This is a genomic window from Ancylomarina sp. YFZ004 (genome assembly GCF_054254355.1).
Window position 1 is genome coordinate 1 of record NZ_JBTCHQ010000004.1, and the last position, 115,343, is coordinate 115,343.

At 36.8% G+C, this 115,343-nt stretch carries 82 protein-coding genes, 1 tRNA gene and 1 pseudogene (1 of these 84 running past the window's edge); 35 read left to right on the forward strand and 49 right to left on the reverse strand.

Annotated elements, in window-relative coordinates; genetic code table 11:
- The first annotated feature begins 663 nt into the window (after positions 1-663).
- The 19 genes from ACXR6G_RS07770 (at position 664) to ACXR6G_RS07860 (ending at position 22,483) form a co-directional block, all read left to right on the forward strand.
- Entirely contained in the window at positions 664-1,617 is a 954-nt protein-coding gene (locus tag ACXR6G_RS07770) for an alpha/beta hydrolase (RefSeq protein WP_458360852.1), read from the forward strand.
- Between the two features lie 504 nt (positions 1,618-2,121).
- On the forward strand, positions 2,122-2,556 hold the full coding sequence (locus tag ACXR6G_RS07775; protein ID WP_458360853.1) for an acyl-CoA thioesterase: 435 nt from the start codon (positions 2,122-2,124) through the stop codon (positions 2,554-2,556).
- Between the two features lie 116 nt (positions 2,557-2,672).
- Positions 2,673-3,809, forward strand: coding sequence for a beta-ketoacyl synthase N-terminal-like domain-containing protein (locus tag ACXR6G_RS07780; protein ID WP_458360854.1), 1,137 nt, complete (start codon positions 2,673-2,675; stop codon positions 3,807-3,809).
- Positions 3,797-4,396 (forward strand): hypothetical protein, encoded by a 600-nt coding sequence (locus ACXR6G_RS07785; RefSeq protein ID WP_458360855.1) that lies wholly within the window; start codon positions 3,797-3,799, stop codon positions 4,394-4,396. The genes ACXR6G_RS07780 and ACXR6G_RS07785 overlap by 13 nt, the downstream gene beginning before the upstream one ends.
- 4 nt (positions 4,397-4,400) lie before the next feature.
- Positions 4,401-4,652 carry a phosphopantetheine-binding protein gene (locus ACXR6G_RS07790; protein ID WP_458360856.1) on the forward strand — a complete coding sequence of 84 codons (252 nt, stop codon included), beginning with the start codon at positions 4,401-4,403 and terminating at the stop codon, positions 4,650-4,652.
- 20 nt (positions 4,653-4,672) lie between these two features.
- On the forward strand, positions 4,673-5,860 hold the full coding sequence (locus ACXR6G_RS07795; protein ID WP_458360857.1) for a beta-ketoacyl-[acyl-carrier-protein] synthase family protein: 1,188 nt from the start codon (positions 4,673-4,675) through the stop codon (positions 5,858-5,860).
- A gap of 2 nt (positions 5,861-5,862) precedes the next feature.
- Positions 5,863-6,918: a beta-ketoacyl synthase chain length factor gene (locus ACXR6G_RS07800; protein ID WP_458360858.1), complete on the forward strand. Its 1,056-nt coding sequence runs from the start codon at positions 5,863-5,865 to the stop codon at positions 6,916-6,918.
- Between the two features lie 161 nt (positions 6,919-7,079).
- Positions 7,080-7,664, forward strand: a complete 585-nt coding sequence (locus ACXR6G_RS07805; RefSeq protein ID WP_458360859.1) for a polysaccharide deacetylase family protein — start codon at positions 7,080-7,082, stop codon at positions 7,662-7,664.
- A 79-nt stretch (positions 7,665-7,743) separates the two neighbouring features.
- Entirely contained in the window at positions 7,744-8,391 is a 648-nt protein-coding gene (locus tag ACXR6G_RS07810) for a LolA family protein (RefSeq protein ID WP_458360860.1), read from the forward strand.
- Positions 8,366-8,980: a hypothetical protein gene (locus ACXR6G_RS07815; protein ID WP_458360861.1), complete on the forward strand. Its 615-nt coding sequence runs from the start codon at positions 8,366-8,368 to the stop codon at positions 8,978-8,980. Before ACXR6G_RS07810 ends, ACXR6G_RS07815 begins: the two co-directional genes overlap by 26 nt.
- A gap of 2 nt (positions 8,981-8,982) precedes the next feature.
- Positions 8,983-9,354: a hypothetical protein gene (locus tag ACXR6G_RS07820; protein WP_458360862.1), complete on the forward strand. Its 372-nt coding sequence runs from the start codon at positions 8,983-8,985 to the stop codon at positions 9,352-9,354.
- Entirely contained in the window at positions 9,341-10,498 is a 1,158-nt protein-coding gene (locus tag ACXR6G_RS07825; RefSeq protein WP_458360863.1) for a DUF2062 domain-containing protein, read from the forward strand. Before ACXR6G_RS07820 ends, ACXR6G_RS07825 begins: the two co-directional genes overlap by 14 nt.
- Positions 10,499-10,506: 8 nt before the next feature.
- On the forward strand, positions 10,507-14,349 hold the full coding sequence (locus tag ACXR6G_RS07830; RefSeq protein WP_458360864.1) for an MMPL family transporter: 3,843 nt from the start codon (positions 10,507-10,509) through the stop codon (positions 14,347-14,349).
- Positions 14,350-15,840, forward strand: coding sequence for a phytoene desaturase family protein (locus tag ACXR6G_RS07835; RefSeq protein ID WP_458360865.1), 1,491 nt, complete (start codon positions 14,350-14,352; stop codon positions 15,838-15,840).
- A 26-nt stretch (positions 15,841-15,866) separates the two neighbouring features.
- Positions 15,867-17,387, forward strand: a complete 1,521-nt coding sequence (locus tag ACXR6G_RS07840) for a phytoene desaturase family protein (RefSeq protein ID WP_458360866.1) — start codon at positions 15,867-15,869, stop codon at positions 17,385-17,387.
- An 11-nt stretch (positions 17,388-17,398) separates the two neighbouring features.
- On the forward strand, positions 17,399-19,066 hold the full coding sequence (locus tag ACXR6G_RS07845) for a C45 family autoproteolytic acyltransferase/hydolase (RefSeq protein WP_458360867.1): 1,668 nt from the start codon (positions 17,399-17,401) through the stop codon (positions 19,064-19,066).
- A gap of 137 nt (positions 19,067-19,203) precedes the next feature.
- On the forward strand, positions 19,204-19,809 hold the full coding sequence (locus ACXR6G_RS07850; protein ID WP_458360868.1) for a hypothetical protein: 606 nt from the start codon (positions 19,204-19,206) through the stop codon (positions 19,807-19,809).
- A 163-nt stretch (positions 19,810-19,972) separates the two neighbouring features.
- Positions 19,973-21,262 (forward strand): phenylacetate--CoA ligase family protein, encoded by a 1,290-nt coding sequence (locus tag ACXR6G_RS07855; RefSeq protein WP_458360869.1) that lies wholly within the window; start codon positions 19,973-19,975, stop codon positions 21,260-21,262.
- A 99-nt stretch (positions 21,263-21,361) separates the two neighbouring features.
- The gene (locus ACXR6G_RS07860; protein WP_458360870.1) at positions 21,362-22,483 is read left to right on the forward strand and encodes a 1-acyl-sn-glycerol-3-phosphate acyltransferase; all 1,122 of its coding nucleotides are present in this window, start codon (positions 21,362-21,364) and stop codon (positions 22,481-22,483) included.
- A gap of 58 nt (positions 22,484-22,541) precedes the next feature.
- Here ACXR6G_RS07860 and ACXR6G_RS07865 read toward each other — a convergent pair whose 3' ends face one another.
- Together ACXR6G_RS07865 and ACXR6G_RS07870 are read right to left on the reverse strand one after the other, a co-directional pair.
- Positions 22,542-23,381, reverse strand: coding sequence for a hypothetical protein (locus ACXR6G_RS07865; protein ID WP_458360871.1), 840 nt, complete (start codon positions 23,379-23,381; stop codon positions 22,542-22,544).
- Between the two features lie 51 nt (positions 23,382-23,432).
- The gene (locus ACXR6G_RS07870; RefSeq protein WP_458360872.1) at positions 23,433-24,221 is read right to left on the reverse strand and encodes a hypothetical protein; all 789 of its coding nucleotides are present in this window, start codon (positions 24,219-24,221) and stop codon (positions 23,433-23,435) included.
- Positions 24,222-24,453: 232 nt separating this feature from the next.
- Between ACXR6G_RS07870 and ACXR6G_RS07875 the strand changes: the two genes are divergently transcribed.
- Positions 24,454-24,669, forward strand: coding sequence for a hypothetical protein (locus ACXR6G_RS07875; RefSeq protein WP_458360873.1), 216 nt, complete (start codon positions 24,454-24,456; stop codon positions 24,667-24,669).
- Positions 24,670-24,846: 177 nt separating this feature from the next.
- On the opposite strand, the gene ACXR6G_RS07880 is transcribed toward ACXR6G_RS07875, so the two are convergent.
- The 12 genes from ACXR6G_RS07880 to ACXR6G_RS07935 all read right to left on the reverse strand — a co-directional run bounded on the left by ACXR6G_RS07880 (position 24,847) and on the right by ACXR6G_RS07935 (position 35,860).
- Complete coding sequence (locus tag ACXR6G_RS07880; protein WP_458360874.1) at positions 24,847-25,422, reverse strand: hypothetical protein; 576 nt, start codon at positions 25,420-25,422, stop codon at positions 24,847-24,849.
- Positions 25,423-25,597: 175 nt separating this feature from the next.
- Complete coding sequence (locus ACXR6G_RS07885; protein WP_458360875.1) at positions 25,598-26,860, reverse strand: alpha/beta hydrolase; 1,263 nt, start codon at positions 26,858-26,860, stop codon at positions 25,598-25,600.
- Between the two features lie 56 nt (positions 26,861-26,916).
- Positions 26,917-27,330 (reverse strand): hypothetical protein, encoded by a 414-nt coding sequence (locus ACXR6G_RS07890; RefSeq protein ID WP_458360876.1) that lies wholly within the window; start codon positions 27,328-27,330, stop codon positions 26,917-26,919.
- Between the two features lie 75 nt (positions 27,331-27,405).
- Positions 27,406-28,473 carry a methyltransferase gene (locus ACXR6G_RS07895; protein ID WP_458360877.1) on the reverse strand — a complete coding sequence of 356 codons (1,068 nt, stop codon included), beginning with the start codon at positions 28,471-28,473 and terminating at the stop codon, positions 27,406-27,408.
- Between the two features lies 1 nt (position 28,474).
- Positions 28,475-29,398 carry an LpxL/LpxP family acyltransferase gene (locus tag ACXR6G_RS07900; protein WP_458360878.1) on the reverse strand — a complete coding sequence of 308 codons (924 nt, stop codon included), beginning with the start codon at positions 29,396-29,398 and terminating at the stop codon, positions 28,475-28,477.
- Complete coding sequence (locus ACXR6G_RS07905; RefSeq protein WP_458360879.1) at positions 29,398-29,649, reverse strand: acyl carrier protein; 252 nt, start codon at positions 29,647-29,649, stop codon at positions 29,398-29,400. Before ACXR6G_RS07905 ends, ACXR6G_RS07900 begins: the two co-directional genes overlap by 1 nt.
- A 5-nt stretch (positions 29,650-29,654) precedes the next feature.
- Positions 29,655-30,875 (reverse strand): beta-ketoacyl-[acyl-carrier-protein] synthase family protein, encoded by a 1,221-nt coding sequence (locus ACXR6G_RS07910; protein WP_458360880.1) that lies wholly within the window; start codon positions 30,873-30,875, stop codon positions 29,655-29,657.
- A gap of 39 nt (positions 30,876-30,914) precedes the next feature.
- Entirely contained in the window at positions 30,915-31,643 is a 729-nt protein-coding gene (gene fabG, locus ACXR6G_RS07915) for a 3-oxoacyl-ACP reductase FabG (RefSeq protein ID WP_458360881.1), read from the reverse strand.
- A gap of 134 nt (positions 31,644-31,777) precedes the next feature.
- Positions 31,778-33,355 carry an HAL/PAL/TAL family ammonia-lyase gene (locus tag ACXR6G_RS07920; RefSeq protein WP_458360882.1) on the reverse strand — a complete coding sequence of 526 codons (1,578 nt, stop codon included), beginning with the start codon at positions 33,353-33,355 and terminating at the stop codon, positions 31,778-31,780.
- Positions 33,356-33,642: 287 nt separating this feature from the next.
- Positions 33,643-34,068 carry a DUF3859 domain-containing protein gene (locus ACXR6G_RS07925; RefSeq protein WP_458360883.1) on the reverse strand — a complete coding sequence of 142 codons (426 nt, stop codon included), beginning with the start codon at positions 34,066-34,068 and terminating at the stop codon, positions 33,643-33,645.
- Between the two features lie 393 nt (positions 34,069-34,461).
- Positions 34,462-34,535, reverse strand: a tRNA-Pro gene (locus ACXR6G_RS07930).
- 131 nt (positions 34,536-34,666) lie between these two features.
- The gene (locus ACXR6G_RS07935; RefSeq protein WP_458360884.1) at positions 34,667-35,860 is read right to left on the reverse strand and encodes a pyridoxal phosphate-dependent aminotransferase; all 1,194 of its coding nucleotides are present in this window, start codon (positions 35,858-35,860) and stop codon (positions 34,667-34,669) included.
- A gap of 343 nt (positions 35,861-36,203) precedes the next feature.
- Here ACXR6G_RS07935 and ACXR6G_RS07940 point away from each other — a divergent pair, with 343 nt between their 5' ends.
- From ACXR6G_RS07940 to ACXR6G_RS07950, 3 genes are all read left to right on the forward strand, one after another.
- Positions 36,204-36,716, forward strand: a complete 513-nt coding sequence (locus ACXR6G_RS07940; protein ID WP_458360885.1) for a DUF7935 family protein — start codon at positions 36,204-36,206, stop codon at positions 36,714-36,716.
- Between the two features lie 100 nt (positions 36,717-36,816).
- On the forward strand, positions 36,817-38,145 hold the full coding sequence (locus ACXR6G_RS07945) for a DEAD/DEAH box helicase (protein ID WP_458360886.1): 1,329 nt from the start codon (positions 36,817-36,819) through the stop codon (positions 38,143-38,145).
- A gap of 159 nt (positions 38,146-38,304) precedes the next feature.
- Entirely contained in the window at positions 38,305-39,231 is a 927-nt protein-coding gene (locus tag ACXR6G_RS07950) for a CPBP family intramembrane glutamic endopeptidase (RefSeq protein WP_458360887.1), read from the forward strand.
- 96 nt (positions 39,232-39,327) lie between these two features.
- On the opposite strand, the pseudogene ACXR6G_RS07955 reads toward ACXR6G_RS07950, so the two are convergent.
- The 24 genes and pseudogenes from ACXR6G_RS07955 to ACXR6G_RS08070 all read right to left on the reverse strand — a co-directional run.
- Positions 39,328-41,673 (reverse strand): annotated as a pseudogene (locus ACXR6G_RS07955) (GH92 family glycosyl hydrolase); the annotation flags it as partial.
- A 100-nt stretch (positions 41,674-41,773) separates the two neighbouring features.
- Positions 41,774-42,400 carry a copper homeostasis protein CutC gene (locus tag ACXR6G_RS07960; RefSeq protein ID WP_458360888.1) on the reverse strand — a complete coding sequence of 209 codons (627 nt, stop codon included), beginning with the start codon at positions 42,398-42,400 and terminating at the stop codon, positions 41,774-41,776.
- A gap of 11 nt (positions 42,401-42,411) precedes the next feature.
- On the reverse strand, positions 42,412-43,494 hold the full coding sequence (locus ACXR6G_RS07965; protein ID WP_458360889.1) for a family 10 glycosylhydrolase: 1,083 nt from the start codon (positions 43,492-43,494) through the stop codon (positions 42,412-42,414).
- Positions 43,495-43,536: 42 nt separating this feature from the next.
- Positions 43,537-44,514, reverse strand: coding sequence for a type I phosphomannose isomerase catalytic subunit (locus tag ACXR6G_RS07970; protein ID WP_458360890.1), 978 nt, complete (start codon positions 44,512-44,514; stop codon positions 43,537-43,539).
- 3 nt (positions 44,515-44,517) lie between these two features.
- Positions 44,518-45,618: a carbohydrate-binding family 9-like protein gene (locus tag ACXR6G_RS07975; RefSeq protein ID WP_458360891.1), complete on the reverse strand. Its 1,101-nt coding sequence runs from the start codon at positions 45,616-45,618 to the stop codon at positions 44,518-44,520.
- 22 nt (positions 45,619-45,640) lie between these two features.
- Positions 45,641-48,268: a transglutaminase-like domain-containing protein gene (locus tag ACXR6G_RS07980; RefSeq protein WP_458360892.1), complete on the reverse strand. Its 2,628-nt coding sequence runs from the start codon at positions 48,266-48,268 to the stop codon at positions 45,641-45,643.
- Between the two features lie 221 nt (positions 48,269-48,489).
- Positions 48,490-49,458 carry a glycoside hydrolase family 130 protein gene (locus ACXR6G_RS07985; protein ID WP_458360893.1) on the reverse strand — a complete coding sequence of 323 codons (969 nt, stop codon included), beginning with the start codon at positions 49,456-49,458 and terminating at the stop codon, positions 48,490-48,492.
- 28 nt (positions 49,459-49,486) lie between these two features.
- On the reverse strand, positions 49,487-50,770 hold the full coding sequence (locus tag ACXR6G_RS07990; RefSeq protein ID WP_458360894.1) for an MFS transporter: 1,284 nt from the start codon (positions 50,768-50,770) through the stop codon (positions 49,487-49,489).
- Between the two features lie 31 nt (positions 50,771-50,801).
- Entirely contained in the window at positions 50,802-53,036 is a 2,235-nt protein-coding gene (locus ACXR6G_RS07995) for a GH92 family glycosyl hydrolase (RefSeq protein WP_458360895.1), read from the reverse strand.
- Between the two features lie 9 nt (positions 53,037-53,045).
- Complete coding sequence (locus tag ACXR6G_RS08000) at positions 53,046-55,058, reverse strand: glycoside hydrolase family 97 protein (RefSeq protein WP_458360896.1); 2,013 nt, start codon at positions 55,056-55,058, stop codon at positions 53,046-53,048.
- Positions 55,059-55,099: 41 nt separating this feature from the next.
- Positions 55,100-57,133, reverse strand: a complete 2,034-nt coding sequence (locus tag ACXR6G_RS08005) for a glycosyl hydrolase family 95 catalytic domain-containing protein (RefSeq protein ID WP_458360897.1) — start codon at positions 57,131-57,133, stop codon at positions 55,100-55,102.
- A gap of 9 nt (positions 57,134-57,142) precedes the next feature.
- Positions 57,143-58,576 carry a glycoside hydrolase family 125 protein gene (locus tag ACXR6G_RS08010; RefSeq protein WP_458360898.1) on the reverse strand — a complete coding sequence of 478 codons (1,434 nt, stop codon included), beginning with the start codon at positions 58,574-58,576 and terminating at the stop codon, positions 57,143-57,145.
- Positions 58,577-58,612: 36 nt separating this feature from the next.
- Positions 58,613-60,904: a GH92 family glycosyl hydrolase gene (locus ACXR6G_RS08015; protein ID WP_458360899.1), complete on the reverse strand. Its 2,292-nt coding sequence runs from the start codon at positions 60,902-60,904 to the stop codon at positions 58,613-58,615.
- Between the two features lie 14 nt (positions 60,905-60,918).
- Positions 60,919-63,162 carry a GH92 family glycosyl hydrolase gene (locus tag ACXR6G_RS08020; RefSeq protein ID WP_458360900.1) on the reverse strand — a complete coding sequence of 748 codons (2,244 nt, stop codon included), beginning with the start codon at positions 63,160-63,162 and terminating at the stop codon, positions 60,919-60,921.
- Positions 63,163-63,214: 52 nt separating this feature from the next.
- Complete coding sequence (locus ACXR6G_RS08025) at positions 63,215-64,051, reverse strand: endonuclease/exonuclease/phosphatase family protein (RefSeq protein ID WP_458360901.1); 837 nt, start codon at positions 64,049-64,051, stop codon at positions 63,215-63,217.
- 115 nt (positions 64,052-64,166) lie between these two features.
- A complete protein-coding gene (locus ACXR6G_RS08030) occupies positions 64,167-66,026 on the reverse strand; it encodes a LamG-like jellyroll fold domain-containing protein (protein WP_458360902.1) in 1,860 nt (619 codons plus the stop codon).
- A 66-nt stretch (positions 66,027-66,092) separates the two neighbouring features.
- Entirely contained in the window at positions 66,093-67,676 is a 1,584-nt protein-coding gene (locus tag ACXR6G_RS08035; protein WP_458360903.1) for a SusD/RagB family nutrient-binding outer membrane lipoprotein, read from the reverse strand.
- Positions 67,677-67,695: 19 nt separating this feature from the next.
- Positions 67,696-70,860, reverse strand: a complete 3,165-nt coding sequence (locus tag ACXR6G_RS08040) for a SusC/RagA family TonB-linked outer membrane protein (RefSeq protein WP_458360904.1) — start codon at positions 70,858-70,860, stop codon at positions 67,696-67,698.
- 166 nt (positions 70,861-71,026) lie between these two features.
- Positions 71,027-72,136, reverse strand: coding sequence for an ROK family protein (locus tag ACXR6G_RS08045; RefSeq protein ID WP_458360905.1), 1,110 nt, complete (start codon positions 72,134-72,136; stop codon positions 71,027-71,029).
- Between the two features lie 7 nt (positions 72,137-72,143).
- Positions 72,144-73,298 carry an MFS transporter gene (locus tag ACXR6G_RS08050; protein ID WP_458360906.1) on the reverse strand — a complete coding sequence of 385 codons (1,155 nt, stop codon included), beginning with the start codon at positions 73,296-73,298 and terminating at the stop codon, positions 72,144-72,146.
- A gap of 3 nt (positions 73,299-73,301) precedes the next feature.
- Positions 73,302-74,300: a LacI family DNA-binding transcriptional regulator gene (locus tag ACXR6G_RS08055; protein ID WP_458360907.1), complete on the reverse strand. Its 999-nt coding sequence runs from the start codon at positions 74,298-74,300 to the stop codon at positions 73,302-73,304.
- A gap of 173 nt (positions 74,301-74,473) precedes the next feature.
- On the reverse strand, positions 74,474-75,601 hold the full coding sequence (locus ACXR6G_RS08060; RefSeq protein WP_458360908.1) for a YibE/F family protein: 1,128 nt from the start codon (positions 75,599-75,601) through the stop codon (positions 74,474-74,476).
- Positions 75,602-75,654: 53 nt separating this feature from the next.
- Positions 75,655-77,193 (reverse strand): alkaline phosphatase, encoded by a 1,539-nt coding sequence (locus ACXR6G_RS08065; RefSeq protein ID WP_458360909.1) that lies wholly within the window; start codon positions 77,191-77,193, stop codon positions 75,655-75,657.
- Positions 77,194-77,237: 44 nt separating this feature from the next.
- The gene (locus tag ACXR6G_RS08070; RefSeq protein ID WP_458360910.1) at positions 77,238-79,139 is read right to left on the reverse strand and encodes an AMP-dependent synthetase/ligase; all 1,902 of its coding nucleotides are present in this window, start codon (positions 79,137-79,139) and stop codon (positions 77,238-77,240) included.
- A gap of 400 nt (positions 79,140-79,539) precedes the next feature.
- Between ACXR6G_RS08070 and ACXR6G_RS08075 the strand changes: the two genes are divergently transcribed.
- Both ACXR6G_RS08075 and ACXR6G_RS08080 read left to right on the forward strand, forming a co-directional pair.
- Positions 79,540-81,015, forward strand: a complete 1,476-nt coding sequence (locus ACXR6G_RS08075; protein WP_458360911.1) for an aminotransferase class V-fold PLP-dependent enzyme — start codon at positions 79,540-79,542, stop codon at positions 81,013-81,015.
- 166 nt (positions 81,016-81,181) lie between these two features.
- Positions 81,182-82,093: a metallophosphoesterase gene (locus ACXR6G_RS08080; protein WP_458360912.1), complete on the forward strand. Its 912-nt coding sequence runs from the start codon at positions 81,182-81,184 to the stop codon at positions 82,091-82,093.
- A gap of 35 nt (positions 82,094-82,128) precedes the next feature.
- Here ACXR6G_RS08080 and ACXR6G_RS08085 read toward each other — a convergent pair whose 3' ends face one another.
- The 9 genes from ACXR6G_RS08085 to ACXR6G_RS08125 form a co-directional block, all read right to left on the reverse strand.
- Complete coding sequence (locus ACXR6G_RS08085) at positions 82,129-83,409, reverse strand: DUF3570 domain-containing protein (RefSeq protein WP_458360913.1); 1,281 nt, start codon at positions 83,407-83,409, stop codon at positions 82,129-82,131.
- On the reverse strand, positions 83,400-83,627 hold the full coding sequence (locus ACXR6G_RS08090; protein WP_458360914.1) for a DUF4266 domain-containing protein: 228 nt from the start codon (positions 83,625-83,627) through the stop codon (positions 83,400-83,402). The genes ACXR6G_RS08085 and ACXR6G_RS08090 overlap by 10 nt, the downstream gene beginning before the upstream one ends.
- A complete protein-coding gene (locus tag ACXR6G_RS08095; RefSeq protein ID WP_458360915.1) occupies positions 83,617-84,654 on the reverse strand; it encodes an FAD:protein FMN transferase in 1,038 nt (345 codons plus the stop codon). Before ACXR6G_RS08095 ends, ACXR6G_RS08090 begins: the two co-directional genes overlap by 11 nt.
- Before the next feature lies 1 nt (position 84,655).
- Positions 84,656-85,099, reverse strand: a complete 444-nt coding sequence (locus ACXR6G_RS08100) for a thioredoxin family protein (RefSeq protein ID WP_458360916.1) — start codon at positions 85,097-85,099, stop codon at positions 84,656-84,658.
- A gap of 190 nt (positions 85,100-85,289) precedes the next feature.
- Complete coding sequence (locus tag ACXR6G_RS08105; RefSeq protein WP_458360917.1) at positions 85,290-88,646, reverse strand: alpha-amylase family glycosyl hydrolase; 3,357 nt, start codon at positions 88,644-88,646, stop codon at positions 85,290-85,292.
- 133 nt (positions 88,647-88,779) lie between these two features.
- Entirely contained in the window at positions 88,780-90,525 is a 1,746-nt protein-coding gene (locus ACXR6G_RS08110; protein WP_458360918.1) for a SusF/SusE family outer membrane protein, read from the reverse strand.
- Positions 90,526-90,527: 2 nt separating this feature from the next.
- On the reverse strand, positions 90,528-91,610 hold the full coding sequence (locus ACXR6G_RS08115) for a SusE domain-containing protein (RefSeq protein ID WP_458360919.1): 1,083 nt from the start codon (positions 91,608-91,610) through the stop codon (positions 90,528-90,530).
- A gap of 19 nt (positions 91,611-91,629) precedes the next feature.
- A complete protein-coding gene (locus ACXR6G_RS08120) occupies positions 91,630-93,195 on the reverse strand; it encodes a RagB/SusD family nutrient uptake outer membrane protein (RefSeq protein WP_458360920.1) in 1,566 nt (521 codons plus the stop codon).
- Between the two features lie 19 nt (positions 93,196-93,214).
- Positions 93,215-96,187 carry a SusC/RagA family TonB-linked outer membrane protein gene (locus tag ACXR6G_RS08125; protein ID WP_458360921.1) on the reverse strand — a complete coding sequence of 991 codons (2,973 nt, stop codon included), beginning with the start codon at positions 96,185-96,187 and terminating at the stop codon, positions 93,215-93,217.
- A 492-nt stretch (positions 96,188-96,679) separates the two neighbouring features.
- On the opposite strand from ACXR6G_RS08125, the gene ACXR6G_RS08130 reads away from it, so the two are divergent.
- The 9 genes from ACXR6G_RS08130 to ACXR6G_RS08170 all read left to right on the forward strand — a co-directional run bounded on the left by ACXR6G_RS08130 (position 96,680) and on the right by ACXR6G_RS08170 (position 110,905).
- On the forward strand, positions 96,680-97,693 hold the full coding sequence (locus tag ACXR6G_RS08130; RefSeq protein ID WP_458360922.1) for a LacI family DNA-binding transcriptional regulator: 1,014 nt from the start codon (positions 96,680-96,682) through the stop codon (positions 97,691-97,693).
- Positions 97,694-98,199: 506 nt separating this feature from the next.
- A complete protein-coding gene (locus ACXR6G_RS08135; RefSeq protein WP_458360923.1) occupies positions 98,200-99,534 on the forward strand; it encodes an MFS transporter in 1,335 nt (444 codons plus the stop codon).
- Positions 99,535-99,545: 11 nt separating this feature from the next.
- A complete protein-coding gene (gene pgmB, locus ACXR6G_RS08140) occupies positions 99,546-100,205 on the forward strand; it encodes a beta-phosphoglucomutase (RefSeq protein ID WP_458360924.1) in 660 nt (219 codons plus the stop codon).
- Between the two features lie 94 nt (positions 100,206-100,299).
- A complete protein-coding gene (locus ACXR6G_RS08145; protein ID WP_458360925.1) occupies positions 100,300-102,612 on the forward strand; it encodes a glycoside hydrolase family 65 protein in 2,313 nt (770 codons plus the stop codon).
- Positions 102,613-102,799: 187 nt separating this feature from the next.
- Positions 102,800-104,662, forward strand: a complete 1,863-nt coding sequence (locus ACXR6G_RS08150) for a glycoside hydrolase family 13 protein (RefSeq protein ID WP_458360926.1) — start codon at positions 102,800-102,802, stop codon at positions 104,660-104,662.
- 176 nt (positions 104,663-104,838) lie between these two features.
- Positions 104,839-107,232: a TIM-barrel domain-containing protein gene (locus ACXR6G_RS08155; protein ID WP_458360927.1), complete on the forward strand. Its 2,394-nt coding sequence runs from the start codon at positions 104,839-104,841 to the stop codon at positions 107,230-107,232.
- Positions 107,233-107,267: 35 nt separating this feature from the next.
- Complete coding sequence (locus ACXR6G_RS08160; protein WP_458360928.1) at positions 107,268-107,642, forward strand: hypothetical protein; 375 nt, start codon at positions 107,268-107,270, stop codon at positions 107,640-107,642.
- Positions 107,643-107,824: 182 nt separating this feature from the next.
- Positions 107,825-109,483 (forward strand): alpha-amylase family glycosyl hydrolase, encoded by a 1,659-nt coding sequence (locus tag ACXR6G_RS08165; RefSeq protein WP_458360929.1) that lies wholly within the window; start codon positions 107,825-107,827, stop codon positions 109,481-109,483.
- Positions 109,484-109,504: 21 nt separating this feature from the next.
- Complete coding sequence (locus ACXR6G_RS08170) at positions 109,505-110,905, forward strand: alpha-amylase family glycosyl hydrolase (protein ID WP_458360930.1); 1,401 nt, start codon at positions 109,505-109,507, stop codon at positions 110,903-110,905.
- Positions 110,906-111,027: 122 nt separating this feature from the next.
- Here the strand turns inward: ACXR6G_RS08170 and ACXR6G_RS08175 are convergent, their stop codons facing one another.
- Positions 111,028-111,576, reverse strand: coding sequence for a fused DSP-PTPase phosphatase/NAD kinase-like protein (locus tag ACXR6G_RS08175; RefSeq protein WP_458360931.1), 549 nt, complete (start codon positions 111,574-111,576; stop codon positions 111,028-111,030).
- 355 nt (positions 111,577-111,931) lie between these two features.
- Here ACXR6G_RS08175 and ACXR6G_RS08180 point away from each other — a divergent pair, with 355 nt between their 5' ends.
- A complete protein-coding gene (locus ACXR6G_RS08180; RefSeq protein WP_458360932.1) occupies positions 111,932-113,428 on the forward strand; it encodes an IMP dehydrogenase in 1,497 nt (498 codons plus the stop codon).
- Positions 113,429-113,838: 410 nt separating this feature from the next.
- Here the strand turns inward: ACXR6G_RS08180 and ACXR6G_RS08185 are convergent, their stop codons facing one another.
- Positions 113,839-115,343: the 3' portion of a M1 family metallopeptidase gene (locus ACXR6G_RS08185; protein WP_458360933.1), read on the reverse strand. It continues 1,051 nt past the right edge of the window; the window shows 1,505 of its 2,556 coding nt (coding positions 1,052-2,556); its start codon lies off the right edge, out of view; the stop codon is at positions 113,839-113,841.

A 115,343-nucleotide genomic window follows, 5' to 3' on the forward strand; every position in this document is an offset into this window, starting at 1 on the left:
TTGGGATTATGCGAATTGTTTTCACGCAATCTAAGGGGGGGAGAAACAAAAAAGGGAAACTCCCATGGAATTTCCCTTAATAATCTGTCGGGATGACAAGATTTGAACTTGCGACCCCTGGTCCCCCAGGCAAGAGCGTCGTCTTGTTAATGTATTAGTATAGAGATGCCTATGATTGGAGTTGTTTTGACTTGCAAGTTATTTGCAAGTTTATTTTGTAATTCTGTAGGTAATCAAGTGTTGTAAGGATCTAAAATGTCCATCGTAAGCCGCTTTATTATGTGTTAGTTTTTAAGTATTAACTATGAATCATAGTTGGCGACTTGATGTTTACAAAATAAGTAACCTCCACTTAGTAAGTTCCCTGATAAAATACTTTCCCAATATTAATGGGCGAAATGCGTTCTGCTAAAGAATTAACATGAAACTGCTGTGTACGAGATTATGCCCAATGGTGTGGAAAGGTATCGAAGCAATCTCTAAGCCTGTATGTGGCCGATGATCAGTCTTCTATCCGAGACGTGCGAGTAAACTGTAAATTATTGTTTAACTTAAGGAGATGTATCCCATTATTTAGTTTCAATGATGAAGAAGATAATTATTCTGCTGTGTTACTTTTTTATAATGATACCATTTTTAATGTGTTGTCACTATAAGAATTATATGAAAGGAGAATTTGTATATAATGATTTGGTTGTTCCTCTTATCACTAACCGGATTTGTGATACTCTGCAAAATAAATCGTGCATATTAAAAAACTATGTTGATGATAAGAATGCCTTAATGGTTTACAGGTCTGACGAATGTGGTGCTAGCTTTCAATGCCAGAAGATAAATGAAATAGATCAGTTTAGTGAGTTGTTGAACTGTAATAATGATTGGCTAGTTTTTGTTCATGGTGATGGGAAAACTTCTATGGATGCAGCTGCCAGAGGCCTTGAGATACAGAATTTATACGGTGTGAAAATTATTGTTTTTAGCTGGCCATCTAGGATGGAAAAAGGAAATGGGTTAAGTAACTTTAAGAACTCCCAAAAGAATATAGAACATAGTGCTTCCAGGTTTAAAGAAATGTTATTACTGATTCAAGAATTGAAACAATCCAGATATTTTCAAGGAAAAATGATCAATGTCAGTCTTTTTATGCATAGTCTTGGTAATTACTACCTGGAACGTGTTGTAAAGGATAGCTTGTTGAGTGGTCTAAATAAAGATTTATTTGATAATTTAATTATTAATGCGGCTGCTGTTAATCAAAAAGGACATGTCAAGTGGGTTGACCATCTTAATATCCAAAAACGGATTTACATCACAAGTAATAAGCAAGATTTTAATCTTAATGGACTTCGAGTTTTTACTAAAGCCCGAAAACAACTGGGAGAGCGTTTAAAATTACCTCTTTCAGAGAATGCTGAGTATGTTAATTTCACCAAAGCAATTAGGTTTTTGTTTCCACCCCAATCGACACATACCTATTTCAGAGGTAGAATAACAAACGAAAGTGAAAATATTAAACAGATTTATTTCAAATTATTTCATGGTGAAAAGATTAATTTGAACGATACGATCTCTTTTATCCAGAGGCGTGATGGATTAGGGTATGATGTTTTATTTTAGTGTTTTACATGCTGTAATGATCTAATGTTCTCTGTGTTTAGTAAATATTTTGATTATTATTGACTGATTTGTATGTTTACTTAATTTATGAGAATAATACCTATCCAGAAAAGAAATAAATAGGTTATTCCCTTATCTTTATTTTCATTTCTTGTTATCCATGAGGTGTTTGTAATGTATTCAAACAAACGATTAGGTCTAGAGTTTCACCACATAATTAGTTAGTTTATGTTTTGTTGATTTATAAAATATTATTATCAACACAAAGTCTCCAAAGTTTACTGTTTCATTTGTATATTTGCGTTCATTTTTAGACAATTTACATTGTTAATTGTGTGATGTCTTGATATTCATTCCCAATTTGATAATAACTAATTGTTATGTTGGTTTTCGTATCGTCAAAAGCAGGAGGTTATTATAAAAGACATTGAATATTCAAACTTGGTTGAAAATCAAATCTTTAATTTGGAGATTTGATTCTAAGTTTATAAAAAAATAAAAAGTATGAGTTTGATTATTCAGAAAACTATAGATATTCGTTTTAGTGAGGTTGATTCAATGGGCGTTGTGTGGCATGGAAGTTACGTTAAATTTTTAGAAGACGGACGGGAATATTTTGGTTTGAAATATGGCTTGAGTTATCTGGAAGTGGCTTCGAAAGGTTTATTGATTCCTATTGTCGACATGAGATTAAGCTATAAGAAATCGGCAAAATATGGCGAAAAGCTTGTGGTTGAAGCTCGATTTATTGATTCGCCGGCAGCTAAAATTGTATTCGAATACATCATATACAGGGAGTCGAATATGGAAATTCTGGCAAAAGCCAAAACTGTGCAGGTTTTCACCGATAATAATGGTCAACTGTTGTTAAACAATCCTCTGTTTTTTACCGATTGGAAAAAATCGGTTGGACTATTGGGAAAAGTTGAAAGTATTTAAAGTTAAGTCTTGAAAGTGTTTGTCGTTAAGAATACTCTCAGTTGTAGGCACTCGTAGGTGCTGGTAATACAAATATAACAGACTATTGTTTATCAGGCGACAGAAAATATATACAAATGCAAGAGGTATCAATCATAGGTAGTAATATTATCAGTTCCTTGGGTTTTACATCCAATGAAAACTTCCGGAATGTTTTGGAAGGTAAATTGGGTTTGTGTTATCAAGCCGAAGGGGCGGAGCAGCCTCTGTCACTTATCGATAATAAACGTTTTACAGAGTTTTGTGAGGTTCAGGATTTAAAGGCAGATTTATCCCGTTTCGAGAAGCTCTGTATTCTTTCCATTCAGGATGCCCTATCAGGGACTGGTGTAGATATGTCGGCTGGGGATTGTTTGATTATACTTGCCAGTACCAAGGGTAATGTTGGTATGCTGGAAACGAAAAACGAGCGATGCAATTCTCTTCATTTATGGGAAAGTGCCAGAAAAATAGGAGATTACTTTCGGGCTGTGAATCGTCCCCTAATGATTTCGAATGCCTGCATTTCGAGCATTCTGGCACAGGTCGTAGCTCAACGTTTGTTGCAAAACAAACAATACAAAAACATTGTGGTTTGTGGGGCCGATCTGGTCTCAGACTTTGTACTTTCAGGTTTTCAATCCTTTAAGGCGCTCAGTGCAAACCCTTGCAAGCCTTTCGATGCCAACAGGACAGGTTTGTCGTTGGGCGAAGGAGCGGGGAGCCTTGTTTTCAGTCTGGATAAAGCTAAGGCTTTGTTTGGCGGGGTACGCTGTGTGGCTGGTGCTTCGAGTAACGATGCCAATCATATATCGGGACCTTCGCGCACGGGCGATGGTCTTGCCAATGCCATTCTGTCGACTCTTGAGCAATCGCAGGTACGTCCCGAATTTATTTCGGCACACGGCACAGCTACGCCATACAACGACGAGATGGAGGCCAAGGCGATTACCCTGGCGCAATTGCAGGATGTGCCTGTGAATAGCCTCAAAGCTTTTTATGGTCACACCTTAGGCGCAGCAGGTATTATCGAAACCATTACCACGCTTTTCGCGATGGATCATTCAAAGGCTATTGGCACTTTGGGGCATCAGGAATACGGGGTGTCTGAACCTATTAGGCTGATGCGCCAAACCGAAGATTTAAAGTTCAATTCCTTTCTTAAAATAGCATCAGGCTTTGGGGGTTGCAATGGAGCGGTACTTTATTCAAAAACAGAACTATGCAAATCATAAATCAGTGTACACTATCATATGGTCAGATCTCTGATGCTCAAGGCAGTTTGTTCGTATCGGATGAGGGAGAGTTAAAAGCTTTTCTGAAGGCCTTTTATAAAAGTAAAAGCCTTTCGTATCCCAAGTTTTATAAAATGGATGCGCAATGCAAGCTGGCCTTTATGGCCACCGAAGTTTTGCTTCAGAATTTCGATCGTGAAACTTACCAAGACGAAGAAATTGCTATGGTATTTGGGAATTCCGAAGCCACATTGGCTACTGATATGGCCTACTGGGAAAGTACCCATGATATTGCCAGTCCGGCTTTGTTCGTTTATACCTTGCCTAATATCATGATGGGTGAAATTGCCATCCGAAACAAGGTGAAGGGCGAAAATTATTTCTTTGTATCCCAAGCATTCGATGCGCATTTACTGCATCAACAAACCGAATTGGTCTTTCTGAACACGTCGACTCAAATAGCAATTGTGGGTTGGGTGAATTACGAAAGTGAAACCTCATATTCGGCAAAATTACTTCTGGTATCCAAATCAGAAACCGGGCTTTGTCCTTTTAGTATTGAGAATATTAACAAATTAAATAAATAATAGAATGGAAGCATTAATTGAAGAATTGAAGATCAAGTTAATTGAGCAGTTGAATTTAGAAGATATTGAGCCTGATGAGATCGAAGTTGATCAAGCTCTTTTTGGTGATGGTTTAGGTCTTGATTCGATTGATGCCTTAGAATTAATCGTTTTAATGGAGAGAGATTATGGTATTAAAATCGCTGATCCAAATAAAGGACGCGAAGTGTTTGCCACATTAACTTCAATGGCTGAATACATTAAGGCGAATTCATAAATTAAAGTAATTCAATTAATATGTCGAGAAAAGTTGTTGTCACAGGTTTAGGTATTGTGTCGGCTTTGGGCATTGGTCTTGAGCAAAATATCTGTGCACTTCAGGAAGGGCATTCGGGTATTGGTTCGATTAAATACCTGCAAACAAGACTTCGCGATAAGTTTGTTTTAGGAGAAGTGAAACATTCAAATGTGGAACTGAAATCTCAATTGGGTATTGCTGTCGATAAGCCAGTCTCTCGAACCAGTTTATTGGCTATGCTTGCTGGTCGTGAGGCTGTAGAGATGGCTGATTTATCTTCGGATGAACTGAAAAGCTGTGCCCTAATTTCGGGAACAACGGTTGGCGGTATGGATTTAACCGAGCAAATCGGCGATTTCGATGCAGAGGAAAATTTAAGTGAGATTTTAAGCCTTCATTCTTGTGGCGACACTACCGAAAAAATGGCTTCTTTTCTTGGTGTAAACGGATTCACAACAACTTACAGCACGGCTTGTTCTTCAGCAGCTAATGCGATTATGATGGGTGCTCGCCTGATTAAATCGGGACGTGCCGATCGTGTGATTGCTGGAGGTACTGATGCCTTGTCTTGTTTTACTCTTAATGGGTTCAATAGTTTGATGATATTAGACAGCGAACATTGCCGTCCATTCGACCAAACTCGTGCGGGTTTAAATCTCGGCGAAGGGGCTGGCTTTATTGTGTTGGAAGCAGAAGAGGTGGCAAAATCGAATAAGGCTTTAGCCATTTTATCAGGTTATGCTAATGCAAACGACGCTCATCATCAAACGGCTTCGTCGCCCGAAGGGATAGGGGCTAGTTTGTCTATGCAAAAGGCCATGGATGTGGCAGGAATTACCTGCTCTGATGTTTCCTATATCAATGCCCACGGAACAGGCACACCCAATAATGATTCCTCCGAAGCTCAAGCTATCGAAAACTTGTTTGGCACTGATGTTCCTCCTTTTAGTTCTACCAAATCCTTTACGGGACACACTTTGGGCGCATGTGGAGGTATAGAAGGCATCTTTTCGATTATGGCTTTGAAGAATCAGGAGCTTTATGCTGGATTGAATTTTTCATCAGCCGATGAGGATTCTAATATTAATCCGCTAAGTAAGTACAGCAAGTCAGAAATTAAGCATGTGTTGTCCAATTCATTCGGATTTGGAGGGAATAACAGCAGTCTTGTTTTTTCAAAAATATAGAAATGGCAATATACATAAAAGCATCATCAATGGTTTCGGCTCAGGAAACGCTGCAAGCAACAAGCTGGCCCAAGACAACTGTTTCTGCCGAAAATTCGAGTTTGCAGATTATTCCTCCTGCTTACAAAGATTTTATTCCTGCCGCAAAATTGCGAAGAATGAATCGACTGGTCAAGTTTAGCTTGGTTTCAGCTTTCGATTGCATGAGCCAAGTTGAAGGATTATCGCTTGATGCTATCATTACTACGACAGGTTTAGGATGTATTGATGATACAGGCGTTTTTCTGAAACAAATGCACGAGAATGGTGAGAAATTGATGAACCCAACTGCTTTTATACGCTCAACACATAATGCGGTAGGTGGTCAGCTTGCGCTTCTTAAAAATTTACGAATTCCCAACTTGACTTATACGCAAAAAGAGGTTTCTTTTGAAGCAGGCTTGATCGATGCGATTATGATGCTGGAGGAAGGTGATGCCAAAAATGTCTTGCTCGGTGGTTTTGATGAACATACGCCATTGAGTTTGGATTTGTGGAAACAAATGGGCTGCTTATCGGAAAGTGTTCTTGATAAGTCGACTTTGATGCAATCACAGAATAAGGGAATTGTTCTAGGCGAAGGAGCTGGATTTGTTGTTCTTTCATCCGAGGAGGAGGCCTCCAATTGTTCTCAATTGATTGATGTTGAAATTCATCGTTCAGTATCGACAGATTTAAATTGCTTGGTTCAGGCATTTCTCGCCAAACAAGGTTTAAGCTGCCAGGATATCGATTTATTGGTATTGGGTCTGGATGGTACAGCCCATACAAAAGACTTAGCTCAATTGATGAGATCCGATTTTGAAGCGGCAACAGTTGCAGGTTTCAAACATCTTTCGGGTTGTTTCGATACCGACACGAGTTTTGCTTTGTGGATGGCTCACAGAGCCATTCTGAATGCAGGTATTGGTGAGGAAGCTTGTTTACAGGGAGAAAAAGACAGGGCCTTCAATAAAGTTTTAATTGTGAATGCCTCACAAGCCAATTCATATTCATTTATAGTAGTGAGCTCATGTTAAAGTTTTCCTTAACAAATATCATTTTTGCCATTGTGGCTGTTCTGTGCATTATTACTGGATGGATGGGCTTTGCTTATTGGTGTCTGGTCTTACTTTCATGCTTTTTACTTTACTCTGCCTTGGTATTTTGCGGTGTGGTAAACGTGAGCTGGCAATTTTTCATGCCCATTACCTGCAAGATCCCTAATACGGATAAGCATGTTTTTCTGAGCTTTGATGATGGACCGCAGGAACAAACGGAGGCTGTTTTGGATCTCTTGAAGCAATATGGAATTAAAGCCAACTTCTTTTGCATCGGCAAGCATCTCGAAGAAAATCCGAAACTGGCACAGCGCTTGTATGACGAAGGACATTTTATTGGCAATCACAGCTATTCGCATACTGTCATTTTCCCCATGAAATCGAAGAAGACTATTGTTGAGGAATTGCAGAAAACGAATACGCTAATCGAAAGCTATACAGGGAAGGCTTGCCAGCTTTTCCGTCCGCCTTTTGGCGTTAGCAACCCAAGCATAGCAAAAGCAGTAGCCATACTGAATATGAAAGCAGTGGGCTGGAGCATTCGCTCATTCGATACCAAGGATAGTGATGGGAGTAAGGCATTGAATAAAATCAAAAGAAATTTAAAGTCGGGCGATATTGTTTTGCTACATGATCATTCGACGCCCATCCTTTTCATTTTGGAGCATCTATTGGTCTTCCTCAAGGAAAAGGGCTTTAAGAGTGCAAGGCTCGATTCGAACTGATGTTCAAACGAGTTTGCTCCTAAGCCCGGTAAAGGGACTAAGTCATATTATACGTGTAAACCATCTTAAAATTAAGACTATGAATCCAATAGATATAAAGAAACTTTTACTCGGGCTTGTTTGCAGTCTGTTCTTATCCGTTTCTACAATGGGGCAGACGTTTAAACCTGTTAAAGATATTGAATCAGTTCATACGGAGATCAATAAGGTAGCGGCATCCATTGAAACGATCAAGAGTCGTTTTGTTCAGGAAAAACATTTAAGCTTCATGACCGAAGCCATTGTATCCGAAGGTTTGTTTCGCTTTAAAAAAGAGAATCAGCTTCGTTGGGAATACACGCAGCCCTTCGAGTACCTTATTCTATTCAATGGCGACAAGATTATCATTAAAGATCAGAATAAGACGAATAGTTTTGATGCCAGCTCAAATGCTGTATTTAAACAGATAAATGATTTGATGTTGGGTGCCATAAAAGGTGACTTGGGTAAGAATAAAGATTTTGTCATGAATCTGAAGGAGTCATCCACACAGTACCTATTGACCTTAAATCCTCAGAGTGAAGCTTTGAAAGCTTATATTTCAGGTGTCGAAATTCATTTCGAAAAATCAGATTTGGCTGTCAGCAGTATCAATATGATAGAATCCACAGGTGACTTCACCAAAATCATGTTTAAGGATAGAGAATTTAATACAAGGATAGATGAGAGTACTTTTAGTCCTAATTAGTTTTTGCTTGCTTTGCATTTCGTGCAGTACAAGCCGACCTGCCACGAGTCTGCAAAAGCAGGTGCTTCCTGTGGAGAGTACCCCTCTCTTTGCAGAAGGTGTGAATCAGTCTGTTTTTCGGGGAAGTATCCATATTTACAAGCATTATTTTTCGGGGATCTTTGCCCTTAAAATGGAAGCTGATGATAAGTATCGTATGGTTCTGATGTCGGAAGTGGGCATGACCCTATTCGACATGAGTTTTACAGCTGAGGCTTATCATTTGAATTATTGTATTGAACCCATAAAAAAGAAGAGTCTGTTCAAGTTGCTGCATCACGATTTCTTATTGCTGACCCAGGCACCTAAACAAGCCAATTTGCAAGTCAGGAGCAGCTGTTGTGATAAAGAAGAACAAACTTTATACAAGAAGAAAAATACGCGTGATTTCTATACTTATAAGGAGGGAACAATGCAGGAAATTGTTTCGAAAGCCTTTTTAAATCGAACCCATATTCAGTTTGAGGAGCTAAACGCTGGTGTTGCCAATTTCATTAGCATTCAACACCGACCTGTAAAACTGAAGATGAATCTTAAACGAATCAAATAGTCATGTTGCTGAATACATTATATACATACGAACATCTGGAGGGGGAAGCTTTGGCTTCATTGAAATTTAAAGTGAACATTCAAGCCAATCATGAAATATACAAGGGGCATTTCCCAGACAACCCTATTACACCGGGTGTTTGTCAGATGCAGATGGTGAAAGAGATTTTGAGCGATCATCTGGGCCAGAACCTGTTCTTCAATTCGGTATCCGATATGAAGTTTATTAGCATGTGGGTACCCAATGAATCTGAAGCTGTTTTTATGGATATCTCAGCTAAAGACTTTGAAAAGGGCTATAAAATTAAAGCCAGTATTTATACCGACAGCTGTGTCTATTTTAAATTAAGGGGGAGAGTAGATGTCTGTAAGTAATTTATTCGATGACTTAAAGGTCTGTGTCCTCATTCCAAGCTTCAATAACGACAGAACTCTTGCTGATGTCATTGATAGAGTGAGTGTGCATACCCAGCACATTATTGTTGTGAACGATGGATCAACCGATTCAACAGCTCATATTCTCGTAGGCTGTCAGGCTTCACTTGAAGTTGTGACCCATCCTAAGAATCAGGGGAAAGGCTGTGCTTTACGAAATGGTTTTAAGAGGGCTTTGGAACTGGGCTACGATTATGCCATTACCATAGATTCTGATGGTCAGCATTTTCCTGAAGATCTTCCTAAGCTTATCTCTCGATTAAAAGACGAACCCAATGCTTTAATTATTGGGGCTCGAAACATGAGTCAGGATGATGTACCTGGTGGGAGTAGTTTTGGCAATCGCTTTTCGAATTTTTGGTTTAAGGTCGAAACGGGTATTACTCTTCCTGATACCCAATCGGGTTACAGGGTTTATCCCATTAAGGAACTTTCCAAACTCAAGTTTTATTGCACGAAATTCGAATATGAGATTGAAGTCCCTGTTCGTGCCTCATGGCGAGGTATTCCGATTATTTCAGAACCTGTTCAAATCACTTACGATCAGGGAGAGGATAGAGTCAGTCATTTTCGACCTTACAAGGATTTCTTTCGGATTAGTGTACTCAATACCATTCTGTGTTTCATCGCTTTTGCCTACATCAAACCGCGTGACTTTTTAAAGAATCTCACTTGGAAGAATATTAAAGCTTTCCTCGATATCAAAGGCGAAGGCAATTTTAAGTTGGCAGCATCTATAGGCTTCGGGGTTTTTATGGGCATTGTACCCATTTGGGGCTATCAAATGCTTGTTGCTCTGGGATTGGCTTATCTCATGAAATTGCATAAACCCTTTGTAATTGTAGCGGCTAATATTAGCATTCCACCTATGATTCCACTGATCATTTTCGGTAGTATCGGTACGGGAGCTATAGCCATGGGACTGCCTTTTGCTGACCTGAACTTTTCTGATGGTTTTGGCCTTGATTCGATAACGAATAATTTATTGCAGTATGTCGTTGGTAGTTTTGTTCTGGCTCTTGTTTCAGGTTTTTTGAGTGGGAGTGTTTCATATCTGTTGTTGTTAGTATTTAGAAGAAAATAGAATTTTTGATGGGGACTTTTTTTTGGAGTATATTCTTAATTATAAAGCGATTTCGTGTTGTTAGTTTTGTTGCAATATCGATTTTGTTTGCTTTTTTATGGCTTGGCATATCTAAAATTCATCTGGAAGAGGATATCTCGAAGGTTTTGATGAATACCGAAGAGACCGAAACGGTCAGCCAGTTGATGGATAATATCGATTTCTCGAATAAGATTGTGCTTGTTGTTTCTCAACGCGATACCAGCATAGCACCAGCTTACGATTCTTTAATTGTAACTGCCACTAAATTTGTTGAGGCTTTAAGCCCTGCTGATTCTTTGATAAAGAAGATTAGCTTAGGAATTGAAGACGATCAGGTGAGTATGGCTTATGATGTTTTTTATAGAAATCTGCCTCTCTTTCTCGAAGAAGAGGATTATGAAACCTTGTCCAATAGAATTAAGAATTCATCTATTCAAAGAACGCTACAAGGAAATTTTAAAGCCTTAATGACACCTGCTGGTATCGGTATGCGATCTTTTATTCTGAATGATCCCTTGCATTTTACACCATTGATTCTGGAAAAACTGAAGCGTTTGCAACTCGGTAATGGATACAAATTGCATCAAAACTATTTGTTTTCAGCAGATGGGCACCACTTGTTCTTTTTTATGGAGTCTGCTTTTGCTTCTTCCGATACTGGGAATAATGCTCTTCTAGTAGAACACATTAGTCAAGCCAAAACGGAAGTTGATAACGATCAGTGTACCCTCGATTATTATGGTGCACCTGTTGTTGCTGTTTGTAATGCCAATCAAATTAAGAAGGATATTTTATTTACAGTTAGCCTGGCACTCGTGCTGTTAATTTTACTGATCAGTCTCTTGTTTCGCTCATGGCGAATTTTCATTTTAGTCTTTTTGCCTGTTGTCTTTGGTGTTTCAGTCAGTTTGGGCAGTTTCTATTGGATTCATGGTTCTATATCGGCAATTGCCTTGGGTGTAGGATCCATTCTTATGGGTATTACAATAGATTATACACTTCATGCTTATGTGAATTACCGATCGACCCGATCGATTAAGGGCTTCCTTGATTCTTTGTCTCAGCCATTGCTTATTAGTAGTATTACAACTGCGGTTGCCTTTTTGTGTTTGTATTTTGTTGATTCTCCGGCTTTAAAGGAACTGGGTGTTTTTGCTGCGATAAGTATTCTGAGTGCGGCTCTGTTTGTACTGATTATCACCCCTCAATTCCTGGAATCTGAATCATCTTTAAAGAAAGTGAAGAGTATTCCCTTTCTCGATAAAATTGTAATCATCGAGTTCGATAAATTTAAAACGACTAAGTGGCTGATTCTGGTCTGTACACTTGTTTCTTTATACACATCTGGCCGAGTTGTTTTCAATACCGATTTGGATGCCCTAAATTATCAGACGGACTATTTAAAGCAGACTGAACAGAAACTTAAAACGATAAGTTCGGAGGCTTTTCGTTCTGTTTTCTTTGTAGTGGGAGGCGAATCGGTCGATGAGGCTTTAAGCAAATTCGAGAGCTATGATGCCACCTTGGACTCCTTGCAGAAAACGGGAGTCATTCGTAATATTTCGACCCCATGTACCATCCTGAAATCGAAGACTGAGCAGCAAATAAGACTGGATCGTTGGCATGCCTTCTGGACTGAGGATACCAAGCGATCTTGTATTGAACGAATAAAAACGGCAGGGCTTGGAAATCATTTTAAGCCTGAGGCTTTTTCATCTTTTGAGTATTTGCTGTCTAAAAATTACAGCCTTTTATCAGATGATGATCAGTCTTTCATTGTTAAGGGGCTCTTTTCATCCCTACTTAAGGAAAAAGGTGACCAAGTCTATCTTTTGAATACATTACGAGTCGATCAAAAGGATAAAAAGCAACTTTATTCAGCCATTGAAGTTGATCACGATGCCGTTCTTTGGGACAAACAATACTTCTCCTCTCAATTGGTAGATACGCTTAAGTCGGATTTTAATCGTTTGGTTTGGATTTCGCTACTTGCTGTATTCCTTGTTCTTTTGATCGCCTACGGTCGATTCGAACTGGCAATTATTGCCATGATACCTTTGCTATTGAGTTGGGTTTGGACACTGGGATTAATGGGGCTGTTCGGTATTGAGTTTAATATTTTCAATATCATTATTTCTACTTTTATATTCGGGTTGGGTGTTGATTATGCGGTCTTCATATTAAATGCACTGATTGATAATCGAAAGTATGGCACAAATGAATTGGAGTCGAGCAAGCTATCCATATTACTCTCTGCCATTACAACTTTTGCAGGCATTGGCGTTTTGATCTTTGCCAAACATCCGGCATTAAAGTCAATTGCTGCTTTATCGATTATTGGTATTGGTTCTATTCTATTTTTGAGTTTTACACTCTTACCCATGTGTTATCGATTTTTGTATTTCAATGGGGGAAAAGAACGAAAAATGCCTGTAAATCTTTCTAATCTATTTTCATCCCTATTTGCTTTTATCCAATTTATAACGGGTAGCGCCACCTTAACAGGAATCATTCCTATCTTGTTGATTCTTCCCATTCGTATGAAAAGTAAAAAGTATATTCTTCATCGACTGGTTCAGTTATTCAGTAAAATCATTGTCTACAGTATTTTTGGTATTCGAAAGAAGTTTATCAATCGTGCTAAGTTCGATTTGTCCACGCCAAAGATTATTGTGAGCAATCATCAATCGCATCTCGATTTGGTTCTGATCTTTATGCTAAATCCTAAAATTGTGGTACTGACCAATAATTGGGTATGGAACAACCCATTTTATGGTTTGGTCGTTAAATTCCTCGACTTTTACCCCATTAGTAAGGGAATGGATGAATCCATTGAACCTCTCCAAAAATGTGTGAACGATGGTTATTCCATTCTGATATTTCCTGAGGGAAAAAGAACTAGGGATGGTAAAATAGCACGCTTTCACAATGGAGCGGTATTCTTGTCTGAGAAATTACATCTTGATATTTTGCCTGTTTTGATACATGGTGCCGATCATTGTATGGATCGGAATGAGTTTTTCCTTCGAAATGGTCAGGTTACACTTAAAATGTTTGATCCGATTGATAAAGCGCTTTTTAGTGACTTGGATACTTATGTGGCGCGAAGTAAACAGTTGCGGAATATCTTTAAATTGGAGTTTGATAAAATGAGCTTGGAGGTAGAAAATCCAGACTATTATGCCAACAAATTAATACAGTCCTACATTTACAAGGGGCCTGTTCTGGAATGGTATCTACGGGTGAAGATTCGATTGGAACACAATTATAATTTTTTCAACGAGATTATTCCTCGTAGTGGTGTTGTTTGCGACCTGGGTTGTGGTTATGGTTTTTTAGCTGCCATGCTAAAGTTTACCTCTCCGTCCCGTGAGATATACGCCCTCGACTACGATGAGAAAAAGATCTCCTTAGCTATACAAGCTCATAAGCAGATAAAGGATCTGACTTACGAGATCTGTGATATTTCAAAAGTAGAACCACCCAAAGCGGATACCTTTATTCTAAATGATGTGCTCCACTACATGCCTGAGTCACTTCAAACGATTTGTATTGAAAAGTGCATGAGGAATTTAAATACTGGCGGTCAAATCATCATTCGTGATGCTGATACTGATTTGGAGAAACGCACAAGGGGGACCAAGCTAACAGAGTTTTTTTCTACACGCTTGCTGCACTTCAACAAAACGAATTACGATGACTTATTCTTCTTTTCAGGAAAGAAAATTGAAGACCTTGCTCATAAAAACGATTTCGACATCGAACGCTTTGATCAAACAAAGTTCACTTCGAACATGATTTACAAACTCAAAAGAAAGAACGAAGTTTAAGTGGAAAAGTACGACGTTATAATAATAGGCAGTGGTTTAGGCGGTTTGGTGTCTGCCAGCATTCTTTCGAAAGAGGGAATGAAGGTTTGTGTGCTCGAAATGGATAAACGCATTGGGGGCACACTGCAGTCTTTTGCTAAGGAAGGTGTTCTGTTCAATACCGGACTTAACTACACAGAGAGTCTGGGCGAAGGGGAGGTTTTGTACCGCTACTTTAATTATATGGGACTGATGGATGATTTAAAAATCCAGCGTCTGGACGGTGATGCCTTTGATAAAATCTCATTGGCTAGCGAAGGTATTGAGTATCCTTTTGCTCAGGGGCATGATCATTTTATTGACCGGATGTGCGAATTCTTTCCCAAAGAGCGGACGAATCTGCAAAATTACATGAGCCAAATGGGAGATGTTTGTAATGGTTTCCCCTTTTACAATTTGGAATCCGATCATTACGACATGCTAAGTCTGGGACAGCAACAATCTGCATCAGCATTCCTGCAATCCTGTACTGCAGATGTTAAACTCCAAAAGGTATTGGCTGGTATGAATTCACTTTATGCTGGTGTTGAAGGACAAACGCCTATGTATATGCATTCGCTGATCAATTATTCCTTTATAAAGAGTTCCTGGCGATTGGTGAACGGAAGTTCTCAATTGGCTTTACTCTTGGCAAAGGGAATCAAGGCCAATGGGGGAGTGATTCGTACACAGGCTCGTGTTGTGGCACTCGAAGGAGAGAACAGCTGTATTAATCAAATTCGTTTGGAAAGCGGAGAATGCTTGCAAGCAAAGCAGGTGATTTCCAATGCCCATCCGGCAGCAACACTTAAACTTCTTTCAGAGAATATGGTGCGCAAGGTTTATCGCAAGCGTATTCTATCTCTTGAAAATTCGGTGGGTATGTTTAGTCTCTACATTGTACTCAACAAAGAGAGCTTGGATCAGTTCAATTATAACTACCATCATTTTCCCAATGCCAATGTTTGGGGAACAAAATATCAGGAAAAGAATTGGCCAGAGCATTTTATGATGTATTCCCCTGCCAATATCAAAGGTGGAAAGCATGCCAATGGTTTAACGGTATTGACTTATATGAAGTTCGATGAATTGAGTCAGTGGCAGCATACCACAAGAGAGAATCGCCCACAGGCTTATTACGATTTTAAGCAGCAAAAAGCAGAACGCCTATTGAGAGCCGTGGAGAAACGTTTTCCGGGCATTCGAAAACATGTCAAATCAGTTTATTCCTCAACACCTTTATCCTACAGGGATTATACAGGAACACCTGAGGGATCCGCTTATGGTATTATGAAAGATGCAGACAATCCTATGCTGTCTTTGGTCACACCAAAATCAAGGGTAAGCAATCTATTGTTTACGGGGCAGAATTTGAATATGCATGGGATTTTGGGGGTTACTATCAGTGCAGTGATGGCTTGTCAGGAATTACTTGGAAGCGATTATTTGATAAACAAAATTAGAAAATACTAAAGGCTGGTTATCGCCAACGAATATATATGAAGACAGAAAAATACGATATTGTAGTTATTGGAAGTGGACTTGGAGGTTTAGCATGTGCTTACATACTGGGGAAATTTGGATATAGGGTGTGTGTTCTCGAAAAACATTTTCAAACAGGAGGAAACCTACAAACTTTTAAAAGAAAAGGCTGCCAGTTTGATACAGGGATGCACTATGTTGGAAGTTTGGGTAAGGGAGAAGTCCTGCATAAGTTTTTTAATTACCTCGATTTACTTGATAAGGTTGATACACGTAAACTCGATGAGGATGCCTTTGATGTGATTAATATTGCAGGACGCGAATACAATTATGCCATGGGTTACGAAAAGTTTACCCAGAGCTTAATTCATGATTTTCCTGAGGAAGAGGCGGCTATTCTTGCTTATGCAGATAAAATTAGAACGCTTGGTGAAGGTTCCGATATCTTCAATTTGCGTGAAGTCGATTTGATGGATACATCCAATATGTCTTATTATGGGCAGAGCACCGCAGATTTTATTGCTTCTCTTACCGATAATCTTGTTCTGCGATCTGTGCTTGCGGCTTTGAACCCTTTGTATGGGGGGGGAGAATCGACCACTCCGCTTTATGTGCATGCTTTGGTCAATCATTTTTTCATTACCAGTGCCTGGCGTTTAACCGAAGGTGGTAATCAAATTTCAGACGGACTTGTTGCTTCAATTCAAAAGATGGGTGGTCAGGTATTAACGAAGGCTGAAGTGGTCAAGTTTCATTTTAATGAGAAATTGATGTCGGCTGTTGAGACTCAAAAAGGAGATATGTTTGAAGCCGATTTTTTTATCTCAAACATGCACCCTTCCATAACCATGGATCTTATTCCCGAGGGGAAGATTCGTAAATCGTATAGGTCACGTTTAAATAATCTGGATAATACCATATCGGCATTTTCTGTTTATATCGTTCTAAAAAAGAAGCAAATACCTTATCTAAATAAAAACTATTATTATTACAAGTCAAACAATGTTTGGGGTGTTGATAATTATGGGAAAGGTGAATGGCCTCAAGGCTTAATGCTCTATTTTGCTGCTGATAAAGAGAATCCTGAATATGCAGAAAGTGTGACTGTTATTACTTACATGAAATTTGAGGAAGTCAAGCAATGGGAATCAACTCGTATAGAGAGTCGTGGTGAGGATTATTTGGCTTTCAAAAAACAAAAAGAGAAGCAAGTCATAGACTGTGTTGCTGAAACATTCTCCGATATCCCCAATGCAATTGAAACGACTTACTCTTCTACACCTTTAAGCTTTAGAGATTATACAGGAACAAAGGAAGGAAGTATGTATGGCATTGTGCGTGATTGTAACAAGCCAATAGAATCCTATCTGCCATCTCGAACCAAGGTTTCGAATCTATTGCTTACTGGGCAAAGTATCAATTTACACGGTATTACTGGTGTCCTTTGTGGTGCCTTGTTAACCTGTGGGCAGTTGGTTGATATTAACGCGATAATGCGTGATATTAATGCGGTTTATCCTGAAGAATTCAACAAATAATAACGAAATAAATGCGAAAGAGAACAAAATTTCTGATTGCCTTAATCATATTGATTTCTGTGTTTTTCATTTACCTTCTTTCGGTAACAAAAATGCACGAACCTGAGCATATTCAGATTAGCGATCAGGAATTGCCTGTCACCAAAGTGAGCGATTCATTGCTGCGTTGTGGCGATAGTTGGATGAAATTAAATGAATATGGTTTGTGGGAACTTTTTGTGCAGGGCGATCCCTACACCATGGGTTTTAAAAATGGACGCTTAAGCCAAAAACTGGTTCAGTATCAGGAAGAGGCTTTTGTCACTCAAATTGATCAGTTGGTGCCTTCGAGATCATATCTTCAGTTTCTTCGTGTATTTTTGGGCTGGTTCAATCGAGATCTTTTGGATTATGTTCCTAAAGAGTATCAACTTGAAGTAGCTGGTGTTTCAAAGTCAGCCTCCGATGAATTTAATTTTATCGCACCTCCTTTTCAGCGTATCATGTCGTACCATGGCGCCCACGATATGGGGCATGCCCTGCAATCGATGTGTTTGGTGGGATGCACCTCCTTTGGTGTGTGGAACGAGCATAGTGCAGACTCTAGTCTTTTAATAGGACGGAATTTTGATTTTTATGCAGGTGATAAATTCTCTGAGAATAAAATCATTGCTTTTATGAAACCCGATGAGGGGTATCCTTTCATGTCAGTGACTTGGGGAGGTATGATTGGTGTGGTTTCGGGGATGAATCAGGAAGGTCTGACCATTACACTGAATGCTGAGCCTACAGGGATTCCTTCGATCAGTAAAACGCCTGTTTCAATATTGGCCAGGAAAATTCTGCAATATGCGTCTACTATCGATGAAGCTTATGCAATTGCTCAGCAATATGAAACCTTTGTTTCGGAATCTTTTTTAATAGGTTCGGGCAAGGAGAACCGAGTGGCACTAATCGAGAAGACCCCTGAAAAGATAGCTCTTCTTAAGCCCAAGGCTAATTTCCTGGCTGTTACAAATCACTTTCTTGATTCAAGCTTTACAGCAGGTAATATAAAGATCAAACCCCTGTTTGAAGATGCCTCGCATTACCGACTACAGCGTGTTGAAGCCTTGATTGACAGTACAGGTTCATTCTCAGTAAAAAAGGTTGCCGATTTACTCCGCGACAGAAAAGGACATCAGGGAGAGGATATTGGTTTAGGAAACGAAAAAGCCATCAATCAGTTGATTGCTCATCATGGGATCATTTTTAAACCTCAGGAGAAAAAGGTTTGGATTTCAGCTGCTCCTTATCAGTTAGGCGCTTTTGTGTCTTACGATTTGGACGAAATTTTTGCCGACCCTCAAGCTTATCTTACCAAGAAGGTGTATATGCCTGAGGAGATCATTGCTGCTGATGATATGCTCCAAAACGAGGCGTATGATAACTTTTTAAAATATAAAGAAGGGCTTTTAAAGGTTCAGAGAGGACTGGATGAGGCTGCCGTATTTTCGAAAGAGGAATTGGATGCTTTTATCTCCTTAAACCCACACTATTATTACCCTCATTTACTTGTAGGCAAGTATTTTCTGGAAAAGGAGAATTTTGCTCTTGCGAGTTCTTATTTTAGTGCTGCTCTCGAATTGGAAATCCCACAACAGTCAGCATACAATGAGCTTTTGGAATTTGTTAGTTATTGTGATAAAGAAATTGATTGAATCATTTTTAAGTGTGGTAGCTTATTATTATTACTAAGTAGAGTCTCATTTAAAGAATCAATCAACGATATTTTTTTCCTTTTTTTTAATTTTATACCTAGGTGGTGTCATTGTTTTTATAATTAAATAGTTATTCTATGAAACAGGTTATTTTAGTTTTTATTTTAAGTTTATTTTGTGTTTGTGGTGCGAATGCACAGGATGTTATCGTTAAACATGACAATGCGATAATTGAATCTACAGTTCTGGAAGTAGGAATTGTTGAGGTGAAATATAAAAAGAGTTCTAATATTGATGGTCCGACTTACACAATATTGAAATCTGAAATTAAGGAGATTCGCTTTAAAAATGGAGAAGTTGAATCTTTTAATGATAACAGTAAGAGTCTAAAAGTGAGAGAAGATGTCACACGGAAAGTAATTTTTATTAAAACAACTGAAGATAGTAAAGTTATTCCGACAGCAGCCGTTTGGAATCGTGAATTTCAAGAATATTCTATGTTTAAGATAACAAATGAAATTAGCGAGGCTGATTTAATTTTTGAATTTAGAATAAGAAAGGCTATGGGAGAAGCACGTGTAAAAGTAAAAGTGTTTGAATCCAAAACAAATAAGTTGTTGTGGGAGTCAAAAAAGTATAGAGGAACAGCTAATGTGTGGAATAAAATGGGAGCTTCTTTACATGGTATGCGTAGGTGTATTACTAAAGGAATTATTCCAGCTAGTGATAAAGGTAAGTTTTAAAAAATTCCTGTAGTGCGCTATGATATCTATGGCAAGTATTATAGATAATATTAGTCTTGAAATGAATTGCACCTATTTAATTGTTTGCTTTTTATTGAAAGGATTCATGAATAGGGTGCTTTCCATATATGGATCAACGAAAGTATTGATTAAATAGATGACAATGTTTATACCCGAAATAGAAAAAGCGAGTAAAGAGGAAATTATAAAATATCAGGAGAGTCGTTTGCCTGATTTATTTGATTATCTCAATGAAAATTCGCCTTTTTATGCCCATTTTTTCAAGGAAAATTGTATTGATATCAACGCAATAAAAACGATGGCTGATTTTGCCACACTTCCTGTGACAACAAAGGATATGTTGCAGGAACATAATATGGATTTTTTGTGTGTCCACAGAAATAAAATTATCGACTACATTACCACGTCGGGCACACTTGGCGATCCTGTAACCTTTACCATGACCGATGCCGATTTGGATCGTCTGGCTTACAACGAGTACATTTCATTTTTGTGTGCAGGTGGTTCGGCGACTGATATCTATCAGCTTATGGTTACCATGGATAGACGTTTCATGGCAGGACTTGCCTATTTTATGGGCATTAGAAAAATGGGAGCTGGCGTCGTACGTGTGGGACCGGGAAATCCCGAATTGCAATTCGACAGCATAAAACGCATTCAACCCACTAGTATTGTTACGGTACCTTCTTTTCTGATTAAACTGATTGACTTTGCTGAAAATAACAATATCGATCTCAGTCAGACTTCAATTAAAAAAGCCATTTGCATTGGCGAAGCCATAAGGAATACGGATTTTACCCTGAATACACTGGGGAAACGAATCAAAGATAAATGGGATATTGAACTCTATTCAACCTATGCCTCCACCGAAATGGGAACCGCTTTCACCGAGTGTGAATACGGCAAGGGCGGACATCATCATCCTGAAATGATTATTGTTGAGTTTTTGGATGACAATGATCAGCCTGTAAACGACGGCGAAGCGGGAGAGGTCACCATTACAAACTTAGGTGTTGAAGGCATGCCTCTACTACGATTTAAAACGGGCGATATTTGTCATCACTATTACGAAGCCTGCGAGTGTGGACGAACAAGCATGCGCCTTGGTCCTGTAATTGGTCGCAAAAAACAGATGATTAAGTTTAAGGGAACTACCTTGTATCCTCCAGCCTTATACGATATTTTGAATGATATTGAGAAGGTGAAAAGCTATGTTGTTGAAGTCTCAACCAATAGTATTGGTACCGACAATATTTTGCTGAAACTGGGGGTTGAATCTCCTACAAAAGAACTTGAGAAATTGATTAAAGATCACTTTAGAGCCAAGATTAGAGTGGCACCCTTTATCGAGTTCTTGGATTGTATGGAAATACAAAGAATCCAGTTTCCAAGCCTGAGCCGAAAACCCATTACTTTTATTGATAAGAGATAGTTCATTTCTTATCTTTTTGAAAAGGAGAACTATATTTGTTCCCGAAGAATTTCAGAATATTTCTTGCTATTATCACGATCCCAAATGACACACAACACGATGGAAAATACCTTTGACAGAATTAGATGCTATGACGATTTAGAAGCTGTTGATGCGCTTAAACGAATGGTTGAGTATGATGAATTTTTTCCCTTGTTTAGTCATGTTTTTCCTAATCTGCAGAAGTCTGAACTTAGAGATTTATTTCTATCTATTACGGGTTCATACGACTTCCAGAAAAGAGTGATGGATGATGCTGTGAAAACAGTTATCAAATTAAGCATGGATGACTTCTCTTGTGCAGGGATCGATAATTTAAACAAAGATGAGGCTTATTTGTATGTGGCAAACCATCGTGATATTGTAATGGACGCAGCCTTATTGCAACATGTGTTGGTGACTCATGATATGAATACCACTCAGATAACTTTTGGTGATAATTTAATGTCATCAGATTTCATCATCGATTTTGGGAAGATTAATAAGATGTTTACCGTAATTCGTGATTCGAATAGGAGAGAGGCTTTGCGTAATTCTCAGGAGCTTTCAGAATACATGCGTTACGTTATCAGATCTAAAAAAGAATCTGTATGGATTGCTCAGCGTTCGGGTCGTACTAAGGATGGCTTGGATTCTACCCAACAGGGCTTACTTAGAATGTTTGCTATGAGTGGGAATGGGAGTTTTAAAGAGCGCTTGAAAGAGCTTAATATTGTACCTCTAGCCATTTCGTATGAGTTTGAACCCTGCGATTACTTAAAGGTTTATGAAACCTGTAAAACCAGCAGTGGGAAGTATATCAAAAAAGCAGGAGAGGATTATAATAGTGTTGTTAATGGAATAAGAGGATACAAGGGGCGAACAAAACTTGTAATGGGTCAATCCCTATCTGATTTTATCGACGCGTTACCAGATGATATTGACAAAAAGGAGATTCTTAAACTTGTAGCTGACGAAATTGATAGACAGATTTATGCCAACTATCAATTGTGGCCCAATAATTATATTGCTTTGGATCTGCTAAATGGAGGCGAACAATACAATTCTGAATACACTCAGGTTGAAAAGGACCGTTTTATTAAGCATATGAATATCTGTGCAGCCAAGATAGATTTGGATGCTGAAGAATTTGAAACAGCCTTTTTGGAACTGTATGCTAATCCTGTATCAAGTATCAAGTAAAAAGATAAAAAGTGCGAACTCTTCAGAATTCGCACTTTTTTATTTTTTTAAGAAATTACTATTTTAAAAGCTCAGTAGGGATAGCCATATCAGCTGATATGTGCTTGAAGTTTTTCTCATTTTTCCAAACATTATTATAAGTCTGAAGCTTTTCTCCGATGAATTTCTTAAGCTTATTATTCATCTTATTAATTTTAGTTGCAGGTGTTACAATAGCTTTTTTCTTATTAATTAAGGCCACTGCACGATCAAATTTTTCAGTATCGTCAGCTGTAATTGGAGTAAAGCCAACCCTACTTTTCCATGCACCCATAATAATATCTACAATTACGATATAAGTACCTCCAGCCTCAAGATCGGTTGTGATAAATTCTTTATTCTCTGATGATGCCCAAAAAAGTTGTTTCCCGGGATCACATTCGTATCTCATGTAATTTTTCCCTTTGAATACACCCATGTATTTATCCTGATGAAAGTATTCGAAGCTATAAGCCCCACCCCATGAGCTTATCCGTGTAAAATAAACAACAGCTTTACCTTCCGATGGTGGCGTAAATCCTTTACCACTGTAATTGCTGTTTAATCTAATGATCTCTTTCTCTGAAACAGATGCATTATTGGTAACAGATTTTTCAGTAACAGTATTTTCGACTTCAGTTTCAGACGAGGTGAATTTCTCTCTCTCTCCATTTTCATAAATCACCATAAATACTTTCGGAAGATCAATATTTCTGGTTGGTCCTTCCTGATTCTCGAATTTTTTATACTTTAATGTTTCATTAGTGATTTCAATGATTTTAGATTTTATTTCTTCTCCATTGCGTTGCACAATAATATCTTGCGAGAAACCTATTTGCACTGAAAGAGCAAATAGCATCAATAATAAAATTTTTTTCATGATATTTTTATTTTGGTGATAGTCTTTTCTTATTTTTAAAACCTGCAATCATTAAAATCGAACGAGAAATCCCATATCAATTGCAGGCCATAATTCATCGCTAAATCCACTTACATTATATGAAACACCAATTGCAGCATTAAATCCATATCCTACTTTATCTCCCCAAGTCCAGTCACCACCAACCATCAAGGATGGACCATATAGAGCTTCATATTCGTAGCCGTAGTCGTTATAATAACCATATGAGTTGTAGCTAAACTCATAAGATTCTTCATAACCAAAGATTCCGAACTGAGAATTGATGTAAAAGTTTTTATAGGGGAAAAACTTAAGTCCGACTGATGCCATGATGTCATAATCAGGCAGATAACCAACCCCAGCATGAAATCCAAATCCTTGATCGCCTCCAAAGCGCCATTGGGTTCTTATCCCTAATCCACCATAACTGTTTCCGTATCCCATTCCTAACATAAAGTATTTACCTTTATAATTTGATTTTGGTTTTTCGGAAGCTGTTTCGAGTTTGTTATTTTTCTCTACATAATTTGTTGGTTCATGATTGTAGCTTGGAGAGTTTGTTTGTTTTTGTATTGTTTCTTTTTTTAATTCGAATTTTTCTCTTTCACCATTTTCATAGATAATCATGAACACATCTGATTTTGCAATATTTCTAATTGGTCCAGTCTGATTATCAAATTTTTTATACTTAATAGTTTCAATAGTTATTTCTAATATCTTAGATTGAATTTCGCCGCCATTTCGTTTAATAATAATATCCTGGGCGAAGATAAAATTGCCAGATAATGTGAGGATTGTTAGTAAAAGTAGTCGTTTCATTATTCAGTTTTTTTGATATTTGTTATGTAAAGATATAAGGAATTAATAATATACTTACTGTTGATTTGTTTTTTTTATCATAAATGTTAGGAATATGATTTACATTTTCATATAAATATCTAGTCCTGATATAGCGTTACACAAAAAGTAATACTATGAGAGATAAAATCAATAATGAGTATATTAAGCGCACACAAAAGGATTATTTAATGTCTTTTAAAATTGCGAGTAGTTGAATCTCGGGATTTATGCCAACTATCAATTGTGGCCCAATGATTATATTGCTTTGGATCTGCTAAATGGAGGCGAACAATACAATTCTGAATACACTCAGGATGAAAAGGACCGTTTTATTAAGCATATGAATATCTGTGCAGCCAAGATAGATTTGGATGCTGAAGAATTTAAAACAGCTTTTCTCAGTCTATATGCCAATCCAATCAAATAATTAAAAACAAAAAACGCGTTCTCTATTGAAAACGCGTTTCTTGTTTTAGAATGTCTTTATGTGCTTATTATTTTCTTAGTATTAGACTCTTTATTGTTGTTGAATATTGTCTTACACGCTTATTAAGAGTTTTTAAGGTCATGCTATAGAATCTATAGGCCATATAAATCTAAATACTTAGTGTTTTTTGTATGACTTCATTGCTCTGTACATACTGTTAGCCCAGTAGTTTCTTATACCCATACCTGAAGCGAGACCATGAATCTTTTTTGTGGATAGAACCTCTAGTGTAGACCTATCAAAGAAAGTCGCCCAGAATACTCCAGTTGCGTTTGTTTTATCAAATGTCTCAACGATAAAGACTAGACCAACGCCTTCCGTTTTTGGGTATTTTGAAATAATATTTTTCACATTTTCTTCACTGAACTGATGCTTGTTAGTATCAACAATTAGATTTTCAAGAGAGATAGCTAAATTCCGCTCTCCTACAAGTGATATATTGTGTTGGAGTGTTTCAATTTCGAAGAATTTTGCGACATTGAATTTTTTGGATTCATTGAGAACGATCTGATTCCATTTAAGTAAATATTTTGTTTTAATAGCTTCTGGATTGGCAAATGCAGTCTTAGGGGACAATTTTGCTTCAGTAAAGTCCAGACCCAGCCAGGTAACTTCTTTCTTAAATGATTCCTGTGCAGCGATAGTCGTAGTCACAAAGGCAATAATAAATATCGAAAAAATAAAGCGTTTCATATTCGAATAATTTTAAGTTTACTCTACAAGTTAATTAATATTACTTAAAATAGAATCTACTCAGGGTAGAAAATTTTATCTCGCAACTGGCAATAATTTATCATTTTGTAAAATGTCACCTTTTATCAAATAAAACGCCTCATAATATATAAGAGAGTTTATAAACAATGTGAACTTATCTTACATTATGTTTGAAAATGATGTTTGCATTGTCAATTTTTTTGAATAAAATTTTTGAATCCTCATTTTTTAAATAAAAATCGAAAAAACCAATTAAATAATCATTGACATATTGAGATACTATTGTGAGATCGCAGGATCCAAATTTTTCTATTTGCGTTGCCTTATCAAATGGTAATAGAATAGCATCACTTAATGCAAAATGTTTGGTTTTCTTTAAAGTTAATTCAAAAAAACTAGAAGTCGATTTCTTATAAATTTCTTTATTGCCAAACATCCATAATGGATATTGTTCTGTTTGAATCAACAGGAACGGTTTCCTTAGTTTATCGAAGTATAGATCACCAAATTGAAAGCAGTCAAGATTAGCACCCGCTTTGAATAAATTTGTTTGTTGACAGCAGTTTCCAGCTACAGCACCTCCAAAAGAATGTCCGAAGATCCCCATGTTTCCAAAATCCATTTTCTTTAATAACCAATGTGAATTTGCTTTGGTGGCGTCAGTTATTAATGATTTAATACAAAACTCAGTATCTTTTGTCCATAGGTCTAAAGCTTTGTTAAATCTTTTAAGTCTGTGTAGATAACGTTTGATAATTTTATCTTCTTTAGACTTATTTTCTATGTCTCTAAACTCAGTTTTTTCAGCAATATACAATTGTAGAAAAGCTAATAAAGCATATTTTTTTCTGAGTTTTAAAACTTCTCCATTTTCCATTACGACTAAGCCTTGTTCGAAAGGGTGCATTGTACTTATAACAATATAACCATGACTAGCTAATGATTCCATAATATGAGTGTATATATCAGGAATGCCAAAATAGTATCCTGATGAAAACACCAATACTGGAAATTTTTCTTTTTCAACACTAGTAGGAACATTTAAAAAAGAGTTTGTATTACTTTTAGTTATGGAATCAATTAGTTGCTTCGATAAACCAATAGATTTGTATGTTTTAAATAAAGATTCAGCATTATATTTATTAAAATATTTCTCAGGACTTGAATTTATTAGTTTACCTGCAGCTGGATACCATACTTTTGCATATAGTCTTCGAGGATGTTTTTTAAAGAACCCATTATTATCATATCTGGAGCTGTCTGTGAAAAAAAAATCTGTAGTTCCAATTGCATAAATACCTTTAGGTTTAGGTAAATAGTTTGTCGCATAATTGGTTTTTGAACTCAATAATATGACGATAAATATACAGATGTTCGCTGTTATTAAAATACAATGCCTGATTGTAAATTTATTCATGAATTCAATAAGTAGTTATTATAAAAGCATTGTGAAGTAAACTTTTGGTATTGTCATTATGGACAATAAATCTTCATTTCGCAACTAGCAATACATTCATCATTTTGGAAAACCTCGCCTTTGATTAAATTATAATCCATAACTCTGTATTCTTGCGTGACGATGGTTTTGATTTGGCTATTGCATAAGGGAAGACGTTGTATTTTCAGGTTCTTAATTCCTGCTATAAAACCATTGGGGACAGCATTGTCTTTCTTAAGAGAGAGGTAGCCATTACCAGCAGCTGCCGTTTGTGCAATGTTTTCAGTTAAACCACCTTCGCTTAATTTGCCATCGTGCACTAGGGGGTGACTTTCTGGAATTATAAAGCCGCACTCTGTTATTTGATCTGAGCAGCTGATAAGTTCATCCACCAATACAAAAGGTTTCTTTTGTGGAATCAAATCAGCCATCGTTTGATATAGAGCCATTATTTAAATCTGTTTGTATAACAATTGAGTAAGTGTATGGCTTTGGGTTTTTAATACAAAGCCACACATCTGTAGTTATGCTTTTATTTTACACTTGTAAAGAGTGTGACTTACGCCTATGTCGTGAATTTCTTCGTCAACATAAAGACCTGCATTGTCGATAATGGCTAACATATCTTCAGAATGATACATTTGCGAGCAACCGTTTGCCAAACAAGTAAAATATAGAGAAGTGGCATGTAAACTGTAGGTTGATGCTTCGTATTTTTGTTTGTCCCAATAGGTTTCTAAAATATATACAGAACCATCAGCTACGATTGCATTTTTCGCTCTTTTAAGTAATTCCAGTATGTCCTTTTGTGAAAAACAGTCTAGGAATTGGCTCATCCATACGATATCGAAACCTGTTGGAAAAGGAACTGAATGATCAAGTAAATTTAATGGAATACCACCAATACGACGACTTAGTTTATTGGCTTCAATATTTTCAAAAGCTTTTGCTAATTGTCCAGGTAAATCAAGGATTGTAACTTGAACATCCTCATCGAATTTACCGCACTGAATTGAAAATTTACCTGTATTACCTCCAACATCGAGTAATCTTTTAGGCTTGTTTGCAAATACAATGGGCAAGACCTCAGGAAAGGCATTGTCAGAGTAGTAATGATCAAATTCAAACCAGCTTTTCTGAACCTGATCAGGCAATTGCGATAGGGCTTCGTAAACGGTATCCCATTCACCAAATACTTTTAAACCTTCAGGTTTTCCTGTTTCAATTGATTTGTCAAGAGAGAAAAAACCTTCGTAGTTTACATCGTGAACAAAGTTCATATTCACCTGAGTTAAAGGATCACTCAAAAGAAAGAAACCTGTTTTAGTCAGGTAATATTTATCTTCTTCTACGCGAACAAGCTCCATGCTTAGTCCAGCTTCTAATAAAACTTTGATCCCATACACTGAGATCTTCAGTTTTTCAGCTATATCTGCAATCAGAATCCCTTTATTTCTTTGTTTTTTAATGACCTCAAGAATGCCCATCTTTTGTAAAGAACGTGCAGCTTGAAACATGATAGGCCCAAAAGCAATCTTTTGAGCATCAAATTTTGCTTGCAAAGCGGTTTTATTGTCGTTACCAAAATTCATATTATTTGCTTTTAAGGGTCTGTTTGATTTCAGAGTTTTCCTCACTCCAAAATGGATAGAAATTGAACCACTGACTTGGATCTTCTCGAACAATAAGTTCCAGATTCCTCACATAGGGTTCAATCATATTCTTCAGATCTTGATTTCTTGTTTTTAATTTACTTGGAAAGGGGAGTACCTTAGGTTTTGTTGCTCTGAATTTATAATGATATCTGCTGGTTTTTATGGCTGATACATAACAAACAGGGGCTTTAAATTTTGAGGCCATATAAAACGGACCCGTTGGGAATTGAGCATCTTCGTTCAGAAAACTACAGCTGACCGTTTTAGTACCAGGTAAGAACCGATCGCCGTGTATGGCAATAAATTCTCCTTTATTGAGTGCTTCCTCTATGGCATACAAATGATCGTAATTGTCTTTTATAGGGATGATTGATATCTGTTTTTCTTTCAAAACATCTTGCAAAAGCTCTTTGATTTTTTGATGCTCAGCATCGAGCATAACAACGTGCACCTTGGTGTCGATTCGTTTTAGCAAGTGCCCTGCAATTTCCCAATTGCCAATGTGTGCACCAATTAAAATACCTCCTTTTTTTTCACTGGCAAGCTGATGTAAATGTGCTTCTCCGTCAAAATCGAAAGTGAATTTGTTTTTGATGCCTGCCATCACAACAATTTTGTCGAGTAAGCATTCACCAAGCATCACATAGTTTTTGTAAATGGCTTTGTAAGTAGCCATCTTGCTAAACTGAAGTCGATTTTGATATAAATAGAGCAGGGGTTTCTTATTGGAGATAATCCAAAAATAAGCAGCCACAGCTCGCAGCAGTGCGTAAGAAAACCGAATATTTATCTTCTCAAGTAAGAAGATAAATATTCGGTAGCCAAGTGTACCACCACGGGTTTTACCTTCCCATGTGGCCATTAGTTGTGTAGTTTTACCTGTTCTTCGATGTAGTCGTAAAGATCAGAAAGTTGACGGATATGAGTCATTTCTTCTCCTTTAACTTTAAAGCCAAATTCTCTTTCGATAATCACAACAATATCTACAAAGTCAAGGCTTTCAATCTCTAAATCATCCTTGAAATTCGCGTCAGGTTTAATCTGATCCTCTTCAATCTCAAACTCATCAATTAAAAATGCGTTTACTTTTTCTATTACTTCTTCCTTAGTCATATCTATTATTTATTATATTTTTTTACAATTAGGGTTGAATTCGTTCCGCCAAACCCAAATGAGTTGGATAGGAAGGTATCAATGTTTTTTTCCATTCTGCTGCCTGATATATTCAATTTAGCTGAATGTTCATCTGGATTTTCGAAGTTGATGGTCGGTGCAATATAGGACTTTTGCATCATCAAAATTGAATAGATAACCTCACTGGCTCCACACATCCACATCTCATGACCCGTCATCGATTTGGTAGAGCTGATAGGTGTTTTCGAACCGAAAAGATTGTACAATGCTTGAGCCTCGTTGCTATCACCAACCTGTGTAGAAGTGGCATGTGCATTAACGTAATCGATATCCTCAGGACGAAGATTAGCATATTTAAGTGCTTTCTCGAGCGATTTAGTAGGCCCTTCAACATTTGGAACTGATATATGATCACCATTAGATGAGAAGCCATAACCTGTAAGCTCGGCAAGAATTGTAGCACCCCGCTTTATAGCTGACTCATAGCTTTCAACAACCACGGTCGCAGCACCACCACTTGGCACAAGTCCATCTCTATCTTTGTCGAAAGGACGTGAGGCCTTGGTTGGATCATCGGTGCGTATCGAGAAGGCACTTAAACCATCGAATGAGCCCATCGATTCTGCATTTACCTCTTGTCCGCCGCCACAAATAACGATATCCTGTAAGCCTTGCTGAATAAGAATCATAGCCATCCCAATAGCATGAGAACTACTAGCACAAGCCCCACTAATTGTGAAGTTAACCCCTCTTAGTTTTAAAATAACCGAAAGGTTCATGGTTATGGATGAGTTCATCGATTGGAAGATACTTCCTGACCCCACCAAAGTGGTATCTTTTTTCGCACGAACAATATCAATGGCGTTGATTACTGGCACTGCAGAACTGTCGTTGCCATAAAGAATGCCAACTTCGTTCTTCAATCTGAATTCTTCGTCAATCTGAGCCATTTCTAAGGCTTCCATGGTTGCTATATAAGCATATTCGCCCTGTTCAGGCAATCCAATTCGCATTCTTCTAGGCAATACGCCCTTTAGTATCGGACGTTTAATAATTCCTGTTAAAGGTGATCTGAATCCGAGATCAGTTCTATTCGCATCAATTCCGATTCCTGAAACACCATTATAAAGTGAATCGTTCACCTCTTCAATATTTTTCCCAATTGTGGAGTAAACTCCCATCCCTGTAATGACTACTCTCTTCATATCTTTTGGTTTATCGAATACTTTTGAATATTTGTTCAGCTAGCTGTACATACCACCATTTATCGAAATGGTTTCGCCTGAAATATAAGCCGCTTTTTCTGAGGCCAGAAAAGACACAGCGTAAGCGACTTCTTCAGCTGTTCCGAATCGATTTAAGGGTACCATTTTCTTTAGCTCTTTTTCGTTTAAACCATCGGTCATATCTGTTCTGATAAAACCAGGAGCCACCGCATTTACTGTTATTTTCTTTTTACCAATTTCCATGGCTAAGGATTTGGTGGCGCCAATAACACCCGCTTTAGCAGCCGCATAATTGGTCTGACCAGGCATGCCTTTTAGTCCCGATAAGGAAACCACATTGATAATTCGTCCCCATTTGTTCACAACCATATCGGTAAGTACTTTGCTGGTCACATGAAAAAAACTATCGAGATTGGTTTTGATCACCGATCCCCATTGATCCTCTGACATAAAAACCATCAGGTTATCTTTGGTGATACCGGCATTGTTTACCAAGACACTGATGTGTTTATCAAGATTAGCTGCTTTCCAGTTTTCCATGCTGCTTTTGATGTCTTCGCTATTCGCAACATCGAAAGGAAGGAGTTCAGCCTGACCACCTTTTTCTTCTATTTCCTTTAATGTTTTCTCTGCTTCTTCGGTATTCGAGCGATAGTTAATCAGCACATACAAGCCATCGGCTGCAAGTTCTTTACATATGGCTTTACCTATACCTCTGGATCCTCCTGTTACAAGAGCAATTTTCATCTGTGTATTTTTTTAAATAGTACGTTCAATTTGAGTAATCAATAGAAGTACTTATGAATGCCTAGAATACTTAAAGTGCCTAAAGTTGTTTCGTTTAAGTCTAAGTACTTTCAACTTATGAATCTAAAAACTCGTTATAGACTTACTAATTCTTCTTTCACAACTGATTTAGGTAGCGTGATTTCTGTTTCCATAATCAATTTTTCTATGGCTGCTATTTCTTCATACTTTGGACTATCTTCTATAAAGATGGGCACTATATGTCTTGCCATCTGATAAAGTTCACGAGTGAACGGCGATAGATTCGATTCAATTTTTAGGTAATCGACAGCCTGACAAATAGCAATGATTTGTATAGCCAATACCTGTCGGGTGTTATTTAAAACTCTCTGGCACAAAATGGCTGAATTGGTTCCCATGCTAACAATATCCTGGTTGTCGTTATTGTTTGGTATGGAATGCACATACATAGGGTTTGAAAGTGTTTGGTTTTCAGCCGTGGTTGATGTTGCTGTAAACTGCATGGCCTGCATACCCAAATTTAGTCCCAGTTTACCTAAATTGATAAAGGGAGGTAGAATCTTGTTTATTTTATCATTGAATAAGAAATTCAATTGTCGTTCGGCAAGCATACTCATTCGAGTACATACCATTTTAAGTTTATCCATTTCAAGGGATATATAATCCCCATGAAAGTTGCCCCCATGTAAAACATTTTGTTCGCTGAGCGAAACAATAGGGTTATCGTTAGCCGAGTTTAATTCGTCTTCGAGTACTTGTGCACAATTGTTGATGGTATCCAAAACCGGACCCAGAATTTGTGGCACACATCTTAGTGAATAATATTCCTGAACTTTTTTAGAGAAGATTTTCTGATCCAGATTTTCTTCGGTAAAGAAATGGTCTTCTCGTTTCAGTATTCGATTACTTTCGCCAAGAATGTTTTGCATTTGTTTGGCAACCTCACGTTGGCCCTTATGCCTTTTTGCACAGTTGAGCTCATCAGAGAAATGATCGTCAAAAGATTCCACAATCTCGTTCATAATACACGACAAGCTTAAAGACCAATTGAAAAGGCTTTGAGCTTCCTTAAGATTGTTGATCCCCATACCTGTCATCACAGAAGTACCGTTGATCATGGCCAATCCCTCACGTAGTTTTATATGCATCGGATTTAATCCTTCTTTCTCGAAAATATCAACAGTTGGACACCATTCTCCCTTGTATTTCACTTTGCCTTCTCCAATCATATTTAAAGCCAAATGCGCCAACTGCACAAGGTCGCCACTCGCACCAACACTACCATGTTCGGGAATGAAAGGAAGAATATTCTTTTTGATCATCTGACAAAGTAGATTGATACAGGATAAATCGATGCCTGACTTTCCCTGAAGAAAAGAACTTAATCGCGCCAACATTGCCGCCTTAAGGGTAGCGTCATTAAGAGGCTGACCCGCTCCAACAGCATGACTTCTTATCAGATTCAATTGTAACTGAACCTGTTCGTCTTTCTGGATCTTATACTGAGCCATAGGTCCAAGGCCTGTATTGATGCCATAGATGATCTTTTCTATAGAAAAATCAGATAGAAAATCGTGTGATTCTTTTAGTTTTGAATAACGTTCTTCTGAAATTTCAAAATCAGCATTTTTTAGAATTATGGAGGTGAAGTCTTTTATTTCTAGTAATGTGTCGCTTAATGTAATTGGCATTGGGATAATAGTGTTGTTTTTATGAGTTGCAAAAAAATATAATAATTATTGAATTAGCAAAGGTTTTGTTAAGTTAATTGTAACAATATGCTTATTTAAATTAAGAAGGTCTTATCTTATTAAAAAATCAAATTCCCCCGATAGTGCGAGCGTCTTTCGCTGGTATCCATTTTCAAAGAATATGATCAAATACATTTGCAGGGGCGCAATTCTTATGTCGTACCATAGTGCTTATGTACAGCGAGAGCACGCTACAGTTCATCTTAATTTAACCCTTAGGATTCTCCCTATTCCTTCAAATAAAACGATTGACTAGCCAAAACTTTTCCGTCATGGATAATTTCAAAAATCCACTCCCCAAACTGAATCTCCCAGTCAAACTCTAAAGTATAGAAATCAAATCCCAGCTCATCACTCCATTCATCTTTAGCCTCTACGATTTCAGTAAAATCTTCATTGTTTGTAGGATTGATCATCTTAGGATGCTTGATTCTACATTCAAATTCAACAACGTCAGCTACTTCCGTATCTGTTTCAAATCGGTAACTAATCCCAAAATTCAAATCAACCCTCGGATAAATTACATTTGTTCTTTCTATGAACGCCATATTATCAGAATGCAAAAAATAGCCTGTCGAACTATCTGGATTAATATCTTTAGTCGTATTCCCAATCGCTTGGCAAATACCATAATCAACAATCTCTATATTCATGATTTATTTTGTTAATGCTTGAAACCCTCACGAAGAGAGAAAGATATTTACACATACAATCTATCCCAATATCTTTGTAAATAAGATTTGCAAAATAGGGTAGATGAGGCGTAATTAAAAGATCTTAAAGTTACTTCTTTTAAATAAAAATTAGGAGCCTTCCTTAGCCTATTTGCAAAATTAAATGGGATTCAATAGCATGGGATTCTCCCCTCAGTTAGCGCGAGCTTGCAGCTCGTGTTCTGTGTATACAGAAAATATGGTGCTCTCTCCTCGGGCTGCTGCAAAAAGTTCGCCAGGGGTTTCCAAAATCCTACTGGCTGCTCCACTGTTTTTTAAGGCATTCTAGTGTAAGTGAAAAAAAAACACTTTCGTATTTTCCTTAATGTTTTGTCGGGATTACAAGATTTGAACTTGCGACCCCTGGTCCCCCAGACCAGTACGATACCGGACTGCGCTACATCCCGAATTCTATTTACAGAAGATAATATCGATTTATATTGAATTATTTTCTGATTTTATTGATTCATACTTGCCTAAAAGGCAAAAGAAAAGCTGACCCTTGTGGAGTCAGCTTCATCTGTATAATATTTAGAGCTTAGTTCAATTTATCAATGGCAAGTTTAATTCTTGAAATCGCTTCAGCCATAATCTCTTCACTGGTTGCATAAGAGAGTCTTAAACAGTTAGGAGCACCGAAGGCTACACCTGTAACTGTGGCTACTTTAGCTTCATCAAGAAGATACAGGCTAAGATCGGTTGGGTTATTTATGATTGTGCCATTACAGCTTTTACCAAAAAGTTTGGATACGTCTGGGAAAAAGTAGAAGGCGCCATCTGGTTTTTTAATTTCGAAACCAGGGATCTTAGTCAGTAAGTCAAAAGCAGCTTCTCTTCTTTGTTTGAAGGCTATTTTCATCTCTACCGTACACGACTGATCCCCCTTGAGGGCTTCTGCCGATGCCATTTGAGCGATTGTAGAGGCACCCGAGGTCATCTGGCCTTGTAGTTTGGTACAGGCTTGTGCAATCCAAAGTGGAGCAGCTATATAGCCAATACGCCATCCCGTCATGGCATAACCTTTTGAAACACCATTGACAATTACTGCGCGATCTTTTAATTCATCGAATTGAGCTATACTTTCATGTCCATCGATATAGTTAATATGCTCATATATTTCGTCTGATATAATCACGATATCAGGGTACTTCCCGAAAACTTGAGCTAAAGCTTTTAGTTCCTCTTTAGAATAAATACTCCCAGTTGGATTACTGGGAGAACTAAAAAGAAAGGCTTTGGTCTTAGGTGTAATGGCAGCTTCTAGTTGTTCTGGTGTAATTTTAAAATCTTGATCTATTCCGGCAGGGATAAAGACATTTTTACCTTGAGCTAATTTTACGATCTCAACATAACTGACCCAATATGGACTTGGAATTAGAACCTCATCACCTGGATTAACAACAGACATCATGACGTTAAGAATGGATTGCTTTGCTCCATTTGAAACGACAATTTGCTCGGGTGTAAACGACAGCTTATTGTCTCGTTTGAGTTTGGTGCAAATTGCTTCTCTTAATTCTAAGAATCCAGGAATAGGAGAGTAATATGAATAGTTGTTAAGAATGGCATTGTGTGCAGCCTCCTTAATATGATTTGGGGTTTTAAAATCGGGTTCTCCTACACTTAAATTAATCACATCAATTCCCTGAGCTTTCATATCTCTACTTATTTGAGACATGGCAAGCGTTGGAGATAGCTCCATTGAAGTAATACGATTTGAAACCTTCAACATTATGGTTTATTTTTAGGGTTTTATAAAATAGCTTGATACTTTTGTGGTAGTCAAATTTTCATTTGTCATACAAATGTAATGTTTTTAAACACATTTCATATGTTGCTAGGCATATTGAGAAGCCTATGTTTAATTGAAATCACCTTCGATCTTTAATACAAATTGACTTCGAATTATTATTAATTTTATTGATTTAAAGTTGTTTAGATCAATGGTTCCAATTTAAGATGTAAAACTTATTCTCTCTATTTTTATTTAGTATGAATTATAACATTGACTAAGTCGTTTCAAATTTGAAACGTAAATTAAGCGATATCATTTACTCAACACCTATATAAATTCGATGCTTGAACTATTAAAATACACATTACCTGCCTTAGTTGTTTTTGCAACTGCTTATTTCCTTATAAAAGCGATGCTAGTGAAGGAAGAAAAGAAAATGAAATTGGATGTTTTTCTAAATAATCAGAAAGCCATTACACCAATTCGTTTGCAGGCTTACGAACGTCTTATTATTTTATTGGAGAGAATTCATCCGGAATCTCTGGTTATTCGCGAAAATCAGGCAGATATGACCAATCAGCAACTTCATCAGGTTTTATTGGGAATGATTAGAGGTGAATATGAACACAATCTGTCACAACAATTGTATGTTACGCCACAGGCTTGGATGTTGATTAAGGCTGCCAAAGAAAGCTTGGTGCAACTTGTAAATTCTGAAGCTTTGCAACTTGTTCCTTCAGATAGTTCTATCAATTTGAGTAAGGCTATCATTGAAGCCCATATGCAGGATAAGAAATCGGCTCATGCAGAAGCCATTGCTTTTTTAAAGGCTGAAGTGCAGAGCTTATTTTAGATTCTAAATTGCACTTTGCTGACTTTAATATTTGTCAATATCAGTCTACTCGGAATAAAATGATTACTTTTGCGCAAATTTCTACAAACAAAAAGAGAGTATGAGTTCATTTAACGACATCAAATTAAGTAAGCAAATCTTAAAAGCACTTGCCGATGCAGGTTTCGAAAAAGCCACTTCAATTCAGAAAGAGGTATTTTCTCCTATTCGCTCTGGTAAGGATGTGATTGGAATTGCCCAAACTGGTACAGGAAAAACCTTGGCTTATCTGATGCCTATTCTAATGAAGTTAGGTCATGCTCAAGGAATGGATCCTAGAGCACTGATTGTAGTTCCTACTCGTGAGCTGGTTGTTCAGGTTTGTGAAACCATTGAGCTTCTATCTCCTTATTTGAATCTTAGAGCTCTGGCACTTTATGGAGGGGTAAATATCAATACTCAGAAAGAGCAAGTTTACGATGGTGTCGATATTATGGTTGCGACACCCGGTCGTTTAATGGATATTTATATGACCCGTATCCTTAAGTTTACAAATATCAGGACTTTAGTGATTGATGAGGCTGATAAGATGATGGATTTGGGTTTTATGCCTCAGCTTAAGGCTATCTTCGAAATCTTACCAGAGAGACATCAGAATCTTTTGTTTTCAGCAACCTTCTCGGATATTGTTGATCAATTGGCTGAAGACTTTTTAGTGTCACCTGTACGAATTGAGGTTGCTCCTCAAGCAAGTACGGTAGAAAATATTCATCAGAAACAATATCACGTTAAGAATATTTTGAGTAAAGTGAGTCTCTTAAAATTCTTACTTGAAGATGAAGAAGTCTTTAATAAGGTGATGATTTTTACTGAAACCAAAAGAAATGCAGATAGAATTGTAGATCGTTTGGAAGATATGTTGGGTGATGATTTGAGTGTGATTCACGGTAATAAAGCTCAGAGTACACGTTTGAATGCATTGAATTCATTTAAAGAAGGAAGAGCTCGTGTGATGGTTTCATCTGATGTTGCAGCTCGTGGTATCGATATCGAGAATGTGAGTCATGTGATTAACTTCGATATGCCAAATAATTACGTGGAGTATGTTCACCGTGTTGGTCGTACAGGTCGTGCCGATAAATCAGGTACTGCGATTAGTTTTGTGAGTATTGATGAAGAGGAATTAATGGAAAAGGTTGAAGCTTTAATTGGTAAGCCTGTTTTATTGGAAGAAATTCCTGAAGGGGTTGTGTTAACTTCTCAACTTTTGGAGGATGAGAAGAAACAGACACGAAATGTTAGAGTCAAAATGGCTGCCAGGAAAGGAAGTGGCTTCCATGAGAAATCAGCTAAAAACTCTAAAACACCTTCTGGATCTAAAGGCTTGATGAAACAAAGAGAGACTAATAAAAGAAATGCCAAGCGAAATGCGAAGCGTAAAAAGAAATAATCTTTCTTAAAATATTAATCTTGTTATCCATAGACTTTATAGTTTGATATCAAGATATCATCTAAAAACGTTCAATTCTATTGAGCGTTTTTTTTTGCTTTATGTAATTTTCATTAGGTTTGATATCAGAAATAAATCAAACAAATAAACTCGAATAAAATGAGATTTCTAGAACGTGCCCTAAGAGGACCAAATGAGTGGTGGAAGTACCTTCTTCTTCCGATTATTGCATTTGTAATCGCGAATACCATTGGAGGCATACCCTTGGGCATAGCTGTTATTTTTGGAACAGTAAATGGTGGAACGCTAAACCCGGATAATGCAGGTGATTTGAGTGGGCTGGGACTTGATCCTAACCTGAGTTTATTTCTGTTGATGTTTCCATTTATTATTGGACTGATTGGTTTTATCTTGCTTCTAAAGCCTTTTCATAAGCGAAGTGTCAAAGAGGTTATTAATGGAACACAGAGTATACGCTGGAACCGTTTTTTCTATTCGGCTGCTGTGTGGGCGATCATATCTGGCCTCATGATGTTTTTTGATTATTCTATGAACCCAGAGTATTATGAGTTGAACTTAAACTGGTCTTTATTCCTTCCATTAATCGTTATTTCTCTTTTGATTATTCCTTTTCAAACCTCTTTCGAAGAGCTTATTTTTAGAGGTTATTTGGCTCAGGGCGTTGCTCGATGGACGCGAAACCGATGGTTGGTAGCCCTATTACCAGCTATTGTATTTGGTTTATTGCATATGTTTAACCCAGAAGTTAAAGAATATGGCTTTTGGATTGCTATGCCTCAATACATTATTTTTGGCTTGGTATTTGGTCTTATGGCTGTACTTGATGATGGTATTGAAACGGCTATGGGAGCCCATGCTGCCAACAATATTTTTATCTCAATTTTTGTAACAGCAAAGGCTTCTGTTTTACAAACGCCTGCTTTATTTGTCAATAATCATGTTGATCCGAAGAAAGATCTAATCATGATGATACTTGCTGCTGTTGTTATAATCGCCATACTTGCTAAAAAATACAAATGGAACTTTGCAATTATGAACCAGCGAATAGAAGGAGAGAAGGAGTAAGGATAAAGAAAAAGGAAAATAAATATAAAGGGGAAAGTGCAGTTATTAAGACTGATACTTTCCCCTTTGTTTACGGATTTAAATCCCAATAACTTATTATTTGGTAGTTGATTTTGGTTTTGAGTCAGACTTAGTTGCCCATTTTTTGTTTGGGTGTTTGCTCATTTTGAATATCAATTCACCACCTTTTACGATATCTGCATGATTGATATAGCTCTTATTCCAGCTTTTTCCATTTAGAGTGACAGATTTGATGTATATATTCTTATCAGAGTAATTCGGTGCTTTTATTACAAATGTCTTTCCATCTTCCAGATTAATTTTTGCTTCCTGAACCGAAGGTGCACCAATTACATATTGACCAGAACCTGGACATACCGGATAGAATCCTAATGATGAGAAAATATACCAGGCAGACATTTGACCACAATCATCATTGCCACATAAACCATCTGGTTTATTCAAGTATTTTGTTTTCATGATCTCATGAATGCGCTCTTGAGTTTTCCATGGTTTTCCAGCCCAATTGTACATATAAGCTACGTGATGACTAGGCTCGTTTCCATGTACATATCCACCCATAATACCTTCTCGGGTAATATCTTCGTTGTGCGCGAAATATTTATCTGGAATATGCATGGTGAAAAGTGAGTCCAGATGTTCTGAAAAACGCTCAGAACCCCCCATTTTATTAGCCAAACCATTTACATTTTGAGGAACATACAAGGAGTAGTTCCACGAATTTCCTTCAATAAAGCCTGCTGCATGGGTATCCATAGGATCGAAAGGTGAAACCCATTCGCCAGCTTTTGTTTTTGCTCTTACGTATCCTGATTCTTCATCAAATAAATTTCTCCAGTATTCCGATCGCTCCATATACTCTTTCTCTATGTTCGATTTCCCCATTGACTTAGCAAGTTGAGCAATAGTATAGTCATCATAGGCATATTCAAGAGTTATGGATGCCCCAACTCTACTGGTTTCGTGTGGGACGTAATTGTATTTTTTGTAATCCCCAATTCCATCATACATCTTGTAGTTAGCACTTGCGATACAAGCCTCCAAAGCTTTTTCAGAATCAAAGCCTCGTAAGCCATTTACCCAGGCGTCGGCAATTACAGGTACGGCATGATAACCAATCATACACCAATTTTCGTTTCCAAAATGACTCCAAACAGGTAAAACTTTATGGACTGATTGCTCATAATGTGCCAACATAGAATTAATCATGTCAGACGAACGCTTGGGCTGAATAAGGGAAAGCAAAGGATGTTGTGCTCTGTAGGTATCCCACAATGAGAATACGGTATAATTTGTAAATCCTTCAGCTTGATGAATATTGTGATCCAAACCTCGATACTTGCCATCCACATCCATATATTCTACTGGAGATATAAAAGAGTGATAGAGAGACGTATATAATGTCGTCTTCTTTTCGTTGGATGCTGTTACGTCAATCTTGTTCAACTCATTATTCCAAGTAGCTTTTGTTTCAGCTCTTGTACGATCAAAATCAAAGTGTGGAACTTCAGCTTTTAGGTTCTTAAGAGCACCTTCGGTACTAACTGCTGAAAGAGCAAACTTGATTTTTACTTGTTCATTTTCCTCAGTTGAAAAGTCGAAATTAGCCGTTAAAGCCTTACCTGCCATTTCAGGGAAATTCTTGGTTTCATCGAACTTTCTCCAGAATCCATTGTAGATCACTTTTTCATCATTCTGACAGCCATAATTTTTAATTGGCTTAGAAAAACTGATTGCAAAATAAAGGTAGTTGGTTCGAGCCCACCCGCGTGTAATTCTATAACCGGTTACAAGGGTATCGTTTTCAACTCTTAGAGTTGACCATAAGACTTTACCATCGTAATTGTAAATACCATGGTTCAAATCTAAGATGATATGTGCCTCATCCGTTTTGGGAAATGTGTATTGATGAAATCCGACTCGCTGTGTTGCGGTTAATTCAGCCTTAATCTTATAATCATCAAGTTCTACAGTATAGTATCCAGGCTCTGCTTTTTCCGTTTCTTTACGATACATCGAACGGTAACCATTTTTTGTGTTTTCGATTGTTCCAGGATTGTATTGCACTTCACCAACAGTTGGCATAATCAAAAAATCACCTAAATCAGCATGACCTGTTCCACTTAAATGGGTGTGACTAAAACCAACAATAGATTTATCGGTGTATTGGTAACCGGCACAGTAACGGTAAACATCTTTATTGTATTTTCCGTTTGTAGAAAATAAGATACTATCGGTATCAGGGCTTAGCTGAACCATTCCGAATGGAGCGCATGCTCCAGGAAAAGTATGTCCCATTTCCTGTGTCCCGATAAAGGGATCGACATATTGTGTTAGATCCTTATCTTGAGCATTTAAATTGGTTAAACTTAAAAAGCTAAATGTTGAGATAAGAAAAAAAGTCAATGACTTCATAATGAGTTGGGTTTTATGTTTAGGTTATATATGCCTTGCTTTATTGTGCGATAAACATGACATCATCAACTTGTTTAATTTTCAATTAAAGAAGGAAGGTGATTATTCAGAATAATTTCCCTACAATCAGTTTTCCATGATAAGCTCTTGCGTATAGAAAATCATGGAGCCTTTCGATATTGATCTTAGTGATTTTTCCTGCTGGCATTATTTCAATTTTGTCTCCAGCTATGTCAACCAGAGATTTTAAAATTAGCAAGCCTTCTTCTGCTGTTTCTTTGCCTCCTGATGTCAATATCGTTGTGATTTGTTCTGTTGAAATCAGATCTTTACAGGCCTGAACGATATCAGGCGTTTCATCAATAGCTTTATGAATAACGACTTTTAAGGGATAAGCTTTTTGAGCTAACTTCTTTATTGATTTAATATCTAAAGTTTTGTCAGAATTAGAAATGCCAAAAACAACAGCGTCAAGCTTCAGTTTTTTACAATATTCTATTTGAGTCTGCATGCATTCAATTTCAACATTGGAATAGATAAAGTCACCGCCTCTGGGTCTAATCATTACCCTTATAGGAATGTTTAGTTTGTTCTTTACTTCTTGTATCAATTCAAATGCGGGGGTCGTTCCCCCCACATTTAAATTAGCACAAAGTTCTATTCTATCTGCACCTAATTGTTCAGCTTTAATGGCTTCATTTAAATTTTCGACACAGGCTTCTTTGGTATACATCTGACTATAGCTTATTTGTTTTGAAGTTCTTTTTTCAACTTGATGAAAATAGCTTTTTGTTCTTCAGTTAGGTCATCAGCGCTAAAAATTGAAATGCCTTTAGCTCCTTTTTCTTTTGCCAGTCGTATGGCTTTCTCAAGATCTTCAGGTTTTCTTAAGCCTGGACTATATAAGCCTGCAATTACAGGAAAATCAACATCTCTTACACCTTGTTCTGTTGCAAATCCAATCCAGTTGATATTTTCACGATAGAAATTTTGGTAAAGCATCGGGTAGGCCGCATCTAGATTCCAATCGTTCCAAGCCTGTCTAACCATTTGTCTAGCCATTTCAGGGAATGGGAATACAGCAGCAGTCATTTTATGGTTTTCTGCGTGTGCAATATCAACAAGCTCGTTTACCAAGCTTGTAATCGCATTTAATCGGTACTGACGCCATTCTGTGCTTAACTCAGGATGTTCAAAATCCATAGGGTCCTTATCAAATATCTTTTTGAAACCTTCACGAGCAATTGGATGGTAACCAAAATCATATTCCGGCATCTCCGTATTTTGTACCAAATCATATTTGGGTTGAAGATCAGCTCCTAAAATGACATCAACATATCTAACGTAATCCAAATGAATCGATGCTAAACCTTTAATCTTAGTTAGTTTTCTAACATTACTTTTAATGTATTCTCTGGCTTCAGGATGAAATGGACTCAGCCATTGATAATAATCAACATAGGCTCTGTATTCAAGTGAATTTTTACCCAGTCGGTTTACTGCATACCATTCAGGATGTTTATTGGTAATTTCATTGTTAGGTTGATTAAGGGTCCACATCCAAGCGTGTATTTTAATCTTAAAGTCAGCTGCTAAAGCTACTATTTCAGCAAGTGATTCATGATCACCACCTACTAAGACTTCTGAAATACCCAGTTCCTGATATTGTGTGAACTTCTTTGTCCAGGCTTCTTTGTCAAATTCCTTTTCGGCATGTGCCCATGTGGCAAAAGTGAAATTGTCTTCTATTTGAGTGTCTTTTTGTTTCTCGGGCGGGTTACAGCTTATAAGAACAATACCGATTATAAGGATGAATAATTCTTTCATTCTAATTGTTTTAAATTATATAAGGTTGAGTTTTATAAAATATTATAGGTGGACTTCTAAATATTCAGCTTTACCTATTGGGTTAAGCGTTAGATGTTTTAGTTCTGAAGGAATTAAAATACTTTCTCCCTTTTTTACATGTGTTTTCTCCTGATTGCTATAATTAATTTCGAATTCACCATCCAAACAAATAAAAATTACAAATGAATCTAAGTCAGAGTAATTACAATCTATAGTCTTATCGAAAACCAAACGATTGGTTGTGAAATATTCGCAACTCGCTAGCTGTGTGGTTTTGTTTGTTTCAGCCGTATATTGTGTTGCATACTCTTTCTCTTGCGTGTAATCAATAGCATCGACTGCAAGCTCGGTATGAAGTTCTCTAGACTTACCCATTTTATCTACTCTGTTCCAATCGTACATTCGGTATGTGATATCCGATGTTTGTTGAATTTCGGCTAGAAGTATGCCTTTACCAATAGCATGAACACGACCTGCAGGAATGAAATAGCAAGAACCATTTTCAACATTTTCAGCATTAAGAATATCTTCAAGTTTACCTTCGTCTAATTTTTGCTGATAGATTTTTTTATCGACCTCCTGATTAAAACCTACGATTAAATTGGCGTCTTTTTCAGCATCTAATACGTACCACATTTCAGTTTTACCAAAAGAATTATGACGTTCTTTTGCTAGTACATCATCAGGATGAACTTGTATGGATAGTGCATCGTTAGCATCGATGAACTTAATAAGCAGTGGGAATTCGTTTCCAAATTTTTGATACACTTTATCTCCCAGAAGACGAGCTCCCAGATCTGTGATTAGCTTATTTAAGCTTTCGCCTTTCAGGTGACCATTTGCTACAATTGAGATGTCATTTTTAACGCCTGATATCTCCCAACTTTCGCCAATTTTTTGGTTCGAAGGGAAATCCTTAGAGAGAACAGTTTTTAATTTATTTCCTCCCCAAATGGTTTCTTTGGCAATTGGAGTGAATTTGATCGGATATAATTGCATGTTTTATTGTTTTGATTTTAAGACACCTTCTTCGTTTATAATGAAGGCGTTTTTTGTTTCTGTATTTTTGATTGTTATTGAAAAGCCTGTTTCTGTTTTTATAAATTCTGCACTTACAAATTGATTATCTGCATACTGAGCTTTTATTGTTTGATGAAATCCTTCTTTCTTTTCAAGTAAAACTTGGTTTGCACCAAATCTAATATCTCTGAATAGAGCATAAGCTATTTGCTTTATTTGCATATCAGTATCAGCAATAAACTCAGTAGATTCACTCGAATTTTGCTCTGTAAACTGAAGAAATCCCCATTTTTCAGGTTCGTGCATATTAATTACATTCTGCTGACTCCAAACCCAATTGTATTCACTTAAGTATTTATCATTTTCTTTTTTACGCTGATATTTCCCATCGATTAAATCATGTTCCCATTCAACGCGAGAGAAGTTGATACGCCATTGTTCTCCTTCAATTGGTAGATTTTTATCTATCTGCTTTTGTTCTATCAAATCGATTAAAGGTATAGCAAACTCTACTGACCACTGCTTGTCGGTATCATCCGATTGATTTAGCGAACCTACAATATTTACAGCCGACTTTAGGCCATCTACATTCCAAGAATCATTTGCTTTTCCACCAACTCTGTAGGGCTTGTTTAAAGCTAAATCCCAAACAGTACCTAAAGCGTTTATTTCTATCTCCACATAATTTGTTGCTGTTCCCGATGGATCTACAAAGATTTCAAAATCATTGTTGTAGAAAATAACAGTATCTCTTTGTTTCAGGTTTCCCCATACATGTGGTTCTTCCATTTGTGAGTAAACGTATAAATATTTGTCATCCCATAACATTTTCACTTTTGTGTCGTATTTGGGGATTTTAATACCTTCAATGTCAATAAAAGATTCTGTGTATTGAGCCGATTTCCAACTCGATTCATCTGCTACACCATCTATCTGAATATCTTCTGCTGTTTTAGAAACAATGTAATGATTTGGGTTAACGATACTAGTTGATACATTGATAAGGATATCCTTTTTATTCTTATCCTCACATGAAAAAAGAGTGATTAAGATAAGACTAGATATTATGAAATAGTTTCTCATTAAAGAATGTTTTTTACTTGATTTATTTTATGAATCTGCATTGTTCTGAATCTCTCTTTAGCTGTTTTGTTAGCTTAAGTATTTCTAAACCAATGTCAATTTTATAACCTTTATTCAGATAAACAACATCCGCATTGGGTTTTACAATACAGAACACTGGATATGCATTTTTTAGGCTTTGTCCAGTTTTAATTTCCAACTGTTGAAGTAGCTGATTGTCTTCAATAAATTGGGTTTGTTTTGGTAGTTTATGATCCTTAATACTGAAAGATTCAGTCTGTTTTTCTTTAGGAATAATGAAAGCAATTGAAACTTCCTCATTCTCGAATTCAGATTTTAGTTTATTAAAATCGACTAAGGCGTGCTTTGTTGGTTCTTTATCTGGGGCCAACCAACCAATGATTAAAAATTGATCTTTTGCTAAGTTTTTAAGTTGGCTATTGCTATTAAGGTCAAGATCGCAGTATACCTGATTGGTGTAATTAATTTTTGGAATATCAACTCCCACTTGACTTGTTGTGTTGGCCTTCACTTCGAAGAATGAAACTTTTGATAAAACGCCACCGTTTAGTTTTCTGTTTGACGTTGTAAGCATATAAGTTCCTACTTGTAAGGATAACTTTGAATCAAATGCTGAGAGCTTTTTCATGAAATCGAATTCAAGGCTTTTGTATTTCCCATCTTGAACACGAGCAATGGTGAAGTTTTTAAAATATTCTGGATCTATTTCAAAGTCCTTAGTGGTATTTTTAAGTGAGATATAAGCATAAGCTTCCTTTTTCTCCTTACTGACTTTGAATTGGACGTTTTGCCACTTATTTTCAAAATAATACTGAGCTTTAAGAGTAGCAGGTTCGATACGAGATGCAATACCAAAGCTTCTGCAGATAGCAACATAAAGAATGTCTCTTGATTCAGAGTCAGTCGTTTTTAATTCTAAACTTCCTAAAGGAGTTAAAGGGGTTTTGTAATAATTCTCTTTTTCTGTTAGCTTGATATTTTTGCTAATCCAGTCTTTTATGCTTGTAGAATTAGCTCTTTTTGGGTCATTGAATTCTTTTTCGAATTTAGAAAGAATTTCAGTTCTAAAAGGAGAAAGAATCTCATTCTTAATTCTAGGGTTCAGAATATAGTTCTTGTAAATCTCATTAATATCTGTTGTCTCGGGCGAATATAAGATATGATCTAAAAGAACAGAAGCTGGGGTATCATGCAAATCTTTTTCTGATATCACTTCGAGTAATGGAAAGATGAGATCTTTTTTATCAGCCGGTACTTGTTCGATAAAGCTTATGATTTCGGCATAATTACCTCTTGATTTTTGAAGGTATTCAAGGCTTAATTCCTGATCGATTTGATGTTTAGATGCAAATGCGATGATCTTATTTTCTGAAATAAAAGTATTTTCATAAGCTTTTCTAATCTGATCTTCATTTTTTAGTTTGGCATCATTTTCAGAATTATGAGGTGTTGATCGACTAAGTCCTCCTTGTTTAGAAGGGTTTAGATCAAAATTAAATTCTTGATCAGTTATTTTAGAATTTTTACTCAAGCTTATTTCAAGATGCTTTGTCTTAGTAATGTCAATATCTTTAAAGGCATATAAATCACCCTTGTTCACCCAAATAAATAGACTACCAATGCCAGTTGTAAATTTACTAATGCCTTCATTGTTTGTTCTCTTTGTGACAAGAGGATAAAATTCAGCGTAGTTTAAAACCGAATAATGTACCTCTGCATCTTTAATAGATTTTCCTTTTTCATCTACGACTTGAATCGTTATTTCTTGGGTTTTTGTATATTTTTCCAGGAGATTTAATTCAGAGAAATTATCAGTCTGATAGGTAACTCTTTCATTGCCTTTGTATTTCCCAAATACTTTGGTGTGGACTAACATGGCTTTTTTTGCTGATTGAGTAAACCATCCCAGGTTTAATTCAGCTTCTGGTTCACAAGCGCCTACATATTGCCATTTGCCATCAACACAGACCTCAACCCAGGCATGATTATCATCGCAATGTGCCCAACGTGGGGTGTAACACTGACGAGCAGGTATACCAACTGCACGATAGGCTGCAACTGTAAATGTTGATTCTTCTCCACAGCGACCTTTGGCATTTTTAACAGTAGCTAGTGGAGCAGATGTTCTAATATCAGCTCCGATATAAGTAACTTTTTCGTGACACCAGTGGTTAACTTCTAAAGCAGCCTCATGCATAGTGAAACCCTTTAATCGCGGCTTAAGTTCATTAAAGAACACAGATCTGGCAGAATCTAAATTTTCATTATTGACGCGATAGGGTAGAACAAAGTGACGGAAATTGTCTTCTGATACCGATTTGCCCCATGGAAATTCATTCTGAGTTTTAAAGGCATATTTAACTTGTTCAAGGAAAAAATCACCAGAATAATCAGCTAAATCATTGAGTGGCATATATGCGTACAGAAACATTAAAGCTTCTTTTTCTCTTAATGAAATTGGAAGATTAAAAACATCTAATAAATCTGTCTTTCTATTCTGAAAAATCTGACTTCGAGATTCAAATTTTGATGTGATCTCACTTCTGTAATTTTCGTCCTTAAGGAAATGTTCTTTTTTTGTGCAAGAAAAACTAATGCATAAAAGAAGTACGAATATGATTTTCTTCATCTGAATTGAGCTTAATTATTTCGTGTCTACCAATATTTTTAATACCGATACGAATTTGAATCAACCAATTAAAAGTTCACTAGCCAAGCGATTATCTATAATGGTTATCAAATTCTGTATCGGTCTTATTCAACACGAATTGATATCGAGTTGAATTATTTCGTTCTTACAAATCTAAGAATATTTACTATTGCGATTAACGCTGTTGAGTATTCTTAAATTTATAATGATTTATTTTTAAGATGTTCAATGATTTCTGAAATGTACCCAAAAGACATACCGACTACAGTATCAGCAGCGCCATAATATACAGCTACCTTATCTCCTTCGGTTAATGCTGCACAAGGGAAGACTACATTAGGTACATCACCAGTAAGTTCGTAAGGTGCTGCTGGAGCTAATAAGTAATCTTTTGAACGGTATAGAACCTTATCTGGATTCTCTAGATCTAATAAAGCTGCACCCATAGAATATCGGAAGCCATTACATGTGTTAATTACACCGTGATAGAATAATAACCATCCATCTTCAGTACGAATAGGTACAGAACCAGCTCCAATTTTAGTACACTGCCATGCACTATCTTCAAAAGGAGATACTTTCATAACACAACGATGCTCTCCCCAATATTTCATATCAGGACTATAACTAATATAGATATCGCCGAAAGGTGTGTGTCCATTATCACTAGGGCGACTTAGCATGGCATATTTACCATCGATCTTTTCGGGAAATAAAACGCCATTTCGGTTGAATGGCAAGAATGCATTCTCGCACTGGTGAAAGGTTTTGAAATCGAAAGTATAAGCGATACCAATAGTTGGTCCATGATACCCGTTACACCAGGTTACCCAATAACGATCTTCGATAAAACAAACACGTGGATCATACTTGTAATCTGAATCAATCATTTCAGTATTACCAGCTATCATTTCGATTGGTTCGTGATTGATATCCCAATTGATTCCATCCTTGCTAAAGCCAGCAAAAATATTCATTTGGACAGATTTGTTATCACAGCGAAATACACCAGCATAGCCATCTTCGAAAGGAACAACGGCAGAATTGAAAATACTATTCGATGAGGGAATATCATATCTTCCAATTACTGGGTTTTGTGAATAACGCCACATAATATCATTGGAGCCTTCGGGTCTGTTTTCCCATGGCATAGTAACTTTTGAATTCATCGTATTCTATTTTTATTTTGTATCAATATTATTCGTCTGCTTCATTGTTCTCTGAATGAACAAAGGGAACTAGTTTTGCTGCAAATAGAGCTGGAATTGTAACTATAAGTATGCATATAAAGAACATCTTATAACCTAACCAATCACTCATGAAACCACTGAGCATACCAGGAAGCATAAAGCCTAGATTCATGATTCCTGTAGCAAATGCATAATGAGCCATCTTATATTTTCCGGGAGCAACTTGTTGCATCATAAATAGCATTAAACCAACAAAGCCGAAACCATAAACAAAGTATTCTACGACTACTGCTGATCCAATTATATATAGACTCCCAGGGCGATAAACCGCTAAAAGAGCATAGACTATAAATTGGATGTTGAAGATGCACACAAGAGTGAACAATGATTTTTTCAAGCCTCGAGCTGAAATATAATAACCAGCTAAAATTGAACCGATAACAAAAGCTCCAGAACCAAATACGCCATAAATGAGGCCAATTTGCGAAGTGCTAAGTCCTAAACCTCCATCTGCGATTGCTGCTTTAAAAAACAAAGGAGCTATTTTGATAGCAAAGCCTTCTGCAAATCGATAGACGATAATGAAGGCAATAAACCAACCTATATATTTTTTCTGGAAAAAGGTTTTTATGACATCTAATAAAGTTTTGAATCCCTCACTTAATGAAGCCACCTCATTGGTTGCATTTCCTCCAGAGGGTAACATTTTAATATGATATAGAGCCAATGAAATCATGATTGCAGCATAGGTTAGCATAACCGCCATCCATGCATGCAACACACCAAAACGTTCTTCGAGGATACCTGCTAAATAAACAAAAGCACCAGCAGTTAAGATTTTTGCAAGATTATAAGAGGCTCCTTGCCATCCGATATACTTTGCTTGTAATTTTCCTGATAAAACACTTAAGTAAACACCATCAGTTGCGATATCATGGGTTGCGCCACTAAAAGCTATAACAGCTAATAAAGCTATAGAGTATGTGAAGAAATTCTCTAATGGTAATGCCAAAGCGACCAGAGCAAATGTGAGTCCCGTTACAAGTTGTGTAGCGACTACAAAATGTTTTTTTGTTTTAAACATCTCCAAAATTGGACTCCATAGTGGTTTTAATGTCCAAGGTAACATGATAAGTGAAGTCCAAAATGCAATTAGTGAATCGGAAACATCAAAACTCTTAAACATGAGTACAGATGCTTGAGCGATAGCAATAAAAGGCAAACCCATCGCAAAATAAGCAGTCGGGATCCAAGTAGCTGGGTGTTTTTGTTTGGTATTGGTTTTTGACATTGGTATGTATCTGGTATTATTGAATTACGCTTTATTTTTTTAGGAAGAATTCTAGTTTCCCACCTTCACTTATTGTCTTGTGGTTGATGAAATAGGAGGTATGCTTATTTCCATTCCACATCATTTTCTGAATGAGATGATCGTTTGAATCTTTTTTATGACTGATGATTTCTAGTGTTTCACCTTGATAATAATTTTGATCAAGTTGAATAGTAATTTTATCGAATACTGGACTTGTAATTGCATAATCCGTATTTCCTGGACAAACTGGATATAAGCCCATCATGCTATAAATAAGCCAAGCGGATAATGTTCCACAATCATCATTTCCTGGGATACCATCTGGTGAGTTTTTGTAATGCTTATTAATCAGCTTACGTACCTCTTTTTGTGATCGCCACTCTTCTCCTTTAACAAAATTGAACAGGTAAGGGTAGTGGATATCTGGCTCATTTGCCATATCAAAACGATTTAAGTCGAAAACCGATTGTAATTTTTTAATGAAGGTTTTATTGCCACCCATTAATTTACTAAGGCCTTTGATATCATGAGGGACACAAAATGCGTATTGCCATGCAGTTCCTTCATGAAAACCAGGTGATGGTGCAAAATTTTCACCTTGCATTGGGTCGAAATCCGTTAAGAATTTACCTGTTTCTAATCTCGGGCGAAGTATACCTGATTCTTGATCGAAGTAATTTTTGTAAGCATGAGATTGCTTTAGGAACTTCTTGTAATCACCTTTTTTATTCAAGGCTTTTGCAAATTGAGCTAAATTCCAATCAGCAATATAATACTCTAAAGCATGGGAGACAGAGTTGTCAAATTCCTCCTTTAATGGTACATAACCATTCGATAAATAATGATCTATATCGGGGCGTAACTTGTTTTTAGATCCTTCTGTTGTTGCTGATTTAATCATGGCTTCATAAGCTGCCTCGACATCAAAATCAGTTAAGCCTCTTAGGTAAGTGTCAACAATAACAGGTATGGCAGGATCTCCTTCCATTACGTGTGTTTCTTTGCTATTGAGTTCCCATTTAGGCAACCAGCCACTTTCTTTATACATATCAACCATGGAGCGAACCATATCCAATTGCTCATCAGGGTATACAAGTGACATTAGTGGATGGTAATTACGATAGGTGTCCCATAAAGAGAAAACTGTGTAACGATTACAATCCTTCGATTCTTTTATTTCAAAAGATTCCATTGCTGGATATTGCCCATTAACATCGTTGATAATGTTAGGATGAATTTGAGTGTGATACAGTGCTGTGTAGAAAATCGTTTTCTGATCTTCTGTGCCACCTTCAACTTTCATTCTTGATAGAACTGCATCCCAATCTTTAGAAGCATTAGATCTTGTTTTTTCAAAATCGAATTGGTTGGATTCTGTATCTAAGTTCAATCTGGCATTTTCAATACTGACATAAGAAACCCCTACTTCCACAGTGATTTGTTCATTGTTTTTTGTGTTGAAAGTGAAATAGCTTCCTACATCATTGCCATTCATTGGCTGATTGAAACCATCGTAGTATTTGTATTTTCCACTGGTTTTACTCCATGATGCTTCTGCTTGCATTTCAGGCATCTTTTTCCATGTTCCAAACTTTTCAGCTGGCTTGTTAAAACGAGCAACAAAATACACAGGACGTTCCGAACCATCATTATAACAGAACGTACCTGTCATACGAGAACCTTCAATTTCTTGATTGTTTACAATGTGCACCATAGCACCAGTCTCATTTGTAAGTCCAAGTCCTAAATTCAGAAGGATATTCGATTTGCCTTCCGGAAAAGTAAAACGACTAATTCCAACTCTTTTTGTTGCGCTGACTTCGGCTGTGATATCGTATTTCTTCAATTGAGTCTGATAGTAGCCCGGTTCAGCTTTCTGTTGTTCCATTATCGACCCATATTCTTTAGGATCTGCATTAACCTCACCCGTTGTCGGCATCAGAATGATCACTCCTAAATCTGGACAGCCAACTCCACTCAGATTGACGTGTGAAAAACCTGTTAGATATGAATTGTCAGCGGAGTAGGGGGTCGACCACCATCGTGCATCCTTATCAAAAGTATTAAGTTCCGAACCGGATACATTAAATGGCGTGACAGAAACCATGCCTCGTGGAACAAGAGCTCCGGGATTCGTTGTCCCAAAATTACTTGATCCGATAAATGGATTGACATGTTCTACATACTGGGCAAAACTGCTCATGTAGACGAATAGAAGAATTAAAAGACTGGAAATTCGTTGCATAACTCTTTTTTATTTGATTTCGATCAACTCAATGGCTTGTCCACCACCTGCCGACATTTTCACCTCTAAAACCGTCTCAGAATCTACCTCGATGCTATTGATATCAATGGCTGTTGGTTTGTCGATTAATGAGGTTTCGTCATTATCTGAGTAAATAGTCGCCTTGTATTTCTTTCCTGATTCTAAAAAGGATAAGTCTAGGGAAATATCTCTTGCTTTTTCATCAGTCATAGCACCTACATACCAATTGGCTCCATTTTTTCGGGCAACCGCATAGTAATCTCCAATTTCTGCAGCTAACACTTTAGACGCTTCCCATTTTGAAGGTAAGTTTCTAAAAAACTGAAAAGCAGCTTGCCCTTTATAATTTTCAATAAGATCAGAGGCCATTTGAACAGGAGAATACAAACATACCCACATGGCTAATTGTTTGGCAAGTGTGGTGTTGACTCTACTATTTCCTTTATCGTTATTGTTCCAATGAATGTATTCTTTTCGATTCTTGTATAAGATGTCGAAAGTTCCGGGCGTATAATCTAAGGGGCCGCCCAAACAACGTGTAAATGGAAGCATCACATGATGCTCAGGAGGATTCCCCTCACTCCATCCATTCCACTCCATGCCACGAGCACCTTCACGAGCCATCATATTCGGATAAGTACGTCGTATACCGGTAGCCTTAATAGGCTCATGAGCATTTACCATTATCTTATTCTTTGCGGCAGTTTCAAGAACCTTACGATAGTGCTGAACCATTCGCTGGCCGTGATGAAAATGCCCTTGAGGAATAGGCCCGGCATAACCGGTTTTTAAACTACGGATACCAGCATTATGAAGTTTCTTCATTGCCTTTTCCATTTGCTGTTCGTAAAAGAAGATATCTCCACCCGTTTCGTGATGTCCGATCAATTCAATTCCTTTTTTATCAGCGTAAGCGACAATCTCTTCAAAATCGAAATCGGCATAGGGCGTTACTTGATCGAAAGCGCGTGCTTTACCCCAATTTTCCCAGCCTGTGTTCCAACCTTCGGCCAATACGGCTTGAATCTTATTGTCAGCTGCAAAATCGATGTACTTTTTCATGTTTGCAGTTGTAGCACCATGTTTTGGGCCCATTGTCCAGGTTGCGACACCTAAATGCATACCCCACCAGATACCCACATATTTTTGAGGTTCTATCCAGGAGATCTCTTCTAATTTATTAGGATCATTTAGATTTACAATTAAGTTTGATTCAACTAACTGAGCGGCATTTTGAGTAATGGTGATGCTTCGCCATGGAGAAATAAGCGTCTCGTTCGCTTTTACTTTTATGCCATCAGGCCATGGAACCAAATTACAAGAAAATGAATTGCCTTCAACTTGTTTTAAAGTCATGCCAGGATAATCAGTAAGATTCGCTTCATGAATACTTAGATGTATTCCAGACTCGGTACGGCAGGTCAAAGGCGTATTTGCATCTTTCACTTCGCTTAAAGGGCTGGTTCTATACAACATTTCATATGACTCATAATTAGCAGGGATAGACCAGGCTGTGGCGTCATTCGCAAAATTAAATTCAGTAAGCTCATTCATCACCAGAATCTCATTTAGCCCTTTCTGCTTAGGAATTTCGTAGCGAAAACCTAAGCCATCGTCATACAGCTTAAAATAAAGGTTCATTTTCCCACCATTCGCATTTTCGAGTTTTACTGACAGTTGTTTATAATTATCACGAATACTCTCATTTTCCCCCCATACCGGATTCCAGGTTTCATCTTTCTGACTGCTCTCGGTTTTAAGGATCTTAAAAGAATGTGAGAATGAATCATTGTCTTTAAGTATGAAACCCAATCTAGATGGATTAATCAGGTGGGTTTGTGAGTTTTTTAGCTGGTAATAAATTTCGCCTTTCTCGTTCAAATTCACTTGAAGACTTAATTTTCCATCGGGAGAAGCCATGCTTAATTCTTCATCAGAACTGCAAGAAACAGTACTAATGAATAACAAGAACAGGCTTAAATAATATGTCGTTTTTTTCACTGGATATATCTTTAATTTAAACACTTATGTAGAAAGCAACACTAGTCTACAACATAGGTTTGCTTTTGTGAACCAACGCCTTTAATCGTTAATTTTTTCCACTGCTTAGGCAAACAAGGATCTTTCTGAACAATGCCATCTTTAGTGATATGTAAACCTGCAAAACCAAAGATTACAGATTGAAGCATACCTCCGGCACCCGTTGCAAAATAGGGGTTATGGCTCATTGCTGATTCAGCCAAAGCACCAAAGGGTGCACGCTTATTAGGTTCGTAAGCTCTTTTAAACAAATCGTAAGCTTTTTTCGTATCTCCCAAACGAGCATGCAGAATAGAAAGAACAGAATGACTCATTGCGGGACCTTCTGCTGCCATTTTAGGCTCGTAATATTCCAGATCCTTTTCAATAGCTTCCTTTTTAGTTACTACTGACAATGGGTAAGCTAAAAGATTAACATCGGCCTGTTTGATGATTGCACCATCGTAACTTGTATGTTCCATCATGGTTCCATCTTCGAAGAAGTTGAACTTCAGATGATCAGCTACTTCTTTCCATTGCTTATTAGGTGTGATACCTAATTCCATAGCTGCTAAATAAGCATATTCCAGAACCGTTTTTGCCGATCCATTGGTAAATGCATTATCGTCGACATTAGGGGCAAACTCATTGGCTCCAACAACATTTTTAATGGAATAAGTACCATCTGAATTTTTATTTGAACGACTCACCCAAAAATCAGCAACCTCCTTCAACATAGGATATCCTGTTTTGCTTAACCATGCTTTGTCTTTACTTACTCGATAGTAATTCCAGAATGCGATTCCAACATCAGCTGTTATATGATGTTCGAAGGTGCCGGTAAGTGCCCAGGTAGGCGTTGCCTCTTCGCCAGATTCGTCTGATTCCCAAGGGAACATAGCACCCTTGTATCCGAAATTCTGAGCTTTTTGAATGGCCTTATCTAATCGATTAGATCGATAGTTCAATAAAGATTTTGCGATCCCCTGATTAAAGACCAAAAGAGGAGGATACATCCACAATTCGGTATCCCAAAAAACATGACCATTGTAACCAAGAGATGAAAGTCCCATTGGCGAAATACTAAGGTTCGAATCTTCGCGTGAGAAAGAATACAAATGATACAAAGCCAGACGAACATCGCGTTGTGATTCTAAATCGCCTTCAATTTCGATATCACCCTGCCAAAGCTCATTCCACAATTGCTGATGTTTTGCAATCATGGCATCTTTATTTCCTCTTAAGTTGAAGATCACCATACGCTCAGATTCAGACTGAGGATCGTTAAAATCCTGTGTGGTACAAATAGCACCTGTCCAGGCAAAATTGTAAGTTTTACCCTGAGGTAATTCTCTTTCGAAACTTAAAGCGTGTTGAAATTCATTATCGATTTGGTGTTTGAATTCAGGGAATTCATGATTGAAAATAAATGAAGCCGTAGCTGCTAAAGTATGTTTGCCATAAGGACTCTTGGCAACAGTCTGCAATAAAGGCATTCGTGCTTCGAGATCTCTCAAGATTCTAAAGGTCGAAATCTGATCAGTGTACTCAGAAGGACAGCTTATTTTACCCAAAACTTTTATCTGAATAGCCTTTTTTAGAGGTGTAATATTAATATCGATTAATCCGCCATATGGCATTCCTCGCAGGGCTCGGGTGCTATATTCAATTAAAGCGATATCCTTAAATTGAATACTTGTATTTAAACAAGCACCTTTCATATCAAGCACCTGTTTCCACTTACTGGTATTCGACTCGTCTACTTTTTCACCATCAATATGAAGTTCGAGGTTCGCAAAGTTGATACCCAACAAAAGTTTACTCACGCCCAAAGGCGATTCCTTATCGAAAACATGATTAAGGATAAGTGATTTTACTTCCAATGGTTTTTCGGAAGGCATGAGACCAATTCGACCATTTGCTAATGCAATGCCTACATAATCAGTAGGATCAGTAGCCGTAATATGCCATGGCGAATTTTGCTGTGCCTGAGCCTTTCCGAAAAATAAAAAGCAAGAGATGAAAAAAGTGAATAGTAGTTGTTTGATAGATTTCATGTCTGCGAACTAATCGATGGTAGATAGTATGTTTGGTCTCTCGTTATAGATTTTCAGGATCAGTTCGCCAAAGAGCGTATTTGCCCATGCAAACCACGACCTAGAGAATTTCTCAGGATTGTCTTTGTGGAAAGTTTCGTGCATGAAACCTGTTCCTGCATGGGTTTTTATCAACATTGACAAACAGTTTTTGATTTCTTGATCATTATCCGATGTTATAGCTCTCATGATAATGCTCATAGGCCAAATCATGTCCATACCTACATGCGGGCCACCCACGCCTTCAGCTGCTTTCCCTTTAAAAAACCAAGGGTTATTTTCACTTAGTACAAATTTTCTAGTATTCTGATAAAGTGGATTCTTCGAATCCATCGCACCTAAATAGGGTAATGAAAGAAGGTTTGGAATATTGGCATCATCCATGAACATTTTATTACCAAAACCATCAGCTTCAAAGGCAATGGTTTTTCCATAATTGAGATGATCGCCAATCGCGTATTTTTCGAGGGCTGCATCCACTTCACTAGCCAAATCAGTAGCATCTTTAGCTAGTTGATTTTTTACACCAAAAGCTTGAAGCATTTCAGCCATTTGCCTTAATGATGTTACAGCAAAATAATTCGATGGAATTAGAAATGGAAAAAGAGTAGCATCGTCTGATGGACGGAATGATGAAACGATAAGTCCGATAGGGTTTGTAGGGTTACCGTACCCAACTCCTGGTAAGTTATCGTAGAATCTATCTGTAACTCTTAAAAATGAGTAGGAACCATTATTCTCTTTTCTTTGCTGATCTTTAAACGTATCAAGGATCGTCTGCATGGAATCTTGCCACTTAGAATCAAAACATTTGGTATCTCCTGTTGATTTCCAATAATGATAAGCTAATCGAATTGGGTAGCAAAGAGAATCGATTTCCCACTTGCGTTCGTAAATTTCTGGCTTCATATCAGTCACATCAGTATCCCAATGTCCTTTTTGTACTTTTTCGAAATTAAAAGCATTGGCAAAAGGATCGATATTGATACACTTTGTTTGGCGATTGATTAGTCCTCTGAAAAGTTTCTTTAAATCGTTATCGCCTTTAACTAGTGGAAGGTAAGGCCATACCTGTGCTGTAGAATCTCGTAACCACATAGCATCAATATCACCTGTAATGACGAATGAATCTGGTTTTCCATCAATCTCAGAATATTTCACTGTTGTGTCCAAAGTATTTGGGAAACAGTTTTCGAACATCCAAGCGAGTTCTTGGTTTGAAATAGCTTTTTTGACCTTTGCGATTGTTCGATCAACCGATTTGCTAACAAACTTACGTTTATTAGCTTCTGGTCGGTTTGATACATATTTTAAATCTTTTGATAGGGCGAAGCTTTGACTGCCTGCTAAAAGCAGACCACCAGTAAAAAGCATTGAGTTCTTAAGGAAATTTCGACGTTTCATAGGATATGGTAGGAGTAACGGATTTATAAAATGGTTTTATTTAGACATTGATGAAGGGTAGGCGCTTTTATCAGTACCTCGCTTCATATTTGGTTGATTCGTCATATTAAAACTGAGAACACCACCATTTAAAATATCTTGATGTTTGATGTAGTTGAAATCATACGTTTTATCATTCAGTTTGATTTCGTTTACAAAAACATTTTTTGTAGAATTATCTTTCGAGTTTATGGTAAAGGTTTTACCATTTTCTAAAGTTAAACTCACTTTGTCAAATAGTGGAGAACCGAATACGTATTCATCGCTTCCTGGGCAAACAGGGTAGAAGCCCATAGAACTGAATACATACCAAGCAGAGGTCTGACCGTTATCTTCATCACCGCAATAACCATCGGCCTGTGGCGTATATAAACGATCCATTACTTCTCTAATTCTAGTTTGAGTTTTCCAAGGTTGACCTGCATAATTGTATAAGTAGATCATGTGCTGAATAGGTTGATTACCATGTGCATAATTTCCCATATTAGCGATTTGCATTTCACGGATTTCGTGAATTGTAAAACCGTAGTAAGACGCATCGAAATCAGGAGGCATATTAAAAACACCATCCAATGTAGAAGTGAAGTTCTCTTCACCACCCATTAAGTCGATTAGGCCCTGCACATCCTGGAAAACAGACCAGGTATAGTGTAAACTATTTCCTTCGGTAAAGGCATCTCCCCATTTAAGTGGGTTAAACGGTGACTGGAAAGAACCATCTTCGTTTTTACCTCGCATTAAACCTGTTTCAGAATCGAATACATTTCTAAAGTTTTGTGCTCTTTTCTTAAAAAGATCAATTTCTTTCTGAGGACGTTTTAACTCAATAGCTAGCTTCCAAATACAGTAATCTGCATAAGCATATTCTAAGGTTCTGGCTGTGTTTTCGTTGACACCAACATTATAGGGTACATAACCCAGTTTGTTATAATATTCAGCTCCAAATCGACCAACCGATGTAATATCTTTCTTATAATCTTTGGTGTTTTTTAGAATCGCCTCATACAGAGTTTCAATATCGTAACCACGGATTCCTTTTAAATATGAATCAGCAATTAAGGATGCCGAGTTAGAACCGATCATACAACCTCTATGGCCTGGGCTAGCCCATTCTGGCAACCAGCCACTTTCCTTGTAAGTGTTGACTAAACCTTCCATAATTTGAGAATTCAAGTCTGGGTACATCAGTGTGAAAAATGGAAAGACTGCTCGAAATGTATCCCAAAAGCCATTATCAGTAAACATATAGCCGGGCAGTACTTTACCATTGTAAGGACTGTAATGAATCACTTCATTTTTATCGTTAATTTCGTGAAACTTACGTGGAAATAATAGAACACGATACAAGCAAGAATAGAAGGTTTTCATTTGGTCATCTGTGCCACCTTCTACTTTTATTCTTGATAATTCTTTGTTCCAAACTTGTTTTGCTTCCGCTTGAACTTGATCAAACTTTTTGTCACCTATTTCACGATCTAAGTTTAATTGTGCTTGTTCAGGACTAATAAAAGATGAGGCAACTTTTACGTTAACTTGTTCGCCTTTTTTAGTTTTGAATCCTATAATGGCACCAACATGTTCGCCTGTGGCAGTTTTTGAATTTTCTTTTAACTCATCACCATTCCAAGTATGTGTCAATTCAAAATCCTTATCGAATTCAGCTACAAAATAATTGTGGAAATTATCGGGTACTCCGCCACTGTTGTTTCGGCAATAACCAATTATTTTTCTTTGCTCAGGTAGAATTGTCACTTCTGATCCCTTGAAAAAACCATCTAGAAGGATGTAAGAATCTTTGTTCTCAGGAAATGTGAAGCGAAACATAGCCGCCCTTTCAGTAGGTGTTATTTCAACACTTACATCATAATCTGCAAGGTAAACCTTATAGTAATTCGGCTTTGAAATTTCAGATTTGTGTGAAAACCATGAAGCTCTTTCATCTTCTTTAAACTTTAAATCACCCGTTACAGCCATTAATGAAAAGGCTGCATAATCGTTGATCCAAGGACTAGGTTGATGCGTTTGCTTGATGCCTCGAATGGTTTTTGCATCGTAGGCATAACACCATCCATCGCCCATTTTACCTGTTTGTGGCGTCCAAAAATTCATCGCCCATGGCAGCGCCACAGCAGGGTAGGTGTTACCATTTGATAAGCCATGATCAGAATCGGTTCCCATCAATGGATTCACAAGATCAACGAGTGAGGAATCGTTCTTAACTTCTTTCTCGTTTCCGCATGCCGTTAGCAAACTTGCTATGGCTAATATTAAGATCTGAATTTTATTCATCGGTCTGTTTTATACTAGTATACAATTGATTTAGGTCTGTCCTGAGCAGCTGCACCAAACTCTTTATTTGGTTTTGCACCCATTTCAAAAACTAAGTTTCCACCTTTTAAAATATCTTTATGAGTTATAAAGGTTTTGCTATAAGCTTCACCATTTAAGCTCACTGATTGAATATAAATGTTTGTTTTGCTGTTGTTTTTAGCGATGATATTGAAGCTCTTATTTTCTGGTAAATTGATTGTTGCTTCATCGAAAAGTGGACTACCAAAAACATAAGCGCCATTACTTGGGTTAACTGGATACATTCCCATTGAAGACATGATATACCAGGCTGACATTTGCCCACAATCTTCATTACCACATAGACCATCTATTTGGTCGGAGTAAAGCTCATTCATAATGTAGCGCACCTTATCTGCCGTTTTGTATTGCTGACCAGCGTATGCATACAAGTAGCTTGTATGATGAGATGGTTCGTTACCATGAGCGTACTGACCAATTAAACCCGTGATATCATTAGATGCGCCCTCTTCCAATTCAGAAGAGATTGAGAATAATGAATCAAGCTTGCTAATGAATGGTTTATCGCCACCCATAAGCTCAATTAAGCCTTCTGGATTTTGTGGGACCAACCAAAGGTATTGCCAAGCATTTCCTTCACAATAATCGTTTACACGGTGTTGTGCAGAATAAGGATTGAAAGGCGTTCTCCAACTTCCATCTGTCATTTTACCTTTCATGAATTTGTCAGAAGGATCGAAGTAGTTTTTGTATGCCTCAGATCGTTTCTTAAAATAAAGAGCGTCTTCCTTTTTATTTAAACGTTCAGCAAATTTGCTAATTGTCCAATCGCTAATGGCATACTCCATAGCCATTGCTACAGATTCATGCATGGCATCGGCTGGAATGTAGCCAAGCTCCATCATTTCTTTAACACCTGGGTGTAAATCACCCATTGCCGTTGTTTTTACAGCTTCGTAAGCTAATTTGTAGTCAATGCCTTTTATTCCTTTTAAACATGCATCAACGACTACAGGAATGGCTGAATAACCGACCATGGTATTGGTCTCACTTCCCATTAAATGCCAAACAGGTAATTTACCTTGTTGCTCATAAATTTTAAGCATCGAATTAACCATATCGCTAACTCTTTCGCTTTGTGTAATTGTAAATAGGGGATGAGCAGTTCTATAGGTATCCCATAAAGAAAATACCGAGTAGTTATTGAAGTTTACATTCTTGTAAAGCTTCTTATCTGTTCCTCTATAATCTTTGTTAATATCGTTAAAAAGGCTAGGGGCAATCATGCTGTGGTAGCAAGCTGTATAGAAAGTTTTCAGATCCTTTTTGTTGTTCGTTTTAATCTGGATTTTATTTAGCTCTTTATTCCATTTTTTATCAGCATTGGCTTGGACCTTTTCAAAATCCCAATCTGGTATCTCAACTTTCATATTGTTTTGAGCTCCATCAATGCTGACAGGAGAAATAGCTGTTTTAAGCATTAATTCTCCATTCCCTTCAAAGTTTAATACCGTATATTCAGCATTCTTTCCAACTTGTTTAAGGTCTTTAATTTTTTTAGAGAATCTTGTTACGAAATATATTCTCTGATCTTTCGACCATCCTTTTGAAAAACGATATCCTGCAACGCTATAATCATCAAGCTTACTAAGTTCTGCTTTGTCAAGTTTGTCCCAACCAATTCCCCTAGCCAAATCGATAACAATTTGTGAGTTTCCTTTCTTGTTGTATTGGTATTTCTGGAAACCTACACGCTCGCTTGCTGTAAGTTCAACATCAATATTATATTTATCTAAATGAACTGAGTAATATGATGGCTGAACCGTTTCTGATTTGTGTGAGAAAGTCGATAGACGGTTTTTAGCTTCTAAGTTTTCACTTGTAGGTTCGTTTAACGAAGTCACAGGCATAATTAGAATATCACCTAAATCACCAATACCAGTTCCACTTAAATGCGTATGAGCAAAACCTATGATTGTTGTGTCAGAGTGGTGATAACCAGAGCACCAGTCCCATTCCATCGTAATATTATTTGGTCCGATTTGAACGGCTCCAAATGGAACACTAGCTCCTACAAAAACGTGACCATGTCCTCCAGAACCTATTGTAGGATCGACAAATTGAATTGGATTGTTATTTATTGCAATCTGTTGTTTTTCTTTTGTTTGGCAGGATAGGATTCCAAGGCTTAATGTTAATGCCAAAAATAGAATCTTGCTTAGGTTTAACTTGTTCATTTTGAATAGGTATAGCGTGTGAGTTTGATGTTGACTTAATTAGGTTTTGTCCTTATTCTATTTCCACTAAAACAGGAAAGTGATCGGAGATGAATCTGTTGTTATTTAATCGATCATCTAAATGTGAGTAAGACAGTATGTTGATGTTTTTTATAAAAAAGTAATCTATGCGTTTGGTTACGGGTTCATCTTTAAAAGCATTGAATGTGCCTTTAGGTCCGTAAAATGGGGAAGAAGCTTGACTAATAGCGTCAGTTAATTCTTCTTTTAATATTGTAATTGTCTTTTCTTCAGGAGTCACATTTAAATCTCCCATTAAAATGACTGATAAATTTTCTTTGTTGATTGCTCTGATTTTTTTTAGAATTAATCGAGCTGAATTCTCTTGAGCTGTTTTTCCCTGATGGTCAAAATGAGCGTTGAAAATGTAAGTTTGTTTTTTTGTACTAAGGTTTTCAACTAGAGCGTAAGTACAAATACGTTCTAAAGCAGCATCCCAGCCTACTGATATTTTATCTGGCGTATCAGAAAGCCAAAACGTGGATTGTCTGATTATTTTATATTTTTCAGTATTATAAAATATGGCACAGTATTCACCTTTGGTCTTGCCATCTTCTCTTCCTATACCGACGTAATCATAATCGGTTAATGCACTGTCTATATATGAGATTTGCTTATTAAGGCCTTCTTGTGTTGCAATTATATCAGGTTGATAATAATCGATTAGTTTAATAAGTTTGGCTCTGCGAAGCATCCAGTTATTCTCGGTATCCCATTTGTTATCGTATCGAATATTAAAGGACATAATTTTCGAAGATTGCCCCAGTAAAGAACTGGAAATAAGCAGGAGTGTTAAAAAGAAGAATAGTCGTTTTTTTGTTGGATACATAGCTTAATTTATTCTTGTAGATTTTGTTTAATAAAGATGATGATTTTGTTTGAGTTATAGAAATGGAGTTGCCTTAAAAAAGCAACTCCATATTCAAACTTATCTAACTACTAACTTATTCTACATTCCATTCAATTCCACGGATTTCACCGTCGTAATTTCCAGTAACATCTTTAAATTTAACCCCACCTACTTTATCAAGTGGGAAGTATACATTCAGACCGGCTTCTGTACCGTCAATATCAGCATTTAAATCAGCTACTGCTCGAGCGATATCCCAACGACGGAAATCTTTGATTGAACCATTCATTTTACCCCAGCCATTTCCTAGCCAAGTCTCGCCCCAACCTGAATTCTCAGGAGCACCTATATCCTCAGAAATAGCTTTTTGAACGCCATCCACATAAAGAATTGTTGTACGCGCTGTGTTATCGTGAACAATTGCTACATGTTGCCATGTCCCAGGAGTCATTACCAAAGGATCGGTTTTAGGACCTTCCCAGCCGTTTCCAGCATTTGTGAAATTCCAAAGACCACCAGCCTTAAGCAAATTCTCTTCGGTTAGCTCTTCGTAACCATAAACCCAAACGCCATAGTTTCCATTATTAAATAGCTCACCATTACTGTATCCTGCAAATGTTTTGATGTTAACATCAAATTCTACGGTATAATCACCTTGAGGCGTATAATTAGGAGAAATACGGAAACCTACAGCATCAGAATTATCGCGATCGATATAAACCCCCATTGCATCAGCAACAAGATTCGTTTTAACCAACTCAATTTTAGCGTTAATTTGTGAAACTAAATTATCAACTTCATCTTGACGTTTAGCATTATCGATTTTGGCAGTTGCATCATCTGCAATACTTTGTAAGTAAGCTTTTGTTCCAACAGGATAATCTCCAGTATTGGTTCCTTCAACTAGATCATCTTTTAATTTAAGGGTGGCAGTTTTGGCCGCCTTCAAAGCCGAATAATCAATAACAATTACTGGAGGAATACCATCGGCAGCCCAGCTTACATCACCTTTAAAAGTAGCGGTGTAAATTCCAGTATTATCTTTAAATTCAGTACCTAAATCTGCATCAAAAGGGAAATACATAGCTAAATCAGCTTCAGTATTTTCAAATGTTGCATCAGTATTGTCGCTAATCTGACTTGCAGATCTTGCTGTTGACCATACTCTAACGTCTTTCATCATAGCATTCACAACACGATCAGTCCATGTTGGACCATTACCGATTACAAATGATGCTCTGGCAGCTGGCAAATAAGTTTGAGTTTGAGATAAAACCTCAATACCGTTGATATATAGCTTCTGACTGCTTATTTCGTTTACAAAAGCAATATGCATCCATTCACCCGCTTTCATGGTACCAGGTTCGGTTTTAACATCTCTCCATCCATCAGCTGTTCCAACATTTAAGTGGATCACACCATCGCCGAAATAACGAATAACAAAACCACTATCAGGACCATCTTGTTCAGTTGCAAAAATGTTATTTGAATAGCCTTTTGTAGCTAGATCCACAACATATATCTTAGTTTCAATAGTAAAAGCCTGATTAAATATTGGCTTAATATTATCAGAAATTTGAATATAGGTATCGTTACCTTGTGCAATAATTGGTACTGCTAATCTTACAATATTAGCTTTGAACTTGTCGATATAAACTTGAAGTTTTATAGCTGCGTCTGTAAGGTCATCCTGAGATTCAGCATTGGCAATTTTCCAATTTACCCAAGTAATAACGTTCTGAAGTTCCTGTTTTGAACCAGGTTTATAGGCACCAGGACTGGTTCCTTCCTCACTATTTGCAATCAAAGCTTCCGCTTCTTTAATTATTGACTCGATTGAAGCCGAATCGACCTGACCCAAATTGTCATCATCATCACAGGCACCTATGGTAAAAACCATTAAAAAGGCAGCCAGGAAAGACAATATCTTTATATTTAATTTTATTGTTTTCATATAAAAAAGTTTAAACAAAGTGAAAGGAGAGTGTGGTCTCCAATTCACCCTGTTAGTTTTTTCTAATTAAAAATTGCTATTCACTAAACCACCAGTTTTGGTCTTTGTATCAGCAGTATCCCACCATAAACGAATATCCATTCTGTCAGTATCTGTCGTATTAAGAGCTGCAGGAATATTGTCTTTGTTTTGTTCATGCTCATTGTCTGGGTAACGAACTCTTTTTACCCAAGTTCCGCTAGCAACAGTTGAACTACCACTTACACCATCGTGAGGTAAGATTAAATCGGGATAATCAGTTCTTCTAAAATCAGCCCATCCTTCAACTCCATTAGGGAAGTTAGCTACCCACTTTTGAGTTATAAGTTGTTTTAATTTGTTTTCATCTGAACCAGATATGTCTGGCATGCCATCGATATAAGTAGTAGCATCATCATCAGCAACACCAACATATGCCATAGATGCAGCAACACCTTCTTTGTATAGTGCATTAACATCACCTGAAGTCCATCCACGTAGAGCAGCTTCAGCTTCAAGGAATTTCACCTCAGAGTAGAACATCACCGGGCAATACATTTTATGAGATGGCTGACTTAAGCTACCAGCAAAATCTTCATATCCACCTTCAAGGTTGATTGTAGCATGCTTTTCTTTAGCATCAGAAGGAACAAGGTTGTATCCGTTTTCTAATCCTTCATATTTGTCAAAACCTGCTTCTTCTTTTGTTTTAGCTTCTGCTACTTTTAATTTTTCGTTAAAAACCTTGTAGGCAAACCACTTTGGAGCTCTAGGGTCTTCACCTTCTGAAGATTGGTTGTATAAATAGTTTGAGAACGTTTTCGACATACGAATGTTATCCCAATTCCAAGCCATTTGATGAATATAGTCAAACCAACCATCGCTCCACATAGGAACTCTAACAACATCAGAGTTACTTGCTAATAAACCACCTGCACCATTGATAGCTGCTTGTGCTTCAGTTTTAGCTTTTTCAGGATCAACATTGGAGATTCTCATAGCTAAACGTAAGCGAAGTGAGTTGCCGAATTTTTGCCACTTACTAGCCTCACCACCATAAATTAGGTCGTAACCACCATCATACTTGTATTGTTCTGATCCACCAGTAATACTTGCAACAGCTTTATCTAATCTTTTAAATAAATCAGCATAGATTTCCTCTTGAGAAGTATAAGGAACTGCTTCAGCTTCCCCGGCTCCAAAATATGGCATGTCACCGTAAGTGTCAGTTAATCTTGACCACCAGTAACACATCCATATATCTTTAATTGCCAAAGCATCTACATAAATTGGGTTGTCAGCATATGAGGCTTCAATTGCAAGTGAACCGCGTAAGTGACGTGTATAATGTTCTTTCCATTGGTTACCAATCCAACCATCAACATATTCATATCTTGGTGATCCAAAACCAGAAACCGTATTGGCCCAGTATTGAGAATATAAATCAGGATAAAGACTTACGTTACGTTGGTAGTTTGAAAATACTTCTTGTTGCATTGAACTAAGGAAAAACTTAGGTTCAACGTCAGTAACTGCATCGACTGGAACATTTGTATCTCCAAAATCATCAGAACAGCCACTGGCTAAAACGAATAGTCCTAGTGAAATTAGGCCTAAATATATTTTTTTCATGATATTCATTTTTTAATAATTAAAAACCAACATTTAGTGAAAATCCATAAGTTCTAGTTGCTGGAACTGGTGAAAAGTCGAAAGCCTGAGCTGATAATGCTGAGCTAAAAGCACTCGCATCAGGAGCTGTACCTGGAGTGTGCTTGTAGAAATAGAATAAGTTTCTTCCTACAAGTGATAATCTCACCGACTTAACTGGATTATGAGGGATCTTATTTAATAGAGATTTTGGGAAATTATAACCAATTGCTAATTCCTTTAATTTCATGTATGAAGCATCATAGATAAATTCTTCATCTACTTTTGATAATTGTCTCCAATATTCCTCAGCACTAATCATTACATTATTAGATCCACCATCAGCAGTTACACCGTCAACGAAAAGAGCCATACGATCATTCGCAGTTGTTCTTTCAGCTGTACCAGCAGAAACCGCACTTCTTTCAGAAGAAGAGTAAATCTCGCCACCCTCGCGGATAGAAGTCAACACAGAAAGGTAAAATCCTTTGTATTCTGCATTTAGGTTGATAGAACCTGTCCAGTCAGCTTGGATATTACCAAGAATCTGGTTTTTATCACTATCAACAGTTTGTAGACCTTTATCGTCAACGATTAACTGACCATTCTCATTTCTGTTGTAAGTTGTTCCACGAATAAGACCTAATTTTTTACCTGGTATACCTACTACTTGGTTGTTATCATCAATTTTATAAAGAGGTGATTCACCATCTAATTCTTCAAGAATAGTCTCATTCTTAGCGAAGTTAAAGTCGAGACCCAATTTGAAATTATCAGTTTTGATAGGTACAGTAGTCAGCATAAGCTCAATACCTTTGTTCGAAATTAAACCAGCATTAATCAACCTATACTCATATCCAGAACTTTGTACAGTAGGAACTTCTAAAATTTGATTTTTAGTTTCTTCGTTGTAATAAGTAAAGTCAAGACCAATACGATTGCTCAAGAATCTCATATCAGTTCCAATTTCCCATGACTTAGAAATCTCAGGCTTTAGATCTTTAATAACCTTAGTTGACTCAACTAAACCTCTTGATAATCCGAAGTTCCAAGATTCAATTTTGAAACTTTGACTTGTATTATATGGGGTAGTGGCTTTACCAACTTGTGCCCATGATCCTCTTATTTTAGCGAATGAAATAAATTCTGGCAAGTCTACCATCTCAGAAACGATACCACTTAAACTTACAGATGGGTAGAAATATGAATTGTCAAATTCAGAATCTTTAGCCGTTAGAGTTGAAGACCAGTCGTTACGAGCAGTAAAGTCTAAGAATAAGAAATTCTTATAAGCAACCTGACCAAATCCATAAATAGAACGAACTTCTGATTTTTCAATATTCTGTGTTGAATTGATATTTGAACCAGCACCTAAAAAGAAATCACCTTCAGAACTTAATCTACCAGAAGTGGACTTAAGTTCGTTGAAATGTCGTTTCATGCTGTTTGCACCAACATTTAATCCAATTGTAAAATCTTCGTTGATGTCCTTATTATATGAAAGTAAGAATTCGAAATTCTCTTCCTTAAAGTTAGATTGAGAAGGGTTGTAATTTGGTCGGTTCGAGTCAACCGCATCAGCATATTGGTAACCTTCTAAGCTTTCGAATTGATAGAAATCCATTCCGTACTTTAGCTTCGCTTTTAAATCAGAATTGATTTTAATGTTAGCAGCTACATAGCCGAATGTTCTGTTTTTCTTATCCTTGTTGGTTGTTTGTGCTTGCAAGAAATAAGGGTTTCTAAGGTTAGCACCAGTTGAGGTGTAAAGTTTTTCAACATGTTTACCACCAACGATGTCATAACCAGGAGCAAGGTCACGGTTACGAATATTCATAGGCATTGTGTTGAAATATGACACATAACTGTAGCTTCCAACTTCAGGACGCTCATTACCTTCAGTTACGAAATATGAAAGTTTAGTATCGACATTTAACCAAGAGTTAATATCATAGTCAGCTCTAAGATCGAAAGTAATCTTCTCAACTTTATGTTCTTCGTAAATACCATTCATGATATCTTTACCTAAAGAAACACGGTAAGCACCTTCGTCGTTACCACCTGTAAAAGAAACGTTGTGTTTCTGACTGGTTCCTGTTCTTGTAAAATCTTTTAGTCGATCTTTTTGAGCTTCGTAAGCGATAGTTTCACCTGTCCATGATTCAAGCATTTGACCTTTCATTTCAGGTCCCCATGACGAAGCATTTGATTTGTCATATTCACCTCTTGTACCTTGTCCATATTTATCTTGAAGATCTAACATGTAAGCAGCGTCAGTGAAAGTGTAGCTTCCCGAATATGAAATGCCTAATCCTTTACCTCTGGTACCTCTTTTAGTTGTAACTAAAATCACACCATTACCACCTCTTTCACCGTAAAGAGCAGCAGCATTAGGACCTTTTAGAATTGATACAGATTCAATATCTTCAGGATTCAAATCAAAAGCACCACCCGCTCTTGAAGTACCACCCCAAATAGAACCATCTCTACTGTTTCCATCATCGAAAGGAACACCATCAACAACCCAAAGTGGAGAGTTGTTTCCAGAAAGTGAACTGGCACCTCTAATTTCAATTCTTGAAGTACCACCAATTCCACCACCTGACTGACTGATTTGTACACCAGCAACTTTACCTTGCAATGAACTTACAAGATCAGAGTTACCTGCTTGAGTTAATTCATTAGACTTAACATCCTGAACAGCATAACCAAGAGCTTTCTTTTCTCTCTTTATGCCTAAGGCAGTTACAACAACTTCATCCATTCGTAGAGCATCAGTAAGTAGAACAACGTTCACTTCTGATTGTGATCCAACAGCAATTTCTTGTTTTAGCATTCCAATAAAGCTAAATACTAAAACACTTGATTCGTTTGGCACTGAAATTTCGAATTTTCCATCGATATCAGTTACAGTTCCCACAGTGGTTCCTTTTACTACAATTGAAACACCTGGTAGTGATTCACCACTCTCTTCAGATACAATACCCTTAATTAGTTTTTGGGCTGTAGCCGATTGGTTGGTATCGGGTAAATTGGTAACGTTTGCATTCACTGATAATGGTAAAACCATTATTGCAAAAAGCAAAGCTAAAACACCTATCATTCTCTCAAGCCTAAATAGGTTAGTTAAGCTTGAATGAAGATTTCGTAAAACATACTTCTTCATAGTTAGTTAATATTAATTGTAAATGGTTTAAACAATTTGGTAATTATATATTGGTTTGGTTTTGAATATAAAAACGAATTAATGTCAGTCACTAAACCGATTTAGTAAATGAGGTAAAAAAATAGTAAACCTATGAACTATCCATTTTTTTCATTTGTATAATTCTTTATTTATTCTTACTGACTTCTTTTAATGCAAATGCATATGCTCCAATTCCGATTGCCTTACTAGCACCCAATTTACTCGAGCATATTGCCAGGCGTGGTTCTGGGTCATATTTTAAACTCTTATCAGTTCCTGGAATAGAAATTTCTTTGGAACGATCTTTTATGAATTCTTGATACTCAGTTTCGTTATCAATATTGTAAACTTTTTGTACCAATCGATCTTGTTTATTGCCTTGTGCTGTTTGAAATTGTCCATATATCTCAGACATAACTGCTGGCATATACAGGTCATGTGCTCCTGCAAGACCACCTCCAATTACTGCAATTCCATCAGTAATAGTAAGTAGATTAGCAAGGCTATCACCCAAACAATTTCCAAATTGCTCGAAAGCTAATTTCGCTACTTTATTATTAGGATGCTTTTCATCTTTTGCAATCAGATAAATATCCTTTGGCATTAAAGCTTTATTCGATTCAGTCTTTACATTCTCATAATAAACTCTTTGAATAGCACGTGTACTGATCCCTTCTTCTGCAAATCGTTCTGGAAAAAGTCTTGAACTAGTCAGCCAAACTTCACTTGCAATTGAATTATCTCCAATAAATAGATTTCCATCCTGAACCAATCCTCCTCCAAAGCCCGTTCCCAAAGTTATTCCAACTAGGTTTCTGTATCGCTTGGTACTATTGACTTCTTCTAGTCTTTTATTTATCTCAGGAAGCATTCCTCCTAAGGCTTCACCGTATGCAAATAAATCTCCATCGTTATTTATATAGACAGGTATATTAAAATGTTCTTCAAGCATTGGTCCCAAAGCTATTCCTCCTCTAAAAGCTGGAAGATTTGCTAGATCTCCAATGATCCCTCGTCGGTAATCAGCAGGGCCTGGAAAAGCAAAACTAATAGCTACAGGCTTTTCCTGAAGTAAGTTTTTCACCTCCTGAAACCCATCAATAATTGTCTTTAAACAAAGCTCTAGATTATCAGCACTGGAAGGTTTTCGAATGGGTTTAATCATCTCAATTCCACCTTTAATGGCTGAAAAAACAAAATTTGTTCCACCTGCATCAAGAGTTAATACGACTCTTTCATCGCTCCATATATTCATGTTCGTTTTACTTTCTTTTATAAAATGATAAGCCCAAAATGTAGCCTATACATACTAGTGTTACTATGAATCCTGCCATCAATGAAAAAATATCAGCTACTGCGCCAAATATAACGGGAACAATTGCTCCTCCAATGATTGCTGTTACCATTAAGCCTGAAATCTCATTACTACGCTCGGGCATTGCATCAATCGTTATTGAAAATACGAGAGGGAAAATATTAGCGAATCCTAAACCGATAATAAATATTGCTACGAAACCCATTACTGAAGTTGTTGCTACAAAAAGACCTAAAATCCCTACAATAGCAAGTAAGCTTGTTACTTTTAAAAATCGTTGTGGCGACATCCAATTTAGGATAATTCCACCAAAAAAGCGACCAGCCATTAAAGCTAAAAAGAAGAATAATGTTCCCCAAAGGCCAAATTCTTTAATATCAAAATTGAATTTGTGTTCTAAAAAGTTTGGAAGCTTAGCACTCATACTAACCTCGGCACCTACGTAAAGAAAAATAGCTAATACCATAAAAAAGATATAAGGATTCTTCAATAATGATAACACAGATTTAAAGGATGCAGGTGTTTCTGAATCATCTCTTTTTTCTTCAATTTTGACAGACCATAAATAGATGATTGCAATGATTAGAATCGATGAGTAAATTGGGAAAAGGATTTTCCAATCTAAACCCCAATATTTTGCAGCAAGCAAGGGTAGGAGGGCACCCGATAATGAGCCGATTGCTTTAAAGAATTGGCCGAATGATAGATTTCTCGAAAATTTACCTTCTGGTGATACATCTCTCATTATAGGATTACCAGCCACTTGCAATATTGTAGCTCCAGTACCTAAGAGAAGTAAAGACGCTAAAAGTAATTCAAATGAAGAAAAGTCGCCAAGGATTGGAAGTATTAAACCAATTAATGCAGCTATCATTCCAATGACTAATACGGGTTTCTTCCCTTTACGATCCTGATACAAGCCCATTGGTACAGAAAGTAAACCAAACATGATAAAGCCCATAAAGGTTACTAATCCTGCCATGAAATTTGTTAATTCATATTCAGCTTGTAATTGACTAGTTAGAGGGCCCACAACATCGCCAAATCCCATGCATAAAAATGCTAGGAAAATAGGGCCTGATTTTAAGTAATTATTTTTCATCTATTATTTTCGTTCTATTAATTTTGGTGTTAATTCAATTCTTTTATTCTCACTTTTTTTTGAGTTTAGAATTTCTTCTACAATTTGAGTTGAATACATAGCTATTTTTTCAATCGGTTGCGCAACTGAAATCACCTTTGGTAATGAATAGTCGAATAAGTCAACATTATCAAAACTCACGAATTTGATATCATTTACCTTGTTTTTGTAATGGGTATTCATCAACCAAATGGCGATAACTGCAATCTGGTTATTGGTAAATACAATCGTGTCAACACCCGACTCAATAAGTTTTCTGAGTTCTCTTTCAGTCCCAGGTTTTAAATCGTTATTGTCAACTATTCTTATTAAATCATTATCAAATTCGATATGATTGTCCGATAAGGCCATCTTGTATCCTTCGATACGATTTTTTAGAGAATAAACATCGGGAGTAAGTGTAATTAAACCCAATTTTTTTGATCCTGTTTGAATTGTTTTTTCAATCGCATTTTTCATTGAGATTTTATTTTCGACTAAAATGTAATTGGCTTCAATATCGGGATCTTCTCTATCGAATAATACCAAAGGAAAACCTTGAGCTAATAAAGATTTAATCGTATCTCCCTTAATAAAACAGGATGCCACGATTAATGCATCAACTTGACGATTCACAAACATATTAAGTACTTGCTCTTCTTTTTCTTTATCTTCATCGGTACTACCAATAATAAGATGGTAGCCTTTTTCCCAAAAATGATCTTCAAGTAAACGTCCTATTTTAGCAAAAAATGGATTGGAAATATCAGGAACTAAATAACCTATTGTATTCGTTTTTCCTTTCTTTAAACTCTTTGCAATTTGATTGGGCTGATAGTTAACTTCTCTTATATAATCAAGTACCCTTTTTTGAGTTTTAGTACTAATATTCTTCTCATCTCCTTTGTTGTTAAGAACAAAAGAAACAGTTGTTTTTGATAGACCTAAGTCTTGTGCGATATCTTTAATTGACTTTTTCTTCAATGTGTCTCCTTGCTAAATCGGTTTACTAAATCGGTTAATCAAAAATATACCTATTTTTTTATAAGTCAAAATATATTTCTCTATTTTGAATGAATCTAAGTAGTTGAGAGATTGTAGATTTTTCCTGTAATACTATCTAGGAAGTGGAAGTCGGTCTGTGATAGACTATAAATTTATTTTTTTCGAGTAAAAAGCCAACTTCCAATAATGGCAGTGAAAGGGGCAACTAGAATAAGACCAAAGCTACCAACTAGTGTGTGAAGAAGTTCACCTGAAACGTAGTTAAGGTTTAAAATATTGGTCATTGGAGTGCCTTGTGCAATAAAAACCATTAGTAGAGCAGAGAACCCCCCTGAATAGGCAAGAAGTAGGGTTGTGGTCATAGTACCCACGACTGCTTTCCCAACTTCGAAACCAGATTGGCGTAGTTTTTTTTGACTAATTGTTGGATTGTGATTGATCACTTCAGCTTGTGAGGCTGCAATATCCATGGAGATATCCATAACGGCACCAGACGAGGAAATGAAGATGCCTGCAAGGAATATTTCAGTAAGGTTTAAATGTGCAAATCCAGAATAAAGTAGAGTTTCTGAGAAGGGTTTAATTGCGCCATGTATATTGAAAAGGTCACCAAAAATGATAGCCATAATACAGGTGATGGCTATACCACTCATTGCGCCTAAAAATGCAACGATCCCTTTCTTATTCGTTCCAGCTACCAGAAAAATAATGGTAGAAGTCAGTAAAGCAACTATACCTAGCGAAAGTGGAATAGGAGAGAAGCCTTTTAAGAAACCAGGTAATAAGAGTTTCCATATAGCCAGTCCAGTAAACATGAACGAAAGGATGGCTTTAATACCCGTCCAACCTGCAAAGCCAATTAGTAGAATGATAAATAAGACCAAGAGCCATAATTCGATATTAATTCTATAGTGATCGACTACATTGGCGCTGATAATCTGTGATCTATCTTCATTTAGATTTAGGACCGTAAGTGTTTTATCTCCTTCTATAAAAATCTTGTCAAACTCCATACGACCAACCAATTGATTGAAAGCTTGAAGTTCCCTTCCTTTAAATTGACCATCCAGTATTTTGATTTGTAATGACTGTGTTCCTGTTTTTAAGATGCCTGTTTCAACCATTAAATTTTCGTTCGTAGAAAGAACAATAGCTTTAACTCGGACAGAATTCGTATCGGTTGTTTTGTCAAAACCATTGGGAGTAATCATTAAACCTAGGCAAATAAGTAGGAGTAAACCAACTAGAATTAAATCTGATTTTGGAGGTAACTTAAACATGGTGGTGGGAAAGTTAACAAGGATAAGCCCAATGACTTATCCTTGTTGTATATTTATTTAGATTCTAGTAGTCTGAAAACGTTTTTGGCCATATCTGTATTGTCGTAATAGCCTGAGAATAGTTCTGCACCTACGCCAATGGCTCTAACAGGAATGGGCGTAGCGGTATGAGAAAATGAAGTCCAGCCGATACCAGCTTTTTGTGATAGAATATGGCAAGCTGCTACAGTTAAAGGGTTGTAGCTACCATATAGCAAGTAGAACTGATCATCTTTTTTGAATTCTTTATTGTAATTCATACTTTGTTCGAAAGCATCTTTAAGTTGTTTTGTTTCGAATGCAGATAACTCAAGTCCTTTTTCTTTATTACCTAAACCAAAGTGCTTTTCTACTAAAGCCATTCCATCTTCAAGCTTATAGTTGCCAATATTATCTTTTTTATACTGATCTACAATTTCTGAAAATCCATCGTTAGATATATTTTGATATTGTAGGATCTTAAAGTCTGAATGGTAGTGACTTCCAGAAAACCCTAGAGCCATACCACCAGTTTCATGGTCACCACCAACAACAATAAGTGTTTCTTTTGGGTGTTTCTTATAGAACTCAATTGCAACTTTTATGGCAGAATCAAAATTGAGAACCTCTTTAATGGCTGTCGCAGCATCGTTAGCATGACAGGTCCAGTCAATTTTTCCACCTTCAACCATCATGAAAAATCCCTTTCTGTTATCTAATAATTCAATCCCTTTTTTAGTGAATGCACTTAATGGAATATCATCTTTGGTTTGATCTATGGCATAAGGCAAGGCTTTACCTCCAACTAAACGCGGAGCAATTGCAATTATTTTATCATCTCCTTTTTTTAAACTTTGGAACTCAGCTTTAGTATTTAAAAGTCTATAACCACGTTCCTTTGCGAGTACAATAGAATTGGTTTGCTTGTTTTCGACTTCTTTTTCAGATCCTTGACCAAAATTTGCCATGATGTTGTTTTTATCCAACTTGCCATCACCTTCAGGATGTTTAATGCCACCTCCTGCAAAATAATTGAAGTTAGACAGGCTTAAATCTAAGCTAATGTCGTAATACATACTTCTAGATGCTTGATGAGCATAAAAAGAAGCTGGTGTAGCATGGTCGATGGATACTGATGAAATGATTCCAACTTTGTAGCCTAAGTCTCTTGCTCTTTCAGCCACTGACTGAAGTGGCTTTTGTTTTGAAGCATCCATACCAATGGTATTGATACTTGTCTTATGACCTGTGGCTAGAGCTGTTCCCGCTGCAGCAGATCCTGTAATGAATCGGTCCGTTGCATTGGTGGTATAAAAACCGTGATAGGGAAACGTGTTCATTTCAAGTTTTTGGATGCCATTTTTTTCATTAACGGCACCAAGATAGGCTTCTGCAGCATTGGCTTGAGATAAGCCCATACCATCTCCAATAAAATAGAAGATATACTTAGGTGCTTTTCCTTTGTAGTTTTGACGTTGTTTTTCAATGTTTGAATCACTAGCACTTGAGGTAAGTGTAAGTAATACTAAGCCTAAAGTTAAGAGGCTATTGATTTTTTTAAAGTTAAATTTCATTATGATTGTATCTCTGTTGTGTTATTGTATTACTTGTCCTCAAATTAAAAATTTTGGACTGTTTCCTTATTTTTAATGTTTAAGAAGTTTTTCCCTTCAGGCGTATATAAATAATCTACATGCTCATTGAAATAAAGAACCACTTTGTTTCGTACAACTTTCATGGTTGAGTTTACCAATTTATTATCTTCTGTAAAAGCTTCTGGTAAAATTCCAATTGCATTTGGAATCCATCTTTGCGGGAACATATCTTGATATTTACCTCCGGATTTATAATCGTTTAGTTCCGATTGTAACAGCTTAAGTGCTTCAATTTGTCCGTTATCACTTTTGGAATCCAATCCTTTTTTTCTCAGATGAGCTTGAATGGCACCCTTGTTTGGCACAAGCAAAGCGATTGTGTATGGATCTTGATTGTTGTATAAAAGACACTGATCGATATAAGGTGACTGATCAACCAAAGCTTCTTCTATGCCTTCGGGACTGAATTTTTCACCATCATTGGCAATCAATAATGATTTAAAACGACCTGATACATAAAGAAACCCCTCTTCATCTATATGTCCCATATCACCTGTATGTAACCAATCATTTTTTAGGGTTTCAGCACTGGCTTTATCGTTTTTCCAGTAGCCTTTCATCACATTCCCCCCTTTGATCACAATTTCGCCTTTTTCACCGATTGGAAGTGCATTGCCCTGATTGTCGCAAATTTTGAAATCCATATTATTAACCAGGAAGCCTGATGAACCTAACTTATGACGGTGATGTGTATTCGAGGAAATAATTGGAGAAGCTTCAGATAAACCGTAGCCTTGATACATTGGAATTCCAATTGCATAGAAGAAACGTTGTAACTCAATATCCAAAAGAGCCCCACCACCAACAAAGAATTTCAGATTACCACCAAAGTTGGCTCTGATTTTTGAGAATAGAATTTTATCGTAGAACTTATAAATAGGCTTTAAGAATTTACGAGTACCTTTTCCCTTGTCGTTGCCCATACCATTATAACGATAGGCAACATTCAAGGCTTTGTTGAACATGCGTTCTACCTTAGGCCCTTTGGCTTTAATTCCCTTTTCGATATTCTTTTTAAAGTTCTTTGCTAAGGCAGGAACGCTTAAAATAATATCAGGTTTAATTTCTTTAATGTTATTCGGAATATTTTTTAAGGCCTCCATAGGCGACTTACCTTGCTGAACGGCAGCAATAGAGGCACCTTTTAACATGAAACTATAAATACCTGCTGTGTGAGCAAAGGAGTGATCCCATGGTAGAATAAGTAATGTTTTATAGGTTTCCGGAATGTCCATTAAACTGGAAGCCTGTATAACATTCGAAGTGTAATTGTTGTGTGATAAAATGATGCCTTTAGGATCGGCCGTGGTTCCTGAAGTATATGAGATATTAGCGCTATCCAATGCTTCAATGGTTAACCAAAGGGTTTCCAAACGAATTTTGTCATCTGCAGGTAAATTCTGACCAAAGTTTATTACAGAGGAAAGGTAAATTTCTTTTGATTCGAGTTCGATATCTTCATCGATAACGATAATCTGTTCCAAAAGCTCAAGTTCATCTTTAATTTCTCTGATTTTTGAGAGATGGTTCTTCGAAACAATAAGCAGTTTGGATTCTGAATGCTGTAAACGGAATTTTAATTCATTTTGAGCATCTAATTTCACTGATAGGGGCACATTCACTGCACCAGCATATAAAATGCCTAATTCGGCCAGTACCCAAGCATTTCTTCCTTCTGATAACAAGCCTATACGATCGCCTTTATTGATGCCTATGGCATATAATCCCGCTGCTAGTAGATGAACTTCTGTTTGTAGTTCCTTATATGATTGAGAAGAATAATTTCCATCGGTTTTTTCCCACAAAAAGGGGTTATTGGGATATTGTTCTACACTTTTTTCGAAGAGTTGAATAATTGTCTCCATATATCTTTATTGTCTTCTATAAATGACTTGATTGTAATAAAAAAGAAAGTATCTTTCTTTTTTATGAAGCCAAATTTAGTGTTTTCCCATCAAATTCTTCCATTCTTCATATATAGCATCTATTCTAAATAAGAACCGGGATAATTTATTGTAAATTTAAATGGGTGTTTTCTTAATAATATAAACTTATAATCAGGCTTATAGCTAGTTTGTTTAGAAAGTTGTCTGGATACAAATAGCCTAATAAACAGGAATATATACAATCACTATTTGTATTCCTTTTTTAGAATATCTATTTTTAGACCCGTTCTTAAATCAGATCAAACAGTCTGAATATTAATTGATTTGAGACACACAAATCTGAATATAACAACAACACAAATAAAACTAATCTAACCTAATGAGCAATTTGGAAAATCATTTCAAAAAGTTCCGAAAGAATACGGTGGGGAATGAAGCCCGATTTTATTCTCCTTTTGGTAAGCAAACTATCGTTTACGGCGACTGGATTGCAAGCGGACGTTTATATAAGCCCCTTGAAAAAAGAATGCTAAAAGACTTTGGTCCTTATGTCGCAAACACGCATACAGAGACCAATGTTACTGGTACTTTAATGACCCAAAGTTATCATGAAGCTCAGAATATAATTAAGAAGCATTGTAATGCTGGACCTAATGATGTTTTGATGCATGCAGGTTACGGTATGACAGCTGTTATTGTTAAATTACAACGTATTTTAGGTTTAAAGGGCTGTGGCCCTATGAATTCTAAAACGTGCTTGAAAGATAAAGAGAAGCCAGTTGTTTTTATCACGCATATGGAGCATCATTCAAACCAAACATCATGGTATGAAACCAATGTTGATGTTGTGGTTGTACCTCCAGGAGAAGGTTTAACTGTTGATTTGAACGAGTTGGAAAAGCAATTAGAAAAATATGCTGATCGAAAGATGAAAATTGGTTCATTTAGTGCTTGTTCAAATGTCACAGGGATTATCACCCCTTATCACCAGATGGCAAAGATGATGCATAAGCATGCTGGTATTTGTTTTGTAGACTTTGCTGCTTCTGCGCCTTATGTTGATATCGATATGCATCCTTCTGATGAAGCGTGTAAATTAGATGGTATTTTCTTTTCTCCACATAAATTTCTAGGTGGCCCAGGCTCTTCTGGTGTCATGATATTTGATTCTGTTCTTTACGATCCAGATTCAGCTCCAGATCATCCAGGTGGAGGAACAGTAGATTGGACAAACCCTTGGGGAGAGTACAAATTTGTAAATAATATTGAGGCACGTGAAGATGGAGGAACTCCAGGTTTCCTTCAGTCTATTAGAACAGCTTTGGCTATCGATGTGAAAAATCAGATGGGAACTGACAAGATGGAAGCTCGTGAGGAAGAGTTACTCGATTTGGCCTTCAAATTGATGCGTGAGGTTGATGATGTAACGATTCTTGCTGATGATGGTCAGAAGCGTATTGGTGTGATGTCATTCTATATCGAATACATTCACTTTAACTTGTTAGTAAAGATGTTGAATGATCATTTCGGAATTCAAGTTCGTGGAGGTTGTGCTTGTGCAGGTACATATGGGCACTATATGCTTGATGTAACTCATGAGAAATCACAGTCGATTACATGTGAAATTTCTGCTGGTGACTTAACTCACAAGCCAGGATGGGTACGTTGGTCATTACACCCAACGACTACTAATAAAGAGGTTATTTACTTTGCAGAGTCTATCAAGAAAATCGTTGCTAATTTTGACGAGTGGAAGAAAGATTACGAGTACAGTAGTAAAACTAATGAATTTACTTACGTTGGACCTAATAAGGTAAAGAAAGAAGTTAGTATCGAAAAATTGTTCAAGCTTTAGTAGCTGATTATTTTCGATAATAATTAGATTTAAAATATAAACTCTTCTTATTGCATTGCAATAGGGAGAGTTTTTTTTTGTTTTCATATCTTTGATAAAGTGGGGAAGTTGAGAGATTGGTTTATAACCTCACATTAGAGATAAATTTTTACAAAATAGAATTGATTTGTACGATATAATAGGAGATATACACGGCGAGTTTGAAAGTTTGGAAGAAATGCTTCAAACTTTAGGTTATAAGAAGGAGGTTGGCTTTTATGCACATCCTGAAAGAAAAGCCGTTTTTGTGGGAGATTTTGTAGACAGGGGATTCCGTGTGATCGATAGTCTCTGCTTGATAAAAAATATGGTTGATCATGGTTCAGCCTATGCAATAGTTGGCAACCATGAACTCAATGTTTTAGCTTACTATACCAAAGATGATGAAGGTATTCCTTTGCGTGATCATAGTTTGAAAAATAAGGCTCAAATTAGAAGAACTTATCTCGAGTTTCAGGCTAATAAAGAGGCTAAGAAAATCTACTTAAAATGGCTACGATCTTTGCCTTTATTTTTAGAGTTCGAAGACTTTAGAGTTATCCATGCTTGTTGGGATCAAAAAGCTGTGGATTTAATTAAAACCAAACATCCTGAGAATAGACTTAATAAGAAATTTCTCAGAAAGATATACGCTAACAAAGGCAAATTATACGATGCATGTATGCTTTTGCTAAAAGGAAGAGAATTTGCTTTGCCCAATGATCTGATGATAAAAGATAGCTATGGTATCAAGCGAAATATGTTTCGAATAAAATGGTGGAATAAAATGGAAGGGGAGAGCTTTAGCTCTTTGGCTTTTGGTAACCGATTTAAATTACCTGATTATACAATTCCACCAGAACTTTGCGAGGAGATTACTCCCTATTCTGAGCAAGAACTACCTGTGTTTTTTGGGCATTATTGTTTGAATGGACAAGCAGGAGTTGTGAGAGATAATTTGTGTTGTGTAGATGCTTGTGTTGCAAATGGAGGACACTTGGTTGCTTACCGTTGGGATGGTAATAGAGTATTGAAGCAAGAAAATATAGTGGAAGTGTAAAGAGCTAAATATATAACTCTTTACACTATTCCTTTTTAGAAGGTAAAAGCAAAATCAAGACTAACTAACCAAGCACTTAAACCGTCACTTCTATCGTAATAGGCGGTTCTTAAACCAATACTTTTGAACTGAGCCTGTTTATTTTTTCTGAAGGGAGATTTAAAATGCCCAACTCCCATTACTGGAGAATATTGCAAACCCAAACCTATTTTAGTGCTACTCAAGTCCGATAAATCGTAATCAGATGTGTAAAATTCAGGTTTTTGATTACTGTCAGCTTGACCAAATTCATAGAAATTATCAGCAGCAGTTTGTGTGTGATATCTAAAAAATGGAGAAGCAATAAGCGAGGGCGTCACTTGCATAGGTAATTCTATACTTGCTGTATGTGCGGTAATTCCCCAACTGTCGGTATAATAACGATAGAAGGTTCTTACTCGCATAAAGTCATTTAAATAATAATTCCATCGCATCGAGATTGGAATCTTCATACGATTATCTTCCAGTTTTTCAACAAAGCTAAGACCTCTTAATACATCATCAGTTTGTCCAATGGCATCGTTAAAAAAGACGCGATGGAATGGTGTACTCAGAAGACCCGATTGTGATACAACTTCTAACGAAAACAAGGCTTGTAAGCGCTTATTAATAACTTGTGAATAGGATGCTCCAAATTTCATTGTAGAACGTTTGTCATCCTTTAAGTTCGCTTTAGGAGTATTTCTAATCTCGTATGGATAAAGTAATTTCCACGTATCATTCATATAGAGAGCATCAATACTTAATGATCGATTCTTATCTTTTGAATTTAGCGTATAAGAACCACCAAAGTTGAAAGAAGTGACATCGTACTCTGCCGAAAACCCAGCCATTAAACTATAAGCATTACCGGAATTTACTAAATTCCTGTTATAAGCCGCATTAATGTGCGTGCGAACATCCATACCTGAAGCACCAGATTTATTACCATCAAAATAGTCAATATTATCTGTTGAAGCAGATGAATAAATATCAATTCCGAAATTTAAATCTAAGCTAGATATTGAATCCATTGGGACATGCACTACAAAAGTAGGTGCAATATTTTCAAGTTTTTCAGTGCCACGACCACCTGTAACAGGGGAGTGATCACCATCTTGCTCGTAATAATTAAATAAGAAATTGACTTCAGTATCTTTGAAGTCAGCTTCAGATTTTTTTATCTTTTTACGTTTCTCATTTTGCTTGTCGTCAATACTGTTTTTATCAGTTTGAGCCATTGCCATGATAGAAGCTCCCATCAATGCAATAAGTAGTATCGTTTTATTTAATTGCATCCACAGCCTCCTCCTGATTTTCCGCCATTTGCACCAGCAGCACCTTCACGGTATGATTGAAAATTCGATTCGTAACTTTCTAGCTTCTTCGCTTGAAGTGCCATTGCTTCGTCGTTAAGCTTTGCTTTTTGGTAGGCTGCAACAGACATACATGAGTTGAGACCAAACAACAAGCATAAACCACCAAGTAAGAGCTTGGATTTATTCTTATTTCGCATGTTTTTTTCCAATTTGGTATTTGTGGTTAATAATTGGTTTTTTTATATAATCTAAATGTAAGTTTTTTGATGTGAAAAGTTCTTGTTTATCAGTTATTAGAAGGCATTCTATACCATTAAGATGGTTAATAAGTTCGAGACCTTTTTCCTTACCCAAAACAAAAACTGAGGTAGCCAGTGCATCGGCTAATTCAGCATCGGGGCAGATAATACTCACACTACTCAGTCCTTTTACAGGATAGCCTGTTCTAGGATCGATAATATGTGAATAACGTTGACCATTTATTGTGACAAATTTTTCGTAGTTACCTGAAGTCACGACAGCGGTTTCATTAATGTTGAGCCAGGAAAAAACCATCTCTTTTTGTTTTGGATTCACAATGCCAATCTTCCAGTCTTGACCACCTTCATCTTTTCCCCAACTGATTAAATCTCCTGAGGCATTAACTAAAGCTCCCGTCAAGTTCATCTTTGACATGATATCAAGTGCTTTGTTGGCAGCATAACCTTTCCCAATTGCTCCAAAACCAATTTTCATTCCTTTTTCCTTAAGAAAAACCGATCTTTTCTCAGTATTAAGGATAATATTTTTGTAATTGATTTTTGCTACAGATGCTGCTACAGCATTTGAATCAGGTAACTCTTTCATTTGTCCATCAAAACGCCAAATTTTATCCATCGAAGCATAGCTAATGTCGAATGCACCATGAGTTAATTTTGAAATTTTAATTGAACGACGAATCAAATTGAATAATTCCTGATCAACAACAATCGGTTTAACCCCTGCATTTCTAATAACTTCTGATGTTTGAGAATTTTTATCCCAAGACGAAATTAATTTTTCGATTCGCTTAATCTCTGTAATACCTTCTTCTATAGCTTTCATTGCATCATCTTGATTGGGGCTAACAGCGGTTAGCTCAAATCGAGATCCCATAAGAAGAAGAACCTTGGTGTGAGATTCTTTCTGTCCTAAAGAGATTAGAGACAGGAAAATAAGGAATATGGTCGCGGTATTTCGAATCATCTTATTTTTCAATCAGTGTTTTAATGTGAGCTATGTATTGTGTCGGACTCAAGCGTTTATAACCCGTTTTAGCAACAATATTCAAATCAGAATCTAGAATAATAATAGTAGGGAATTGTCCGTCCTTATTATATTTTTCAGCTAGTTTTTCATTGTACTTTGTTTGCTCTTTACTCAATCTGTTTTTTTTCTTTCTAGGGAAATCAACATCAAGAAGAACCAATTTTTCGTTTGCAAATGATTCAAATTCAGCTGTATTTAAGATGGATTGTTTTAGGACCATACAAGATCTACACCAATCAGAACCAGAGAAGTTCATGAAAATGAGTTTGTTTTCGTCTTTGGCTATTTGAGCGGATTTTTCAAGCTGACCTGTTTGTGCAAAACTGTTTACTGATCCACTGATAATAAGTATGATACCGATTAAAATCGTTTTGGAATTCATAAGCTTGTTGAAATTGATATTAGTTTGTTTATCAAATATACCAAAGAATGTATTGAAGTATCTAGATAGTTTGTTAAAAATATCAAAACAAATGAATCATTTTATCTAATAGAGGATTGATTTTATCGATAAGAAAAAAATCCCACTTAACCAGAGTTAAGTGGGATCTCCCAAATTTATGAAAATTGAATTACTGCTTTATTATCTTTCTCGTTAACTGATTTCCATCATCAAGATCAAAAACAATAATATAAATGCCTTGATTTAAATGTCTAAGATCTAGAATCTCATTACTATCAGGATTGTGCTTATAAAGGATTATTTTTCCTGTAAGGCTATATAGACTTAAACGTTTCACTTGTTTTAAATTATCCAAGTGCAGTAAATCTTTAACAGGGTTAGGGTATAAGCTCAATTCTTCATCTAAAACATCCTCAATGCCTGTTGAGTAGTCTATTGCTTCAGAATAGGCAGAATACACTTCTTCACCACTGGTTAGTTCGTCACTGATGGCAACAGGAGTTACAGCGAAACGTAAATAGCGACCAACATCCTGACGGGTTATTGTGTATTCAAGTGTGTTTGCTCCTTGAATAGCTGCTTCGTTAGTTCCAGATTGATTATCTGCAAGATACCATTGGATAATAGACTTCCCTTCAGAATCTCCTTCAGAATCTGTGTAAGTGTAAGTCGCTGTTAAAACGGCATCCTGTATGAATTCACCATTAATAGCTAAATTACTAGCAACTGGGGGATTCACAAGTGAAACAATTTTATCGGAGTAATCGCTGTAAATCGTATTTCCGCTTAGTAATTCTCCTGTTTGAGCTACTGGTGTAACCGAGAATCCAATGAATTTGTGACGATCATCAGCACCAGCAGTGTAAGTTATATTTGTTGCACCAGTAATTCCCATTTTATTTGTACCATCGACATCATCTGCCCGGTACCACTTGTAGATTGATGTTCCTTCTGCATCTCCATTTGTATCGGAGTAGGAGTAGGAGGCAGTCAGTGTTTCATTTTCTTTGGCAGTGCCAGTTATAAGAACAGCAGATGCCATAGGAGCTGAAATCACATTAGGTTTAGTTAATTGTTTTGTTGTGTAGATATGATATTCTCCTGGAGCAAGTTGTATGTTGGCATCAACATTAGTTACATTAATTTCTGTACTAGAGAAGTAGTCATACCATGTACCAGTTTTACTAAATTGAGGAGAGATACTACCTGTTTTCACATCGAAGTTTCCAATGATGCGTACATCCATATCGGCATGGTTGATCTCAATTTGTTTCAATGGCTGGCTTGTATTCAAGGTGAAATCGTCAGATTCAAAAGCAGCTTCTTCTTTTTTGATTTTAGCAAGTGCTGCAAATATTTGGTAAACTCTTTTTCGGTTTGGATCATCCTGGTATTCCCAATGAATTGGTTTTTTGCCAACTCTACCATTTTCTTCAATCGAGACATCGTAACCTAATTCTCCAAATTGCCAGACCATTTTAGGACCTGGAACGGTAAAGAAAAAAGCAGCAGCGGTTTCAATTCTGGAAAGGGCAGTATTCAAACTTCTTACATTATAACCATCTAAAGAAGTTCCTTCTGTAAGGTTTCTATACATCATTCGTTCTTCGTCGTGACTTTCCATATAACTAACCACTTTTGGACCATCCCAATCTCTGTTTTTCCAAGAAGTCCAACTAAAATTAGAACTTTCACCCTTAGTCGCTTCGCTATAATCATGATTGGCATTTCCCCATAATAGAATTCCATGAGCAGCCAATTCTTTCTCTTCCGAATTCTCAGATAAGTGTTCGAAGATAACCACAGCATCAGATTTTACATTCCAGATTTCTGTAGACATTCGTTTTAGCAAATCGATACGTTGCTGATCGTATTGACTTCCCCAAGGATCTGTCGAATTACTATGTGGTGTATTTGAGAAACCTTTAGTGAAATCGAAGCGGAAACCATCGATGTGATATTCAGTCATCCAATATGAGTTAATTCGATCAACCAAATCTTTTGTTGCCTGACTCGTATGATTAAAATCGTATCCCCAATGTGCATCAGTGTTTTCGAAATTATTCTCCACATTGTACCATGGACTATCAGCGGTAGGTTTAGTTCCATCAAAATACATACGAAGGAAAGGTGATTGACCAAAAGAATGATTCAATACCATATCCATCAAAACGGCTATTCCTCGTTTGTGACATTCGTCTATAAATGCTTTGTAATCCTCTTTTGTACCATAAGCTTTATCAGGAGCAAAGTAAAAGGATGGATTGTATCCCCATGAATCGTTCCCTTCAAATTCGTTGAAAGGCATCAACTCAATGGCATTAATACCCAATCGTTCCAAATAATCCAGAGTGTCTTTTACGGTTTTAATATTACCTGTAGCAACAAAATCACGTACATGCAATTCGTATACAACGAGATCTTTTTCATCAGGAACAGCAAAGCCGGAATCAGTCCATGTAAAATCTGATTGACCAGTCTGAAAAACACTAGCAATTTCTGTTGTTTTTCCATCTGGATATTTAATTAGATTTGGATAAGTTGCATCCAAAATATATTTATCGTTCCAAGGATCTGATAACTTATCAGCATAAGGATCTGCAATTTTGATATTACCGTCGATAATATACTGGTAGATGTATTCTTCTCCAGCAGTAAGATTGTCGATCGTAATCCAAAAGTGATCTGAATCCTTTTTCATTTGGTAGGTATTGTTGATCTCCCAATTCGTGACATCACCAATAACATAGATGTATTCTTTATTTGGAGCATATAATGCAAGGGTAACAGTATTGTCGTCGATATAATTGATACCAGGAATAATTCCTGCAGGCATTTGCTCAGTAACAACATCTTCTCGCACAAAGAAATGTATCGTATCTCTAGCCTCTTCTGATCCTGCTGTTGCAATTGCGACCAATTCGTGAGTTCCGGCTACTGCTGTTTGTATGCTTGTGCTGATTTGATTTGTAGTAGTTGTTTCCTGCTGTATTCCATCAAGAAATAAAGTAAGCTTATCGTTTGCTGTAGCTTTAACTTCGACCTGAAGCGATTCGTTTTTGATTATCATTGAGTCATCAGAAGGAGAAGCAAAACTAACGTTTAATCCTTCATTAAATACTTCAATACTTAGGTCGTTAGTCTGAGAATTACCATCAGCTGAGCGAAAAACTAAAGTAATATCAGTAACAATTTCACCATTTGCTACAGAATAATAATCTGTGATATTTGGAGTAATAACCAACTCATATATACCATTTCCTTTATTGGTTAGTTGTGGTTGTGAACTATTATCTCCCCATGTACCAATTACATGTTGCCAATCTGTGCTGCCTTCAATAAAAACACCTGTATGAGCATACAGATCTCCTGAAAATGTTCCTAATCCTGATTCCTTAGATGAGTCAAAAGTTATTGTGATCTCAGAATTGACATTCGGAAACTCAGGTACAGTTGTTATTTGACCGAATCCTATTGTAGGAATCAATAGGAGGAATAAAAGGATGTATTTGTAGAGTTTCTTCATAATTATCTTTTTCTTTTGATCAAATCCTTTGCCCACGGGGGGAGAGTGTTGTTTTTTTTATTGATGTTCAAATCAAACTTGAAAAAAAAGCCGCCCCCAAAGGGCGGCTTTAGAAGTTTATAAATTATTTGAATTATTCAAATGTTCCAGATTCAGTACTAAAGTTTAGTTTAACTTTCTGTCCAGTTGTAATAGGAGCTCCAGGTAAATCATTTCCTGTTCCTCTGTATTCAATTTTTCCTGATAACACACTAAACTCTGCTTGCCACCAGTCTACTGAATTACCATCATTATTGGTTAAAGTAGTAGCCGTTACATACATTCTTGCATTATCGTCAGCAACTGCTGCTGGAGAAACAAGAATGTTAGTATCTGCAGGATCAGTGGTAAACAAGAATTCACCGCCATTCCAATTACCAAATGCACTCCCCTGAGCATATATTACAGGATCGGTTATTTGAATAGTATTAGCTAAAAGATTTACAACAATCATTTTATAACCTTCTGCTCCAGTTGGTATATTATCTCCACCTTTATTCCATACGCCATCAGCATCTGCTGTGTCGCCGGTTTTTCCGAAATCATTACCATTCCAATCTTTTGCTGAATTGAATTTTAATAGAGCATCAGCATCAAACCAAGCAATTTTCCAGAAAAGATGTGGATTACTATGAACAGGAATCATTTCAAGTATTGCGTCATCAGCCCAATTCCAATCAGTAACAAAGCTACCATTAATATATAATTCAGTAGGGAAAACAGGTACTGCTTCAATGGAATATATTCCTTTATTAAGATCTAGTGTAATAGTATATGCTTTATCAGCACCGTCGAATTTAATATTGCCATTAGTTCCTTTAGGACCTGCAATACCAATATTTCCATCTCCACCAAGATTACCCCAATCTAAATCACCCCAACTTTGTTGTCCAACAAATTTAAGCAGAGCACCGTCTTTTATAACTGTTTCAATAGTATAAACACCTTCGCTTTTGCGTGTAAATGCAGGACCTGTTTCTGGCGACCATGCAGCATCTGTAGCATTATAATCTCCTGCTAAATAAACATTAGGATAGTCAAACGTGTAAGTTGCACTACCAAAAATGTAAGGCGCTATAGTTAATTTACTGCTTACAAAATCTGCAGTAACAGCATACCATCCTGTCTCATCAGTAAACTTGAAGTTTCCTGCATCATCTCCTGCAGCCTCAATGTTTTCAGAAAGAGTAGCAAATTTACCGAAGTTATAATCAAAACCATCGCTTCCTTGCTTATCAGAAAACTTGAATAACTCATCTTTGGTAAGCTTTAAATATTTGGTAAACACATTGTCTTTACCGTAAGCCATTAAAGCGTCTGTTACTTCAACAGTAGCAGTAGCTGAACCATAGATGTACAATTCTGTAGGAATTTTTACATCAAGGTAAGGAGTCACCTTCATTGTAAAAGAAGCAGTGTACAAACTATTAAGATCTTCGTTTGCAAAAGCTCTAATTCTTGCTTCAAGCTCTACCATTTTTGCAGGAGCATATCTGGTAGATATTAAAGTGTTTAGATCACCTACTGTAATAGTTGTTGTTATGCCATTAACACGATCAAATTCTAAAGGTGCTTTAAACTCATTACCAACAGTATCAACCTGAACATAGTATCTAACACCAATAGGATCAGCATATGTTGCATCAGTCCAGTTTAAGGTTACGATCTCATTCTCTTCATTCTTCTTTTCAAGAACCAAATCTATTTCTTCAATTAGTTCCTCAAGAATTGGAGCTGTTCCTTGAACTGGCTCGGTTACATCTGGCGTCTCAAAATCGTCTTCACAAGCGATAAAGAAAACAGCCAGTAGTGATATAAATAAATATTTTATGTTTTTCATGTTTATTTAATTTTACCAGTTTGATTAATAAAGTCAAGCTCTATAGTCTGTTCGCCTGCGCCAATGCTAAATCTATCTTGATCACCACCATCTGCTCTGTATTCAATTTTACCATCAAGGAATATGAACTCGGCATGCCACCAGTCTCCAATATATGGATGTGTTACATGAAGTCTTAGTTCTGCAGCTGAAAAGTTGTCTTTAGTCAAATACATCGTCTTATTTTCAGCATCCAATTGAAATTTGTTTTCTTCTATAACAGAACTAGTCGGCCATGCACCAACGACATCTCCACAAACATAAACATTAGCTGGTTCAATTAGTAGCTTGTTATTTGCCAAGTCGATACCAACTGTGTAATATCCTGCTGTTCCAGGTACTGGTATATCTATACCTCTTTCGGCTGTTGTTCCTAAAGTGTACTCGCCATTAACAGCGTCACCAATGCTACCTATTACACCCTTATAGTTAGCATCAGAACATAGTTTAAAGCTTCCAGTTGCTTCCATCCATACAATTGCCCAAACATCATTTTCTTCGTAAACGTTGATAAATTTAAGCTTATTGTTCTGTGCTACGCGTCCTACACCATCACCAAACAGATAGAAGGTGTTTTCAGCAAAAAGAATATCTAGATAAGGCGTTGTCTTAAAGTTTATTACTGAAGAGTATAATGTCTCAACTCCATTAAGAGAAGAGGTCATTACTCTTGCATAAATAGTCGCTTCTTCATCTACAGTCAATACTAGTGTCTCTGTAAGGAGTTCATTAAGAGCTCCTACGGTGAATGTGAATGCGTTATCAGATGCATCAACATCAAAAGTAGTTGGATCCGAAAATTCAGATGTAGTTGAAAACTGAAGTTTATGCGTTACAATAATATTCACGCCGTAAGATGCAGGCGTATAGGATACCTGAATAGTCTCAGCTTTTCCAGCCTTTGATATTGCTAAAGTCTCACCAAAACCTTCGATATTAGTTGCTGGTGTATAATTTGAATCATTTAATTGCAAAATATCATCATCATCGCATGAAAAAAAGCTGACTGCGAGAAGTAATATTAGTATGTATTTTATATTCTTCATAACGTAATTTTTAGACCTATTAATAACCTGAGATATTCGACAGATTTGGATTAGCATTTATGTCTGATGATGGAATAGGAAATACATTATATTTTACATCTGTACTTTTTCCATCTGCAACAGCACCTTTCCAAGGCCAATTGTAAGTTCCATTTGTCAGTCTACCATATCTAATTAGGTCGGTTCTTCTGTGACATTCCCAGTATAATTCACGTCCTCTTTCGTCAAGAATAAAATCTAATGTTAGTTCAGATGCGGTAATGTTTTCTGATGCATCTCCATATGCTCTACTTCTAAGTTGGTTAATGTAAGCTACAGCTGTAGCTTCATTGGCACCAGAGCCACCACGAAGAAATGCTTCTGCATACATTAATTGAAAATCAGCTAATCGGTAAAGAGGGAAATCTGTATCAGGGAATGATAAGTTTGATCCAACAGCACCTGTTGATGTAATATTTTTAAACTTACGAAGAGCATATCCATCTCTAAAATTGAAAATATCTTCTATTTCAAGGTTCTGGCCTTCTGTATAAAACATACCTCTTTTATCAGTTCCCGTTGCATCTGGGAAAAGTTCAACAAAAGTTTTTGTGGTTCGGTTACCACCCCATCCTCCGTCAATTCCGGATTCGCTTGCAGGCATATCACCTCCAACAGTAGAATGAAGTAAGAATGTCATACCACCCCAAGTTTGAGTGCTATTACCATCTGATGTAATTGGGAAGATGATTTCGTTTGTTCTTAGGTGATTATCAGCCAAAAATAAATTAGCATAATCAGACTCTAGAGAATATCCACCATCAATAATCTTATTACAATATGTAATGGCTTCGGTGTATTTAGGTGCTCCAATATAAACTTCAGCATTTAAGTACATTTTAGCTAAAATAGCCCATGCTAAACCTTTATCAGCTCTACCATATTCATTTGTCATAGGATCAGCTAATTCAGATTCAATTGCTGTTAGCTCATTTTCGATATATTCAAATAGTTTTTCTTGTGTTGCCATTTCAGGAAAGAAAAATGAACCTATCTCATCATTTTCGGTTACAAATGGACCACGTCCAAACATATCCAACATATGATAATAACTTAAAGCTCTTAATGCTCTAGCTTCATCACTATAGGCTTTGTATTCTGATTTACCACTTGTAAGTTTAATCAGATTATTACAATAAGTAATTTGAAGCGCTATTCGATAGTACATTGCCTTAACAAACTCGTTTGAACTATCCCAGTCTTGATCGTGTAAATCTCTTAAGTTACCATCATTCCAAGCACAAATAGCTTCATCAGTTGGTAGCTCCTGGTGATTCCATAATAGTCTTAAATAAGATGAAAATCCACCATTTATACTACTGATATCCGCATCTGAATCGACACCTGTTTGACCACCTAAAATTAGACCTGCATAACATTTAGCTAAAAGTTGCTTATACGATTCAGCATCTGTTAATACATTTTCGCCCGTTCTTATATCCTCATCAAGAGGTAACGTATCCAAATCATCAACACACGACACACATGCAAATAATAATGCAAATGCTATCAAGATATAATTTGTTTTAAAATATTTCTTATCCATAATAAATCACATTTATCAATTAAAATTTCACGTTTAATCCAAACAAGAATGTTCTTGGTCTTGGATATACATCATTGTCTATACCTCCGTTAACTTCAGGATCTAATCCACTATAATCAGTAAAAACAAATGCATTTTGTACTGTTGCAAAAGCTCTAGCATTAATATCAAAACCTAGAAGTGGCTTTAATAATTTAGTGAAGTTATACCCAAGAGTAATATTATCAATTCTTAAAAAGGATGCATCTTCAAGGAAATAATCAGAATATTGTTGTGCAGTTTCAAATTTTGACTTATTAATCTCCGAAGGCATGTTTGTAAGGTACTCATTTACTGTCATCTCTTGGTAACGACCACCTACAATAACATTGTTGTACATCTGACCTCCGACTCCAATTCTACCGTTAAATCCAAAATCGAAATCTTTGTATTTGATATAAGATGAAAATCCCATATTGTAATCCTGAGCAGGATCTTCAGCGTAGTATTTATCAGCTGATGTTATCTGACCATCTTCATTTCTATCTACATAAAGACCTTCAATAGGTTTTCCACTAGCATTATATACTTGCTCGTATACGTAGAAAGTGTTTAGTGAGTGACCAACTGCATTGATCTGGATTGTGTTACCAACGCCAACACCGCTAATTCCTCCTGTTTCAACACCTCTGTAGTTAGGATCATCATAATTTGTCAAACGAGTAATCTTGTTTTTGTTATGAGCAAGGTTAAAGCCTACTTCCCAAAACAAATCATCTTTTTCTATAACAACTGCATTGATAGAGAATTCAAAACCATTGTTTTCCAAATCACCGACATTTGTCAATAATCTGTCTGTGAAGTTTGAACCTGCAGGAACTGGAATTGTATTTAATAGATCTTCAGTTTTACGCTGATAGATATCGATTGAACCATTAATTCTGTTATTAAAGAATCCAAAGTCGATACCTGCATTATAAGTTGTCGTTTTTTCCCACTCTAGGCCTTCGTCGTATCCATTAGGTCTGATTAGAGTATAATATTGGTTACCGAACTGATATCTTGTTCTTGAATCACTTAATTGGTAAAGACCCATATATGGGTAGTCTCCTTGGTTTAATTCTTGTTGGCCCGTAATACCATAGCCCAATCTAACTTTTAAACTACTTACTGCATCAATATTTTTAATGAACGCTTCTTCACTCATTCTCCAGGCAAAAGCTGCTGAAGGAAAAGTACCCCATCTATTATCTTCGTGGAATCTTGATGAACCATCTTTACGTAATGTAGCGGTAACGATGTACTTATCCATAAATGTGTAGTTGGCTCGACCAAAGAATGATACTAAATAGTTTTCTGTTTCATTTTTTGAATCTTCAATAGCGTCATTATTTCTATCAACCTCAAAAGCTGATGATTTAGACCAGAAGTGCTGCCACTCATATCCACCCATTACATTAATTTTACTACTCAAAGATGGAAGATCTTTATTATAAGTAAGGTAGAAATCGACTAACTCATTCTTTTTTTCCTGAGTATAATCTCTCTTTACACCTGTTGAGGAAGCTTTCACCCATGAAGCATTTAGGTCTGTATTAACATCACCATCACTATCAGAGTAGTCATATCCTAATTTCATACTTGCTTTCAAATCAGGAAGGAAATGTAATTTGTAATCAGCTTGGAAATCCGCGATTACTCTTGAGACATCAGATTTATCATCTTTTTGTTGTAGTTGAGCAACAGGGTTACGAGTTGCATTTACGTTTCTAGATCCGTCACCCATTAACCATGTTGTATAACCTCCATAAATACCAGTGTTATTAAAAACAGATTGTGTTGGATCGTGGCGTAATGCACTTCCTATTGCTCCTTTATCAGCAAATTGATTCTCGATCATCATGTATTTAACTCCCACGTTTATTTTCAAATGATCATCAAAAAAGCTAGGGTTAACATTTACAGTACCTGTAGTTCTTTGCATTTCAGAAGTCCGCAAAATACCTTTCTGATCAGTGTAACCTGCAGAAACTCGAAATGGGATGTTTTTGTACGAACCTGAAATACCAATATTGTGCTCTTGACCCGATGCATCTCTGTAAATCTCATCTTGCCAATTTGTTGATGCTTTCCCCATCAATGCAGGGTTAACAGAAGAATTGTTTAAAGCTCTATCATTAACTAGAGTTCTATACTCATCCGCATTTAAAACATCAATAGTTTTTTTAACTTTTCCTATAGAAAATTTATTATCATACGTAACTTGTATTTTCTGACCAGCTTTTCCTTTTTTAGTTGTAATAAGAATTACACCATTAGAAGCACGTGATCCGTAGATAGCAGTTGCCGATGCATCCTTTAATACAGTAAAGGTTTCAATATCGTTAGGGTTTAACGAACTTAAAACATTACTCATACCATCGATACCTCTGTTGTCCAAAGGCATTCCATCAATTACGATCAATGGGTCGTTACTTGCAGACATTGAAGATCCTCCACGAATTCGAATTGTTGATCCAGAACCGGGAGCTCCACCATCACTGATGATTTGTACACCTGCAATTTTACCAACAATTAGATCTTGAGGAGAACTCGTTGATCCTTGGTTAAAGTCATCAGATTTTACTGAAAATACCGCTCCAGTTGCATCTTCCTTTCTTACTTGACCATAACCTACAATTACAACTTCGGAAAGGTTTTCGGTATCAGTAATTAAAGCAATATTTAGTTGTGTTTGATCACCTACTAGTATTTCTTGACCTTTATAGCCAATGAAAGAAAAAACTAGTGTAGAATTGGTACTGGCTGAGATAGTAAATTGACCATCAATATTGGTACTAGTACCTATTGTCGTACCTTTAACAACTACAGAAACACCGGGTATTCCCATGCCATCGTTTGCATCGGTAACTGTACCAGTTACTACTCTCTCTTGAGCTTGCGAGATGGTAATTGAGCATACCATAACCAACAAGAGAAGCAGCTTTCTGAACATACTAATGTTAAGTTTCATAAATGTAAAATTTAAGATAAATAAGAAGTTAGATGAATATGATAGGACTCCGATTAATTCAAAATTAAATCGTTTTCGTAATTTTCGTGAACTTGTTTCATTGTTCTATCATTTTTGATTTAGCTACTAGTTTCCAATTATTGAACTCAATGTTTCCGACTATGAATCTTCCTTATTGTTTACCAATTGTTAACTAAATCTTAAGTTAGCCTATGTTGTTTTCTGCCTTAAAGATAAAAAGGGTGGGTTTAATCATTTAATTGATTGTCTGTTAAAAGTATATAAATCGTCGCAAACGTAACCGCAAACGTTTGATATGTAGGTATGAATATACGTCAATATGTATTGTTCTTTAACAAGCTTTAACAAATTGTTGATTTATTACTATATTTACATTTAGCAGAAGTCGAATTAAATATGCTTTGTATTTATATTCACAAGATTATAAGTGTGTTATGAGATGTGATTGATGTAGTAATATAAGAAGAAAATATGAGAAGCGGACAGGTAACCATTAAAGATATAGCTAAAGAGTTAGGAATTTCAGCTTCAACAGTGTCAAGAGCTTTAAAAGATCATCCGGATATAAGTGTTAAAACTAAAGAGGCCGTAAATGCTTTAGCAAAAGCCTGGCACTACAAGCCTAATGCAGTTGCATTAAGTTTAAGGAGTAGTAAAAGTAATGTTATAGGGGTGATTATTCCTGAGATTGTACACCATTTTTTTTCTTCCGTTATTAGTGGGATAGAGAAAATTGCTCACGATGCAGGTTATAATGTGATGATTTTTCAATCCAATGAATCTTATGAGCGTGAAATAAATAATACACAAGCATTGCTGTCGAGTCGCGTTGATGGTGTTTTGGTTTCTATGTCAAAAGAAACAAAAGACTTTGAGCATTTTAGAGAGTTGAGAAGTAATGGTATTCCGATTGTCTTTTTTGATCGTATTTGTAATGAAGTCGCATCAGATAATGTGATCGTTGATGATTTTGCAGGGGCTTTTTCTGCAGTTCAACATTTAATAGACACTGGCTGTAAGCGAATCGTTCACTTATCAGCTCCACAACACATGCTTTTAGGGCAAAATAGACAAAAGGGTTATCGACAAGCCTTGCTTAAGAATAAGTTGCCTATTGATGACGCCTTGGTTATTAAGTGTGATAGTTTTGATGAGGCTAAGGAGTTAGTTCCCGCTTTACTGTCTTTACCTGAACGTCCCGATGCGATTTTTGCCGTGAATGAATTGACTGCAGCCGGCGCCTTAAGTGTTGTTAAAAAAGCAGGTTTACGTGTACCCGAAGATATTTCAATTATAGGTTTTACTGATGGATTGGTGTCTCGAGTTACTGATCCTGCACTAACTACATTAGAGCAACATGGCCAAGAAGTTGGATTGAAAGCAATGGAATTGCTTCTTGAAAGAATAAAAGAAGGCGGTATGGATTATGAGCCGGTTACTCGAGTCGTAAAAACATCATTGATTGTTCGAGAGTCAACAAAGTAGCATTCTATTTTAAAATCTATATAATATTAAGAGTATTTCAATTCAACTTTAGAGTTTGAATAGCAATACTCTTTTTTTATTTCGTACCTGAATACGTAAAAGTTACTTGTTAATAATTTTTTTTTGCTTTTTTTACTTTTCTTCGCAACCGTTTGAAATGCGATATAGCTCAATGTTTATGGGTGTTTTGAATCTGTGTGAACTTCCTCTTTTTTGATATTCTGTAAAATTTAATCTAAATTTGAATCCCAGAGGGAAACCTCTATTCCGACTATATTATTTAATTACTTCCTTTATTATTGATCTCAAAACTGAGCTAATGCTCCGTTTAATTGGGATTGGTACCTTATTTTTTAAGGTGGCACACGCTGAGTTAGTCTATCTGTGCCTCAATCTTTGTGACATTTTTTTGTAAATGATTGTTGTTCTTTTTTATAGCATTGCTTTAAGAAAAGAATATATCATTTAATTCTAAAGGTATCTAAATGATACAAAATGAAAATCTAATGAATAAACAACCTCGTTTAAGTTTTTGGCAGATCTGGAATTTAAGTTTCGGCTTCTTGGGTGTGCAATTTGGTTTCGCATTACAAAATGCCAATGCCAGTAGAATTCTGTCGAATTTGGGTGCAGACCTACACTCTTTGTCTTTGTTTTGGTTGGTGGCCCCTGTTATGGGACTTCTAATTCAACCTGTCGTTGGTGCTGCTAGTGATAAAACTTGGAATCGATTTGGTAGAAGATCTCCATATATTTTTGGTGGTGCAATTCTTTCTATGATTGCCATGTTTTTTATGCCCAATGCACCTTATGTGATTTCAGCAGGTGGTGTGGGTGCCTTAATTTTTGGTGCTCTAATGTTAGCCGTAATGGACGGTTCATTTAATGTGACATTTCAGCCATTTAGAGCTTTAGTTGCAGATATGACACCAGAAGACCAAAGGAATGTTGGTTATTCAGTTCAAAGCTTCTTAATTAATGTAGGAGCTGTTATTGGATCGGCCTTACCTTTTTTATTGACTTGGATGGGAGTACAAAATGAAGCTCCTGTAGGTGAGGTTGCACCTTCTGTTATTTGGTCATTCTATTTGGGTGGTTCAATATTACTCTTGAGTGTATTAGTTACTGTATTTAAAACGAAAGAATACCCTCCAGAGAAATTTGAAGCATTTAATAATATTACTGCTGAGGATAAAGAGAAAAAGGTGAATTTCTTTCAATTGTTGAGAAATATGCCTGCAACAATGAAACGGTTGGCTATTGTTCAATTATTTTCTTGGTTTCCATTATTCTTGATGTGGGTTTATGCGACACCTGCTTTTGCACAACATTATTGGAACACACCTATAGGCGATGCTGTTTCACCAGCTTATAATGAAGCAGCAAACTGGGTAGGACTTTGTTTTGCTGCCTATAGTTTGTTTGCCGCCTTATTTTCTGTTGCAATGCCTTCTTTAATTAGAAAGACAAGTCGAAAATTTGTCTATTCAATTGCTTTAATGTTTGGTGGACTTGGGTTTATATCAACTTTCTTATTTCATGATCCAAATATGTTATTTGTTTCAATGATTGGTATTGGTGTTGCTTGGGCGGCTATTTTGGCTATGCCTTATATGATATTATCAGGATCCTTGCCAGCAAAACAAATGGGAGTTTATATGGGTTTATTCAATCTAACGGTTGTAATCCCTCAAATTGTTAGTGGACTTTTCGGTGGAACAATCTTAAAAGTATTTTTTCAAGAACAAGCTATTTATATTCTGGTGCTAGCTGGGGTAATGATGTTGCTTGGTGCTGCTTCAGTATTTTTTATTAAAGCGGAAGAAACTTCAAATTCATAATTATAGAACTGATGGGAAAGATTAGTGCATGTATTTTTGATTTAGATGGTGTTGTAGTTGATACAGCTAAATACCACTATATAGCTTGGAAAAGCTTAGCCAATGGATTAGGCTTCGATTTTACAGAGGAAGATAATGAACGTTTAAAAGGTGTAAGCCGTATGCGTTCACTTGAAATTCTTATGGAAATTGGAGGTGTTGATCTTGATGAGGAAACGCAACTAAAACTGGCTGCCAAAAAGAACGAGGAATATTTAGAATATATTCTAAAGATGACACCTGATGAAATTCTTCCGGGCGTCAAGACTTTCTTTGAAAATTTAAAAGCCAAAGGCATTAAAATTGCTTTAGGTTCAGCAAGCAAGAATGCCATGTTAATTCTTGAACAATTGAGACTAACTCCATATTTCGACGCGATTGTTGATGGTACTCATGTTAGTAAAGCAAAACCTGATCCTGAAGTTTTCTTGAAGGGAGCAGAGCTTTTAGGTTTCGAACCGGCAAATTGTGTGGTGTTTGAGGACGCTGAAGCTGGTGTTGAAGCTGCAATTAACGGAGGTATGCGATGCGTTGGAATTGGTTCTCCTGATATTTTAAACAAAGCCAATTTTGTGGTTCCTGGTTTCGAAGATTTTTCTTTTGAAACATTGGAGTCAGGTTTAAATAAGTAGTAGAATGGGATTTTATCCCTTATACGATATTACGAAGCAGGTTACTATCGGTTCCCAATTAATTATTGGTGCTGTAATCTAAAATTGAAGTAAAATGAACGAGTATTTAAAGCATGATGAGTGGTGTATTATCGAAGAAGGGTTTAAGCCTGAGAATCACCAGTCGTCAGAAAGTATATTTAGTCTTGGAAATGGAAATATGGGACATCGAGCTATGTTCGAAGAACAATATTCCGGAGAGACTCTACAAGGAACCTATATAGCTGGAGTTTATTATCCTGATAAAACCAGAGTAGGTTGGTGGAAAAACGGTTACCCTGAATATTTCGCTAAGGTGCTTAATGCGCCAAACTGGATTGGTATCGACGTTAAAATAAACGGAGAGATGCTTGACCTAGCCAAATGTGAGGTAAGCGAATTTGTTCGTACTCTTAACATGAAAGAAGGCGTTTTGGAGCGTTCTTTTGTGGCTACTATGAGTAATGGCAATAAAGTGAAGATCGAAGCCAAAAGATTTTTGAGTATTGTGACTTCTGAAGTTGGTGTGATTCGCTATTCGGTTACAGCTCTTAATTTCGATGGTAAAATTAGTTTCAATTCATATATCGATGCTGACGTTAAAAACGAAGATTCGAATTATGATGAGAAGTTCTGGGACATTTTAAACACCAAGTCGATGACTGGTGAAGCTTATATTACTGCACGTACCAAGAAACTTGATTTCCATGTTTGTATGAACATGCGCTACCATGTATTAAAGGACGGACAACAATTGGCGGCTAAAGCTGATCTTATTGAAAAGGAAAAATACGTTGCAAATACGATTGAGTTAGACGTTAAGCAAGGCGAAGAAGTAAGTTTTTACAAATACGTTAGTGTTTTAAGTTCATTAAATCACCGTAAAACTGAGCTTAGTAGCAATGCAGCTAAGGTTTCAGCTACGGCTTTCGAAAAAGGTTATGGAGCCTTATTGGAAGAGCATGTTGCAGCTTGGGCTGAAAAATGGTCAATCTCTGATATTGTAATTGAAGGTGATGTGGCTGCTCAGCAGGCTATCCGTTTCAATATTTTCCAGTTGAATCAAACCTATACGGGTGAAGACGAGCGTTTAAATATTGGCCCTAAGGGATTTACTGGTGAGAAATATGGTGGAAGTACCTATTGGGATACTGAAGCATACTGCGTACCTTTCTATTTGAGTACATCTCGTCCTGAGGTGACTCGTAATCTGTTGATTTATCGTCATAAACACTTGCAAAAAGCGATTGAGAATGCTGAGAAATTAGGATTCTCAAATGGAGCTGCTCTTTATCCAATGGTTACTATGAATGGTGAAGAGTGTCACAATGAGTGGGAAATTACCTTTGAAGAGATTCACCGTAATGGAGCCATTGCTTTTGCCATTTACAACTACATTCGTCACACCGATGATAAAAAATATTTGGCTGAATATGGTCTGGATGTTTTGGTTGGAATTTCACGTTTTTGGAGTCAAAGAATAACCTATTCTGCAGCGAAAAAGAAATATGTAATGCTAGGCGTTACAGGACCTAACGAGTACGAGAATAACGTAAACAACAACTGGTACACCAATACCATTGCTTGTTGGTGCATGTCTTATACTCAAGAAGCTTTCCAATATGTGAAAGAAAGTAATCCTACACGCTACGAAGAAATCATGAAGAATTTAAACTTTGATTTCGAAACAGAAACAGCTAGATGGAAGGATATAACTGAGAATATGCATTTCCCTACTGATGAGGAAACAGGTGTATTTATGCAGCAAGATGGTTTTATGGACAAGGAGCAATTGATGGCTTCTGATTTAGATCCTCAATCCCGTCCTATTAACCAAACATGGTCTTGGGATAGAATTCTTCGTTCATGTTTCATCAAGCAAGCCGATGTATTACAAGGCGTATACTTGTTTGAAGAGAACTACGACTTGGAAACAATTAAGAAGAATTATAACTTTTACGAGCCAAGAACACTTCATGAGTCTTCTTTATCACCATGTATCCACTCAATTTTGGCTTCAAAAATTGGTGATATCGACAGTGCTTACGATATGTATTTAAGAACATCGCGTTTGGATCTTGATGATTACAACCGTGAAGCTCACGAAGGATTACATATTACCAGTATGGCTGGTACTTGGATGTCGATTGTAGAAGGTTTTGGAGGTATGCGTGTGGTTAATGGACAACTTAGCCTGAAACCTCTTATTCCTGAACAATGGAAATCTTACTCTTTCAAAGTTTTGTTCCGTGGTAACCTACTTGATATTTTTGTGTCAGCTAACGAAGTTGGCGTGATTAATGAAGAAGGTGAAACGGTTTCAATCTTTATAAAAGATGATGAATATAAAATAGAGAAGAGCAGTAGTCTAGTTATAGAAAACGAATAGCTCTAATGAATTGTTGGCTTGCTGAATTGTGTATAAGAACAAGGATTGCAAGCCAACTTTTTTTTACCTTTTAGGTAATAATAAAATTGGATTAATATCTCGTATAAATTAATTTTATAAGGGATCATAATCAATCAACTCAACAAGCATGATTCCGATGCTTATCGGGATAAATAATAATAGAACCATGAACGGATTAAAAACCTTATTTATCGCTCTAAGTCTCATATTTATATGTGGTACTTCTTCCTTTGCAGGGAAAATTAAATTAGATCATGTTGAACCTATGTTTTGGTGGGCAAACATGACTAATCCCAAATTACAAGTCATGGTTCATGGCGAAAAAATATCCGATTGTAACGTGGAGATCAACTACTCTGGAGTTACTGTTGAGAGAGTTATAAAAACAGATAATGCCAATTATCTATTTATTAATCTCCTGATTGATAAATCAGCTAAGTCTGGAACTTTTGATATTCTCTTTACTGATAAAGGCAAAACAAAAGCAACTTATAAATACGAATTGAAACAAAGACGAGCAGGTTCTGCTGATCGTAAAGGTTTCGATACTTCCGATGTGGTTTATCTTACCATGCCCGACCGTTTCTCCAACGGAAATCCAGATAACGATTCAGTTGATGGAATGAATGACAAATTAGATAGAGAGAATCCTGATGGTCGCCATGGTGGCGATATCCAAGGTGTCATCAATCATTTAGATTACCTACAAGAACTTGGTATTACAGCCATTTGGAATACCCCTATGATGGAGGATAATATGGATAAGGTATCTTATCATACTTATGCGATTTCTGATTTTTACAAGATCGATGCCCGTTATGGGACTAACGATGATTACGCCCGTTTATCGGCTGAGGCTAAGAAGCGAGGTATTAAACTAATTATCGATATTGTAACTAACCACTCTGCTTCGGCACATTGGTGGATGAAAGATTTACCTTCTAAGGATTGGGTACATACTTTCCCAAAATTTACAAATTCGAATCACCGCAAGAGTACAACCAATGACCCTTATGTATCAAAAGTAGACTACGACTTAAATTTTAATGGATGGTTTGATACGAGTATGCCTGACTTAAATCAAAAGAACGATTTACTTATAACTTATTTAACTCAGAATACCATTTGGTGGATTGAGTTTGCTGATTTAGGAGGTGTTCGTGTTGACACGTATCCATACAACGATAAGGATGCGATGGCAGTATATTCCGGCGCGATTATGGAAGAATATCCTAATTTTAATGTGGTTGGTGAAACTTGGTTAAGCACTGCAGCCGAAATTTCTTACTGGCAGGAAGATGCCTTAAATCATGATGGATATAATTCTAAATTGCCATGTGTGATGGATTTTTCATTGCTTGAAGCTATGACTAAATCATTTGATGAAAAAGAGAACTGGAATAAAGGTCTAATCCGTTTATACAACTCTTTGTCATTCGATTATTTATACCCACATCCTGAGAATCTTTTCACTTTTATTGAGAATCACGATACCGACAGAATGATGACGGTTTTGAATGGTGACATCCGCAAATATAAAATGCTAATGAGCTTTTTATTGACGACTCGTGGAATTCCTCAATTGTATTATGGAGGCGAGATTCTTATGGAAGGTCGTAAATCTGATGGTGATGGTGTGATGCGTATTGATTTCCCAGGAGGTTGGGACGGAGATGCTAGAAATGCCTTTACAAAAGAGGGAAGAACAGAGCGAGAGAATGAAGCTTTTGATTTTTTAAAGAAACTCTTGAATTATCGTAAGGCTAACTCTGTCATCCATACAGGTAAGTTGATGCATTTTGTGCCTCAGGATGAAACTTACGTGTATTTCCGTTCGAACGACGAAAAAACAATCATGGTCATCATGAATAACGACGAAGACAAGGCTAAAACAGTCGATCGTAAAAGATTCGACGAAGTTATGTCGGGTTTCACATCAGCCAAGAATGTGATGACTGATGAGAAATTGAATGACATCAGCACAATTGAAGTGCCTGCTAAGTCGGTAATGATTTTAGAACTATATTAATTTGATGATTTGTTGATGTGGCAATAAGCTAATTAAGAATCATCCTGGTATAGCAAAAGCCTGAAGGGTTTTAATTTGAATAACCGAGGGTGAAACTCACGGGAGGCTAAAAAAATAAGCTACAAGCCTGAAGGGGTTGAACATTGAAAAGTAAAATTTAAGAATCTATTTGATAAATGAATAATCTCTTTAAAAAAATACAACTTCTCGTTTTACTACTGATTTTATCAGGAGTTGTTTTTGCTCAAAATTCAGACCGAACATATTTGAGCCACGAATTAAAAAGTGAGCACTTAGTTGTAAAGACCAATGATGGTCAGTACCTGATTAAGTTTTACGATGCGAATATTATTGAAACAAGCTTTATTCCTTCAGGGGAAAGTTTTAATCCTGAATCACATGCCGTTGTTTTAAAGCCTGAAGAGCTTAAGGCTAAATTAACTGATAGTAAATCTGAATTGGTTTATGCAAGTTCAGGAATGACTGTTTCATTAAACAAATCACCTTTCCAGATTAGTTATACTTACAAAGGAAAGCATCTGCTGTCTGAGAAGAATGGTTATTCTGATCGGGATAGCCTTGAGGTTATGGATTTCAACATTGAAAGCTCCGAAGTTTTATTTGGTGGCGGAGCTCGAGTTTTGGGTATGAACCGTCGTGGTAACAGACTTCAGCTCTACAATAGAGCTCATTATGGTTACGGAACTCGCTCCGAATTGATGAACTACACCATGCCTTTGGTTATTTCATCTAAGCGTTATGCCGTTCATTTCGATAATGCGCCCATTGGATTTCTGGATTTGGATAGTGAAAAGAATAATACGCTAGCTTACGAAACCATTTCGGGAAGAAAAACTTATCAGGTGATCGCAGGTGATACCTGGCCTGAATTCATGAAGGAGTTTACTGAGTTAACAGGGAAACAAGCTTTGCTACCTCGTTGGGCACTCGGGAATTTCTCAAGTCGTTTTGGATATCATTCCGAAAAGGAAACACGAGCTACTGTAGAGCTATTCAAAAAGGATAGCATTCCTTTGGATGCCATTATTTTGGATTTATTCTGGTTTGGAAAAGAAATGAAGGGGAATATGGGAAATCTGGAATTCTTAAGAGATTCTTTTCCTAATCCTAAGCAAATGATGGCAGACTTCAATCAGCAAGGTGTTAAAACCATTCTGATTACTGAGCCATTTGTTTTAACCACATCGAAACGATGGGACGAGGCTGTTGAAAATAAAGTTTTGGGTACCGATTCTTTGGGGAATCCATTTAAATACGATTTCTATTTTGGAAATACGGGATTGATTGATGTCTTCAAGCCTGAAGCGATTGATTGGTTTTGGAATATTTATAAAGAGCAAATAAACAATGGCGCAGGCGGCTGGTGGGGCGATCTGGGAGAACCAGAGGTTCATCCTTCAAACTTGCAACATGTCAATGGATCTGCTGACGAGGTGCATAATATTTATGGTCATCAGTGGGCTAAGCTGGTTTTCGAAGGCTACCAAAAGGATTTTCCTAATCAGCGTCCTTTTATTTTAATGAGAGCTGGCGCAGTGGGATCTCAACGCTATGGTATGATTCCATGGACTGGCGATGTGAGTCGCTCTTGGGATGGCTTGAAACCTCAGACTGAGATCTCTTTACAAATGGGATTACAGGGCATGGCTTATATGCACTCCGATTTGGGTGGTTTTGCTGGAGCTAATTTGGATGATGAATTGTATACACGCTGGTTGCAGTATGGTGTTTTTCAACCTATATTCAGACCACATGCACAAGAAGATGTGCCTTCGGAGCCTGTGTTTCGCGAAGCAAAAACCAAAGCCTTAGCTAAAAAATCTATTGAGTTACGTTATAGAATGTTGCCTTATAATTATTCTTTGGCTCATGATAATTCAGTTTCGGGTATGCCTTTAATGCGTCCTCTATTTTTTGAGGAGCAGAATAATGCTAAACTTTTCGATCTTTCAGATACTTATATGTGGGGTGATGCCTTTTTGGTTTCACCAATTACCGATGCCAAGGCGACTGAAAAAGAAGTGTATTTCCCAGCCAATAATACATGGTTCGATTTCTATACTGATGAAATGATTGAGGGAGGTTCAGCTAAGAAAGTTGAAGTTGTTGAAGATCATATTCCCGTATTTGTACGAGCGGGTTCATTTGTACCTATGGCGAAGCTGGTGCAATCAACTGTTGACTATTCCAGCAAACACATCGATTTGCATTATTACCATTCTAATGCAGTTAGTACAGGTAAAGGTCATTTGTTCGATGATGATGGGGAAACACCCGAGGCATACGAAAAAGGCAATTACGAATTGATTAATTTCACCTCTCATACGAGTAAGAAGAATCTGAAAATCGGATTTGAATCAGAAAAAGGGGAGAGTTTTGCTGCTATGGATCGTGAATTTGAACTGATTATTCACAACATCGCCAAGCAACCTAAGAAGGTGAAGTTGGCAGGCAAAAAAACTGATTTTAGCTGGAATGCTGAAAAGAAGCTTTTATCAGTGAAAGTGAAGATTAAATCTGGTGATAAGATCACTGTGATTGTGAAATAGATTTTAGATATAGTCTGAACACATATTTAATATCAATGGAAAAGAAATTTAAATATCAATTTAATAGTTCGCTTGGTATTCTTTTTAAATATTATTACGGATTGATTACGCTAGAAGATATAGAATCTTCTTGGGAATATGCCTTTGAAAATGGTTTAATACCTAAAGAAACCAAAGGGTTTATTTTAGATTATCGAAATTCAAATTTTAATATAAAAATTGAAGATCATACAGCTATAGCTAATTTCTATAAAAGGCATATAAACATATTTGGAAATTTTAAAATTGCCGTCATTACTGTGGAGCCGAAAGATATTGTAGTTCCGATGCTAGTTAAATTAAAAGATGAAGGCTATAGTTCTAGTCCTTTTAGTACACTTGAATCTTCTATCGAATGGGTGTTAAGTTGAAAATTTATTAAAGTACATATTCACAACAAAATGAAAAATGCATTGCGCTGTGATGCTAAAAACTCTTAATAAGAAACATGTAGCGGTTTGATACTGATGTACGTTGAGAAGTGCTAAGATTCTTGCACAGATCGATCTAAATCAAACCTCTCTGGTTTTCAAATAATTGAAACTTTAAAATTATGAACCTCAAATCAAAACTAATTAGCCTACTGATACTTATCTTGGCTTTGAGCGGGTGTGTTAATTCCGACAAGCAAGCTAAGACAAACGAAGCGCCCTTTATTTGGGACGGTGCTAATGTGTATTTCTTATTGACTGACCGTTTTAACAATGGGGATAAGTCTAATGATGTCAACTTTGATAGAACTAAAGAAACGGCAAAACTACGTGGTTTCGAAGGTGGTGATATCAAAGGGGTGACTCAAAAAATAAAAGAAGGATATTTTAATAATCTGGGTATAAACGCCATTTGGATGACACCCATTACTGAGCAAATTCATGGTGCTGTAGATGAAGGAACTGGTGCAACCTATGGCTTTCACGGCTACTGGGCTAAAGATTGGACGGCTCTTGATCCTAATTTTGGAACAAAAGCAGATCTTGCCGAACTGGTTGAAATTGCCCATGCACACGGTATCCGTATTTTATTGGATGGTGTGATTAATCATACAGGTCCAGCAACAGAAAAAGATCCAGCATGGGAAGAAGCATGGGTGAGAACTTGTCCGACTTGTGATTATACTAGCTATAAAAACACCATTGAATGTACTTTGACCAGTAACCTGCCTGATGTAAAAACTGAAAGCATTGAAGAGGTTAATATTCCTGCTGAGTTAGCCAAAAAGTGGAAAGCAGAAGGTCGCTATGATGAAGAGATGGCAGAGTTGGATGCTTTTTTCCAGAGAACTGGCTACCCAAGAACACCAAAATACCACTTGATCAAATGGATGTGCGATTACATTACTGAATTTGGAATTGATGGTTACAGAGCTGACACGGTAAAGCATACTGAGGAATCGGTTTGGGCTGATTTGAAAAAGGAATGCGATTATGCTTTTAGAACCTGGAAAAAGAACCATCCTGATAAAGTCCTTGATGGCAATGAGTTTTATTTGGTTGGTGAGGTTTATAATTTCAATATCAGCGCAGCTAAAGCTTTCGATTTTGGAGATAAGCAAGTGAACTACTTTGACTATGGCTTTAACAGCATGATCAACTTCGAATTTAAGTATAATGCCAAGGACAGTTATGAAGATTTATTTTCTCGCTATTCAACGATTTTGAATGAAGAGTTAAAAACTGCTGGTATCTTGAATTATTTGACATCGCATGACGATGGTAGTCCTTTCGATTCAGCTAGAAGCAAAACCTACGAAACGGCAACAAAGTTATTGCTTTGCCCTGGAACTTCACAGGTCTATTATGGTGATGAATCTGCGCGTTCATTGGAAATTGAAGGTGCTGAAGGTGACGCGACTTTGCGTTCGTTCATGAACTGGGATGCTATTTCAAAAGACGTTAAGACTCAAGAATTAATGAAGCACTGGCAAAAACTGGGTCAATTCCGTAGAAATCACCCGGCAGTTGGAGCGGGTGTACATCAAATGATCTCTGAGAAGCCATATGTTTTTGCAAGAAGCTTTGCTCAGGAAAACTACCATGACTATGTTGTCGTTGCTCTTGATTTGGAGAAAGGCAAGAAAGAAATTCCAGTCGCAGGTTTTGAAGAGGGAATTCAATTAAGAGATGCGTATTCAGGGAAAACAGTAAAGGTTGCCAATTCTAAGGTTATTTTAGATAGCGATTTCTCTATCGTTCTTTTAGAAAAGCTTAAATAATACAACTAAAAATATAAATAGATGAACAGAATAATCAATTCAACACTAAGCCTGCTTTTGATGGCAAGTTTATTCATGTCTTGCCAAAACACACCAAAGGCAAAGAAAGAATCTTGTTCAAAAGAGAAAGAAGCATGTTGTGCCAAGTCTGCTGACATGCATTTGGATTGGACACGTAATGCGAACATCTATGAGGTGAACATTCGCCAGTATACACCAGAAGGAACCATCAATGCTTTTGCAAACCACCTACCTCGTTTGAAAGAGATGGGTGCTGATATCCTTTGGTTGATGCCTATTTTCCCAATTTCTGAAAAGAACCGTAAGGGAAGTATGGGATCTTGTTATGCTGTAGCTGACTACCGTGCTGTAAACCCTGATTATGGAACAATCGAGGATTTAAAAATCATGGTGAAACAAGCTCAGGATCTGGGAATGAAAGTGATTCTTGACTGGGTAGCAAACCATACTGGATGGGATAACGTGATCATGAAAGATCATAAAGACTGGTACACTCTAAACGAAAAAGGTGAGATTCAGATTCCTGCTGGAACTGACTGGACTGATACTGCTGACTTAAACTTCGATAATAAGGACTTGCGTGAGTACATGAAGGGTTCTTTGAAATTCTGGATTGAGAAAGCCAATGTTGATGGTTACCGTTGCGATATGGCTGCCATGGTACCTACTGATTTTTGGAATGAAGCACGCAAGGAGCTTGATGCAATCAAGCCTGTGTTTATGTTGGCTGAGGCTTGGGAACCAGAATTGCTAGAATCTGCATTCGATATGGGTTACGCCTGGGATTTCCATCACCTGATGAACGATATTGCTAAGGGAGAGAAAAATGCCAATGAGATTGATGCTTATTTTGCTAAAATCGATACCCTTTACCAAAAGGATAACTACCTGATGAACTTCATTACCAATCATGACGAGAATTCATGGGCAGGTACCATTAATGAAAGAATGGGAGAGGCAGCTAATGCTTTTGCTGTACTAACGTTTACCATGCCGGGAATGCCAATGTTGTATTCTGGACAAGAAGCTAGCTTGAGTCACCGATTGAAGTTTTTCGAAAAGGATGAAATTGACTGGAATAATAAGGAGCTGGTTCCTTTTTATACCCAATTGATGAGCCTGAAAGCCCACAATAAAGCTTTGTTGAATGGAGCTCAGGGCGGTGATCTTGTACGCATTGCTACTGACAAGAACGAATCAGTTTACGCATTTGTTCGTGAGATGGATGGCGAAAAACTTGTCGTGGTTCTTAACCTAAGCAAGAATGCTGTTGACGTGAAATTAAACACTGAGGCTTGTGCAGGCACTTACGGCGACTTTTTCACCAAAGAAAAGCAACAACTTACAAAAGAAACTTCAATGTCTCTAAAGGCATGGGAATACAGAGTATATATCAAGTAATTTACTTTTCGTTTACGGAAAGTGGGTACCCCTCGAAAAAGCCATTCTCTACTGAGAATGGCTTTTTTAGTAATATCAGGAACCTCATTACAAAGAGATGCTATGATGCAATTTCTCGGATACTAGTTCACCATATCAAGGCTGATTTCAGTGTCAAGCATTTTCTCTAAGGGTAAAGAGAATTTAAGGCTACGACCTACATGGGCTGCCTCGTTTACCGAATAGCCTTTGTGTTTAATTAGGTAAGCCATAAAAAGTGTTGTCGCTCTACCTGCACTTCGACAATGTATCAATAGCTTTTTGTCTCCTTCAATTAATTTTGCAAATGCCTTTAAATTTTCGGGTGTATAATCTTTAGAGCCACCTATTGGTAAGCAGTGGTAGTCTAGGCCTAATTCTTTAGCCATATTTTCCTCGTTAAAGGCATAAGCGGTAAAATCCTTATTCTCTTTTTCGGTACGAAGGTTAATAATTGTGCTGGCACCTTGTGATTTATACCAACGTAAGGCCTCCAAACTTGGCTGTGCACTTAAGTAATAGTTTTGATATTTAAAGGCTCCATTAAAAGCTTTGATAATTTCAACAGAATCCGTTTTTACAGTTTTGTTTTTGGCCTGAGAGCTGAAAGCCAAAAAAAGGCTTAGTACTAGAGCGATAATAGGTGTTCTCATCTTGTTTGTTGTGTGTGTTAGTAATATGTATGGTTCATTTTGAACGAGGCCAAACTTCGTTAAAATATTAATATTAGGCAAGGAGAATTGTTTACAGAACCAATTTTATGAGAACTGAGGCGTATTATAAATTTTGGAAAGGAATCTATATGAGCTTGAAACCAATTTACGGTCTATTATTCAGCGAAATAAAAGCTTGTGTAATTCTGAATCCGAGAATACTTAGTGCGCATAAGTAGGAAAAACAACTTGCTTGAACATTTCATTTACTCTTATTTAATGGAGACAAGATATTTTTTTTATATCTTCGTGAAATTTTTTATTTGAACAACCATTAAATAACGATCAAACAACCATGGCTAAGATTATTAATGAAGTTTCGAGAACGTTTAATGAGTATTTGATTATACCTGGTTTAACTAAGGTAGATTGTACTCCAGATAAGGTCGATATGACGACACCTCTGGTTCGATTTAAGAAAGGAGAATCTTCTAAGATCAACCTAAAAACACCTTTCGTATCGGCTATCATGCAATCTGTATCCGACGATGGAATGGCAATTGCATTAGCAAAAGAAGGTGGCGTTTCGTTTATCTTTGGTTCTCAGTCTATCGAAGAGCAGGCTGGAATGGTTCGAAGAGTAAAGAAACATAAGGCTGGTTTTGTTGAAAGTCGTGCTAATATTACACCAGAGCAAACTTTAGAGGATGTTTTAAATCTAAAAGAAGCAACTGGTTTTTCTACAATTGGAGTTACTGAAGATGGTAGTCCAAATGGAAAATTCTTAGGAATTATTACAGGTCGCGATTACCGCACCAGTAAAGATAGTTTGAGTAAAAAAGTTAAAGATATTATGAGACCATTGCCTGAATTGGCTGTTGGTAAGCTTGGCGTTTCTTTAACAGAAGCTAATGATATTATTTGGGATCATAAATTAAATACACTTCCGGTTATCGATGAGAATGAGAACCTGAAATATTTTGTGTTCCGTAAAGACTACGATAATCACAAAGAGAATCACAACGAATTATTAGATGAGCAGAAGAGATTAATCGTTGGTGCTGGAATCAATACGAGAGATTTTGAAGAGCGTGTACCTGCTTTGGTTGAGGCTGGTGTTGATACAGTGTGTATCGATTCATCTGATGGATTTTCGGAATGGCAGAAAATTACCATTCAATGGATAAAAGAACATTACAATGGCAAAGTAACTGTTGGTGCTGGTAATGTTGTTGATAAAGAAGGCTTTTTATATTTAGCCGAAGCTGGTGCCGATTTTATTAAAGTTGGTGTAGGTGGAGGATCTATTTGTATTACCCGTGAGCAAAAAGGTATTGGTAGAGGTCAGGCTACTGCTTTAATCGAAGTAGCAGAAGCTCGCGACGAGTATTTCGAAAAGACTGGAGAGTATATTCCAATCTGTTCAGATGGTGGTATCGTTCAGGATTATCATATGACTTTAGCTTTATCTATGGGAGCTGATTTTATGATGATGGGAAGATACTTTGCTCGTTTTGATGAGAGTCCTACAAGAAAACTTTTAGTTGGTAGCAACTACGTAAAAGAATATTGGGGAGAAGGTTCGAACAGAGCTAGAAACTGGCAACGATACGATATGGGTGGTAACAACAGCCTTAAGTTTGAAGAAGGTGTTGATAGTTATGTGCCTTATGCAGGTAAGTTGAAAGACAATTTGGATATCACAATCGGTAAAATTAAATCGACCATGTGTAGTTGTGGTGTTACTACGATTGCTCAAATGCAAAAAGAATCTAAGATAACTTTGGTTTCATCTACGAGTATTATCGAAGGTGGAGCACACGATGTTATTGTAAAAGATACGAAAAACTAAACAATTTAAGTTTAAATATATTCCAAGGCCAAGCTTTTTGCTTGGCCTTTTTTTGTACCACTAATTTGTCTTTCTGGTTAGCGTAGAATACCAGTAAGCAGTTCGTAATTATTATTATTATTTGCTCCTGCAGATTTACTCGTAAACTCGTTAAGCATGTTAGTAATCTGCTAGGTATTGAGTTGAGAATCTGGAATTCTCTTATTCAAAGGCACGATTGTAGTTGAGGCGATAAAATATGGCCAACCTAACAGCCTCAGATTGCAAATCTGAGACAACAATAAACCCACCCACATTACGAAAAGTCCAGTTACAATATCCTACCATCTCCGAGGGAAATAGCTCCATCTGAAAAGAGCCTATCCATTATGTTTTTGGACAAGCTCTTTTATAAGTTCTATTTTTGCAGCTTACTTCTTCAAAACCACATCAGCAGCTTGAAGAATCTTCAGTTTCAAATTATCAGGATAATCAGGTCGGTCTTCTAAGAATTTACGAGTGATATTTCCCGCTTCTTTTGATTGATGACCGCTGTACGATACATTTAACCAATTGTATGGGAAGAAAATATCTCCCGTCACTTGAATCTCTTTCAATAATTCTAGCGCTTGTGGTAAATAGCTTAAAGCTTCTTTCTCACGGATAGGATGATTTAGATATCTTAATCCATCTAAAGCCCATCGCTCAATTTGTCTGTTCTCTTCGTTTTTAAGACTTGCAAAGAAAGCTTTACGAACCTCCTTATCTGCCGAAAGGGCAGGAGCAACAAAGAGCATTTTCTTTTTGTGATCAGGGTTTTTGATTCGCTCAATTTGCGTCTTTACAAGCTCTTCAGCCTTGTTTGGCATTTTAATGGCTAAGTTGCAAGCCAAAGCAGTTGCTTTGCTTTCTGAAAGCTTAAAACCGCCAAATGCGATCTCCTCTTTCCATACTCTGAAAAGCTGATTCAGTAAAGCTGGTGTTTCAGTTATATTGCTTAGTGCAGAGTATAAACTCGACTTCTTGCTCATATCTTTTTCAGAACTCAATCGAATCCAAAGTGTTTCTTCCAATTGCTTGCCAATTAACTTTCTTTGCACGGCAGTCAAATCTAACCAGTAGGTCGATTTAAGGTATGAAAGCATACGTTCTAAGATTAGACTATTATTCTCTTTATCCAGATTCTTTTCGATGGCAAGAACAAAATCATTTCCATTGATTTGGTCTTCACGGAGGTTTTCGTAAAGATTGATCCAAGCGATTCCTCTTGCCAAATCATCCTCTATTTGGTTGATATTTTCAAGTAGGTATTGCTTCGATTTTTCGTCTAGCTTGAAAAATCCATAAGCATTGCCTTTCCCATTTGGGATAATATAATCTGGAATATTCATGCCTTTAGCTTCTTCAATTGAAACTTGAGCTTTGTTCATCGATACTTGAATCGATTTGCTTTCTCCTTTATAACCTAAAATCACATTTAAATCCTGAGTCCAATCACCATCGACTCCTGTTACATCTTTCTGAACGATATTCAATTGCTTGATTTTTCCATTTTCGCTGATCAATTCAGTTGAGATGTGAGCTCTGCCTGCTTTATCTACCCAAACTTGACTCCACTCCTTTAAATTGCTCGGCGTCGATTCATCCAAAATAGATATTAAATCTTCCCAGCTTGCGTTGCCATAAGCGTAGGTTTTCATGTAGGTTTGTAAGCCTTGTTTAAGCGCTTCTTCACCCGTCATATTCTCCAACATATTCATCACAATAGGTGATTTGTGATAGATGATGCTTCCATAAACGCTTCCCGCATCTTTTAGGTTTGGCAGGACTTGATTAATCGGATTGGCTCCAGTCGTTCGATCTATGCTGTATGAACTTGGGTAATGAGCCATCTCAAATTTTAGTTTGTGATTCATATCCGGAAAGCTTGGGTTCG

Bases quoted from the DNA above. Each gene is read 5' to 3' on its own strand.
- ACXR6G_RS07910 (WP_458360880.1), bottom strand. From the start codon at position 30,875: ATGAAGAGAGTAGTCATTACAGGGATGGGAGTTTACTCCACAATTGGG.
- ACXR6G_RS07795 (WP_458360857.1), top strand. From the start codon at position 4,673: ATGTCGAGAAAAGTTGTTGTCACAGGTTTAGGTATTGTGTCGGCTTTG.
- ACXR6G_RS07945 (WP_458360886.1), top strand. From the start codon at position 36,817: ATGAGTTCATTTAACGACATCAAATTAAGTAAGCAAATCTTAAAAGCA.
- ACXR6G_RS08100 (WP_458360916.1), bottom strand. From the start codon at position 85,099: ATGAATTCCAAAACGATTTTAATCGGTATCATACTTATTATCAGTGGA.
- ACXR6G_RS07840 (WP_458360866.1), top strand. From the start codon at position 15,867: ATGAAGACAGAAAAATACGATATTGTAGTTATTGGAAGTGGACTTGGA.
- ACXR6G_RS07780 (WP_458360854.1), top strand. From the start codon at position 2,673: ATGCAAGAGGTATCAATCATAGGTAGTAATATTATCAGTTCCTTGGGT.
- ACXR6G_RS07970 (WP_458360890.1), bottom strand. From the start codon at position 44,514: ATGCAATTATATCCGATCAAATTCACTCCAATTGCCAAAGAAACCATT.
- ACXR6G_RS07990 (WP_458360894.1), bottom strand. From the start codon at position 50,770: ATGTCAAAAACCAATACCAAACAAAAACACCCAGCTACTTGGATCCCG.
- ACXR6G_RS07975 (WP_458360891.1), bottom strand. From the start codon at position 45,618: ATGAGAAACTATTTCATAATATCTAGTCTTATCTTAATCACTCTTTTT.
- ACXR6G_RS08105 (WP_458360917.1), bottom strand. From the start codon at position 88,646: ATGAAGAAACTCTACAAATACATCCTTTTATTCCTCCTATTGATTCCT.
- ACXR6G_RS08130 (WP_458360922.1), top strand. From the start codon at position 96,680: ATGAGAAGCGGACAGGTAACCATTAAAGATATAGCTAAAGAGTTAGGA.
- ACXR6G_RS08040 (WP_458360904.1), bottom strand. From the start codon at position 70,860: ATGAAGAAGTATGTTTTACGAAATCTTCATTCAAGCTTAACTAACCTA.
- ACXR6G_RS08045 (WP_458360905.1), bottom strand. From the start codon at position 72,136: ATGAATATATGGAGCGATGAAAGAGTCGTATTAACTCTTGATGCAGGT.
- ACXR6G_RS07865 (WP_458360871.1), bottom strand. From the start codon at position 23,381: ATGAAAAAAATTTTATTATTGATGCTATTTGCTCTTTCAGTGCAAATA.
- ACXR6G_RS08115 (WP_458360919.1), bottom strand. From the start codon at position 91,610: ATGAAGAATATAAAATACATACTAATATTACTTCTCGCAGTCAGCTTT.
- ACXR6G_RS08020 (WP_458360900.1), bottom strand. From the start codon at position 63,162: ATGAACAAGTTAAACCTAAGCAAGATTCTATTTTTGGCATTAACATTA.
- ACXR6G_RS07900 (WP_458360878.1), bottom strand. From the start codon at position 29,398: ATGGCCACATGGGAAGGTAAAACCCGTGGTGGTACACTTGGCTACCGA.
- ACXR6G_RS07995 (WP_458360895.1), bottom strand. From the start codon at position 53,036: ATGCAACGAATTTCCAGTCTTTTAATTCTTCTATTCGTCTACATGAGC.
- ACXR6G_RS07845 (WP_458360867.1), top strand. From the start codon at position 17,399: ATGCGAAAGAGAACAAAATTTCTGATTGCCTTAATCATATTGATTTCT.
- ACXR6G_RS08010 (WP_458360898.1), bottom strand. From the start codon at position 58,576: ATGAAACGTCGAAATTTCCTTAAGAACTCAATGCTTTTTACTGGTGGT.
- ACXR6G_RS08135 (WP_458360923.1), top strand. From the start codon at position 98,200: ATGAATAAACAACCTCGTTTAAGTTTTTGGCAGATCTGGAATTTAAGT.
- ACXR6G_RS08025 (WP_458360901.1), bottom strand. From the start codon at position 64,051: ATGTATCCAACAAAAAAACGACTATTCTTCTTTTTAACACTCCTGCTT.
- ACXR6G_RS07850 (WP_458360868.1), top strand. From the start codon at position 19,204: ATGAAACAGGTTATTTTAGTTTTTATTTTAAGTTTATTTTGTGTTTGT.
- ACXR6G_RS07800 (WP_458360858.1), top strand. From the start codon at position 5,863: ATGGCAATATACATAAAAGCATCATCAATGGTTTCGGCTCAGGAAACG.
- ACXR6G_RS08030 (WP_458360902.1), bottom strand. From the start codon at position 66,026: ATGAAAACAATAAAATTAAATATAAAGATATTGTCTTTCCTGGCTGCC.
- ACXR6G_RS08035 (WP_458360903.1), bottom strand. From the start codon at position 67,676: ATGAAAAAAATATATTTAGGCCTAATTTCACTAGGACTATTCGTTTTA.
- ACXR6G_RS08175 (WP_458360931.1), bottom strand. From the start codon at position 111,576: ATGAGAACACCTATTATCGCTCTAGTACTAAGCCTTTTTTTGGCTTTC.
- ACXR6G_RS07825 (WP_458360863.1), top strand. From the start codon at position 9,341: ATGTCTGTAAGTAATTTATTCGATGACTTAAAGGTCTGTGTCCTCATT.
- ACXR6G_RS08160 (WP_458360928.1), top strand. From the start codon at position 107,268: ATGGAAAAGAAATTTAAATATCAATTTAATAGTTCGCTTGGTATTCTT.
- ACXR6G_RS08155 (WP_458360927.1), top strand. From the start codon at position 104,839: ATGAATAATCTCTTTAAAAAAATACAACTTCTCGTTTTACTACTGATT.
- ACXR6G_RS07920 (WP_458360882.1), bottom strand. From the start codon at position 33,355: ATGCCAATTACATTAAGCGACACATTACTAGAAATAAAAGACTTCACC.
- ACXR6G_RS07860 (WP_458360870.1), top strand. From the start codon at position 21,362: ATGGAAAATACCTTTGACAGAATTAGATGCTATGACGATTTAGAAGCT.
- ACXR6G_RS07810 (WP_458360860.1), top strand. From the start codon at position 7,744: ATGAATCCAATAGATATAAAGAAACTTTTACTCGGGCTTGTTTGCAGT.
- ACXR6G_RS08015 (WP_458360899.1), bottom strand. From the start codon at position 60,904: ATGAATAAAATTCAGATCTTAATATTAGCCATAGCAAGTTTGCTAACG.
- ACXR6G_RS07830 (WP_458360864.1), top strand. From the start codon at position 10,507: ATGGGGACTTTTTTTTGGAGTATATTCTTAATTATAAAGCGATTTCGT.
- ACXR6G_RS08070 (WP_458360910.1), bottom strand. From the start codon at position 79,139: ATGGAGACAATTATTCAACTCTTCGAAAAAAGTGTAGAACAATATCCC.
- ACXR6G_RS08170 (WP_458360930.1), top strand. From the start codon at position 109,505: ATGAACAGAATAATCAATTCAACACTAAGCCTGCTTTTGATGGCAAGT.
- ACXR6G_RS07870 (WP_458360872.1), bottom strand. From the start codon at position 24,221: ATGAAACGACTACTTTTACTAACAATCCTCACATTATCTGGCAATTTT.
- ACXR6G_RS07905 (WP_458360879.1), bottom strand. From the start codon at position 29,649: ATGACTAAGGAAGAAGTAATAGAAAAAGTAAACGCATTTTTAATTGAT.
- ACXR6G_RS07895 (WP_458360877.1), bottom strand. From the start codon at position 28,473: ATGAATTTTGGTAACGACAATAAAACCGCTTTGCAAGCAAAATTTGAT.
- ACXR6G_RS08075 (WP_458360911.1), top strand. From the start codon at position 79,540: ATGAGCAATTTGGAAAATCATTTCAAAAAGTTCCGAAAGAATACGGTG.
- ACXR6G_RS08095 (WP_458360915.1), bottom strand. From the start codon at position 84,654: ATGATTCGAAATACCGCGACCATATTCCTTATTTTCCTGTCTCTAATC.
- fabG (WP_458360881.1), bottom strand. From the start codon at position 31,643: ATGAAAATTGCTCTTGTAACAGGAGGATCCAGAGGTATAGGTAAAGCC.
- ACXR6G_RS08060 (WP_458360908.1), bottom strand. From the start codon at position 75,601: ATGTTTAAGTTACCTCCAAAATCAGATTTAATTCTAGTTGGTTTACTC.
- ACXR6G_RS07855 (WP_458360869.1), top strand. From the start codon at position 19,973: ATGTTTATACCCGAAATAGAAAAAGCGAGTAAAGAGGAAATTATAAAA.
- ACXR6G_RS07980 (WP_458360892.1), bottom strand. From the start codon at position 48,268: ATGAAGAAAATCATATTCGTACTTCTTTTATGCATTAGTTTTTCTTGC.
- ACXR6G_RS08165 (WP_458360929.1), top strand. From the start codon at position 107,825: ATGAACCTCAAATCAAAACTAATTAGCCTACTGATACTTATCTTGGCT.
- ACXR6G_RS07950 (WP_458360887.1), top strand. From the start codon at position 38,305: ATGAGATTTCTAGAACGTGCCCTAAGAGGACCAAATGAGTGGTGGAAG.
- ACXR6G_RS07815 (WP_458360861.1), top strand. From the start codon at position 8,366: ATGAGAGTACTTTTAGTCCTAATTAGTTTTTGCTTGCTTTGCATTTCG.
- ACXR6G_RS07785 (WP_458360855.1), top strand. From the start codon at position 3,797: ATGCAAATCATAAATCAGTGTACACTATCATATGGTCAGATCTCTGAT.
- ACXR6G_RS07940 (WP_458360885.1), top strand. From the start codon at position 36,204: ATGCTTGAACTATTAAAATACACATTACCTGCCTTAGTTGTTTTTGCA.
- ACXR6G_RS07790 (WP_458360856.1), top strand. From the start codon at position 4,401: ATGGAAGCATTAATTGAAGAATTGAAGATCAAGTTAATTGAGCAGTTG.
- ACXR6G_RS08150 (WP_458360926.1), top strand. From the start codon at position 102,800: ATGAACGGATTAAAAACCTTATTTATCGCTCTAAGTCTCATATTTATA.
- ACXR6G_RS08120 (WP_458360920.1), bottom strand. From the start codon at position 93,195: ATGGATAAGAAATATTTTAAAACAAATTATATCTTGATAGCATTTGCA.
- ACXR6G_RS08065 (WP_458360909.1), bottom strand. From the start codon at position 77,193: ATGAAATTTAACTTTAAAAAAATCAATAGCCTCTTAACTTTAGGCTTA.
- ACXR6G_RS07925 (WP_458360883.1), bottom strand. From the start codon at position 34,068: ATGAATATAGAGATTGTTGATTATGGTATTTGCCAAGCGATTGGGAAT.
- ACXR6G_RS08050 (WP_458360906.1), bottom strand. From the start codon at position 73,298: ATGAAAAATAATTACTTAAAATCAGGCCCTATTTTCCTAGCATTTTTA.
- ACXR6G_RS08145 (WP_458360925.1), top strand. From the start codon at position 100,300: ATGAACGAGTATTTAAAGCATGATGAGTGGTGTATTATCGAAGAAGGG.
- ACXR6G_RS07965 (WP_458360889.1), bottom strand. From the start codon at position 43,494: ATGAAAGAATTATTCATCCTTATAATCGGTATTGTTCTTATAAGCTGT.
- ACXR6G_RS07935 (WP_458360884.1), bottom strand. From the start codon at position 35,860: ATGTTGAAGGTTTCAAATCGTATTACTTCAATGGAGCTATCTCCAACG.
- pgmB (WP_458360924.1), top strand. From the start codon at position 99,546: ATGGGAAAGATTAGTGCATGTATTTTTGATTTAGATGGTGTTGTAGTT.
- ACXR6G_RS08110 (WP_458360918.1), bottom strand. From the start codon at position 90,525: ATGAAAAACATAAAATATTTATTTATATCACTACTGGCTGTTTTCTTT.
- ACXR6G_RS07805 (WP_458360859.1), top strand. From the start codon at position 7,080: ATGCCCATTACCTGCAAGATCCCTAATACGGATAAGCATGTTTTTCTG.
- ACXR6G_RS07775 (WP_458360853.1), top strand. From the start codon at position 2,122: ATGAGTTTGATTATTCAGAAAACTATAGATATTCGTTTTAGTGAGGTT.
- ACXR6G_RS07770 (WP_458360852.1), top strand. From the start codon at position 664: ATGAAAGGAGAATTTGTATATAATGATTTGGTTGTTCCTCTTATCACT.
- ACXR6G_RS07960 (WP_458360888.1), bottom strand. From the start codon at position 42,400: ATGTATACCAAAGAAGCCTGTGTCGAAAATTTAAATGAAGCCATTAAA.
- ACXR6G_RS07890 (WP_458360876.1), bottom strand. From the start codon at position 27,330: ATGGCTCTATATCAAACGATGGCTGATTTGATTCCACAAAAGAAACCT.
- ACXR6G_RS07885 (WP_458360875.1), bottom strand. From the start codon at position 26,860: ATGAATAAATTTACAATCAGGCATTGTATTTTAATAACAGCGAACATC.
- ACXR6G_RS07820 (WP_458360862.1), top strand. From the start codon at position 8,983: ATGTTGCTGAATACATTATATACATACGAACATCTGGAGGGGGAAGCT.
- ACXR6G_RS08180 (WP_458360932.1), top strand. From the start codon at position 111,932: ATGGCTAAGATTATTAATGAAGTTTCGAGAACGTTTAATGAGTATTTG.
- ACXR6G_RS07985 (WP_458360893.1), bottom strand. From the start codon at position 49,458: ATGAATTCAAAAGTTACTATGCCATGGGAAAACAGACCCGAAGGCTCC.
- ACXR6G_RS08005 (WP_458360897.1), bottom strand. From the start codon at position 57,133: ATGAAATCTATCAAACAACTACTATTCACTTTTTTCATCTCTTGCTTT.
- ACXR6G_RS08125 (WP_458360921.1), bottom strand. From the start codon at position 96,187: ATGAAACTTAACATTAGTATGTTCAGAAAGCTGCTTCTCTTGTTGGTT.
- ACXR6G_RS07880 (WP_458360874.1), bottom strand. From the start codon at position 25,422: ATGAAACGCTTTATTTTTTCGATATTTATTATTGCCTTTGTGACTACG.
- ACXR6G_RS08085 (WP_458360913.1), bottom strand. From the start codon at position 83,409: ATGCAATTAAATAAAACGATACTACTTATTGCATTGATGGGAGCTTCT.
- ACXR6G_RS08090 (WP_458360914.1), bottom strand. From the start codon at position 83,627: ATGCGAAATAAGAATAAATCCAAGCTCTTACTTGGTGGTTTATGCTTG.